Consider the following 115,343-nt stretch of genomic DNA (forward strand, 5'->3'; position numbering starts at 1 on the left):
TACCAAAACCTACGAGTATAAAGTATGTGGTGTAAAAATATCCAAGGTTAGCTAAGATACTAAAGGGACCCGTAAGGGTCCCTTTAGTCGGCGTGTTGAGGGGACGGTCCTTTTAACACACTATATAGTGTGTTAAAAGGACCGTCCCCTCAACACGTGACTTAGAACTTTGAATATGGTACATTGAAGATAGAATATGCGTTTTTTATGATTGGGAGTGAGGATTTTTGAAACAAGAAATAGTAATGTATACATTACCTCTTTGCCCATATTGTGCACGAGCTAAACGATTCCTCACTGGACGAGGAATTATGTTTGTAGAGAAGAATATCCTGATTCCGAAGAATTTAAAAGAATTGCGAAATGTCACGAATTTGATTGGAGTTCCGGTAACCATTGTAGGCAAACGAATTTTGACTCGTTTCTCGTTGGCTGAATATGAGGAGGTCTTCAAAAATTAATACTCCAAAATTCGAAATACAGACTCCCAAGTTGCAGGCAACCGGGGTTTTATTAGCGGGTGGAAAAAGCTCACGGATGAAAAAGGATAAGGCGTTTCTTGAGATAGAAGGGCAGTCATTGGCAGAACGAAGTCTTAAGGTCTTGAAGGCTTTATTTCCTGAGGTGTTAATCAGTAGTAATCGGCCTGAACTCTTTACCCAGTATGAGTTGCCGGTTATTCGGGATGAGGTTATAGGTAGAGGTCCCTTGGAGGGGCTTTATCAAGGTCTTAAAGCAGCTAAGCATGATGTAGTTTTTTTTGTAGCCTGTGATATGCCGTTTTTAGAAATAGAACTTATTCGTTTTTTAGCAAGGTGGAGTTTGGATTATGATGTAGTCGTCCCAAGACTTCAGTCTGGCCTTCATCCATTACATGCTTTTTATCATCGGCGCTGTCTGAGTGCAATAAAAAATAATCTTGAGGCAGGCCGCCTGAAGATTATTGATTTCTACCCAGTATGTTCAGCTAAGTATGTGGATGAAAAGGAAATGGGTCGTTTTTCAGATTTAACAAAGGCGTTTTGCAACGTAAATACACCGGAAGAATGGTCTCATATCAATAAGACCATAACCCCTATTTAGATTCATATAGAGTTACACACGATACGTTCAGGGCAAGTATAAATATTTACTCGTTGATCCCTGGCAAATCCCAGAACAGTAATATTCAGGGCAGCTGCTTGGGAAAGAGCCATATCCGTTGGAGCACCGCGGGCAATAAGAATAGGTGCTTTCATTTTGGCAACCTTAAGTAGTATTTCTGAGGCAACTCGACCACTGAAAAAAACCACATGGTTTTCAAGATTTAATCCTTTGCGAAAAGCTTCCCCACTTAGTTTGTCAAAAACATTATGTCTGCCGATATCGTAACTTGTCATTAGGACTTTTCCTTGGCAGCCTATTCCGCCGCTATGAACCCCTCCCGTCTTCGCAAAGAGCGGTAGATAAGACTGCAGGAATTTTGCATAATTATAAGCTTCTTGAAGAGAGATGCGATAGTTGGAGGTTATTGGTTTAACCATCAACGCATCATTGGCAAAGCAAAAGGACGCTCGGCTTTTACCACAACAAGCAGAAACGTATCGTTTACTCATTAGCTCTTTTTGTAAAACGCAGGGCCTGCCTTCGACCCAGATCATGAAGTTTGCAGGATCTTGTCGTATTTCGTAGACGTCTTCGGGAACTCGGATAAATCCCTCATTAAATAAAAAGCCAAGGGTAAGCTCTTCAATTTGAGAAGGAGAGCACAATAGTGTTGCTATTTCCTCCCTGTTATAGTGGACGGTTAGTGGAATTTCACGAACAACTGTATCCTCTAGCCATTCTAATAATTCACCGTTGGCTTTAAGAATCGTATGAGTAACGGTTTCATTTGTCATAAATCCTCCTTGGACATAGCCTTTCTTATAGTGTACAATATTATTAAAGAAACCTAAATATTTTTTTTATAAAAATAAATAGAAAATAATGAAATCATAAAAAATAATTAATTTAAGAAGATACAACAAAGGAAATTTGCTTTAAATGGCGAATTATACATCAAGGGAAAACAATTGAATTACTCCGAAGCTGGGTAACCTAAAGCATAGGCAATGGTGACCAGACAAGTGTCATTAGGCACTCGGGTATTATGGGAAACTGTAATATCTCCTGCTGGAAAGGAGTCTGTCGACAGGTGGAATTAATCCACGGTTGTTTGCAGACCGTGGGTTTTTTTGTTGTTCAAAAATAACAATCTGAGAAAGAGGAGTCTTAATGCAAGATCAATATCTTAGGCGAATTGAATATCTCAGAATTTCTGTCACAGATCGTTGTAATCTTCGCTGTCAATATTGTATGCCGGCTGAAGGAGTTCAATGGCTGCCTCATGACTCTATTCTCTCCTTCGAAGAAATTTTAAGATTAATGAGGATAAGTACGCAATTAGGTTTCCGCCGTTTTCGGGTTACAGGTGGTGAACCTTTGGTTCGCAAGGGTATTTTAGATTTTTTACAGGAAAGTGCACAACTACCGGGGGTAGAGGATCTTATGCTAACTACTAACGGATTGTTACTTCCGGAAATGGCTTTTGATATAAAGTCAGCAGGGGTTCAGCGCATTAATATTAGCTTAGATACCATGGATCGAGATCGTTTCTACGAAAACACGCGTGGTGGTGACGTCTCAAAAGTTATTCAAGGGGTTTTTCGTTCCCTTGAGGCGGGCCTTAACCCAGTTAAAATTAATGTCGTGGTTGTCCGGGGATTTAATACCGATGAGCTACCGAACTTTCTTACCCTAGCTAAAGAGTATCCCCTTCACGTTCGATTTATAGAGCTAATGCCGATTGGGGTTAGCTCCGAACAAAGGTCAGATTTTGTCCCTATTCAGGAAATGAAGGAACTCCTAGGACTTGAGGATGATATTCCCATTAAGGACATACCCGGTGGAGGACCCGCAGAGTATTTTCGCCCCAATGGTTTCAAGGGGAGTATCGGCTTTATTAGTGCCTTAAGTCGCCATTTTTGCAATACTTGCAATCGGGTGCGCTTAACTGCCGATGGAAAATTAAGGCCATGCCTGCACAGCAAGCATGAAGTTGATTTCCGAGAAGTTTTGCGTTCAGGTATCTCAGACCATGAGATTATGAAATTGTTTGCTCAGACAGTATGGCATAAACCTGCAGAGCATCATATGAATAACGAAGCGTGGCAAGATACACGCGTAATGTCTCAGATTGGAGGGTAATTTGAGTGGAGGATTTAACACATTTTGATGAGGAAGGCCGCGCTCGTATGGTGGATGTCAGTGAAAAAGCGGAGACAGCACGAGTTGCAGTAGCTCAGGGAAAGATACTTATGAAGCCAGAGACATTGGAGCGAATTCGCTCGGGTTTAATTGCTAAAGGAGATGTTTTGGGAGTGGCCCAAGTTGCTGGAATTATGGCGGCCAAGCAGACATCCCAGTTGATTCCTATGTGCCATCCATTAGCGATTACCGGTGCTAAACTTAGTTTTAAAATTGTGGAGCCTGGTGAAATAGACATCGAGGCAAGTGTGAAAGTTCATGGCAAAACCGGGGTTGAAATGGAGGCATTGACAGCTGTGAGTGTGGCTGCCTTGACCATCTATGATATGTGTAAAGCAATTGACAAGAGTATGATGATTAAAGATATTTATTTGGTGGAAAAAATAGGTGGGAAAAGCGGGCATTATATACATGGCTAACTGCCAATTGACTTGCATTATAGGGGAAGAAATTGCAAGTAAGACAAGCCTAAGTTCAACCAGACGCATATTGAAGTAGAGCTCCAGATGCGTAAGTTTCCTATATGTACAATTTAGTTGAGGGGGCTTTTATAGTGGGGAAAATTGTAGCTGTTTGTACAAGTGAACGAAAAGGAATGCGCAAAAAAAATGTAGGTGAAGGAATCTTAAAGGTCAATTTCGGGCTTGAAGGGGATGCTCATGGAGGAGATTGGCATCGTATGGTTAGTCTGCTTGCTATGGAGAGCATAAAGACGATGCAGGAGAAAGGCTTGAAGGTAGTGCCTGGGGATTTTGCAGAGAACTTAACGACAGAGGGAATAGAACTTTTTACCCTTCCAATTGGTACTAAGCTGAAGATTGGGGCTACAAGCGTAGGGGAAGTTACCCAGATTGGTAAAGAATGTCATACTAGATGTGCGATTTACCATCAAGCAGGAGATTGTGTTATGCCCAAAGAAGGAATTTTTATTCGTCTCCTGGAGGGTGGAGCTGTTCGAGTTGGAGACATTATTGAGGTGATTGAGTAATGCTTCGTGTTGGAATAATCACGGCTAGTGATAAAGGATCCCGTGGAGAACGGGAAGATCTCTCAGGCCCTACCCTCAGCAAGCTCGTTCAGGAAATTGATGGCGAGGTTGTGGAGTATGTAGTGCTTCCTGATGACCAAGCACAATTAGAAGCAACCATGTGTCAATGGTCAGATGAACTCAACTTGGATTTGATTCTCACCACTGGTGGAACAGGATTCTCGATTCGAGATGTAACCCCAGAGGCTACCCTAGCGGTAGCTGATCGTATGGTTCCTGGAATTGCCGAGGTGATGCGCATGGAAAGTCTTAAGGTAACGCCAAAGGCCATGTTAAGCAGGGCCATTGCAGTCCTTAGGAAGAGAACCTTGATTATTAATATGCCAGGTAGTCCTAAGGCAGTGCGTGAGTGTTTTGCAGCTATTGCGCCGGCGATACCTCATGGGATTCAAATTCTCAAAGGGGAAGCTAGTGAATGTGCCTCAACAGCGCAATTGACCAAAACTAGCTAAAAATAGAGGCTGCTGAACGCAAAACAATAGAAAGAGATTGACAAGATGTCAATCTCTTTCTATTGTTTTGCGTAAAATTTCAATAAAGAAGGAACTATTTGCTTGTAGTCTTAACACCAGATTTATCAAGATTTTGTTAACAAGTTGGTATTGATACCGAAGCTTGTCACGTCTGTCCAAAGATTTACGTAGAGTAGAGTAGAGGAGATAGTGGCTGGTGAGGTGATTAATTTGAAAGCCATAGCATTTGTGGATTATGAGAATATATGGACTAGTTTATTAGACCGAGGGTTTGACTTATCACCGGAACAGTTAGTTCAGTTCTTGCAACTTTATACTGATCGTAATGATATTTATTTAATGGCAATTTATCTATACGCTAACTTTGATCGTGAGGAATTTTGGAGAACTCAAACAAGCTTTGAGAAAACTAATGTTTTCACACGGCATGTTTATGGTAAAAATAATTATTCAAGTACTGAGCTTCGTCGCAATGCAGCAGATCTAGAGCTAATGCTCGAAGCCCAAGAAATCTTGCTGACCAGAGCATCCACCTTTGATATGTTTTTATTTCTAACGGGAGATGGAGACTTTCTCTCATTACTAAGGAAAATAAGAGCCTGGGGTAAAGATGTTAAAGTGATTGGGGTTTCGGGAAGTGTTCATCATGCTTTGCAGCCCTATTGTGAAGAAGATGACCTTTTACAGTGGATTTTGCAGGAGAAACATGAACCAGAGTACCAACCTGAACAAGATTTGGAACAAGGAATTCAGATCCTTGGAACACTTCAAATTCGTTTACCCTACGTAGCATCAACAAAAGCCAGATCGGCCTTGACAGAACTTCTTGGACGTTCAATCTCGCAAGTGAAGGAATTTATTCGCTATATGCTTAAAGAAGATATTCTCAGAGAAAAAGAGCATCCTGATCCAAACTTGAGGATAGGGAAAACCAAAATTTACCTGCTTAATCTGAAAAAACCTAAGGTTCAGGAGGCATTAGGGAATCTTTATGAGAATGTTTCAGAGAGACAATTAAAATTAAGTTTAGAATAAAATCCATGCATAGAAGGTTCTGAATCTGGTAATTATAGTGGGTAGACAATACGGAGATGCGCAAGGGGAGAGGGGTTGAGCCGTTTAAATTAACAAGTGCATGAAAACAAAAGCAATTGTAAGATTTGATGAGTAAATTGGGCATAAATCTATATTTTTTAGGCATTAGGGGGGTTGCTTTCCCGCACCCCCTTGCATATTATTATAGATATATTGTTAGCACTCAATAGAGTCGAGTGCTAACAAATATTTAATAAAAAAATACAAAAAATAGGAGGGACTTTTCTTCATGAACATTAAACCTCTAGCAGATCGGGTAATTATTAAGGCACTCCCGATGGAAGAAAAAACAAAGAGCGGTATCATTATGCCGGACACCGCTAAGGAAAAACCACAAGAAGGTGAAATTGTCGCTGTTGGACCTGGAAAAGTGGAAAAAGGAGAACGCATTGCTTTAGAGGTCAAAGTGGGCGACCGCGTAATTTATTCAAAATATGCTGGAACCGAAGTCAAATATGACGGTGAAGAATACTTAATCCTCAAAGAAAACGATATTTTAGCCATTCTTGGTTAATTGAATAAGAAAATTTTTAAGGAGTGAATATACGTTGGCAAAGCAAATTATTTTCAATCAAGACGCTCGTCATGCTTTAGAACGCGGTGTTAATGCTCTAGCTGAAGCTGTTCGCGTAACTTTAGGACCAAAAGGACGTAATGTCGTTCTCGATAAGAAGTTCGGATCTCCACTGATTACTAATGATGGGGTTACCATTGCTCGTGACATTGAGTTAGAAGATCCATTTGAAAATATGGGAGCTCAGCTTGTCAAAGAAGTTGCTACCAAAACCAATGATGTTGCGGGAGACGGTACAACAACCGCTACGGTTTTGGCACAAGCAATTATTCGCGAAGGTCTTAAGAATGTTGCAGCAGGCGCTAACCCAATGGGCATTAAACGTGGGATTGAACAAGCAGTTGAAGTTGTTGTGGCTGACATCAAGGCTAATGCTAAACTCGTAGAAACAAGTGAAGCTATTGCTCAAGTTGCCTCTATCTCCGCTAGTGATAAAACCATTGGTGATCTGATTGCTCAGGCTATGGAAAAAGTCGGAAAAGACGGCGTTATCACTGTTGAAGAAGCAAAAGGCATGACCACTGAGCTTGAAGTTGTTGAGGGAATGCAATTTGACCGCGGTTATATTTCCGCTTATATGATTACAGACACTGAAAAAATGGAAGCTGTACTCAATGATCCTTTCATTTTAATCACTGATAAGAAAATCAGTGCAATTCAAGACGTTTTACCTGTCCTTGAAAAGGTAGTACAAGCTGGTCGCCAACTAATGATTATCGCTGAAGATATCGACGGAGAAGCTCTGGCTACTCTCGTAGTTAACAAACTTCGCGGAACCTTTGTTTGCGTCGGAGTTAAAGCTCCTGGCTTTGGTGATCGTCGTAAAGCAATGCTCGAAGATATCGCGGTTCTAACTGGTGGAACTGTTATCACTGAAGACTTAGGCCTTAAATTAGAAAACACAACTCTTGAAATGCTCGGACGTTCACGCCAAGTCCGCGTAACCAAAGAGGAGACTACACTTGTCGAAGGATCTGGAAACACCGAAGACATCAAAAAGCGTGTTGAAGCTATTAAGCGTCAGATCGATGAAACCACTTCCGACTTCGATCGTGAAAAACTCCAAGAGCGTCTTGCAAAATTAGCTGGTGGGGTTGCAGTTATCCAAGTTGGGGCTGCTACTGAAACTGAAATGAAGGAGAAGAAACTCCGCATTGAAGATGCCTTAGCTGCTACTCGTGCTGCTGTTGAAGAAGGTATTGTATCCGGTGGAGGTACTACCCTGATTGATGCAATCCAAGCTTTGGATAAACTCAGCTTAACTGGGGACGAAGCAACTGGCGTAAGTATTGTTCGTCGTGCTCTCGAAGAGCCACTTCGTCAAATCGCCAATAACGCCGGACACGAAGGTTCCGTTGTTGTTGGAAAAGTTCGCGAATCCGGTACAAGAGGCATTGGCTTCAATGCTGTAACAGAAGTCTATGAAGATATGATTGCTGCCGGTATTGTTGACCCAGCGAAAGTTACCCGTTCAGCTCTGCAAAATGCTGGTTCGATTGCTGCTATGCTCTTGACCACTGAATGCTTAGTCTCTGACCTGCCTTCAAAAGATGGCGGAGCAGGTGCTATGCCTGGTGGTATGGGTGGCATGGGTGGCATGGGCGGCATGATGTAAGATTGTCCTGAAACCTTTGGTATCAGCCAGTCTACTGTATCTATACCCAAGAATGCTCATGTTTTGACAACCTTTGAATAGAAAATAAGAGGCTCCACATAATTTGCGAATTATTGTGGAGCCTCTTTCCGTCGTGTAACGACTATTTCTATTCATTAAGAATGTCCGAGTTCGCTCAAGGCCTCAATATTTGACTCCTGGTAAACTGTATTGTTAATTTTCATGTTTTGTGGCGTTAAAGTCTGGTTCCTTAACTCTGTATATGCTTTTTCCAATTGAGAGTATTTAGTTTTAAGTTCTCCTAATTCACTTGCTAAAGCTTCTCTTGTTGCCTGATCTTTGTGGCTCAACATGAACTCCTCCTTCAATCTCAGCTTTAAATACCAGTATTTCCTGAATTTAAGGAATGATGTCTGTCGTTTTATGGTAACTGGTTTTTTTCGATGCTGTCTAAATAATGAAAATCGAATAGTATTGAAACTTGTTGAGCTAAGGTTACATGTTATGTATCTGAATACAATCATTAATAAGCTTAGTTAATTGATAGGAGATGTCGATAATTTTGCTTACATGCTATGTTGTGTCGAAAGCAACAAAATATTAATATTTACTATAAATTCACAGCATTTATGTGCCGATAAGAACTAAAACGGCAGTTTGACTTTAATGATAATTGGCAGGAGGTGGGTTTATGAGAATCGCAAGCTCAGATGTAGCTATGAGCAGCCAGCATAGTTATTCTGAAGCAACTGTTAGCCTAGAGTCCCTTAAAACATGGGATAACAGAGGGAATACCTTTAACCAAGTTGACTTTACCAAGCTGGAGAGCGATACGGTAGAAATATCTGAACAGGCTAAATATCTTCAGATGTCTGAGGAAAATGAGGTGAGCAAATCCTATAGTGAAGTAGATTCCCTTTTTCAGCTTAGCGAGTCGGATAAACGAAGAATTGAGCTTATCCAAAGGTTATTTAAAGCCTTAACAGGCAAAAGGATTAAGTTTGCGATACCTCAAAAGGTTGAGCTTAAGGATCCCGAGCTATTCCTTAAAATCCAGGACCCAAAGGTTATTACAATCCAGCGCTTACAGATGCCGAAGAGCGTAGGGTGGGGACTTATTTATAACAAAAGTACGACCTATTATGAGATGGAAAGTACATCCTTTAGTGCTCATGCAGCGGTAAAAACTGAAGATGGCAAAGAAATCAAACTAGATCTGCAATTAAACCTTAGCCGAGAATTTATGTCTAAGAATGATATCAGTGTCCGTGGAGGTGATGCCTTAATTGACCCGCTAGTTATCAACTATGGTTCAGCTAGCGCATCAGTTACACAGAAAAAATATGCATTTGATATTGATGCTGATGGAGCATTGGATCAAATATCCTTCGTCGGACCTGGCAGCGGGTTTTTAGCATTAGACCTTAATCAGGATGGAATTATCAACGATGGCAAGGAGCTTTTTGGGCCCAACAGCGGGGATGGGTTTTCTGATCTAGCTAATTATGATTTAGACGAAAATGGCTGGATCGATGAGAATGATGCTATTTATGAAAAACTGCGTATCTGGACAAAGGATGCTGACGGTAATGATCAATTATTAGCTCTTGGCGAAAAGGGAATTGGAGCTATCTATCTGGGAAATGTCAAGACGAGCTTTGCCTTAAAAAATACCAGTAACCACCTCGAGGCCCAAATTCAAAAAACAGGAGTTTTTCTTAGGGAGAATGGGAGTGCAGGAACAATTCAACATGTAGACTTAAGTGTATAACAATCATAAGCTGTTCCCACATTTGATAATGCGGATTTAACAAAGTACTTAAGCCCTTTCTCTGTGGCTTAGGTACTTTTATTAATACAGTGCAGTATTGTAAATGTTAATGCCCGTCGTTCTTGTGTTGGAATAGGGCAAGCTAAGTACACATATAAGTAGGGTAAGAACTCCGCCAGGGGGGCATGTGATGAAGAAAAGAGGAATTTGGTTACTCATCGGAATCAGCATCGTGCTGATAGGGGTATTTCTAGGACGCTTTTTTTGGCAGCCAGAACCCATCGATATGGTCACGCACGGTTTAGAACGACTAAACGCAGCGCCCTCTTTTCGCTACAGTTTAACCCAGCACCAATGGGTCGAGGGGAAAGATCGCGTACTTACTCAGATTCAAGGGGAGAAGGACGGTGGGAACATTCGAATTATGGGTCAGCTAGTCGGGAGTGAGGTAGAGATGATAAAAATTGGTGATTCTACCTATAGTAAAGATCCCTTCAGCAAAAAGTGGGTTCGTTTTGCTAACGCTCCTGCAGCCCAGGAAGTCTTTCTGGCGGAGCTCAATCCCTTATCTTCGCTTCAGATGAAAGAGATTGGAGAGGTGATGCTTAGAGGTCAAGAGAAAGTAAATGGTGATAGAGTATGGGTATGCCAATTAAAACCTAGTGTACAGAATCAAATGATGGAGGTATTTTGGACAGATTTCCAGTATACGCTTTACATTCGCAAATCAGATAAAACAATAGTCAAAGCGGCTATTGAAGCGAAAAACAAAGCCAAGTCCGACCCCATGACGATGACACTCGAGTTTAAAGATATTGGTAAGAAGATAGATATTCAGGCACCTAACATTTAAAAAGGAGTTCTAAGTTTAATAGCAAGCAGAATGCAAATATATAAGCATACTGCTTGCTATTTCTTTTGAATGATTAAAAACTTAAAAACTTTAAATCCTATCTTTCTTTGAATAAAATATCATTAAAGTAATAAAAGCGTTTGCACAATGGGCAAGCCTCTGGTATAGTTTTGGCATGAGTTTTTCAGTTATTGAATTTATAGGATAGTGGAGGTGCCTTAAATGGAAGAATATATTGCGAAAGTGCTGATATCAAGGGAAGAATTGGGAAAACGTGTTGCAGAATTAGGGGCAGAAATTACTAGAGATTATGAAGGCAAGAAACTTTTAGTTCTTGGGATTTTGAAAGGGGCAGTGCCCTTTATGTCGGACCTTATTCGAGAGATTAAATTGCCGTTGGCCTATGATTTTATGGCATTATCAAGCTATGGCGCATCCACTCAATCGTCTGGAGTAGTAAGAATTCTTAAGGATTTAGAACGTAGCGTTGACGATGTCCATATTTTAATTACTGAAGATATTGTTGATACCGGACTAACCCTAAAATACTTAAAAGCAAATCTTAAAGCAAGAAATCCTTTAAGTGTTAAAGTAGTTACACTTCTTGACAAGGCTGCACGCAGACAGGCAGATGTCACCCCTGATTATAATGGCTTTTCAATTCCGGATGAATTTGTAGTAGGGTATGGCTTGGACTTTAATGAGGAATATCGCAATTTGCCTTATGTAGGTGTATTAAAACAGGAAGCTTATGAGATAATTTAATTAATTTAAATAAATAAGAATGGTGATGAATAATCGTGACAGAAGAAGTCATTTTGGTATTGGATTTTGGAGGTCAATATAATCAATTAATAGCTCGTCGAGTGCGAGAGGCACATGTATATTCTGAAATGATTTCATATAAAACCTCTATCGATGAAATAAAGGCCCGTCGGCCTAAGGGGATAATTTTTTCTGGCGGACCGGCAAGTGTCAATCAGCCGAATTCCCCTACAGTCGATTTAGAAATATATTCACTAGGGATTCCCATACTGGGGATTTGCTACGGAATGCAGTTGATGACCGTACAATTAGGGGGGAGTGTTGAACACCCCGAAGTAAAAGAATATGGGAAAACTATACTTACAGTCGATAAGGCAACCGACCTTTGGCAGGACTTAGGAGGGGAGCGTCCTTGTTGGATGAGCCACGGGGATTCTGTCCAGACCTTACCAGAGGGCTTTAGTGTTGCTGCTCATACTAGTCATACTCCCGTTGCAGCCATGATGAATGAACAGCGTCATTTCTATGGTGTTCAGTTTCATCCGGAAGTTAAGCATACCCCGGATGGACAAGCGATGTTGGAGAAGTTTCTCTTTGATATTTGTAAATGTACCGGAGACTGGACGATGGAATCTTTCATCGAGCTGCAGGTTGCCGAAATAAGAGCTAAGGTTGGAAAGGGAAGGGTTCTTTGTGCTTTGAGCGGTGGAGTAGATTCTTCCGTAGCTGCAGCCTTAGTACATCGTGCAGTTGGCGATCAGCTAACCTGTGTATTTGTTGATCATGGATTTATGCGTAAAAATGAAGCTGAACAGGTAAAAAAGATTTTTACAGAGCAGTTTAAGCTTAACTTAGTTTTTATAGATGTCCACGAGCGTTTCCTGAAAAAGCTTGAAGGGGTGTCTGACCCGGAAACTAAGCGTAAAGCTATTGGCAATGAGTTTATTCGTGTTTTTGAAGTAGAGGCAGCGAAATTGGGGCAAGTAGATTTCTTGGTTCAAGGTACGCTATATCCGGATATTGTAGAAAGTGGAACGGATACAGCTGAAACAATTAAGAGTCATCATAATGTTGGCGGCTTGCCGGAAGACATGAAATTTCAGCTTATTGAGCCATTACGTATGCTTTTTAAAGATGAAGTTCGTGAGTTGGGTATTGAATTAGGGATGAGTGAGGAGATTGTCTGGCGGCAACCATTCCCCGGGCCTGGCCTGGCAATTCGAATTCTTGGAGAAGTAACACGTGAAAAGTTAGATATTTTGCGTGAAGCAGATGCAGTCATCCTTGAAGAAATTCGCCGTTCGGGCATGTACCGTGATTTATGGCAAAGCTTCGCTGTACTCCCTTCCATCAAAAGTGTCGGTGTCATGGGAGACGGTCGAACTTATGAGTATCCTATCATTTTCCGAGCGGTTACCAGTGAGGATGCCATGACGGCAGATTGGGCCAGACTCCCTTATGAGCTTCTGCATAACATATCCTCAAGGATTGTCAACGAAGTAAAGGGTGTAAACCGTGTGGTTTATGATATCACCTCCAAGCCCCCTGGAACCATTGAGTGGGAGTAGGGTAGAGGTGGCATAAACACTAGATTTCCAAGGGTTTCAGGGGTGTATGAGTATTTGGCAAGTGGTTATGATTTCAGCCAGTTTTTTGGCGTCATCATAGCCACCTGTTTTGTTGTTACCAGCTTAGAAGACACTAGCAAAACCAATTGATTCCGAAATTCTACGCTATAGTTGTGAGATGGTCAAAAGGCAAAACGTGAGTATAACCATATGGTTACTAAGCACCCTGAGGGTGCTGTAAGTATTAAGCCGTGTCGAACATAACACTATTATCGACACGGAGGAACAATTAGCCCCGGAAACCGGGTCTGAGAGCACAGCATTCATCATTAAACTTCCCTTAAGCTGGGTTTCGACAGGCATAAAATATAGATTATAGCTTAGTATCTGATATTATGGAATTAATGTGGAAGGGATACCATATTACGACAAATGATTACCTATTAATGGATAATTTATTCTTGCTAATTCATCTTTAAAGCAATAAAATCTTCTTGAGAAGAGATTTTCAGGAGGAATCCGTGTGGAAAAGAAACTTTTGAAAAGAATTGAGGCATTACGTCAGAAACTCAATAAATACGAACTAACTCGTAACCTTGTTGATAGTGAAGTCGTTGAGGTTAGTCAACAATTAGACAAGCTGCTTAATCAATACCAAAGGGTTGTTTCTTATCAACAATTAAGCTTTTGGTAAACAAGAATATAGTTACAAAGGGATACCACAAGAGAATCCAATCTTGCAGGTGTCCTTTTTTTTGCTACCAATCAAAAGGTAGATCATATGTTCTTAAATCTAGTCTTTTACGTGGTTAATATACTATGTTTAGATAATCTAGGCCTGTTTATTTCCAATTCATAAGTATGGTAGCTATACTGTTATTGCAATAATACTGGATATATTATGGAAATAAGGACTAGTTAAGTGCTTTTATCTCTTAAAGGGATTATAATAGACTAGCAGAGGAGGGCAAAATGAACTATATTGTATTTGACCTTGAATTTAATATGTTTTTCAAGTTTAACGAAGGAGATTACGCAAATCCTTCTTTGAAAAGTGAAATTATCCAGATTGGAGCTGTAAAGCTAAACGAAAATCTGGAGACTATTGGGGAGTTCAATTCAATTATTCGACCTGTAGTTTATAAAAGAATTAATCCCTATGTTAAGAAAAAAACAAATATTAATTCACACATGGTTATTAAAGGGAAAGCATTTAATGAAGCAATAAAAAGCTTTAGTGATTGGGTTGATAAAGATCCGGTTTTATGTTCTTGGGGGCATGATGATATGCTGGGCTTAAGAGATAATTGCTTGTTTTTTGGCATAGATTCGCTGTCTTTTGATAAATACATAAATATCCAACAAATCTATATGAAGCATGAAGGTCTAACAATGCAACCGAGCTTGGAAAGTGCTGTTGAAAGCTTAAAGATTGAAAAAACATTCCCATTTCATGATGCTTTGAGTGATGCATTTTATACAGCAGAAATTTTCAAGGAAGTGTTTGATGATTCTAATTCAATAATTGATTGGGGAAAAGTACAAAAAGAAAATGAGGAAAAGATTCGAGAGCTCAAAGCCTTATTAGCAAAAGTGAGCATACATTGTCCTGAATGTGATAAGATCTTGCAGAAAACTAGAGAAATGACAAAAGCAAAGAAATACTTTGCTCATAGTTACTGTGATAATTGTAAGCTGCCGGTTCGGCATATTTCCAGGATCACTCAAAATGGTAATGGGGAGTATAGGATTACTTCGAAGGATTCGATCTATAAAACAGAAGAGTCTGCAGACTCACAAAATCCTTAGAAGAGAGTTGGTGAGACACTGATTTCGGACAACTTCCATTGCTTGAAATTGGTATTCGGAAATGTCTCGAAATGCCACAGCTTGTGATGATTTGAACATCATTACATAAAGCTGTGGCATTATGTGCTCGTAAACCAAGTTTATGGTCTAAATAAAGATGTTTGTTAATCTCATGTCCATTACCGTTGTCGAACGTTTTTTTAAAAATAATTAATAATGTTCGGAATTTCTATTGACCTATAGATAAGCTTCTTGTAAAATGAACTTAGAAAATTTCATATGGAGTTCATATATCCGCGGAGATATGGTCCGCAAGTTTCTACCAGGCCGCCGTAAATGACCTGACTATGAGCGAAAGTGTACCTAGGGCTATGATTTGCATTGTCCGAGTGGTACAGGTTTGATTGCGATCAAATTACACCGAAGGGATAAAAGCCCAGGCGGGTAGGTTTCACTCTGTTTAAAAGGGGGGATCTGCCTTAGGCCTGGGCTTTTTTACAATTTAGGAAAACATACTAGGAAAGAGGCGAAAGAAATGAGCCAAATTGGGGTTATTATGGGTAGTGATTCGGATTACAAAGTTATGGAAGATGCTTTAAAAGTTCTCCGTGAGTTTGAAGTTGATTTCGAAGTTAAGATTTCCTCTGCCCACAGGACATTGGAGAGAACCGTAGCCTGGGTAAAAGCTTTTGAAACTCAAGGTGGAAAAATAATTATCGCTGCAGCAGGATTAGCCGCCCATTTGCCTGGGGTTATTGCAGGAGCCACTACATTGCCTGTAATAGGTGTCCCACTAAGCAGCGGATCCCTGCAGGGTATTGATGCCCTTTACTCTATCGTTCAGATGCCCCCTGGGATTCCCGTTGCAACGGTTGGTATTGGTGCTGCCAAAAATGCTGCTTTGCTCGCTGTCCAGATTCTAGCCGCTCAGGATAAACCTCTTAATGACAAGGTAAAAAACTATCGAGCAAAAATGATGAAAGACATTGAGACCAAGGACGAAGCATTGCAGAAGATGGTAAGCGAAGGGATAAAGGGGACAGTAATATGATTGAACGCTATACTCTTCCGGAAATGGGAGGGATCTGGACAGATGAGCATCGCCTTGAATTGTGGCTGAAAATTGAAATTGCCGCTTGCGAAGGATGGGCTAAGTTAGGGAAGATTCCGAATGAGGCGGTTGAAATCATTCGAAAGAGGGCGGCATTCTCTTGGGAAAGGGTACAAGAGATCGAGGAGGTTACTCAGCACGATGTCTTGGCATTTTTGACCAATGTTGCAGAGCACGTGGGAGATGAAGCTAAACATATTCATCTTGGTCTAACCTCTTCGGATATCCTTGATACAGCACTCTCTCTACAATTAGTTGAAGCTTCCGAGATTTTACTGACAAAACTTGAAGGGCTGGAAGCGGTTCTGCGCCGTAGAGCCATTGAACATCGGGACACACTTATGATGGGCCGTACTCATGGAATTCATGCCGAACCCATCACTCTAGGGTTGAAATTTGCTTTGTGGTACGATGAAATCAGACGTCAGAAGGGGCGATTAGCCTTTGCCCGAGAGGAAATCAGAGTGGGTAAAATCTCCGGTGCAGTAGGGACATTCGCTAATGTTGATCCACAAGTAGAAGCCCATGTTTGTCAGGCACTTAACCTAAAGCCGGCCTTGATTTCGACACAAATCATCCAACGTGATCGACATGCCTTTTTTATGACAACCCTTGCTGGCATCGCAAGTACTCTAGATAAAATAGCAACTGAACTTCGTAATTTACAGAGAACGGATGTTCATGAGGTAGAGGAGGCCTTTGGAAAAGGACAGAAAGGCTCTTCTGCAATGCCGCATAAGAAAAACCCAATTACTCCTGAGCGTATTTGTGGCATGGCGAGAGTCATTCGTGCTAATGCTCAAGTTGCACTAGAAAATGTAGCCTTATGGCATGAACGAGATATTTCTCATTCCTCAGCGGAACGTATGATTTTACCAGACAGCACAATTGCCTTAGATTATATGCTTCATAAGATGACTCAGCTAATAGATCGACTGAATGTATTCCCAGAGCAAATGAAAGTCAATATTGATAAGGGCTGTGGACTGATTTTTTCCCAACGTGTTATGTTGGCCTTGGTTAGCAAAGGGGTTAGTCGCGAGGCTGCCTATGCTCTGGTACAAACCAATGCAATGGAAGCCTGGAATACTAAAGAGCAGTTTCAGAACTTAATCAGTAAAGACTCTAAGATACGGGAATATTTAGATGAAAAAGAAATTAGCGAACTCTTTGATTATGGGTATCATACCAAGCATGTAACCGATATTTTTCAGCGGCTAGAGCTTATTTAGACAACGGAGAAATAACGAAAATAGAGCTAAAGAGCGAGTAAACAACCATGAAGTAAGGTTAGAGTTTAAATGACTGCGATTAAGAGAGGGGTAACTAGTATGGAAAAGTTAGAATTGCGTTATGAAGGAAAAGCTAAGCGGGTTTATGATACCGATCAAAATGAGTATTTCTGGGTAGCCTATAAGGATGATGCTACTGCCTTCAACGGTGAAAAAAAGGGTCAAATCCTTGACAAGGGATTAGTTAACAACCAGCTGTCTGCCTTGTTTTTTGTTGAATTAGAAAAGGCAGGAATTCCAACCCATTTTGTTGATTTATTAAGTGATAGAGATATGCTTGTTTATCGTTTAGAAATGATTCCCCTAGAAGTTGTTGTTCGCAATATTGTTGCTGGAAGTTTGTCAAAGCGTTTAGGAGTAGAGGAAGGTTTCGTGCTTCCACATCCGGTAGTTGAGTTGTATTACAAAGATGATGCACTAGGGGATCCGTTGGTTAATGAATCCCATGTTGAGGCAATGGGCTGGGCAAGTAGGGAAGTTGCTACGGAAATTCAAGCATTAGGCTTAAAAGTAAACTCAATCCTACAGTCGATTTTAGTAAAAGCGGGCATTGAACTAATTGATTATAAGCTTGAATTTGGAATTCGTGATGGAAAAATATATCTGGGAGATGAAATCTCCCCGGATACCTGTCGGTATTGGGATATTGAAACCCGCGAAAAGTTGGATAAGGATCGCTTCCGTCGTGATTTAGGAAAGGTTGAAGAAGCGTATCAAGAAGTTTACCGCCGAGTAAAGGCTGTTCTTGCTTAGCCTAAAGGTCGGGATATAATAAAGAATTTATAGTTAAGTTGAATTAGGAAGTGGTTTCATCCCTAGGAATATTGCGGTGAAGTACTCGCTTAGGAAATGCTCTAAGGTACCTCGCCGCATGCTCGAACTAAGGAGGAGAGAGGGGCCGAAAATGTTCGAATTTGGAGAGGACAAACCGAAAGAGGAATGTGGAGTCTTTGGAATCTATGCTCCTGATCAGGAGGTTGCCCGTCTTACCTATTATGGGCTTTATGCTTTACAGCATCGCGGGCAGGAAAGCGCCGGAATCGCAGTTTCGAACGGACGGAGCATTAACGTCCATAAAGGAATGGGCCTGGTATCAGAAGTGTTTTCCGATAGAATAGTGGATGGTCTGAAGGGAAAAATGGCAATTGGACATGTACGCTATTCTACGACGGGATCTAGTTTGTTGGCTAATGCTCAACCTTTAGTGGTTCACTATCAAAAAGGGATGATGGCCTTAGCCCATAACGGGAATTTGACTAATGCCTCAGATTTAAGAGAAGAACTGGGTAAAAATGGTGCAGTCTTTCAAACAACTGTTGATAGTGAAGTGATTATTAATCTTATAACCCGCTACCGTCGGGATTCCTTAGAAGATGCCTTAGTTAAGACTATGATGGATCTACGCGGAGCCTATGCCTTGGTTATTTTAGCAGAGGATAAACTCTTTGGTATCCGTGATCCGCTGGGTGTTCGTCCTTTATGCATTGGAAGTTTAGGGGGGCGGTATTGCCTTGCTTCGGAAAGTTGTGCTCTGGATACCATAGGGGCAGAGTTTGTGAGAGATGTGGAACCCGGTGAAATTATAATAATCGATGAAGAAGGCTTGCACTCACGCCGAGGCCTAATGATAACTAAGCAGGCGTCCTGTGCCTTTGAATATATATATTTTGCTCGACCTGATAGTACCATGGATCAGTTGAATATTGCTGAAAGTCGGCGCCAGATGGGGATCGAACTGGCACGTGAATGTCCTATCGATGCAGATCTTGTAATTGCAGTTCCAGACTCTGGCACCGCTTCAGCTCTGGGATATGCCACAGCCCTGGGAATACCCTTTGGAGAGGGGCTTATTAAAAATCGTTATGTCGGCAGAACATTTATCCAGCCCACACAGGCCATGAGAGAAGTAGCAGTTCGTCTTAAGCTTAATGCCAATGCCAGCGTGCTTAAAGATAAACGAGTTGTAATGATCGATGATTCTATTGTCCGAGGAACCACTAGTTCTAAATTGGTTGAAATGGTTAAGAACGCAGGTGCTAAAGAGGTACACTTTTTAATCAGTTCTCCTCCGGTTGCTTACCCTTGCTTCTATGGTATTGACACCGCAGAACGGGAAAAGCTTATTGCCAACAAATTAGATGTCGAAGGTATTCGAAAGTATGTTGGAGCAGATTCATTGCACTATATTTCTGAGGAGGGCTTGCTTCGCGCTTTAGGGACAGAGTCTGTTTGTTTGGCATGTTTTAATGGATCCTATCCTATCCCCGTTTCCAACTTAAACAGAGGTAAAAAGAACTTTGAATCTCAGAACATATTCTGAAGGGAATGGCCAGTCTCGGGGATTAAGAGACTAACCCTAAGACTGAAAGTCATTTGGACTGATTTTTTAACTTACTATGGTAGAGTATAGGTAATGCTATAAGCTCTGACACATTAAGAGTAGGAGGAATTAATCTTGGGATATTCTTACCGAGATGCGGGTGTTGATATTGAAGCTGGGAATGAAGTAGTAGAACGTATAAAGCCAGCGGTTGCTCGGACTCTTCGGCCAGAGGTTCTCGGCGGATTAGGGGGTTTTGGCGGGCTTTTCAAACTGGATTTGGCTAAATACCCAAATCCAGTCCTCGTTTCAGGAACCGACGGAGTAGGTACGAAGCTGCGCCTAGCTTTTCAAATGAATCGACATGATACCATTGGGCAAGATGCAGTCGCTATGTGCGTCAATGATATCTTAGTACAAGGGGCGGAGCCTTTATACTTTCTTGATTATCTAGCCGTAGGTAAAGTCGAGCCACAAAGGCTGTCCCAGGTTGTTGAGGGAATTGCCAGAGGGTGTGAAATGGCTGGTTGTGCCTTAATTGGAGGAGAAACTGCGGAAATGCCTGGTTTCTATGCAGAAGATGAATATGACATAGCAGGATTTTCGGTGGGCGTGGTGAATGAAGATAAGTTAATAGACGGCTCAAAAATTCGTGTAGGAGATATCCTTATCGGTTTGCCTTCATCCGGTCTACATAGCAATGGTTACTCTCTAGCCCGAAAAGTCTTTGCTCCCTATTCCTTGGATGAAAAATTCCCTGAGTTAGGGGAATCTCTTGGAGATGCCTTACTGCGGCCAACCCGTATTTATGTTAAATCTATTTTATCCCTTCTTTCTGGAGTAGAGATACTTGGAATGGCTCATATTACTGGTGGTGGGTTAACAGATAACGTTCCACGGGTTTTGCCGGCAGGTCTGGGGGCTAAAATTGATATTACAAAATGGGAGCGTCCTTCAATCTTTTCGCTGATTCAACGTTTAGGAGATGTTGCCTGGACAGAAATGTATCGGACATTCAATATGGGAGTTGGTTTTGTCCTTGTGGTACGTGCGGAAGATGAGAGTCTGGTGCGACAGAAACTCGATGAATTAGGTGAAAACAACTTTGTTTTAGGGAGTGTCATAATGGGGGAAGGTGTGGCTTATGAGGACGGCAATACTGGCATCGGGCCGAGGGAGTAATCTCCAAGCACTGATCAAAGCCTATCAAAGTGGCAGTCTGCCTATCCGGATTGTGGCAGTTGGATCGGATTCTCCAGGAGCCGGCGCACTTATGCACGCTGAAGAGGCGGGAATCCCAAGTCGTGTTTTTCCCATTAATCAGTACCTCCATCGTCAAGCCCAAGAGGCAGATATCTTAAATTGGATAAGAGAAAATGAGGTAGAACTTTTACTTCTGGCTGGGTATATGAGGGTTTTGAGTCCCTCGTTTATGAGGGAAGTGCCTTTTCCCATTCTTAATATCCATCCTTCCTTATTGCCTGCTTTTCCTGGTCTGCATGCTCAACGCCAGGCGCTTGAATATGGGGTTAAAGTAAGTGGTTGTACTGTACACTTTGTAGATGAAGGCTTGGATAGTGGTCCGATTATTTTACAAGAAGCCGTACCTGTGCTCCAAGAGGATACGGAAGAGAGCTTGTCTCAGAGAATTTTAGCGGTGGAACACCGTCTCTATCCGGAAGCCGTTCGCTTGCTAGCCTTAGGGCAAGTAAAACGGTCTGGACGAAGAGTACAGATTTTGCAACAGGAGGAATTGAGATGAAGCGAAGAGCAATCATAAGTGTTTCAGACAAAACGGGTATTGTTTCCTTTGCCCGTGAACTTGTAGATATCGGCTTTGAGTTAATATCTACCGGAGGAACTTATAAAGCATTAGATGAGGCTAATATTCCGGTCAAATATGTGAGTGAGGTCACTGGATTTCCTGAAGTTCTAGATGGCAGAGTTAAGACCCTCCACCCGTTAATTCATGGGGGAATTTTAGCTCGCGATAGTGTCAAACACATGGAGCAAATGGAAAAAAACGGAATTAAATATATTGATTTAGTAGTTGTTAATCTTTATCCATTTCGGGAGACTATAGCTAAGCCTGGAGTTAGCTTTGAAGAAGCTATAGAAAACATTGATGTTGGTGGGCCAACGATGGTGCGCGCAGCAGCTAAGAATCACGGACGGGTTACCGTGATTGTCAATCCAGAATCTTACGAAGAAGTATTAAGTGTGCTTCGAGAAGCTGGAACAGTTCCCGCCGGTATGAGGAAGAGACTGGCTGCTGAAGCCTTTTCCCATACTGCTGAATATGATCGTCTAATTGCCGGGTACTTAGAGCGGCAACTTGAACCACCGGATACATTTCCGGAGACACTGCGTATAACTGCCCAAAAAGTTCAAGAACTTCGTTACGGCGAAAATCCACAGCAAAAGGCTGCCTTCTATATCAATGCTGAGGCTGGGGTAGGGACACTTGCCAACGGAAAACAACTTCAAGGGAAAGAACTTTCCTATAATAATTGGATCGATATGAACGCTGCTTGGAAGCTCGTGCGGGAATTTGAAACTTGTGCAGCTGCAATCATTAAACATACCAACCCTTGTGGAGTGGCAATGGGCAAGACGCCTCTTGAGGCTTATGAAAGTGCGTTTGCCGCAGACCCAATCTCTGCTTTTGGTGGGATTATCGCTTTTAATCGTGTAGTAGATACAGCGTGTGCCGAGGCGCTTAAAGAGCGATTCTATGAGGTTATAATCGCGCCTGACTTTAGTCCGGAAGCACGAGAGATTCTTAGCTCTAAAACAAATCTGCGACTCTTTGTGGTAGGAAGAGGAGAATTGGGCAAAGTCATGTCCGGTTGGGTTTATAGAAGTGTTGAAGGCGGTTACCTTGTGCAAGAGATTGATCGAGGGACTACTCCGGTATCTGAATGGGAGTTTGTGACAGAGCAAAAGCCTACGGAAGAAGATTTGGTCGCTCTTGATTTTGCCTGGCGCATTGTCAAGCATGTCAAGTCAAATGCTATCGTTGTAGCTGATCACAAGCGCACTCTGGGAGTTGGAGCCGGGCAGATGAATCGGGTGGGCTCCGTTAAGATTGCACTTGATCAAGCCGGAGATGCCGCTAACGGAGCTTATTTAGCTTCGGATGCATTCTTTCCATTCCCGGATTCTATTGAAGAGGCTGCCCGTGCCGGAATCCGCGCAATTGTTCAGCCTGGAGGATCTGTTAGGGATGAGGCTGTAATTGAAGCAGCGAATCGTTTAAATATGATCATGGTCTTTACCCATCGCAGACATTTTCAGCATTAGTTAACATTTTTAACTGATTTAGTTCAGTCTTATTTTGGGAACGGTAGTTTCTGCTAAATGACAAGTGGGGTGAAAAGGTGAAGAAGCATCGGGTTTTAATTATCGGCAGCGGTGGTCGTGAACATGCACTGGCTTGGAAGTTGGCCCAAAGCCCTGAACTTGAACGTTTATATGTGGCGCCGGGAAATGCCGGCACTGAGTACTGGAATGTTCCAATTTCCGCACAAGACATTGGGGCACTGGTGGAATTTGCAGTTAATGAAAAAATTGATCTAACGGTTGTTGGTCCGGAGGATCCTTTGAGTATAGGCGTCGTAGATGCTTTTCAGGAGGCAGGTTTGCGAATTTTTGGCCCCTCAAAGGCTGCAGCCCAGTTGGAAGGCAGTAAATCCTATGCCAAGATGATTATGCAAAGTGCTAATATCCCAACAGCACAGTGTCAAGTTTTTGAAGATCCAATCCAGGCCAAAAAGTATATCGAAACCATTGGGGCCCCTTGTGTCTTAAAAGCGGATGGATTAGCCGCCGGCAAGGGAGTTATAGTGGCAATGGATTTGATAACTGCTCTTCAAGCAGTGGATGAAATAATGGATGGCAGTTTTGGTTCTGCCGGCAAAAAACTGCTGGTTGAAGAGTTTCTAGAAGGGCAAGAAGTAAGTTTGCTATGTTTTTCAGATGGAGTTACAGCTTTGCCGATGGTTCCTGTTCAAGATCACAAACGGGCCTTGGATAATGACCTGGGACTGAACACAGGAGGTATGGGGACTTACAGCCCACCACCAATCTGGACGTCTGTACTTGAAGAAACAGTTATGCACGATCTTGTTTTACCAACCCTTAAGATTATGCAAGAGCAAGGAACTCCTTTTGTAGGTGTATTGTTTCTAGGGCTTATGTTAACGAAGCAGGGGCCTAAACTTCTGGAATACAACGTTCGTTTTGGGGATCCGGAAACTCAAGTTGTAATGAAACGACTTAAATCAGATCTTCTGCCTATTCTTTGGTCATGTACAGAAACAAATCTCTCTAAGGTTCAATTAGATTGGAAAGAAGAGGTTGCAGTTTGCGTTGTAATGGCTGCGGAGGGTTATCCAATAACTTACACAAAAGGAATACCGATCAGATTACCCGAAGAGAGTGATCCGGATGTAGTAGTCTTTCATGCCGGAACCGGAATTATTGAAGGCCAGCTTGTAAGTAATGGAGGCCGGGTTTTAGGCATAACATCGGAGGGTAACACCTTGCAAGAGGCGCGTGAAAAAGCTTATTCTCTGATTAACGAAATCGATTTTCCCAAAGCTCATTTTCGCCGAGATATTGGAGTTAAAGGGTTAAACTAAAATTTCCATTTTTATGTTTAACATATTCTTCACACAAAGTTCATGGTAATGTAACAGTGATCATCTATACTAAACTCAGTAGACAATGATTATCCGTTTTTTAGCGGTTAATATAAATTCTTTCTCATTTTTCTCCCCTTCTTTCTTTTCCCCTCTATGAAATGGAGGGGATTTTTTATTATTCAGATGTATGACCTTTCGTTACTTGATTTCCGAAGATCTTTTCTGTTTACTGCCTATATGGAAAAAATACAGAGAACAAGGACCTTGCCTGTTAACGAAGGTAAGATCCTTGTTCTCTGCCCAAATTTGAACTGTCTTGGGGGTAAGTCATAGCTGCCGGGATGCTTTAGATATGTTGTGATGGATTTAACTGCTGCCTAATGGTTGATCCGGGGTAAGATTCTACTCGGTGAGGTATTAAAACATTTTGGACATACATAAATTGGACTTTTTGCTGCCGGGATTATGTTGATATTTAGAGTTTGAGCCGTATACTGAATCCATTTACTTAAGTGATCCAGGCTCTGACAATTAGGACAACTTAACAACACTCGTCTTCACTTCCTCGAGATTAGTGTATGAACACCATAAGGAAAGTGTGACCTCGCCAAGTCTATCTCCATATAATAAAGGCAGGACTCTTAATAAGAAGGTGAGAAGGGAATGTTTAATTATAGTAAGCGTTTGTTTTATCCGATTCATGTTGAACGAGAAGATCCGGCATTTGCTAAATTGCTCATAGAACATTATTCTGGGATAGATGGTGAATTATCTTCTGCCCTACAATACTTTCACCAAAGATATTTTATATCTAACCGGCATATCCGCGAGTTGTTAGGCATTATCACTGCGGAAGAATTTGGGCATATGGAGTTAATTTCGGTAGCCGTAAGTAAATTAGGAGGACCACCATTAACCTTGCTGAATGCTCAAGATGCTCTAAGGGAAATTAAGCACAATGATCAGAGTTTTGATCTCAATAAACTTTTGCAAATGGATATACAGTCAGAAACAAGAGCGATTCGCTTATATAAGCAACTTCTGGAATTGACTAATGATGTAAATATGAAGAAAATGATTAAGTTTCTGATTGGCAGAGAAGATGTACATAAATACTTATTGAAAAAGGCCCAAAGGTTAGTTCGGGAAAACGGAACTCCAGAGGAGTTTAATGAGCTTATCTACGACTATAAAATGAGTTTGCAAGTTCTGAAATGAAACATTAAAGTTAGATAGATTGAGTAATAGGATGAAAAAAGTCGGCTGATAAAGCCGACTTTAGTATTTAATAATCCAATCAGAAATCATTAATCGTTCGGAAAAACCAAATCCTTCAGTATCGATAGTAAGTTGAGATTTGTGAATTAGGTCACGATCATAGAAAACAGTAATCCCATCTGTATTAAACTGGTAGTAGTTTTCAGGCTTTCTGGGACTTCCTTTACGTACAGTAGGGGGAGTGGAAAGAGGGATACAGCATTGTGTGACAACCAGACGTTTTATGTAAAGCTTATTTTTTTTGGCCTTCTGGAGGAATTTTAAGGCGTTTTGTGTAATGTTAATAATCATATTCTTACTTGTTATAAGGTTAGGATCCAACGTAGATTCACCTCCTTGATGTTGCCATACCTTATTCTATCATTTTTGTCTTTGCTTGCAAGAGATTGAGGGTCAAGTTTAGATAAGATCCCACACCGACGTGAAATTTGTAAAAAGTGTTTTGAAAAGAATAACGAAACTCTGGGTAATTATGCTTAAGGGCTAGTTAGTTTGTGATGGGAACAATATTTTGTTTGTCTTCCATAAAGCTTTTTAAAGAAACGTGAAGTTCGTTATCATTATTTACAGATGCAAAGAAAATATCTGCGGGAGTTTTAATATTTAGCGTGGCTAATTGCTGCTCTAGCCAGTCTTCGGAAAGACCAAGCTTCTTTAAGACATTTCCATAGATTTCACCGTCGATAATGATAGGGTAGGAAAGAGAAGAGCCTACTTTTGTTAGATTCATATCTTCAAGGGTAACTAAATCTTTATTTGCATGTTTTAAAACAGATAAATTACCGTTTGCCTCTATAATGCCTATCTGTACATCACTTATATTAAAGACATCTTTCTCACGAAGCATCTGCAGAATATTGTCGATGGAAAAGCGAATTTTTTTAAGGTTGTTCATAATCAATTGTCCGTCTTGAATTACAATTGTAGGCTCAAAGGTAATTAAGTGTCCAAATTTTCGATGCTTAATTACTGAGTTGGTTATAACCTTTTGAAAAAGACCGATTAAAATAATTGCTACTGCAGTATGTATGTGAGAAATGCTGGGGTCAGCTAGGTCAGCGCCTGTTATTGCTCCCAAAGTAATAATAACCAGAAAGTCGAAAACTGGAAGTTCCCCTATAGCACGCTTTCCCATATATAGAGTAACAATCAAAAGCAAAGGTATTATTGTAAAGATCCGTCCCACCACAAAGAGAAGCTCTTTTGTTAATTCCATTAATTCACTTCCTTCCACAACTTAAGTGCCTGTCTTATATTTTCAAGATCGACTAAAAATATGGAACGATAAAAGGACTAATTTGCTAACATAAAGACATAATCATTTAATTGTCTCTCTAGTTTGTTAAATTGTAATAAATGCTTGGTGAAGGGAAAGATTTTAAATTATGCTGAAAGACTGTAAGGCTGGGGAACGATTTGAAGGAGTATTGCTGATTAATGAGTGGAAAGAGGTTCCATTTCGGCAAAAACCGGGGGCATATCTCTCCTTGACATGCCAAGATAGCTCAGGGCAGATGCAAGGGAAAATGTGGAATTATGATCCCAAAGTTCTCCTGCTGCTAAAAGATCAGGATATAGTTCGGATTAAAGGGGTTGCTTCTGAGTACCGTGGTACTCTGGATCTAACGATTGAAACAATAACACTATTAGCTGAAGAGGACATCGACTTATCAGAACTTTTGCCAAGCTCCCCGGTTGCAGCTTCGGAGTTAGAGAACCGCTTAAGGGTTCTGATAGAAAACACTAGCCAAAGGGAACTTAGGGCTTTGCTGGAACAGTTTTTTGGACATCCGGAATGGGGGGGCGCGTTTAGAAAAGCACCTGCTGCCATGAAGGTCCATCAAGCATACTTGCGTGGTCTTTGGGAACACAGTGTTAGAGTCGCTGAGCTTGTTGAAGAAATTGTCAAGTATTACCCCAAAATGAATCGAGATTTAGCTGTAACAGGTGCCCTATTACATGACTTGGGGAAAATTGCTGAGTACAATTATGACCGGGGAATTAAATTTACAACAGAAGGAAGGCTACTGGGGCACATTATCTTAGGAATTGAGCTTCTGACTGAGGAGATTACCAAGATTTCTGACTTCCCTCGGGAATTGAGGTCTAAGTTGTTGCATATCATTACAAGTCATCATGGTAAATATGAATGGCAATCGCCAAAACGTCCGAAATTGATGGAAGCCTTAGTAATTCACTATGCTGATGCCATGGATGCTGAGCTTTATCAGTTTGAACAAGCAAAAGAAAACTATCCCGAGGATGAATGGTCTCCATATATCCCTAGTATGGAGCGGTACATTTATTTAAAATAAGATAGTACTCAGGCTTTAGCCAGCTTTTTCAATTTGGTATCCCAAAAGCGATTTGCTATAAGGCGAACACAAAAGGGATGGTTACCCCAGGTGTTGAGGTTATCCAGTGAAAGCATAAGTGCATAAGCTTGACGACAGATAGATAGTATAGGGTAATTCTTAGCAATATGTGCTAAAACAGAAAGGATAGCTTCACAGCGTTCAGAGTAAAACAGATTTTGTATGTAACGGCGGCTGTGAGGAGCAAGGCGAAAACGAGTTAAATCTGTGGAAAGAGGCTTAATTTCGCTTTCGGAAAACGATACCACATTAAATTCCGGTAGATCAGCTAGAATATCTGCTGATTTCAAGAATTGCCCAAGGTGTTCTTGGACTTCAAGAATTGGAAAAGAGATACAGCCCGGAGTAGTAGCTAAAATTCGGATGCGCAAAAGATTTGATTGAATCATTTTTTCGTTAGCAATGAGATTTTGATTTTTTTGGGTCATGTGCAGAATGAGGGCGGCAAGAACCTCATTCCCTTCGAAGGCTTGTTGTTCCCAAGCAGGTAAGAGACAGAGGATATCTTCCTTAAGAGGGGGGGTAATCTGATCAAAAAGTTCAGATTGAATAATTGTATTTAAAGATTCTTCAGTGGGGTTTGTGAGTAAAATTCGCCGAAATCCAGGGTGAACCAAGGTCTTATTATCTGAGTTATTCATCGAAGGTGCCTCCTCCGTAGATTATTATCTAATTAGTTTTGTCTTTTAGTGTATGTTTTTTATAGGGTTCTATCCAAGGAATTTAACTTGTCCTAATTAGATGCGGAAGAGTCAGATAATAATGATGAAAGAATCCGAAATTTTGTTTTAGTTGGTGCTGTCTGGCTATGGGATTGTAGGATGGAAAGTTCCGCGCTGATCTTGCATAAGTATAATAATAAACATACTGTTGAAAAGGAGCAAAGATGGGAACTCTTACCCCTAGCTTAGAAGACTATCTTGAAGAAATTTATCGTTTCTCTCTTTCCACCGATACAGTTCGAGTAACTGATCTTAGTATCAAACTAGGGGTTTCTTTGCCGTCTGTAACCAAAGCTTTACGTAAATTAAAAAGCGGTCAGTATATTTACTATCAACGCTACGGAGAAATAAATCTATCCGAAAAAGGGAAAAAGCTCGGCGACTTTTTAGTTAAGCGTAACCAGTTATTACAGGAATTTCTGGTACTTATTAAGACCGATTGTGATATTGCTGCTGAGGCTGAGGCCATGGAACATTATCTCTCAGAAGCAACTATTCGGTCTATTCAATCTATTGTCACCTTTCTAAACGAAAATCCTAAATGGTATAAGGTTTTACTGGAACACATCACGTCTTCCAGTAAAACCAAGGAATAAGTCATTATTTTTTAGGCTAAACCAAGCATACGAACCACTTGAGTCAGAATAAAACAAGCAGAAAATCCGATGAGTGTTGGAATTAGAAATGATAGAAAGGTCCATTTTTTACTGCCGGTTTCCTTGTAGGTTGTGAGGAGAGTAGTAGCACAAGGCCAATGCAATAGGGAAAACAACATGACGTTAACTGCTGTAAGCCAGGTCCAGCCGTTACTAACCAAAACGTTCCTAAGCTCCTCTAAGCTTGCAAAATCCTGTAAAGAGCCGGTGGAAAGATAGCTCATGATGAGAATCGGCATAACAATCTCATTTGCAGGCAAGCCAAGGATAAAGGCCATTAGGATGAATCCATCTAAGCCAATAAGTTTTCCTAAGGGGTTTAGGGTATGAGCCACAGTAGAGAGGATACTCAGTTCTCCAATATATATATTTGCCAGAATCCAAATTACGGCGCCTGCGGGGGCTGCTATGATGATTGCACGTCTTAGGACAAATAATGTGCGGTCAATCACTGAGCGATAGATCACTGCTCCTATCTTAGGACGACGGTATGAGGGTAATTCCAAGACAAGAGAAGAAGGTTCACCTTTTAATATTGTTATTGATAGTAACCATGAGACAGTTAATGTAACAGCTATACCCAGTAATATCATTCCCGAAATCACCAAGGCATTGATTATTCCTGAATAGGATGCAATTGCTCCACCTATAAAAATTGAAGTGATGGCAATCAATGTCGGAAATCTACCATTGCAGGGAACAAAATTATTGGTTAGAATTGCGATTAGCCGCTCACGAGGAGAGTCTATTATTCTGCATGAAGTGACTCCAGCCGCATTGCATCCGAATCCCATGCACATGGTCAGACTCTGTTTGCCACAGGCTTTAGCTTTTTTGAAAATATGATCCAAGTTGAAAGCTATGCGCGGAAGATAACCGGAATCTTCTAATAAGGTAAATAACGGAAAGAAGATGGCCATAGGAGGCAGCATAACTGAAACAACCCAGGCTAAAGTACGGTAAACTCCTAGAACAAGAACTCCATGAACCCAATCTGGGGCACCTAACCACTGAAACCCAAGAGTTAGTTGATCCTGAAAGGCAAAGAGCACGCTGGCAAGGAGCCCTGAGGGTATATTCGCACCTTCTATAGTTATCCAAAAGACACCTACCAATAGTAGGATCATGAGGGGATATCCGAACCACTTGGAAGTAACCAGATTATCGATGATTTGATCGAAGCCAATTCGGTGGCGCCCTTTGCTTGAAAGAACATGCTTTGTAATTTGCTCTGCATTTCCATAAATATCGGCCACAATCTGATCGCTAAAGGAATTTCGATAGGCTTTGCGAACATATTCAGCTTGACCATAAGCCTCACTAAGATTTCTAGAAGAACTCATTGCGCACATTTGGATTCCTCCCAATCCTGGAATGAAACTTGATCAATATCCAGAAAATTACTTAAGCTTTCCAGGAAGCTCTGATCTCCGTCTAAAAGCCTTAAGGCAATCCAACGCGGTGACAAGCTATTATTTGTAATGTTTTCTACTAACGGCAGCAACTCTTTTAGAGCGCTTTCTACATCTGAGGAATATTTTATCTGTCGAGGAGTCGGCTGTAGTAATCCGGTAGCAACTTGTAATATCTTCTCCCGGAGTTCTTCAAGTCCTTTTCCTTGCCGAGCAGCGGTTGCAACGACAGGCACCCCCAATTCACGTTCTAACGAGGGAACATCAATGACTAAATTTTTCTTTTTAGCCTCATCCATTAGATTCAGACACACAATAACATTAGGTGTTATCTCAAAAACTTGAAGAGCCAAATTTAGATTTCTTTCTAGAGAAGTGGCATCCAAGACTACTACTGTAACATCAGGGTTGGCAAAGCATAGGAAATCTCGGGCAATCTGTTCCTCAACTGTATGAGCTAATAGAGAATAAGTACCAGGCAAGTCGACGATTAAAAAGGGTTTTTTTTGATATTGGTAACTACCATGAGCATTATTCACTGTTTTTCCTGGCCAATTACCGGTATGTTGGTGGAGCCCAGTTAAGGCGTTGAAAATTGTGCTTTTTCCTACGTTTGGGTTACCGGCTAGGGCAATGCTCAATTGATCGTTTCTAATTGTAACTCCAAAATAATTTTGCCATAATAGGCTCTTTTTTTCTGCAGACAGAATCATACACATTCCTCTCCGTTCGATAATTTTCTTACCAAAATTTGAGAAGCGTCTTCACTTCGCAGTGCAATAAGTGTCCCCCTTACCAGATAAGCTGTTGGATCTCCTGATGGCCCCCTGCGTATACTGCGGATCAAGGTTCCAGGGACAATTCCTAAATCAAGTATACGGCGTCGTAAAAGTCCGCTTAACTCTAAGGAAACTATTTGACAGGCCGAACCTAGAGATAAATCTGATAATGAATTGATTCGTTCTGCATTTTTCACACCAATGTACCCCCTTTTTCTAATCTGGCTAATCTTCTTTCGCAGTTAGAGGTTAGCCGCGGCTAACTTTCAGTTAAAAGTTCATTTTGAATAGATTATGTTAAGAGGTCTCTTTTGTTCCCCCGAAAGCTTATACTAATTTGATCAAGGAGTTTGATCAAGGAGCTATTGCACGTTTACAAACGTAAGGGCAATGGCTCCTTGATTTTAAGTCGTTGAGTTTAGAATTGAAGGATGTGGTATGTTTAGAGGCTGAGGTGCCTTTACAATGAGAAAACTATGCTATAATTATAGAATACTGTCGGTGGTCATTACTTAGGAGTTGTTGATATATGAGACAAGGAATCGGCAAATTAAGATTTGCTGATGAAGAAGTACAGATGCCCAAAGTTACAAGGAAAATGCTGACCAGAATATTGAGTTACTTTTTGCCTTATTGGAAAAGCATGCTGCTTGTAATTAGTATAATCTTTACTAGTTCAATACTAGGTCTTGTGCCCCCAATGTTAATCAGAAATATTATTGACATTGCTTTGCCTCAGAAGGATCTGTTTCACTTAAGTTTGTTGATTCTGGTATCCGTTGGGGTTACTGTGATTTTAGGACTTTTACAAGTAGCTCAGTCATATCTCAGTATTTGGATTTCTAAACATATAATTTTAACTATGAAAAATCAAATGTATGGTCATTTGCAGAATATGTCTTTGAATTTCTACACTGCAGCAAGGCCCGGGGAAATTATCACCAGAATAACTAGTGATATAGAGGGAATCCAGGATATTTTTAACTCAACCGTTATCAATGCTATAACCAGTATAGTTGTACTTATCTCGACTGCCGCCGCACTGATATTGATGAATTGGAAGCTGGCAATTGTCGGAATGATTATTCTGCCTACTTTTATTGTCCCAACCAGGAAAGTAGGCAAACTTCGCTGGAAGTTAGCTACTAAGAGCCAAGAAAAAATTAGCGATCTGAATCAGATTATTCAAGAGGCTTTTAGTATTAGTGGGGCACTACTTACAAAGCTTTTTACCAAGGAAAAGGATGAATTAGAAAGATTTACAAAAATCAATAGTGAGGTAATTAGTTTACAAATCAAAGAGTCCGTTGTAGGACGCTGGTTTAGAATGACAATTACAACTTTTATTGCTGTCGGACCGATGCTGATTTATTTTTATGGCGGATACCTGTTTATTAAAGGTGAGATATCCATCGGAAGTATTATTGCTTTTGTCGCCTTGCTGGGGAGGCTTTACGCACCTGTTTCGCAACTATCCAATATACACATCGATATCACAAGATCTTTAGCCTTATTCCAGAGGATTTTTGAGTATTTAGATCTTGACCAAGAAATTAAAAATAAGCTCGGAGCCTATGAACTGAAGGTGATTAGCGGTAAAGTACAATTCAAGAATGTATATTTTTCCTATAACAGTAAGGTTAAGGTTCTCGAAGATATTAGTTTTTCTGTAAGACCAGGTACAATGGTAGCCTTGGTTGGTTCAAGTGGAGTTGGGAAAACCACCATTACAAATCTTATTCCAAGGTTGTACGATGTGAATAAAGGAAGTATAGAGATTGACGGACATGATATCAGAGATGTCACATTAGAGTCACTTAGGAAGCAGATTGGGATAGTGATCCAGGAACCTTACTTATTCAATGATACTATCGAGGAAAATTTAAGGTATGGTAAGAAAGATGCCACCGAAGGAGAAATAGTCGAGGCTTGTAAAGCAGCCTATATTCATGACTTCATTATGACCTTGCCTAATCGATATAAAACAATCGTCGGAAATAGAGGGGTTAAGTTATCCGGTGGAGAAAAGCAAAGGGTATCTATTGCAAGGGTTATATTAAGAGACCCGAGAATTATCATTCTTGATGAAGCTACATCCTCATTAGATTCAATATCGGAAATGTACATTAAAAAGGCTATGATTCCTTTGCTGAAAGATAGGACAAGCTTTGTGATTGCCCACAAATTATCAACTGTTTTAGCAGCGGATCAAATCTTTGTTATTGAAAATGGGGCTATTGCTGAAAGTGGGAACCATGAAGAATTGATTCGCAAAGAGGGTCTCTATCAAAAGATTTATAATACACAATTCAAAGGGGATAGTTATAACTAACTTCTGCCCAAGTTCGACTCCTTTAGAAGTTAGAAAAGGCTAAACGAGGTGGGTAAAGAAATGATAAATCAACGATTTAATATGGAATTTGAAGTTTATTATCATGAAGTAAATCCAAAGGAGCAGGCCACACCCTTAGCAATACTGCATTATTTAGAAGATGCTGCAATTTCCCATTCGGAATCAATTGGGCAGGGAATAAAACAGTTACAGGCTAAAAAGCAGGCCTGGATTTTAAATCAATGGATTCTTCAGATGAACCGTTATCCGGTTTTAGGTGAAAAGGTTATGATTGAAACATGGTCTTCAGGATTTGAAAGGTTTTATGCGAATAGGGATTTCTTAATAAAGGATAAAAATCAAGAAATAATTGGGAAGGCAACATCCTTGTGGATTTTCTATAATACTGAAAGTAAGCGTCCTTCCAGAATACCCCAAGGATTTCAAGAAGCCTATGGAGTCGATCCAATTCGAGTAATTGAAGACGCTACAAATCAGTTTCAGATTCATGAAGTAGGTGATCAAGCTCAAGCTGTAGATAATGAACAGATATTTACTGTCCGAAGGAGTGACATCGATACCAATGGTCATGTCAATAATGCAAATTATCTTCAGTGGATGCTAGAGGTTATTCCAGAAGATGTTTATCAAAATGCATATCTTGCTGCTATGAAGATAACTTATCGGAAAGCAGCAACCTACGGTTCGAGTATTCGCTCCAAATGTCATGAAGCGGAATCAAAAGCAAATAAACCTATGTATCAGCATGTTATTCTAGAGAATGGTGACCTCCAAGAACTTGCTACAGCCCTAACAGTCTGGAAAAGTGTATAACATTTGAAAAGAGGTAAAAGAAATGCGGAGAAGTGATAAAGAAATAACTGATCAAAATTTGATGGACGAAATCATAAAGAAGGCACAAGTTTGTAGATTAGCTATATCCTATAAGGACATGCCCTATATTATTCCGATGAACTTCGGTTATCACGACAAGGTATTGTATTTTCATTCTGCAAAAGATGGACTAAAGCTTTCAATTCTACGTGAAAATCCTCAGGCTTGTTTTGAAGTTGAGATTGACACCCAAATAGTTCCCAGTGAAATGGGGTGTGAATGGACTATGCGATATCAAAGTGTCATTGGTTTCGGAGAGGTAGAGTTCATTGATGATATAACCAGTAAGCGAGAAAGTATGAAAATCATTATGGAACATTATGCAAATGATAAGTCCTTTCCCTCAGATACAATGTTGGAAGGAATCACTCTTTATAAATTAAAGGTAAATACTATGACGGGTAAACAATCAGGATATTAGAAATTAATTAGAACTTATCTTGAAAAATTGTTTAGAATATATTAAAAAGAAGGAAAATAGGGGATATTTGTCGAACAAACACATAACTACGAGTGTGAATATGTTAAAACAGTTTCCATGGACTGACCATCAATCTAAATTTAGAAGAGTGGTATGAATAATGTCAAATGACCAAATCATGGAATTGAAACAAAGAGTAGCCCTTTTGGAAGCGACTTTAGCGGATGTTCAACAGGAAAATGAGATATGGAATCGTCTTTTTCTAGAAGTTAATTGGGGAATAGTTGTTGTCGATGCCAAAAGTGGGAAGGCTCTGAAAGTAAATCAAAGTTATGCAGAAATGCATGGGTATAACCCTTTGGAGTTAATTGGCAAATCTGTGTATGGTTTGGTTTGTGCACCGGGGCATAAGAACGATCTCTTAGAAGTTGACGCCAAGATACATAATGATGATCGATACGACTACAATTCAGTGCATGTTAAAAAAGATGGAAGTCATTTTCCGGTACGAATTAATAATCACGAAGTAACAGTGAAATCTCGGCGTTTTCGGATTATCTCTACCTGGGATATTACAGATAGTGAGCTAAAACAAAGAGAATTGAGTCAGTATCGTGAAAGCTTAGAGGAATTAATTAAATTTCGTGCCGATGAATTGGAAAGGATCAATGAGCAACTTCGAAGCGAGATTAGACAGAAGGAAAATGCTGAAAACGAATTAGCCAGAGCAAATCAAGAAATGAATAATATTCTAGAGGGTATCGGTGATTGTTTTAAAGCAGTAAATCGTGATTGGGTTATAACCTATGCTAATCAGGCTATGGTTAAAGCTCGGGAAGCCAATGGCTTTGATGGCAATCTTGTCGGTGCTGATTACTGGGAAGCTCATAAAGAATCCAATCGCAGAATTAACGAAGCGTGTTTAAAAGTTATGAATGATGGTGTTCCAACTAGGTTTGAGACCTATGCTTATACAATAGGAAAATGGACAGAAGTCAGTATTTATCCAACAGCAAGCGGAATCTCAATTTTTCTTCGAAATATTGAGGAAAGACGAAAGATGGAAAAGGCTATCGAGGATGAACATCGCCGACTTTATTCACTATTTAACAGTTTTCCGGGGCTAATCTATCTTCAAGAAGAAAATCATAAAATACGCTATGCTAACCATAGCTTTCAAGCAAAGTTTGGTTCATGTATCGACAAGCCTTGCTATGAAGTGATAGTAGGATTGCCGGGTCCCTGCCATGATTGCATGTCTGCGGTAATTTTAAAAAATCTTACCCCAATGTGGAGGGAAATGGTCTCTGATAGTCGTATATATGAGGTTTATTCTCAACCTTTTATTGATGCCGATGGATCGAGGTTAGTTTTTAAAGTGCTAATTGATGTTACAGACAGAAGGAATGCCGATCGAGAATTGGCGCGTTTGGAAAGGCTTAATATGGTCGGCGAAATGGCTGCCGGCATTGCTCATGAGGTTAGAAATCCTCTTACTACAGTGCGCGGGTTTTTACAGTTGCTCCAATCTAAAGAGGAAACCTCAGCTTATCACGATTACTTTCAGCTGATGACCGATGAACTAGATCGGGCGAATTTGATTCTAACTGATTTTTTGAGTTTGGCCAGAGATAAGTCGGTGGAATTCGAGCCTATTAATATATCAAATATCGTGAGAACCCTGGCTCCTCTTTTAAACTCAGATGCATTTAATCAAGATAAAACAATAGTCCTTGAATTAGAAGAGGTTCCTGATCTTCTTGGAAATGGGAACGAACTGAGGCAGTTGATTTTGAACTTGGCCAGAAATGGATTGGAAGCTACTCCGGCAGGCACGACTCTGACTATCAGTTCGTCGATTCAAGAAAAGTGCATTGTGCTTAAAGTCAGGGATCAGGGTCGTGGAGTTGATCCGGAAATCCTTGATAGATTAGGCACTCCATTCTTAACTACTAAAGAAAGTGGCACTGGACTAGGTCTGGCAATATGCCAAAGCATAGCTGTTCGTCATAAAGCCTCTATTAATTTTGATTCCCAGGGTACTGGTACAACTGTTATTGTGAAATTTCCCATAAACTAAGAAAAGCCACCCCAGACGGGGTGGCTTTCAATATAGTGCGACGGCGCTTGCATCTGTCCCTGCATAAACAGAGACAAATATTAAAATGCAGGAACAATAGAACCTTTATATTTGTCTTCAATGAACTTTTTAACCTCTGGGGAGGTTAGAGCTTTAGCAAGCTTTTGTAAAGAAGGATCGTCTTTGCTGCTGTCTTTGACAACAAGGATATTTGCATAGGGAGAATCTTTGTCTTCCATTATGATGGAATCATTGAGAGGGTTGAGCCCGCCTTCGAGAGCATAATTTGTATTAATTACTGCAGCAATAATCTTAGGATCTTGGAGTACTCTAGGAAGCTGTGGGGCATCAAGAGGAGTGACTTTCAGCTGTTTGGGGTTGTCTTGAATATCATTGACTGTTCCCTTAATTCCGACGCCATCTTTTAGTTTGATAATACCTGCTTTGGAAAGTAGAGCAAGAGCGCGGCCGCCGTTTGAGGGGTCATTAGGAATGGCAATGGTATCTCCGTTTTTCAGCTCATCAAGTTTGGTTATTTTTTTAGAGTAGACGCCCATCGGTTCGATGTGGACGTTGGCAATTGAGACATTCTTTAAGGAATGGTCTGCATTAAAAGAGTCTAGATAGGGAGTGTGTTGGAAGAAGTTTGCGTCGATATCTCCAGAATCTAAATCTAAGTTAGGGCGGACATAATCTGTGTAACTAACGATCTGCAGTTCGACACCTTCTTTGAGCAGTGCGGGCTTGATGAATTCGAGGATTTCAGCATGAGGAATTGGAGTTGCACCAACTTTAAGTATTTTGGCAGCAGTTGTGTCAGATCCGGTTTTGGGAGCTTCAGTTTTACTGCCGCAGCCTGAGAGTATAAGTGAAAAGGTGACTAAAACAGTGGCTAAAAGGGTCAAATAGCGGTAGTTCTTAATTCTTGACATTTTTTCTCCTCCAATTTGTTTAGTTTTTGCCATTGCTTTGGATGACAGAGATCTTGTTGCTGAGTCCTGAAAACTTGGGTAAGTCTTGAACCTAATGGGTAAGCTTGCGTGCCAGAGTTGTTCCTAGGGATTGTATAATCTGAACTATCACGACGAGAATGATGACTGTGACAATCATGACATCGGTTCGAAAACGGTTGTAGCCATATTGTATGGCCAAGTCCCCTAACCCGCCTCCGCCAACAGTACCGGCCATAGCGGTGTAACCGATGACACTAATCGTCGTGATGGCGACGCCTAGAATCAGTGAAGCCTTTGCTTCAGGAAGAAGAACCTTTTGAATAATTTGTTTAGGAGAGGCTCCCATTGACAGTGCTGCCTCGATTACACCGTAGGGAACTTCTTTGAGAGAGGTTTCCACTACTCGTGCGACAAATGGGGCGGCCGAGATCACAAGTGGAACGATAGCTGCAGTTGTGCCAACAGAAGTTCCAATTATTGAGCGGGTAAAGGGGATTAAAGCTACCAATAGGATGATGAACGGAGCGGAACGGAGAATGTTGATGACGGTTCCTAAAGTTCGCTCTACCCATGGGTTGGGTAAAATATGGTCAGGAGACGAGACGACCAAAATAATCCCTAAAGGTAGTCCAATCAGGTAAGCGAGTACCGTGGAGGCGAAAACCATATAAAGGGTTTCCCCTGTTGCCGGTATAATCAGCTGAAGAAGATCCCCTACTGAACCAGAACCATGGAGAAGACTTCCTATATCAAAGCTCACGTTTAATCACCTCCACTTTTAAATCTCTAGATGTTAAATATTGTTGAGCTTCCTTGAGCTGTTCAGGACTGCCTTGAAGTTCAAGGGTTAATGTGCCAAAAAGTGTGGATCTTAAATGATCAATGCTTCCATAGAGGATGTTAGCTCGAACTTCGCAGGTTCTAAGCAAATCAGTGATAATTGGATCAGAAGCCCGTGTGCCAAGGAATTGAATGCGAACAATTTCTGAGTCTCGGTGAGTTGCCAGTTCTTTCAATAGGTCGACTGGAAGGTCGTTTGGAAAAACTGTCGAGACAAATTGACGAGCGATGTCCGACTGTGGTTTTATAAAGACAGACTCGACAGGGCCATTTTCCACGATATGAGCTTCGTGAATAACTGCTACATGGGTACAGATTTCCTTGACAACTTTCATTTCGTGAGTAATCATGACGATCGTTAAACCGAGTTTCTGATTAATATCACGAAGGAGGTTTAAGATGGAAAGGGTGGTTTGCGGGTCTAAGGCAGAAGTTGCCTCGTCGCACAAAAGAACTTGTGGCTTTGTGGCGAGAGCTCGAGCAATACCGACTCGTTGTTTTTGACCACCGCTTAACTGTCCGGGGTAAGCCGTTGCTTTATCTTCCAGACCTACCAGATGAAGAAGCTCTTTAACGCGTATAGAGATCTCTGTTTTGGGAACTCCGGCAATTTCTAAAGGGAAGGCAATGTTTTCCGATACTGTTCTAGATTGAAGAAGATAGAAGTGTTGAAAAATCATACCGATATTTTGGCGCGCTTTCCGAAGTTCTTTGCTTGAAAGAGCGGTCAATTCTTGCCCGGCAACAATGATTTGGCCACTTGAAGGTTTCTCAAGTAGGTTTAAGCAACGGACAAGGGTGCTTTTTCCGGCACCGCTCAATCCGATTATGCCATAAATCGTTCCGGGTAATATGTTTAAAGATACATCATCAAGAGCCATGACTTGTCCCTGAGGGGAGGAGTATTTCTTAACTAGTTGTTTAATCTGAATCACGTGTGCACCTCCTCAATCTTTCTAGACGCTTATTCACTGGTATTTATACATAACAAAACTCCGCGAAGAAAACCCGCGGAGTACCATTCGGTTTTCCTCTTATCTCCCAGATTTCTCTGCAGGAGTTAGCACCGTGCATCTAAGCCGGTTGCCGGGTTTCATCGGGCCAGTCCCTCCACCTACTCTGAATAAGAGTCTTCTATGAGGTTTTAATACATTAGTGTACTATGGAATGTCTATATATTAGCATAGAGAAGATGAGGTTTGCAATAGGTATATTGGAGGAAATTCTTGAAAAGAACTTGACAATATGGCAGCGCTTTAATAGATTAAAGGAGAACAGTGATTACTGTTTTACTGAGGAGGGGTATGCCGTGTCAAGTGATGAGCGTTTACAGAATCCCTTAAATGATGCTTTAGTCGAAGCAGTTCTGCTATTAAAAAACAAAGAAGAGTGTTATCGGTTCTTTGAAGATATTGCAACAGTTGCAGAGATTAAAGCCCTGGCCCAACGCCTTGAAGTTGCTAAGATGCTGCAAAAGAACGAGACCTATACTGCAATTACGGAAGTGACGGGAGCAAGTACCGCGACAATAAGCCGGGTAAAACGCTGCTTGAATTTTGGAGCAGACGGATATCAACTTATATTACGACGTTTAAAGGAACAAAGTGAAAAAATAGGTGCAAGTGAAGGAGAATCATAATGCTTAGAACAAATTTAGGTTTACGTATTCCAAAAGGGATGCGGGATTTGCTTCCTGAAGAAATCTCAGTTCAAGAGGGTTTAGAGGAAAGAAGTCTAGAGCTATTTAAGCAATGGTCGTATCAAAAGGTATTAACCCCTACCCTAGAGTATTCTGCTTGTGTTCAACCAGATGTTGAACAAGAGGATTCATTATATAAATTCTTTGACCGCGAAGGGCATATACTGACTCTTCGACCAGAGCTAACGATACCTATTGCGCGACTTGTAAGCACACGCATGCGTGGCGGCGAATTTCCATTACGCTTATGTTATGGTGCAGATGTTTATCGGAACTCTAACGTCAGACACAGGGAATTTCGACAAGTAGGAGTTGAACTTGTGGGGTCTGACCAAGAGCTTGCGGATGCAGAAGTGATTGCTCTGGCAGTTGAGGCGATGGCTGGCTTAGGTCTGAAAAATTACCAGTTTAACCTGGGACATATGGGTATCTTTGCTGGACTTATGCTGGAAACGGGAATTGAGAAAGAGCTGCAGGCTAAGCTGGAAGAGGTGTTAGCTCGTAAAGATATGGTTGGTGTGGAAAGCTGTGTCAGACAAAGTGGTTTACCAGAACGTGTTCAGGAGCTATTACTTCGCCTGCCCCATTTTCGTGGAGGGGAGGAGATTCTCGATGAAGTCCTGGGTTGGAGTGAGCAACCAGCAATTCAGCACGCTGTAGAAAGCTTAAGAAAGATCTACCAATACTTAGAGGATTTTGGAGTTCAAGCAAATGTATCCTTAGATTTAGGTATATTACGAGGCTTCTCATATTACACCGGAGCCGTTTTTGAAGGGTATGTACCAGGAATAGGTTTTCCCGTGGTAGAAGGGGGACGTTACGATGCTTTATACGCTGACTTTGGCGTTCCACAACCGGCAACCGGTTTTGCTATACACCTTGGTAATTTGTTAGAACAATTTCCAACTCCAGTGGTAGAGGGAGCAGATATATTAGTTTATGGATCTGATGCTAAGGAAATTATTCGTCGGTGCCGGGAACTAAGAGCTCAGGGCAAACGAGTAGAAATGGCTCTGGGAGTCTTGGGGGAGGAAAAGGCAAAGTCGATGGCTCTCCAAAAGAGTATTAAGGAGATTTTATGCGTTTAATATGTGTGTGAACGAGCAATTTACCCCATGCTTTCTTAGACGAGAGAAGAATAGTCCCTGTCTAGAGAATACTATTAGGCAGGAATGATATAATAGTTTGTAATAGGAATACACTAGAAAATGGGGTGTAACAGTGCGAAAACTTGCAGTCCTTACAGGTGGAGGAGACTGCCCCGGTCTTAATGCGGTGATTCGGGCAATTGCTAAAAGCGCTCAGGGATATGGAGTAGAAGTATTAGGAATTAGGGATGGTTTTCGAGGTGCTGTAGAGGGGGATTTTATGCCTCTTGGGTTGAAGGATGTTTCAGGGATTTTACCTCGAGGAGGTACGATTCTGGGTACTACGAATAGAGACAACCCTTTTGCTTATCAAACCAAACTAAATGGAGTCAATCAAGCTGTAGATCGTTCAGATGATGTGATTCGTAATATTCAGAAACAAGAGATTGATGCCTTATTAGCCATCGGCGGAGATGGGAGTTTGAATATCGCTTTGAAATTTGTGCATAAGGGCCTTAGAGTGATCGGAATTCCTAAGACCATTGACAACGATTTAATGGCTACAGATCAAACCTTTGGCTTTCAAACAGCAGTGGATACAGCCCAAGAAGCTTTAGATCGGTTACATACCACTGCGGAATCTCATCATAGGGTCATGGTACTCGAAGTCATGGGACGTTACGCAGGTTGGATCGCCTTGTATGCCGGGGTCGCGGGAGGGGCAGATGTCATCCTCATTCCGGAAATTCCCTATAACCTTAACCGAGTTGCCTTAAGTATTCAACAAAGGGCTAAGCAAGGTAAAAAATTTAGTATTATCGTCGTAGCGGAAGGTGCTAAGCCATTGGGGGGCGAAATGGTAGTCGAACGCCTGATGGAGGGACGAGTTGACCCCATAAAATTGGGAGGGATTGGTGCCAAAATAGGCCATGATCTTGAAGAGCATTATGGAATGGAAACTCGGGTGACAGTTCTTGGACATCTCCAACGAGGAGGATCCCCTAATGCCTATGACAGAGTTCTTTCAACTCGCTATGGTGCGGCAGCCGTTGACGCCGCCCTGGAAGGGAAATTTGGAATTATGGTAGCGCTTCAAGGAAGAGAGATTGTGCAGGTTCCCCTTCAGGAGGCTGTCAACCAAATTAAACTTGTCCCACTTAATGATCCATTATTGCTGGCGGCACGCACTCTTGGAATGGAAATGGGAGATTAATCTTTTCGAAGAGGGGAGAATAAAGCATGAGTGATAAACTATCTTTAGATCAGCTTGAAGGGTTCATTGATGAAACCTGCGACTTTTTAAGAGGGGATAAGGATGCTGAGGAATTCGAAGAATATGTACTGGCAATTCTTTTTTTGAAGCGCTTAAATGATCGATTTAAATTGGACCGAGAAATAAGGCGTGAAAAACTTGTGCTAAAAGGATTATCAGAGAGTCAAATAAGTGAAGATTTAGAGCAACGAGAATCCTATCGTTTGTTTGTACCGACTATGGCGCGTTGGGATGTAGTAAAACAAGAAAAGCAGGACTTAGGTTCGTATTTAATGAAAGCTTTTGCAGAGATAGATGATAAGAATCGAGGCTGCCTGGGTCTCTTGAACACTATTAATTTTATGAAGACCACAGAAACAGGCGAAAGATATATTACTAATGAGATTCTAGCTGAACTAATGAGGCGTTTTGAGGAAATTAACTTGGCGGATGATCACTTGGCTTTCTGAATTATTCAGTAAAAATGTAAATTGTCCAGAGGACAGAGGGTGCTGTTTCGACGAACAGAGCCTCTGTCCTCTTATTTTCTTAATTGATTATAAAGAAATCTGAGGATTTAAACTTTTATTATTTATACTAAAGGGGTTGCCAGAGCAAAAAGAGATTGATATAATTAATATATTAACACTTTAACTAACTAAAGCGTTAAAATAATGCATTAATTCCTATGCTACTGGATTTTGAGAGGGGATACCTTGGTGGATAAAGATTTTTTAACGATCGCTTTACCAAAAGGAAAATTGTTAATTGATTCAACTCAATTGTTGAGTAAAGTTGGGATGGAGTGTAGTCACGTTAACGAGGATTCGAGAAAGCTCTTCTTTGATTTGCCAGACAATAAAGTTAAAATAATAATCTGCCGGCCAACAGATATTCCTACTTATGTTGAATATGGGGCTGCAGACCTAGGATTCGTGGGCAAGGATACTTTACTTGAGGAAAACAAGGACGTAGCGGAATTATTAGACCTAAAATTTGGTTACTGTCGTTTTGTAGTTGCAATGCTGGAGACAAGTGTCCCTCCAAAACTCCCCAGCGGAGAGTATGATTTAAGTCTTTTGAATCATCAAAGGGTAGCTACAAAGTTTCCCCGGGTAACAGAGTCATTTTTTAGTAGTATTGGTATGCAGGTAACTCCAATTAAACTGCATGGCAATATGGAACTAGCGCCCTGTGTTGATTTATCAGAAATGATTGTTGATATCGTTTCCACTGGAAAAACTCTGAGGGAAAACCACTTGGTTGAAGTGGCTCCGATTCTTGAAGCAACGACTCGCTTAATTGCTAATCGTGTGGCCTATCGAATGAAATACGAGCGAATTAGAGATTTAGTAGAAGCTTTAAGAGGATATCTTCAAGCTGAAGTTTCGGCAAAATAGGGCCATGGTTCATTGATTAAGGGAGGTATTATATTTAATGAAGATTGAGAATCTAAATGAACTTGATTTAAACCGACTTACCCGAAAATCCTATGGAGATGATGAAACACTTGAGCAACGTGTTGCAGAAATAATCAAGTTGGTTCAGAAGGATGGAGAAGAGGCAATCTATAAACTGACCGAGGAATTTGATCGCGTTAACTTGCGTCAACGTGGTTTGCGGGTCACACCTGAGGAGATCCAAGAGGCCTATAAAGGGGTGAGTGAGGATTTTTTACGGGCCCTTCGTACTGCCAAGACAAATATTCTAAGCTATCATGAAAAGCAAAAAAGAACCTCCTGGCTGGAGCCGAATTCAGATGGAAGCGTGCTTGGTCAACTTTTACTCCCGCTCAAGCGAGTGGGTATTTATGTTCCCGGAGGTACAGCTTCCTACCCATCGTCAGTTTTGATGAATGCTCTGCCCGCTGTTGTAGCCGGAGTTGAAGAAATCGTAATGGTAAGTCCACCTAGGACGGACGGAACTCTTTTGCCGGAGGTTTTAGTCGCTGCGGCGGAAGCAGGGGTGACTGAAGTATACAAAGTCGGTGGTGCTCAAGGGATTGCTGCTTTAGCCTACGGTACAGAAAATATCTTTCCGGTGGATAAGATAACAGGACCGGGAAATATTTACGTGACTTTAGCCAAAAAGCAAGTCTTCGGAACAGTAGATATCGACATGCTGGCGGGGCCAAGTGAAATCTTAATTCTAGTGGATGAGACCGGTCGCCCGGAAGAATTAGCGGCAGATTTACTCTCTCAGGCAGAGCACGATAGACTCGCCTCAGCAATCTTAGTTTCATCCAGTGAAGAGATACTGAAAAAAACTATCGCTGCTGTGGAGAGGCAGCTTGAAGAATTACCTCGTGCTGAGATTGCCCGAGCGTCCTGGGAGACATACGGAGCAGCGGTTCTGGTCTCTAATCTCCAAGAGGGGATGGATTTGGCCAATAAAATTGCTCCCGAGCATTTTGAACTTGTAGTAGAGGAGCCATTTTCTTGGTTAGGCCAAGTTCGTAATGTCGGTGCCGTCTTTCTGGGGAGGTATTCTCCGGAACCCGTTGGAGATTACTTTGCAGGCCCAAACCATGTCCTGCCGACGGGAGGTTCCGCACGCTTTTATTCTCCATTAAATGTGGATATGTTTATGAAGAAAGTAAGTGTCATTGGATATTCTGAAGCTGCCTTGAAGAGAGATGCTCAACAGATCGCCTTACTCGCTCGCAGCGAAGGGCTGGAAGCCCACGCTCGTGCCGTAGAAGCTAGGTTTAAAGACTAAGAACCGAAGGAGATGTTTTCAATGGAATCCCGGTTAAACAACCTTGATATATATGTTCGACCAGCAGTTCGAGAGCTCGTTCCCTATGAAACAAAATATCTACCGGATTGTATAAAGCTAGATGCGAATGAAAACCCATTCCCTTGGCCGGCTAAAATGAGGGAAGCACTGCTTTCTGAGAAATTTGACTTTAACCGTTATCCCGATGGAATGGGTCAGGAGCTTAAGACACGTATTGCTCAGTATACGTCAACTCCTCCGGAAAGTGTAATGATTGGCAATGGTTCGGATGAGTTAATTCAAATGATACTACTTACATTTGGTGGTGCAGGCAAATCTTTGATTATCCATCCTCCGACCTTTGGCATGTATCAAATATATGCTCGCTTAACAGAGACCGCAGTTGTGCCTGTGCCTTTGTTAAACGGCCTTGACTTAGACACTGAGCAAATGTTAAAAGCAGCAGAGGCTCCGGGTGCTCAGGTTATCATTGTTTGTAATCCAAATAACCCAACAGGCTCCCTCTTTCCCAGGGAAGAGATTCTCAAACTGGTCAAAGAAAGCGGTAAAATTGTCGTGGTCGATGAGGCTTACGCGGAGTTTTCAGAGCAAACTTTGATTTCTGAGATTGAGAACTATCCTAACTTAGTGATCATGCGGACATTTTCCAAGGCATTTGGAATGGCAGGTCTGCGTCTGGGATATTTACTTGGGCAACCCAAAACCATTGCTTTAATTGAGAAAGTGAGACCGCCGTTTAATGTTAATTTGTTCAGTCAGAGAGCGGGTATTTTAGCTCTGGATTATTTAAGGGAATATAAACTTCAAATTCAACAGATTAAAGAAGAAACTAAAAAATTGTATGAAGCCTTGGTTCAGCTTACTGGCCTAACTGTGTATCCAACTCAGGCTAATTTTATTCTTTTTAAACCTGCGGATCCGGATAGATGGGCAACAGATTTGCTGAAAAGGGGGTTTCTAATTCGAAACATGGGTTCCCTCCCTATTCTGGGTAAATGTCTGCGCATCAGTGCAGGGTTGCCGGAGGAGAATGAGAGGTTTATTCAAGCAGTTCGGGAGATTAACGAGGAATTGAAGTAGATTATTGTGTGCGAAGACCGTCGTAAGCCAGAAAGGAGAGAAAAATGCGAGAAGCTTGTGTTGAACGTAAAACTAAGGAAACAGAAATCCTTGTACGGTTGAATTTAGATGGGACTGGAGAGTCCTATATTAAGACAGGGATTGGGTTTTTCGATCATATGCTGACGGCGTTTGCCAAATTTGCCTATTTAGACTTGAGCATAGAAGCCAAGGGGGATTTAGAGGTAGATGCTCACCATACCATCGAAGATTGCGGGATCGTAACGGGGCAAGCACTCAGAGAGGCCTGCGGCGATAAAGTGGGAATTGAACGCCTTGGCGAAGCTCTGCTACCTATGGATGAAGCCCTCATTCAAGTGGCCTTAGATCTTTCCAATCGACCTTTCTTAGTTTGGGATGTGGATTGTTCCGATGGCATGGTAGGAGAGTTTCCCGTCGAGATGGCAGAAGAGTTTTTCAGAGCACTAGCGGTACATAGCGGCCTTACACTCCATGTCATTAAACGATCAGGGAAAAACAGGCATCATATTCTTGAGGCAGCTTTTAAAGGTGTGGGGAGAGCACTGGGACTAGCTCTGCGTCAGAACAATAGGTATAGCGGAATCCTTTCAACTAAAGGAGTTTTATAGATGATTGGAATAGTGGATTATGGTCGAGGCAACTTAAGGAGCGTTGAAAAGGCTTTGGAGAAAGTTGGCTTCGAAGCAGTTATTATGGCTTCGCCAAACGAGCTAAGCAAAGTAAAAGGACTTATCCTGCCGGGAGTAGGGGCCTTTGCCGATGCCATGGAGGCATTAAAAATCGGAGGGTGGATTGAGCCATTAATCCAGTTCGCTCACTCTGGGCGCCCGTTCTTAGGGATCTGTTTAGGGATGCAGATTCTGTTTGAGGTTGGGGAGGAGCATGGAGAGTACGCAGGACTTGGACTTTTAGCTGGCCGAGTGGTCAGATTTCCAGCGGGAAGGAAGGTTCCTCACATGGGCTGGAATAGTTTAGAGCTGGAACAATCCCCCCGTTTACTAGAAGGGATTCCTAATGAATCCTACTTTTATTTTGTACATTCCTACTATGCAGAGCCTGCCGATAAGGGGGATATTATTGCCACAAGTGATTATGGGGTTGTTTTTCCGGCAGTTGTGGGTAAGGCCAATGTCTGGGGAGCGCAATTCCACCCGGAAAAATCAAGTCCTTGGGGACTTCAGCTCCTTACGAATTTTGGAAAGTGGGTGAATGAAAATGATACTCTTTCCGGCTATTGATTTGAAAGAAGGAAAAGCGGTGCGCCTCTTACAAGGGAGGATGGAAGATTCAACGGTTTATGCAGATAACCCTGTGGATGTCGCTAAGGAATTTGAACGTCAAGGTGCCGAGTATTTACATATGGTGGATTTGAATGGTGCCTTTTCCGGAAAGCCAATGAATGACGAAACCATACGGAACATTGTCCGAAGTGTTTCTATGAAAATTCAGGTAGGCGGAGGAATCCGAACCATGGAGCGGATCACAGAACTGCTAGAGTTGGGGGTTGAGCGGGTTATACTAGGAACCATTGCTGTCAAAAATCCGGAGTTGGTAGCGGAAGCAGCAAACCGCTATGGCAAGAAAGTCATTGTAGGGATCGATGCTAAAGATGGTTTGGTCGCGGTTCAAGGCTGGGCAGAAACAACCACAATGCGTGCAGTAGAATTAGGAAAGGCTATGAAAGCGGTGGGAATTCAGAGTGTTGTTTTTACAGATATCTCACGAGATGGAATGCTCCAAGGTCCAAATATTGAGAGTACAGTACAAATGGCCATGGAGACTGGATTGTCAGTGATTGCCTCCGGTGGAATTTCTACGCTAGCCGATTTGAGCAACTTACAGGCCCAGGTGCTCAAGGGAGTTTCCATCGAGGGGGCCATTACTGGAAAAGCTCTCTACAGTGGGGCTTTTACCTTAAAAGAAGCTTTAGCGGTTGCCGCCGGAAAAGCTAATGATGAAAAGATTAAAGATATAGCACAAACAATGGCTGCTAAAGATAGCTAAGGAGGGGAATGGCATGTTAAGTAAGCGTATCATTCCCTGTTTAGATGTCCATGATGGGCGTGTAGTCAAGGGAACAAATTTTGTACAATTGCGTGACGCAGGAGATCCAGTAGAACTCGCAGCTTTGTATGATCGAGAAGGTGCGGATGAATTGATATTTTTAGATATAACCGCATCTTCGGATAATCGAGAAACTATGGTAGACGTAGTACGTCGTACCGCCGAGGAAGTTTTTATACCCTTTACTATCGGAGGAGGCTTGCGGACTATAGAGGATATTCGCCGCATGCTTAGGGCAGGTGCAGATAAAATAGCTTTAAACACATCTGCAGTAAAAACCCCCAGGCTCATTCAGGAAGGTGCTCATGCTTTCGGAAGTCAGTGTATTGTTGTAGCTATTGATGCACGAAAAACAGCACAGGGCCAATGGGAGGTGTACATACACGGAGGTAGAACAGCGACAGGTAAGGATGTTTTAGAGTGGGCTGCTGAGGTAGAAGCCCTAGGAGCTGGTGAAATCCTTTTAACCTCCATGGATCGTGATGGGACTAAGATTGGTTACGAACTAGAATTAACCCGTGCTGTTAGCAGAGCTGTATCCCTGCCCGTCATTGCCAGCGGCGGGGTTGGAACCTTAGAACATTTAGCGGAAGGTTTAACTTTAGGGGAAGCTGATGCAGTCTTAGCTGCTTCTATCTTCCATTATAAGGAGTACAGTATTCAGGAGGCTAAGCGGTTTTTGGCGGAACGGGGAATCCTTGTTCGTGGACTTGTATGAGGGACTTGAGACTTTAACAGCTTAATGAACGTAAATGATGATGGTACAGAGAAAGGTTGAGATACATATGGATGCAAAGGACATACAAGGGTTGGATTTATCGACGATCCGCTGGGATGCTCAAGGACTTGTGCCTGCCATTGTCCAGGATTTGGAGACTAAAGAAGTCTTAATGCTGGCGTATATGAATGAAGAATCCTTACGGAGAACCCTACTTGAGAGGAAGGCTTGCTATTATAGTAGAAGTCGCCAATCCCTGTGGCTGAAAGGGGAAACCTCAGGGCATTTTCAGGAGATCGTCGACATTAAATTTGACTGTGACCAGGACACATTACTCCTGACTGTGAAGCAGATAGGTATGGCTTGCCATGAAAATTACTTCTCGTGTTTCCACTATGATTTAACCAGCGAAGGGTTCAAGGGAAAAGGTGAACCTGAAGTACGGTCGGAGCCAACACTGGGCAGAGCCCTAGAACTTTTGACTGAGGTGATCCGCTCTAGAAACATGGAAAGACCTGAAGGGGCTTATACCACTTATCTCTTTGAAAAGGGGATTGACAAGATCCTCAAAAAGGTTGGAGAAGAAAGCGCGGAAGTGATTATTGCGGCTAAAAATGCTGATCCTGAAGAGATAAGGTGTGAAGTTTCGGATTTGCTCTACCATGTGTTAGTAATGCTAGAGGAGCGTGGGGTTGAGGTTTCGCAAGTTAGCAGGGAGTTGCTTAAAAGGCGAAAGTAAAGAATAGATATTTAGAATTCATCGTTCCTTAAGGCTTTAGCAACGTATCGTCCTGCGTTTTTCACGCATGGACGATATTCTTTGTTTGTAAGCTCTTACAATTCGTTCTGGCATCACATTAGCATAACCCTAAGAAGATAAGTTTTATTCCTGGCAGGAGCTTCAGCAGTAAGGGATGTTTGTTCTGTAATAAAACAAAATTATTTATTAATATAAACCCTCTTAACTTTTATAGTAGCTTTTGGAATGATAATTGCATTAGTAATTGCTGACAAAAATTAATCGAACAAGAAGGGAAGAGCAAATACTATGAAAATGTATAGTAGAGAACATCAATGGGTGGAGTTGAAAGGTGAGAAGGCTCATATGGGGATAACAGAATTTGCTGCTAGGCAATTAGGAGATATCGTCTTTGTAGAACTTCCAGCAGTTAGTGATAAATTTACTGCTGGAGAAGTAATAGCAAGAGTTGAATCCGTAAAGTCTTCATCTGAAATTTATATTCCTGTATGTGGGAAAGTTTTGACAATTAAGGAGGAACTATATGATGCTCCTGAAATGTTAAACGCTGATCCTGAAGGAGAAGCCTGGATTGCAGAACTCAGACTTGAAAACCCCGAGGAACTTAACGAATTAATGACCAAAGAAGAATATTTATCTAGCCTTCCCATCTAGCCGATTCAAGGAGCCCTGTGAATCATCATAAGATCACAGGGCCTTTCCTTGTCAACGTCTTTTGCCATTAGATAGGTCGGGTATTATAATAAAGAAAATTATCGAGTTTGCATTTGGGGGAGACGTCATGAAAGTTAAGCAAATTATGTTGGAGAACCCTCGGACTTTGCATTATAGTCAAACGATACGGGATGCCTGTCATCTTTACAGGCAAACTAAAGTTAACTGTGCTCCGATTGTGGATGACAAAAATACCGTTGTAGGGATTCTAACGGTCTTTCGTATGCTTGAGGCAATAGAAGAGGGGGCAACCTTTGCTACGACCGTCGACCAGATCATGGAGAGACATTTACAAATAATTGATGAAAACACTGCCTTCCATGATATTAGGGAACATACTATGGATCGGCTGCTAATTTATAATAACGAGCAAAAGCTTACAGGTGTATTAACCCGCATTGATCTAATTAATAAGGTACACGGGGCTCTGATGAGTTCTGAGCACAAATTGGCTGAAGCCAATAGGATTAACAAGGAACTAAGAAGCGTTATTGAGGCATCCTATGATGGGATCATAGTGGTTGATAGTCAAGGCCTAGTTCAAATGGTTAATAAGAGTTTCTTTAGAGTACAAGGTTCTGACCACAACCCCGTGGGGGCACCAATAGAGCGACTTGCCATCCTATGTCGAGAACTGCTTATTCGAGGATATCAACGTGTGATGGTAAATGGCAAAGTGACTTTTGATAGATATCAAGGAAAAAATTTAACCGAATTAGCAATTACAGCAAGCCCTATCTTTGATGAACTAGACTATCTTGTTCGAGTAGTTATCAGCATTCGTGATTTAACTGAGCTAAATCAGTTGAAACTTCAGTCTGAGCGATACTCTCATGAGTTGAAATCACTGAGGGCAAAAGAACAGAAAGATCTTATTTATCACAGCTCTGCCATGGAGCGTGTTGTAAACGAAGCATTGCGAGTATCGGGAGTTGATTCTACCGTGCTCATTACTGGTGAATCAGGGGTGGGGAAAGAAGTCATCGCTAAAACTATTCATCAAAACAGTCCTCGGGCAGAGGGACCGTTTATACAAATAAATAGTGGGGCGATACCGGAGAATCTCCTTGAATCTGAATTGTTCGGCTATGAGAGAGGATCCTTTACAGGAGCCAATAAGGAAGGCAAACCCGGAATGATGGAACTGGCTAACGGAGGCACTTTATTGCTGGATGAGGTAGGGGACATGCCCTTGAACCTTCAGGTTAAATTATTACGAGCAATCCAAGAGCAAGAGATATTCCGCATTGGTGGCCGTATGCCAACAAAGCTTAATATTCGAATTCTATCAGCTACCAATAAAAATTTAGAGAAATTAGTTAAAGAAAAGAAGTTTCGAGAAGATCTATTCTACCGACTTAATGTTGTGCCCATTAAAATACCACCGTTACGAGAACGGAAAAGTGATATTTTGCCACTGGCTAAGCATTTTTTGGATAAGGTTAACGAGCGGTATAAGATGCAAAAGTATTTTTCCTATGAGGTCTGTAAACTCTTCGAAGAGTATAACTGGCCTGGAAACATTAGAGAATTAGCTAATTTAGTGGAACGTTTGGTAATCATGTCCGAACAGGATACCATCTTCCCAGACCAGTTACCCGAGAAGTTCCTTATCAATTTCTCCTCTAGTCCTCTTCGGGTAGTTATTGATCAGATTGTTCCATTAAAAGAGGCAAGAGATATTGTGGAGACTGAATTAATTATCAAGGTCTTAAAGGAGTATAAAAGCTTGCGTCGTGCGGGAGAGGTCTTAGGAGTAGCCCATTCTACCTTATTGAGGAAAGCTAGAGCATTGGGCATTTCTTACACTGATTAAGAAGTGGTGCAAAAATGGAAGAACCGGTGCAAGAAAGGAACAGGCTATAAAAGGCTGGTTTAAGCTGTTTTTTTTCGAGACATATAGACGAGATTTTCTACGTGGTGCTTTAAGACACCACGTTTTTTTCTTAGCTCTTTGATTTTCGAGTTTTTTCACCCTTTGTAACCTGGCATGATCCTTGCAATAGTAATCACAAGGACAAAGCATTTATTTTTTATCAAGGTGGTGAAAGCTACAAAACGATTGAATTATTTATTCAAGAGTTATCTTTAGGGTTGAGCAGCGAAGTGATTTTCATAAAAAGGAGAGATTAATATGCCGCATGTAAACATTACCTGGGAAGGAAATATGAAATTTGTAGGGACGGATGAAAGTGGATTTAAGATACCTATGGATGCTTCGTCAATTTATGGTGGCAAAAATGAAGGCGTAAGGCCGATGGAATTATTGCTCATGTCTCTTGGCGGATGCACAGGTATCGAGTTAGGTCATATTCTTAACAAAATGAGAGTCGTGTACGATCGTTTAGACATTGAAGTTAGTGGAAATAGAGTAGAAGAGCATCCCAAAGTATTCAGCGATATTCAGATCGTATATCGGATAAGTGGAGAGAATATCCCGGTAGAAAAGGTGAATAAAGCTCTTCAAATGGCTGAACAGGTCTATTGTTCAGCGTCGAATATGATCAAAAAAGTTGCAGAAATTACTTATACTATAGAAATTAATGGTACGGTTCATAAGTATGAAGAGCGTTAGTTAAGGCAAATGTTTAAATGCTCAATAGAGTAGGCCCTATTCATTATGGAATAGGAACTATTGATCTTTATTCGTAAAGTGAAGGAGGAGTACTAATGAATTCATTTGGAGCATGGATTGTGGGATTGTGGCTGAGCTATACAGTTATGCTTATAATACTGAGCAGATATGCGAAAAAGAAAGCCGAATCGGGTTCGGGTGGTGACAGCTTTTGGGTCGGTGGCCGCAGCTTTAAACCTTGGATGGTCTTCGTGTGTATTACGGGCCTATTTTCGGGATCTTCATTTATTTCTGTTTTAGAATTATCTTACAAAGTAGGTGTCTCGGCGGCTTGGTACGGCGTAGCAGAAATGGTTCACGTCTTAATCATTGCGCTATTATTAATTGCCAACCTGCGTAGGCTGAAAATGGTCACCGTTTCCGGCTTAATCGGGGACAAATTTGGGCGTCTAGCCTTGGGTGTGAGCGGTGTGATTACTGCCTTTACCTTTCCTATGTGGTCCGTAGCAACTGCCCTTGCTTTTGCCTCAGCCCTTCACGTCTATACTTCCTTATCACTGCCCATTGCTATTGCCATTACAAGTATCACGCTGCTGATTTTTCTTCAATCAGGTGGAATGTGGTCAATTGTTGTTACCCAGACAGCAAATAGCTTAGCTTTTGCAGCAATGTTTATTGTTGGGGGTATTGCCTTCTTCATAGAACCCGGGCTTGACGGCCTAGCTCTCTTAGCCACAGCGAAACCGGCTATGTTTTCTGCGACAAATGCAGGATTGCAAGTGATCATTGCTTGGTTCGCTACATTTTTAATCAATGTGTTTGTAGCCCAGGCAGCATTCCAAATGGCCTTATCCTGTCGTACTCCTGAGGAGGGTAGAAAAGGCTTACTGATGGCATTTGGGGCAAATGTTTTTTTCATTATTTTTGGTGTTTTGTTTGGCTTGTCAGCTGCTATAGTAGTACCCGGCGGAGCTCGTGGGATGATAGCCATACCTCAATATCTGGCTCAAGTGTTGCCCGCTCCATTAGTAGGTGTCTTTTTCCTTGGAATCTGGGCAGCAGCGCTGGGTTGGGGCGCCCCATGCCAGTTCTCCGGTGCAACAAGTCTGGGGCGTGACGTGATGGGTGCAATTAACCCCTCCTTAAGTGATGAACGCAAAGTGACTTATACAAAATATGCCCTAGTTGCCCTAACCATAGAGATGATTTTATTAGGCCTAATGAGAAGCGAAAACGCTTCCTGGTGGAATGTTTTGGCATGGACCTTACGGAATGGATCGACCTTCGCTCCAGTGCTTGTGGCCTTGGCTTGGCCTTTGGCAACACGTCGTGGAGCGATAGCTGCCCTGCTCGGTGGATTCATTTCCGGGTTAGGCTGGTATGCCCTGGGTGGTTGGGATCCCGTCAAGTTTTTCTTTAATATACATCCAGTGTTTATCGGTATGACATTTAATATCTTACTAATGGTGCTGGTTTCCATGGTGGAGAATGCCGGACAGTGGAAATTTAAATTCGATCAGTCATCTGGCAGAAAGACTTTAGGGGTTGTATCCACGTTATCTATGGTGATATTTATTATCACAGCTCTAACCCAATTTAACTGGCTCTTCCAAAAGGGCTTAATTGGATTAAATCTTTTCTTAATTGTAACGGCGATTTTTGTAAATGTGATTGTTTTTGTTGTTCCCATAAAATCAGAGGCAGCCGCTCCTGAACAAATGGCTTAATTTACCATCTTCATATTATAGACACCTTCGCACTTAGAGATTTTTAATATAGCAGTAAATGACCAATTATTTTAGTTTATATAGAGGTAAGCTGGCAATGGTTTAATGCATTGTCAGCTTATATATGTATTCTTTAATAAGAATTAGTTTGATGGGATAAAGGAGGTTAGGTTGTAAAATGGAGAGCGAAGTATTTGATGTTATTGTCATTGGCGGTGGCCCCGGCGGCTATACAGCCGCTGTTAAAGCTAGTGCACTGGGTGGTAAGGTAGCACTTGTGGAAAGAAGCGCTTTGGGAGGTACCTGCTTGAATCTGGGGTGTATACCCACCAAAACATTGCTTAAGTCCACTGAAGTACTTGAAACCGTTAAAAAAGCTAAGGATTTTGGTGTGGATATAAGCCAAGTAGAGGTGTCTCTAGAAAAGATGCTGGACAGGAAACAGGCGATCATTAAACGTCTTAATACCAGTGTTGAATTTCTTATGAAGAGTAACAAAATCCGTGTAATTAGGGGAGAGGGAAAGGTTACTAGAGTCAATGAAGTAACCATAACTACTCCATCTGAACAAACCGTTCTGAAGACGCGAAACATCATTATTGCCACAGGATCTCGCCCCACTGCCATGCCAGGTCTAGAGCCTGACGGACATTGGATTATGAACAGTGATCATGCCTTAAGGTTATCCAACATTCCTACTGACCTCCTTATTATTGGAGGGGGAGCAATCGGTGTGGAATTCGCAAGTATCTACCAGAAACTTGGAGCGAAGGTCACCCTGGTTGAAGCAATGGACAGAATATTACCCTTTGCTGATGGGGAGGTTAGTAATGCTTTAAAACAGTTAATGACACGGGAAAAAATCGCTGTTTTAACTGAAACTAAGGTGCTCGGGGTTCATAAATTAGAAGAGAGCTTATTAGTTAACCTAGAAACCCCAAAAGGACTAAAAGAGATTCAGGTGGATAACGTGTTAGTAGCAGTTGGCCGTCGTCCCGATTATGATAATTTGGGCCTTTTAGAAATAGGTGTCAAAGTAGAAAAAGGGAAGATCGCAGTTAATTCTAAAATGGAAACAAGTATTCCCAACATTTATGCCATAGGGGACGTAACAGGGGGGATTTTACTAGCCCATGTCGCTTCCACCGAAGGCACGGTGGCGGCAGCAAATGCCATGGGAGGCCAAAAAAGCATTAACTACAGCGTTGTACCTAGCTGTATTTATACCTCCCCTGAACTGGCAAGCGTAGGTCTCACGGAAGAGCAGGCCATCCTTAAGGAAATAGAGGTCGTTATTGGAAGGTCTCAGTTCATCAGTAGTGGCAAAGCTCTGGCAATGGGAGAAAATAAAGGACTAGTTAAATTCGTTGCCGAGGCAAGCAGTGGAAAAATACTTGGTGTGCATATCCTTGGTCCTCAAGCCACAAGCATAATTTCTGAGGCGGCATTGGCTCTTAAATTAGGAGCTACGGTTGAAGATGTTGCAGAAACAATCCATGCCCATCCCTCTCTCCCAGAAACCTTGATGGAGGCAGCTGAGGAAGCGGTAAGATTAATCAATAGTGGAAAATAACGAGGCTTGCGCTACTTTGTACCTAAATATGTTTCTGAGGGAATAAAAACAAGACAGTTTAATCCTTGCAGTGTCTTGTTTTCCTATAGACATTATGGATGCTCTTGACAATATTAATATGGTTGGAATATGATAAACTAATATTAGGTTTAAGCACATGAATATTGGTAAAAATATTAATAACAACGATGAAAAGGACAGTAACAAAAAATCTGGGTTTTAGAGACATAATCCTAGGCTGAAAGATTGTGACGAAGGTTTTTTGTGAAGATCACCTTGGAGTTGGGCGGCTGAAGGAATCTAAGCTGCTCCGTTGGCATGCGTTACATGTTTTAAGCGATTAATGGGTAGTTAACTATATCTATTAATAAACAGGGTGGTACCGCGGATAATCCGTCCCTAAGTCATTGACTTAGGGACTTTTTGATGTTATTGATCCAACATGACTAGGTAAACACATTGCTCAAATAAGAAGGGAAGATGATGATGTCTAATTTTAAACCACTTTCGGATCTGCCGGTGGCTAAAAGGGAAAGCGAAATAGCAAGTTCTTGGGATGAACAGGAGATACTAAGTAAAAGTATTCAAATAAGGGAAGGAAAAACACCTTTCGTTTTTTACGAAGGTCCTCCTACGGCCAATGGCAAACCAGGGATACACCATGTTATCGCCAGAACGTTAAAGGATTCCGTTTGTAGGTACAAGACGATGCAGGGTTATCAAGTCAAGCGTAAAGCTGGCTGGGATACTCATGGTCTGCCTGTGGAAATAGAGGTAGAAAAGCAGCTCAAGCTTTCTAACAAGCAGGAAATTGAAGCTTATGGAATTGCTGATTTTAATCAAAAATGTCGAGAATCTGTGTTTAGCTATGAGAAGCAATGGCGAGAGATGACCAAACGGATGGGATATTCCATTGATTTAGATCATCCCTATGTAACCCTGGATAATAATTATATTGAAAGTGTGTGGTGGATCTTAGATCAATTTTTTAAAGCCGGTTTGATTTATGAAGGACATAAGATCTTGCCCTATTGTTCCCGCTGTGGAACGGGATTAGCTTCTCACGAAGTAGCCCAAGGCTATAAAGTAATCAAGAGTAACACAGTTGTGGTTAAATTTAAGCGCAAAGATGTTCAGGAATATTTTCTGGTCTGGACAACAACGCCCTGGACTCTTCCCTCCAATGTGGCACTAACCGTTAATCCTGAAGAGGTATACCTAAAGGTTAGACAGAATGAGGAGATCTATTATGTTTCTAAGACCCTGTCCCCTAAGGTCTTGGGTGAAGAGTTTGAGGTAATAGAAGAGATCAAAGGAAAAGACCTGGAGCATGTGGAATATGAGCAATTGATGCCTTTTGTCAAGGCAGATAAGAAAGCATTTTTTGTCACGATAGGGGATTATGTAACAACTGAAGACGGTACAGGAATTGTTCATACCGCTCCAGCCTTTGGGGAGGATGATTATAATACCGGACGCCGTTATAATTTGCCGGTACTTCAGCCTGTCGATGAAACTGGAAAGTTTGTAACCACACCTTGGGCAGGGAACTTTGTTATGGAGGCAGATTTAGACATTATCAAGTGGTTACATGCTGAAGGAAAGCTATTTAAAAAAGAAAAGATGGAGCATAATTATCCACACTGCTGGAGATGTCAGACCCCACTCCTTTATTATGCGAAACCTAGCTGGTACATTGAAGTGACTAAATTCAAAGACAAATTGGTAGAAAACAATAACAGTGTTCAGTGGTATCCGGATTATGTCGGGGAAAAAAGATTTGGCAACTGGTTAGAAAACGCTAATGACTGGGCCTTGTCCAGAAGTAGATATTGGGGAACACCCCTTAACATCTGGAGATGCGCTTGCGGTCACACCACATCAATAGGCTCAAGAAAAGAACTAGTTGATAATGCCGTGGAGGCACTGGATGAGACAACCATCGAATTACATCGGCCCTTTGTAGATGATATTCACCTTAAATGTACAAAATGTGGTGCAGCAATGACTAGAGTAACCGACGTTATTGACTGTTGGTTTGACAGTGGTTCAATGCCCTTTGCTCAGCACCATTATCCCTTCGAAAACAGTCAAAACTTTGATCAACTTTTTCCGGCAGATTTCATTTGTGAAGGAATTGATCAGACGAGAGGATGGTTCTATTCTCTGCTCGTTATCTCGACCTTTATTAAGGGAGTAGCTCCTTATAAGCGAGTATTGGTCAACGACTTGATTCTAGATAAAGACGGACACAAAATGTCCAAGTCCAAGGGAAATACAGTAAACCCCTTTGAGTTATTTGATCAATACGGAGCGGATGCTTTAAGGTGGTATCTACTCCATGTTTCACCCGCTTGGATTCCGACTAAATTTGATGTTGAAGGGCTTAAGGAAGTACAAAGTAAGTTTTTTGGCACGTTGAGAAATGTCTATGCCTTCTTTTCCTTATACGCTTCGACGGATAAGCTGGATCCCCGGGATTTCTTTATTGCCCACTCAGACAGACCGGAGCTTGATCGCTGGGTATTATCAAAGTATAACAGCCTTCTCCAAGGGGTTGAGTCAGATCTAAGTGTTTTTGATCTGACCAAAGCGGTGAGAAAGATTCAAGAGTTTGTTAATGAAGATCTTTCCAATTGGTACATTAGACGTTCGCGCAGACGTTTCTGGGAGTCAGAATTAACTGACGATAAGAAAGCTGTCAACAATACAACCTATGAAATACTTGTGGGACTATCTAAATTAGTAGCTCCCTTTGCACCATATATTGCTGAAGAACTCTATCTGAGTTTGACAGATGAGCTATCAGTTCATTTGGCAGATTATCCCGTTGCCGATTTAGGGCTAATCGACGAGGAATTGGAATATAGAATGGATTTGGTGAGGAACCTAGTTGGTTTAGGCCGGGCGGCGAGGGAACAGGTGAAAATCAAGGTGCGACAACCTGTCCAAAAGATATTGATTGACGGTAAATATGAACAACTAATAGCATACATGCTTCCCTTAATCCAAGAGGAATTAAATGTTAAGGAGGTTGTGTTTGCCAAGGATCTAAACCAGTATTTAAACTTCAGCTTAAAGCCTAATTTCAAAGTGGCAGGTTCCATCTTTGGGGCTAAAGTTAAATCCTTAGGTAAGGTGCTGGCGGCCCTAGACGCTTCGGCAGTAGTGCCCAAGCTAGAGGCTGGAGAAACAATCTCAGTAGAGGTAGAGGGTGAGCTTCTAGACTTAATAAAGGATTATGTAATCACCACTATCTCGGCTAAAGAAGGCTTTACAATGACAGTAGTGGACAATTTATTTGTAATACTAGACACTACTTTGACCAAGGAACTGATTAATGAAGGCTATGCTAGGGAGTATATCTCCAAGGTACAGCAAATGAGAAAGAACAATGGCTATGAGATGATGGACAGAATTAAGATATACTTTGATGGTGATGAGGAAATAGCTGAAGCTGTCAAATTATTCGAAGACTATATTAAGCAAGAGACTCTGGCCGACAGTATTGAGCGAATCGAGGATATGGGCTTAGAAAGGCAGAGTCTTAACGGTCATGAAACGGGTATGAAGCTGGTCAAATTATAAAATCAACATGAGGATAGGGAATTACAAAAGAGAAGGCTGGAAGCTAATGCTTCCAGCCTTTCCAGTGAAGTGCTTTCTTGATGGTATTATGTTTTAAGTTGAAATCTTCAACTATTGTCTTTTTCCCATGAGGGTCAACCAACCACTTTTCCATAACCACACAATAAAAACCTTCAATCCCCATCTCATCAGGAGTGAGTACTATCGCGCCGGGAATCGGTCTATTAGGGGAATAAACCACTTCCAAAGCTTGATGCCATGACCAGCCAAGTTTATCTCCGGATAAGTATTCCCACAGCTTGGCCCTTTGCCATGCTCCGGGAGCAGTGGGAGGCTCTCCTTGCATCATGGGGTTGAAACGTTTGTCCCATTTTCGCTCAATAAAAACCACATCCGTTGCTTTCCAATCCACAGGAGTGGGAGGTTCACCCATCATGAAAGCTTCCCAATTGTCTAAAGTTCCTTTAAAAGACCGTGCTTGAGGATTGTAACCGTATTCATCGGTTTTGGCGGAGGCAACACTAGGAAAAGAAAACAACATTATCAGAAGCAAGACCAGGAAAAGAGATCTTTGTCGGACTTTCATACGCACCCTCCTCTTATAAATTACTTGTAAACCTATTAATTGTAAGAATATTATATAATTATTCCTGGACAAAGTCCTAAGTAATAAAGAAAATCCTGTCGATTAGAGTAAAAACAAAACCTAAATAATCAATTAGTGACATAAATTTGTTTTAAAGTGAGATGGTTATGTGCTAAAAGCGGGCTAAAGGTCATCAGAAATACCCGTGGTTAGATACAAATATCTAACTACGGGTATTTCTGAATAATTAGCATAAAAAATTTTGTCACGGAAACTTGGAGTTTATCTCTAGTTGAACAAATTCACTGACTGTTAACCTAAGAGATCAACTATATCAGGGTATAACTACAAGGTTTTACCAACCAAATCCTTAAATCCCTGATAAATAAGGTCATAAAGATCTTTAAGTTCCTCTTCCTCAACACAAGAAAAAGCTACTCGAATATCAGTTTCTCCAAGGGAGATAATCCCAACACCATAGTTCTCAAGTAAATGGAGGCGTAGAGTTTCGGGATCGACTCCTTTAAGTTTTAGGCACATGAAATAACCTGAATTAAAAGGATAGTAATCCCAAGCGTCCCTATAATCCCCTTGATCCAGTATTTGTTTGACCTTAATGGCACGTTGTTTTAAGACTTCGTATTTTTCTCTTTTCTGAGTCTGAAACTCTGCCGACCGAATGGTCTTTAAAACAAAGGTTTGGGCTGGGTGTGAAGCACTGGAAATTGTTCCTCTTAGAATTCCTTGAGCCTTTTTTTCCAGGCCGTCTAATACTGCGGGATACTCTGAACCAAAGGTTATAAAACCTACTCGAAAGCCCCACATGTAATCCTCTTTTGTAGCTCCATCAACTTTGATTGGCAGTATTCTAGGATGAATATTGGCGACTCGCGCAAATATTGATTCCTTAATTGAATCCTCGTAGAATAATCCGAAATAGGCATCATCACTAATTACTACCAGATTCATTCCTTGTTCCGCAACTTCTTTTAATGCTGCAACGATCGCTGTTGCTTCTTGTTCTGTAGGTGTATAACCAGTCGGGTTATTCGGGAAGTTAAGTAACAAAATGGCTTTTCCGTGCTCTTTTTTGGAAAGCAGTGCTTCCTTCATGCCTTGGGTATTAAACGCCCCTTCCTTAGTAAAGAAAGGAAAAGTAATATTCTTCGCTCCTCTGCGGACTCCGAAAATAAAGTTGTAATTACCCCATAGTTTATCAGGTAATACCAGTGGATCATTTTCGTCAATAAATAAATCTGCGATAATACTTAAGCCATGGGTTAAGGCATTAGTAACGATGGGGTTACTAAATGTTTTATTAATCAAAGAAGGGTTTTCCTGTAACATTTTTTCGCGCCAAAGTTGTCTTAGCTCCGGTTTCCCAGCTGGAGGAGCATAAGGATAGAGGTCTTTGGGATCATAGTTCGAAAGTGTTTCCTGAATTAATGGTAAGAACATCGGGTGATTTTGCTCTGTTGCAATTCCAATAGTTGCATTAAAGCGATGAGCTTTTTGCTTTGCCTCAGCAGTTTGCGTCAGAATCCCCTTAGGATAGTAGAGCTCTTTCCCAAGTTTTGACAATAACTCGTAAACATGAGGATTTTCGCGTTGAATTTCAATATTTAAGTCTTGGGCAATTTCATTCATATTATTACTCCCTTGCTCAATCTAGGTGTCAATTTATAGTGAAATTTGTTATCAATCCTAAGCAACTAAATTGTACACTAAAATGGTTTTTTCCTCTACTATTTATCCTAAAATGAAGGTATTTTTTGAATTAGTGAAGAAAACTAATTACTACATTTTGTGGAAGCGTAAACACTGTTTCTTGAGGGGCAAGAAGCAGTAACTTTCGAAATAGCCTTTTCGTGAGAGGATAAGTGTATTAGATCATGAATAAATCAAAATTAGATGATTTAATCAAAAGGTGGCCGGCATTACCCGGAATAAATGGCAAAGAAGAGTTTTTTAATTCTGCAGTTATAGCGCTACTATTGCCTGTTAATGGAGAGTATCATTTTGTCTTCCAAAAAAGATCAGCATCGATTCGACAAGGTGGGGAGATTTGTTTCCCTGGCGGAAAATTTGATCCCACTAAGGACGCAGATTTTAAGGAGACAGCTTTAAGGGAGACTGTTGAAGAGTTAGGTGTTTCTCCAGAAAAAATCAGTGTTATAGGCCCCCTTGACACTATTATATCTATAATGGGTACTACTGTTGACGCATTTCTAGGGGTTCTTGATATAAGTAGCCTTGATGAGTTGAACATAAATTCTGATGAAGTAGAGAGAATTTTTTCAGTGCCCGTTTCGTATTTTGAAAACAATGAACCCGAGCTTTATCAGGTAAGTATAACTGCTCATCCATCCTATATTAACCAAGCGGGAGAAGAGATTGTTCTTTTTCCAACCAAAGAATTGGGATTGCCTGAGCGGTATACAAGGCCATGGGGAAATATAATGAACAATGTTTTTGTCTATAGAGTTGCGGGAGAGGTAATATGGGGGATAACTGCTAGACTAATTAGAGATGTCATAGGAAGAATTAACGCGTAAAGACTAACTGGTTTCTATCATCTTCCGCATATCAGGGGTTAATATTCGGTTATTATTCTACATCAGTTATCCGATTCTCCTCTGAGATTTTTATTATTATCAAAAATATCCTTAGAAGTAAATTATTATAGAACAGCTACATACCAAAAACAGACTCTTGAAATCCCCTTGATAGAGTGCTATGATTATATAAACCGTTGAAGGGGAAGTAAAACCGCATGGCCAACCTCAAAGAGAGCCGAGAAGGGTGGGAGCTCGGCAGGTAATGGAGCGGATAAATGGGCCCCAGAGGGTGGAGCGAAAAGGCTTAGGTCTTAGTAGCTGCCAACGCTAAGCCAGCGTTACTGGGCTAAGGGTGTGTTGGCACTCTGCAGGAGAGGATGCATTTTTGCATCAACTAAGGTGGTACCGCAGATTAACGTCTGTCCTTATTTAAGGATAGGCGTTTTGTTTTGTGTCCACACTTCGTATCATTTGGAATCGCGACTCGAATGATGCGTGCAGAGAAGGAACCCTCAAATAAATTATTTAATTAAAAATGGGGAGGTATCTTCTATGAAAAGACCATTAGCGGTAGTGATCTCAGCCTTTATGACTCTGGCTCTCGTGTTATCCTTAACAGCTTGTGCCCCCAGTAAAACTGAAAATACTGGCAGCACCGATACGAAAAAGAAAATTGGTATTATACAAATTGTTGAACATCCATCCCTGAACACTATCAGAGATTCATTAATTGAAGAGTTAAAGGCTCAAGGCTATAAAGATGGTGAATCGATTACTATTGACTATCAAAATGCCCAAGGTGACCAAACAAATTTAAAAACCATCTCTCAAAAATTTGTAAGCAACAAATATGACCTTATTGTTGCTATTGCAACACCCTCAGCGCAAGCAGTCGTTAGTGAGACGAAAGATATACCTATTCTTTTCTCAGCTTGTACGGATCCGCTGGGATCCGGGTTGGTTACCAATATGGAACAACCGGGCGGAAATGTTACTGGCACATCGGACGCCGTATCAGCAGAAAAAATTATGGAGTTAAGTAAGCGCATTACTCCTGATTTTAAAACAATTGGGGCATTATATAATTCAAGTGAAACAAACTCGGTTTCTGTGGTTAATGAGTTAAAAGAATATGCTAAGAAGAACAATATGACGGTGATTGATGCTACTGTGACTAACTCTTCGGAGGTACAGCAAGCAGTCACATCCTTAGCTGATAAGGTTGATGTTCTCTTTTCTCCTATTGATAACACAGTGGCCTCCGCTATGCCTTTAGTAACTCAAATTGCTAACAAAGCTAAGAAACCAGTTTATGTTGGCGCAGATTCTATGGTTAAAGATGGAGGGCTTGCGACCTACGGAATTAATTATCAAGTGTTGGGTAAAGAAACCGGAGCTATGGCTGTTGAGATTTTGAAAGGGAAAAAAGCTGGGGATATTCCAGTAAAAACCATGAAGGATATGGACATTTATCTCAATAATTCAACAGCAAAAGCAATCGGAATTAATCTGCCTGAAGATGTGCTGAAATCTGCTGCTCAGGTATTTGAAAACTAAGAAACAAGGGGATAAAAGAATGAGTGTCATGGTGTTAATGGGTTCTCTGGAATTAGGATTAATTTATGCAATAATGGCATTAGGCGTTTTTATATCCTTTAGAACCCTTAATATGCCTGACTTAAGTGTTGACGGAAGTTTTGTCCTTGGGGCGGCAGTGTCTGTGGTCATGAGTCTAAATGGGCATCCTTTTTTAGGCTTAGGGGCGGCATTTATTGCCGGGTGTGGAGCAGGAGCTATAACAGCCTTGCTTCATACCAAACTAAAGATTCAGCCGCTTTTGGCGGGTATTCTGACCATGTTGGCTTTGTACTCCGTGAACCTGAAGGTTATGGGCGGCAGGGCGAATATTCCTTTGATCAATAAGATAACCGTCTTTAGTCCCTTTGAAGAGATTCTTAGGGACTATAATAAATTGGGGTTTTCTTTAGCGGTTTTATTATTAATTCTCTTTCTACTGTTTCTCTTTTTAAAGACCAGGCTGGGGTTTGTTTTAAGAGCGACAGGGGATAATGACGCAATGGTAAGAGCCTTGGGAGTGAATACTGACTCCATAATTTTGGTAGGATTAGCTCTTTCCAATGGATTAGTTGGGGTAGCCGGTGCCCTGATTGCCCAGTCACAATCCTTTGTGGATGTGGGCATGGGGATAGGTATGGTTGTTATTGGCTTGGCTTCAGTAATCATTGGAGAAGTTGTTTTTGGCGTAAGTTCACTCTTAAGAAGGCTCATGGCGGTTATTCTAGGTTCAATTCTCTATCGCTTAATTATCGCCTTTGCTCTAGAACTTGGTATGCCTCCTACTGACCTTAAGCTTGTTTCTGCCGTGATTGTGGCAATAGCAATGGCTATGCCAGTTTTTAAAAAGCGCCTTTCAGTTGTGAAACGGAAGATGTCGAAAACACCCCATGAAAGGAGCAAATAACCTCATGCTTAGAGTTGAGTCGTTAAGCAAGATATTTAGCAAAGGAAGCACCAATGAGAAACTTGCTCTAAGGGATGTGAATCTATCCTTGGGGGAAGGAGAATTTGTAACCATTATCGGTGGAAATGGAGCGGGAAAATCAACCCTTATGAATTGTATTTCCGGCGTCTATGAGATTGATAATGGCAGGATTACTCTGGACTCCACAGATATTACATTTGAACCGGAGTATAAACGGTCAAGGCATATTGGCAGAGTATTTCAGGATCCTTTAAGGGGAACTGCTCATGATATGACCATTGAAGAGAACTTATCTATTGCCTTTGCTAAGGGGAAATCTGTAGGACTACAAGCGGGAGTGTCCAAAAAGGATATTAACCTTTTTAAGGAGCGACTACAACTATTGGATCTGGGTCTGGAAAATAGGCTTAAGCACAAAGTGGGGCTCCTATCAGGAGGACAGAGACAAGCCCTTACCCTACTAATGGCCACAATTATTAAACCCCGTCTGCTGCTTCTTGATGAACACACTGCAGCCCTGGACCCAACCATAGCCCGCAAGGTCTTGAGCTTAACCCGTAAAATTGTCTCGGAGGAAAACCTTTGTACTCTGATGATTACCCATAATATGAAAGCTTCTTTAGAATATGGAACAAGGACCATCATGATGCATGAAGGTCAGATTATGATGGATCTTCAAGGACAAGAAAGAAAAGATATGACTGTGGATCGCCTAATTGAGCAATTTGAAAAGCGCAGCGGAGCTGAGCTGGATAACGACAGAATGCTCTTAGGTTGAGCTTTAGAGTAGAATAAGAAGCATCAAACTATTTGATAAATAGAGGGACTGTCTTACAATGTGAACTCAGACATTTGCAAGACAGTCCCTATTTCGCAATCGGTAATGGTAAGGTTACCGATCACAAGTAGGTTAATCTTACGTCTCTGCTTGCCTCAGAAATATTTTGTGTCCAAATAGAGGATTATTATAAGTTTCGGCGAATTTTGATTTATCAGAATATGAATAGCGATTCATATTTCAATGTTTGGTCAATAAGAAATTAGCTTTAAGAGGGGTGGAAAGACGATATGGAGTGGAAAACGGTTAAGCTGGATATAATGGAGACCGGAGTAGCGATTCTTACATTAAATCGACCTGAAACAATGAATTCGGTTAATGACCAGCTTTGTTCAGATGTTCAGGCTGCCTGCAAAGAAGCAGCAGACAATGAGCTGATTAGAGTACTAATAATAACCGGAGCTGGCAAAGGGTGGTCAAGTGGAGGAGATATTACCAAGTTAGCCTCTATGAAAGATCCTATCAGCGCTAAGGAGACTTATGACGGGTCAGGTGCCCTGGTAACTGCTATTTATGAACTAAAAAAACCAGTCATAGCCGCACTCAATGGGGTTGTAGCCGGAGCTTCCGTAGCTGCCTGTATGGCCTGCGATTTAATTATTGCTTCTGATCAAGCCCGTATGGGTTTTACGTTTATGCAAATAGCATTTTGTCCGGATAGTGGAGCCTCACACTTTTTATTTCAGAAAGTGGGCTATCATAAAGCTTTAGAATTATTGTGGTATGGAAAAATCATTAATGCTGAGGAAGCAGAAAAGTTGGGCCTAATAAATAAGGTTGTTCCCCACGAGGAGTGTCTGCCCGAAGCAATCAGGTGGGCAGAAAGGCTAGCCTTGCAACCACTAATGGCAGTTGGCCTGGATAAAAAGCTCATGCGAGAAGCAGCCAAAAATGACTATTATCAGCAGGCAGAGTTAGAGGCTCTATATCAAGTCTTGGCCTGGTCGTCTGAAGACTTTAGAGAGGGCTGTACAGCCTTTGCAGAGAAAAGAAAACCTGTATTTAAGAATCGATAGTGAAATAGCAGCTAAAAAAGTTGGAATCGCTGAACGTGCTTCCAGCTTTTTTAGGCGCAATATACAGTCAAAAAATCCTCTTATAATTAATAAGGTTAGGGACTTTACTTTGGGGAAAGGTAAGGATATATTAGTTCATGAGTTTTAACCATAAGGACAAGGAGGAAATCATGAAAGTCACTGATTTATCTCATCTCATTCATTCAAGTATGCCTGTTTTCCCCGGGACAGAACAACCAACTTTTCAGAGGGCAAATACCTTAGAAAAGGATGGATTCTTAGAAGCAAAGATTACAATGTACTCACATACCGGTACCCATATAGATGCACCTGCTCACATGCATCAGAATGGTTCATATTTAGATGAATTTGCAATTGATAAGTTTATAGGAACTGCGATCATTCTTGACTTTTCGAGGTCGAACACCCAGGTGCTAGACATTGAAAGTATTATTTCTCATGAGGAAACCATTCGAAATATAGATTTTCTAATCTTAAAAACAGGTTGGAGTAAATATTGGGGTAATCCTAAATACTACAAAGGTTTCCCTTATTTAACGGAAGAATCGGCCAAATGGTTATCCCAATTTGCTTTAAAAGGCATAGGGATTGATGCTATATCCATTGATGATATAGAAAGCAGCTCATTTCCAGTTCACAAAATTCTCTTAGAAAAGAACATCGTAATCATAGAAAATCTTACTAACTTAGATTCAATTGATCCTAGAGCATCTTTTCTGTTAAGCGTTATGCCAATAAAGAATAAACAAGCAGATGGGTCCCCGGTTCGGGCAATTTCAATCGAACTTTAAGACATATTCTTACATAAATCCCCATTGGAGGAATGGGAGCACTATTTTACAAGTTGGTAATTGAGATAACAAGACTCCTTTCTGGAGATTTTATAGTTAGATTTAACTGTAAGTCAAAGGGGGGAGTTTCATGTTATACCGCTTTCTGCTTTACCTCATTATTTTAGTTTTGGTGTTTGGTTATTCAGGTCAGGTTCAAGCGACCAAGACCCTTGGATATTCACCTAGCCAAGAAAATAAGTCTAAGTTCGTTGAAGTCCAACAGATCGTTCCTAGTGTGGTATTAGACATTAAGTATGCAACAGCAGATAATTTTACCCACAGCAAACTTTACGAAAGTCCTGCGGCAAAGCTGCGTCTGGGTACCGCTGAAAAACTTAAAAAAGTTGCTGAAGAGATAGAGAAAAAGGGCTACCGTTTGAAGATATGGGATGCCTACAGGAGCCCTGAAGTACAATTTGCTTTGTGGAATTTGATTCCGGATTCTCGTTTTATTGCAAACCCATATAAGGGTTATTCTAGTCATTCTCGGGGTTCAGCAGTGGATTTAACCTTAATAGATAATCAGGGGAATGAGCTAGTTATGCCTACAGGATTTGACGATTTTACAGAGCAAGCAGCTAGGGTCAATGATAATGAAAATGCAAGGTATTTAAAAGAAGTTATGATTAAGAATGGGTTTAAGGCCTTATCAAGTGAATGGTGGCATTTTGATGATCTTGATATTTATGAACCTGTTACTGCTATTGAACAAAACTCTTCCCTAAAAACTATCGATAATAAGGTTAGAATTTCAGTTAGTGCCATCGGAGATGTAACATTAGGGCAAGATGAACGCTTTTTGTATGAAGGCAGTTTTAATCAACATTATACTCTGAAAGGTCCGGAATATTTTTTCTCGGGGGTAAAAAATATCCTTTCTGGAGATGATTTGACCATCGCTAATCTTGAGGGTTCTTTGACTGAAGCTACTGACAAACCAAATAAGAGTTCGCAAGGAACTCGGGCATTTTTCTTTAAGGGGAATCCGCATTACACAGCTATCTTGAAAGATGGGAGTGTCGAAGCAGTAAACCTAGCTAATAATCATAGCATGGATTTTTTAACCAAAGGTTATGAAGACACAGTAGCAACATTAGATCATGCAAAAATTTCAAGTTTTGGTGATCAAAAAGTGACAGTTTATGAAAAAGAAGGGGTAAAAATTGGGCTAATAGGCTTAAATACTTTAGGGCCAATCGAAGAGGGGATTAATATAGATAACCTCATTTTACAATTAAAGACTCAAATTGAAACTCTAAAAGCAGAAAAAACTTCAATGATAATTGTTAGTTTTCACTGGGGTCAAGAAAACAAGTATTTTCCAACCCAAGTTCAGCGTAAGCTTGGCCAACTGGCTATTGACCAAGGTGCAGATTTAGTCCTCGGGCATCACCCCCATGTGATTCAAAAATACGAGAATTATAAAGGAAGATGTATAGTCTACAGTCTTGGGAATTTTGTGTTTGGAGGAAACCCCAATCCCTGGTATAAGTACACGGAAATTTTTTGTCAACAATATGACTTTGTAGATGGCAAATTAGTTGAGTTAAGCTCGCCGCAGATCATCCCCTGTAAGTTATCTTCGAGTTATAGACCCGAGCCGTCATGATATGTCTTATAAATGAACAAAGGCTGGAGCCAATTACTTGGCCCAGCCTTTATTTAAACGAGTTTTAGTTATGCAGATATCCGTGTGTTTGGAAGATTCTTAAGTCTGCCATTGTTGGAGGCAATAATATAGATTGCAGCAGCCCAAATCAGAGCAACAATAATAGTTCCTGCATTGAAGAATCCTCTTTGAGCAGTATAAAGGATTGAGTAACCGAGAGCACCTGGGAGTAAGGCGTAATATGAGAATACAACCAAGGTCTTACGAATTACATAACCTTCTTTACCTAAGAGACCAACAACGGCTGCAGCGGCAACAACATTGTGTACGCAGATAACGTTACCTGCAGCACCACCAATGGCTTGTAGAGCTACAATCCAGGTTGGATCGACTCCGATGCGTTCACCTACTCCGAATTGGAACAAGGAGAACATCATGTTGGAAACAGTGTTACTTCCGGCTACGAAAGCTCCAAGTCCACCAATTAGGGGTGCAAAGATTGGCCATGCGGATCCGGCTAAGCCAGCAACAGCTTCAGCTAGTACAATCGGCATACTATCGAGACCAGCTGCGCCACCTTTTGAATTCATGAAAACTTGAACCATGGGGACAGTGAATATAAGGGCTGAACCAGCTCCAAGCATGGTTTTAGCTGAGCCTTTCCATGCTCTGGCATAGGCTTTGCCATCCATTTTATGCATGAAGAAGGTTATGAGGGAGACTGTAATAAAGACAGTACCTGGTAAATACAGTGGCTGGAAGGAGGCAGTGATTCCTGTTCCGAAAATTTTAGGCCAGACAACATTCCAGCTCTTAACCCAACCTAAGAAGGGTAAGAAGGAGAGTCTTGTAAGAACGAGGAATAAGCCAACGAGAACATAAGGCATCCAAGCCATTAAGCCGCTCATTCTAGTCTTAGCAGAGATATCCTTAATCTCGATGGAACCAGTCCAAGAAGGATCCCATTTTGATTTCTCTTCAAAATCCCAAGCTTCGCCTTTAGGCATGAGGAAGCCATTCTTAGCAGCGGTAACAACAATAGCTAAACCTGTTAGTCCACCTATCATAGAAGGGAATTCAGGACCGAGTAAGTTAGCAACAGCTAGGTAAGGAATCGTCATGGAGAAGGCGGCAAAAAGTGCAAATTTCCAAATCTTGAGTCCTTCACTGAAAGATTTGTTTTTACCAAAGTAACGAGTCATGAAAGCAACAACGAAGAGGGGGATAAAGGCACCGGCAGCAAAATGAAGGAAAGCAACTTTGGTAGCAATGCCAAATCCGATAAATGCATTCCAGTCAGTATATCCCAAAGATTGAGCATAAGCTTGTAATTCAGGAGTTTTGAGTCCTGTGCTTACTCCAACGAGCATAGGTGTTCCGACAGCTCCGAAGGATACAGGAGTACTTTGAATCATCATTCCAGCAACAACGGCAGCCATAGCTGGGAAGCCAAGTCCGACCATCAAAGGAACAGCAACTGCAGCAGGAGTACCGAATCCTGATGCACCTTCAATAAAGGAACCAAAGAGCCAGGCAACAATAATAACTTGAATTCTTCGATCCGCAGTAATTCCGGTAAAGCCTCGGCGAATGGCTTGAATTGCTCCACTTTCTTGTAACGTATTTAAAAGAAGAATGGAACCAAAAATAATGTATAACAATGTACCAGCAGTAATAATTCCGTTAACAGTTGCAGCTCCTACCTGGGCACCAGGGATTTTCCATATAAAAAGTGCTAGTGCTGCAGCTACAAAATAAGAGATCGGCATAGCCTTACTTGCAGGCCATCTTAACCCTACAAGAAAGATTGCCACAACTGCGATAGGGAGTAGGGAAAGAACCGCTAATAATCCAGTGTTCATTTCGAAACCTCCTCATATTTTTTTGGATAAATAAAGTATAATTCCTTTTTTCACGATATTTAGTTTAAGCACCAACCTCCTTCTGCAATAGGAACCAATCAGATAATCAGAACAGTAGAATGGTTTACCTATCATACCACCTGGCCAAAATGAAACTTAGGGAAGAACGTAGTCTTATATTATACTAAATCAAAAATATTTTCAATAAATTGAGTTTATTTTCACTAATGAATAACTAAAAAAAAATATAAGTGTTTTGAAAATATAATCATTGCCGTTGAACTTAAAACAATTGCTTAAGATTCTGATTTGTGATTCAAATTTCTAGGATTCTCATACAGTTAATATGGTTTAGTTGACGCAGATTGAAGGCGTCGGGGAATCTCGGGAGGGATCAAATTAAAGATGTTTTAGGTGTTTCAACATTTTTTGAAGTTAAGCATTCAAACGTTAACTTTGAGTAGAAAAAAATGTAAAATATAGCATATATTGAAGTTAAATCAGTTTAAATACTAATATATCAGGTAAAATGTATAAATATATTAAGTTAATTGCATTTTAAATCGAGTATAAATATTAATCTAAATAAAGAAAATATTCATCGAAAATAGGGTTGTAGAATTTTAAGGTACCAATTTTGTATTTAATGTTAACAAGAAAAATAGAAGGGAATAAGAGAATAATATGAATAGATTGATTTTATTGTTAATAGGAATTGCATTGGCTTCTTCAGGATTAACAATTCTTCTTTGGAAACTATCACTTAAAAAAACCATTAAATATTTGCCAGCGCTTTTATGTCTATTATTCGGAATATATTATTTTTATACCGCAAGTAACACTAAGAACATAAATGGATTTGAAGATTTGGCAAGTCTAATCCTATTGCTAATGTTTTTTTCAGGCTTCGTCGGAGGGGTTGTTACAGGATCAATCATTGATTTTCTCAAAAAGAAATTCTAATATTTGAAAACACACTAAAAAATTTGATTTCAGCTATTTACATTGTCGTTACGTAAAGGTGTATAGTGCATTCATCAGGAGGTGATCACGTGGAATACACAGTGCAAAAATTAAGTCATCTGGCAGGTGTCAGTTCTCGTACTCTAAGATATTATGACGAAATAGGAATTCTCAAGCCGGCAAGAATTAATTCCTCAGGGTATCGCATTTATGGATCAACTGAAGTGGATCGCTTACAACAAATCCTTTTTTATCGAGAGCTGGGTGTGGGTCTGGACAATATTAAAACCATTTTAACGGAACCTGATTTTGACGGACTAAAGGCACTGCAAGTACATCGTGAGAAACTGCTCGAAAAAAAAGAGCAATTAAATGTGCTGATTGCCAATGTTGAAAAAACAATCGCCTTAAACGAAGGGAGAATTATTATGTCGGATAGAGAAAAGTTTGAAGGCTTTAAGCAAAAGTTAGTAGATGATAATGAAGCGAAGTATGGACAGGAAATTCGTGAGAAGTATGGAGACGATACAGTTAATAAGTCTAACCAAAAATTCAAAGGGATGACTCAAGAACAATACGACGCAATGACAAAGCTTGCTAAAGAGATCAATGAACTGCTGTATGCGGCGTTTAGAACGGGTGATCCAGCGGGAGAACTAGCCCAAAAAACAGCAGATTTACACCGAAAGTGGCTATGCTATACATGGGATAGTTATTCAAAAGAAGCCCATGCAGGACTTGCCCAGATGTATGTGGATGATCCCAGATTTACAGCATACTATGATGAGAAGCAACCAGGCGCTGCGGAGTTCCTGAGAGATGCTATCTTTATTTACACCGGTCAGAAGGCATAGATTACAGTTCGTTTCAGGCAGCGACATTCTCAATATCAATTATGAAAAGAATGTTTTAGCGATGATCTTGACTAAGTTTCCCAAATGGTATAGCCTTAAATTGGGTTCCTTAAGAAAGGGTGAAGAAAAAGATAATGCGCTACTAATTCTTATTTCCAAAAATGAAATTCTTGTTAATATGACGAGTGTTTTTCTAGGATAGGATTAGTATGAGCATTTTTAGTTGACAAATGATCGCATCGCTAAAAGGATATATACCTGGGTGTATTTAGAGGGTGCGATATGTTTTTGTATTGAAATGACTATACCTCCTGTCCAAGAATAATGGGCAGGAGGTTTTTATGTTAGATTTAATTGGCAATCGACTAGTGCAAGCAATTTTAGGGTCTGCGCTTTTCTTGCAAATTGGAATATGGGTTAGAAATTTTGCAGTTTTACTTTTTGTGATGGAACAGACAAAGGGTAATGCACTTGCTATTTCGATGATTTCCGTAGCCGAATATACTCCGATTTTTATTTTCTCCTTTATCGGTGGAACCTTTGCAGATCGTTGGCGTCCAAAGCGAACAATGATTTGGTGTGATATTCTAAGTGCTATATCAGTATTTGCAGTCTTGGGCACACTGGTATTTGGTACCTGGAAAGCCGTCTTTTTTACGACTATTATATCCGCTATCTTATCCCAGTTCTCCCAACCCTCAGGTATGAAGCTAATCAAGGAACATTTACCTCCGGAGAGAATTCAAGCTGTAATGTCAATTTATCAAACCATCTTTACAATCTTTATGATTCTCGGGCCGATTCTGGGCACCTTTGTTTATCATAAGTTTGGGATTATGGTTTCGATTTCTATTATGGGACTGGCGTTTTTGCTCTCAGCAGGTTCCTTAACATTCCTTCCTGCAGACAGTGTAAGCGCTCTTCAAAAACCCGTCACAACTCTTCGTCAAGAAATGAAAGCCGGTATTCAGTATGTGCTGGCGAAGAAAACTCTGACCCTTTTAGGTCTATGCTTCTTGGCTGCGGGCTTAGGAGGAGGACTTGTTCAACCATTAGGAATCTTTTTGATCACAGAACGACTGGGTTTACCAAAAGAGAGCCTGCAATGGCTGATGACCTTTAATGGCTTAGGGATGCTGGTCGGTGGAATCATGGTCATGATTTTTGCAAAAGCAATTTCACCACAAAAACTATTGGCCTTTGGGATGTTTATCTCGGCAATCGGTTTAGCGATTTGTGGTTTTTCTACGTTTCCGTGGCTAACCTATTTGGTTCATCTATTAATGGGATTAGTCCTTCCTTGTATTATGATCGGCATCAATATGATGATGCTTCAAAACTCAGACAACGAGTTTATTGGAAGAGTCAACGGAATTTTGATGCCTTTGTATACTGGGGCTATGGTTTTAACTATGAGCATGGCTGGAGTGCTTAAAGAAATGTTTACATTGGTTGCTATGTATGAAGCGGCTGGAGTTTTGTATATTATAGGGTTGCTGTTTTTAGTGCCCTTGTTCAATACTCAGAGTTCCAACAGTTACATTGATAGTTAAACGAGGTATAATGGATAAAGACAGTTGGGAATTAAATGGGCAAGCAGTTTACTAGATCTGGAGGCTTTATAATGGTTACTGAAGTTTACCCTAACATATTTTTGAACGAAATACCTCTCCCTAAAAACCCTTTGAAATCAATTAATAGTTATATCGTAAAATCAGAAAGCAGAAATTTAGTCATTGACACAGGCTTCAATACGCCAGAGTGCCAGAATGAGTTGATGAGGGGTCTAGAGGAACTAAACCTTGACTTAAAGAAGACAGAGCTACTCATAACTCATATGCATACAGATCATTCAGGTTTGGCCCATGTTCTTAAAGCGCTGGGAGTGCCAACGGTGTATTTTAGCAAAATCGATGGAGAAATCTCCAATCAAACATCCCAGAGGGATAGTTTTTTTAAATCACTTAATCGACTTCTAGGATTTGAAGGGGAAAATCCCATAAAATTTGGCAAAGAATTCGGTACTAAAAGGACTGAGCCTCTTGAATACGACCCGTTAAACGAAGGAAATCAACTGATTATTGGTGACTATTGTTTGGAAGTCGTAGAGATACCGGGGCATACACCTGGACACATCGGCTTATATGAGAAAAAGCATAAGCTGTTTTTCGGTGGGGATCATATTCTTGATGAAATAACTCCGAATATAACCTTTTGGGGATTCGAACAAGATATTTTAGGGACTTATTTCAAGAGTCTAGAAAAAGTACTTGAGTATGAAATCGCTTATCTATTCACGGCTCATAGAAAAATCATTAGAGATCACAGAAGAAGAATAAGTGAGCTTTTGCTTCATCACGAAGAACGTCTCAAGGAGATTAGAGCTATATTAAGAGATGGACGGAAGACACCTGTTGAAATGGCAGCATCTATGCACTGGGATTTAAGTCATAAGAAATGGGCGGACTTTCCTTCTTCTCAAAAGTGGTTTGCTTCCGGAGAGGCCTTATCACATTTAGAGCATTTAGTACATACTGGGGATGTAGAAAGGTCAATAGAGGGAGAAGTCCTGCTTTATGGGCTTAAATAAAGGAGGCATTTTAGTTTGAGACCTGAGACTATTCAGAGACTAAGTGAAATTGTGGGGAAAGATAATATATACACTGCTCTAGAAGATCTATACTGTTATACTTATGATGCTTCATTTGTGAAGGCAGATCTTAATACAGACTTGGCTGGAGTAGCTGTTTATCCGGGAAGCACTGAAGAAATAGCCCGGATTATTAAGCTTGCCAATCAGGAAAAAATTCCCATTGTACCACGGGGTGCAGGAACAAATGTCAGTGGAGGATCCGTTTCTTTAGGAGATTGTATAATCTTGGTGCTTAAGAGAATGAACAAGATACTGGAAATTGATCGCAAAAATTTAATTGCGGTAGTTGAGCCGGGTGTAATTACCGCTCAATTACAGAGTGAAGTTGAGAAAATGGGACTTTTTTATCCACCTGACCCAGCCAGTCAAGCTTTCTCCACCATGGGGGGCAATGTAGCGGAATGTGCTGGAGGGCCGCGTGGTGTCAAATATGGAGTAACTAGAGACTACGTCATTGGTCTGGAGGTAGTGCTTCCGTCAGGAGAAGTTATTAACACTGGCGGAAGAACCATGAAAAATGTAACCGGTTATGATATGACGAAATTATTCACAGGTTCAGAAGGAACCTTATGTGTAATAACAAAAATTATTGTTAAACTTATTCCTTTACCGGAAGCCAAGAATACTATGATGGCAGTTTTTCCTGAAATTGCTCAAGCCTGTGAGACTGTCTCTGAAATCATTGCTGCCGGGTTGATTCCGTGTGCCCTGGAATTGTTGGACAACATCTACATCAGGAATATCGAGGAGTATGCCCAGGTCGGGCTGCCTACCGATGCCGGTGCAGTTCTCTTAATAGAAGTAGATGGAGATTCGGAAATATTAGGGAAGCAAATTAGAAAGATAGAGCAAATCTGCAAGGGACTGGGAGCAGTTCAAATACGGATAGCAAGCACACAAATGGAAGCCGAGGAATTATGGCGGGCCCGGCGCTCGGCCTTCGCTGCGGTATCTAGGCTTAGACCTACCATCATTGGAGAAGATGCTACAGTCCCCAGAAGCAGTATTCCTGCCGCTGTTAGCCGTATTCAAGCAATCGCTGCTAAATATGACCTTATAATTGCAATCCTGGGACATGCCGGAGATGGAAACTTGCATGCCACAATCTTAACGGATGAGACAAATGTTGAAGAGATGGCAAGGGTCGAAAAGGCGATTAAGGAGATCTTTATTGTCACCGTAGAATTGGGTGGATCCTTAAGTGGTGAGCATGGTATTGGCCGGGCAAAATCTAAATTTATAACCTTACAAACCGGTGAAGCAGGACTTGCGGTACAACGTCAAATTAAACAGGCCCTTGATCCACATAATCTTATGAACCCAGGCGTAATGTTTGGAGCGTGATAGAATGAACCGTTCATTAGAGTCTTGGCAGAATGAAGCTATCCGGTGCATTCGGTGCGGTGCTTGCCAAAATGTTTGCCCTGTTTTTAAGGAGTTACAAGTGGAATCTACGGTTGCCAGAGGACGAGTTAAGCTTATACGGGGAGTTATAAATAAAGACTTAGATCTTACAGAAGGTTTAATTGATAAAATGTCTTTATGCTTAATGTGCAAGGCCTGTGTGGCAAACTGTCCTAGCGGGGTGAAAGTGGACAAGCTTGTGGAAGCAGCTCGCAAAGAGATTACCGAAAAGAAAGGACTCTCTCCCCTTAAGAACCTAGTCTTTCGCTTGGTATTAAAAAATCGGTGGATATTCGATACGGGCATGCGAACGGGTAGATTTTTTCAAGGCCTTGTTTTTCGAAAAGGGCCTGAAGGGCAAGGAATGTTGCCCAGAATGTCCCTGGGAATAGATAAGAGGAGACTTCTTTCTCCTCTGGCTCAGAAAACCTTTAAAAGTTTGTATCCTGAAGTAGTGAACGTCCCGGAAGCAAAAATGAAGGTGGCCTTTTTTACGGGATGTATGATTAATTATATTTACCCAGATACTGGCCGTGCAGTTATCAATGTTCTTAAAAGAAATGGAGTAGAAGTTAGAATTCCGCCTCTGCAAAACTGCTGTGGTACTCCGGTTCGCATTAATGGGGACTATGAAACGGCAAAAACAATGGCTAAGGCCAATATCGATGTTCTTCTGAAAGAGAACTATGACTCGGTAGTGGTGGCCTGTGGCACATGTGGTCTGAGCTTAAAGGAAGAGTATGCTGAATTATTCCAGGATGATCCGATTTATTTAGAAAAGGCCAAGATACTTGGCTCTAGGGTCAAGGATTTTACAGAATTAGTAGTAGCTCTAGAGGGATTCCAAGATAAAATGGGACATTTACCGTTAAAGGTGACTTACCATGATCCCTGTCACCTTGCTCGAGGGCTAAGAGTAAAAGCTCAACCTAGGAAAATTATTAGAAGTATCCCAGGAGTGGTTTTTCAGGAAATGGACAAAGCGGATACCTGCTGCGGAAGTGGGGGTTCCTTTAGCTTATATCACTACGAACTTTCGACTAAAATCAATGACCATAAAGTCAACACAATCAAAGAGACAGGGGCAGAATTATTAGTAACGGGATGTTCGGCCTGTCGGATGCATATCGCTGACGGTCTTAACCGACAGGGGATTGCGGTACAAGTGATGCACACGGCACAACTAATCGAGATGGCTTATGAATCTAAGCAGCGAAGGATAACGAAAAATTTGGGGGTATAGGGGGGAAGGGCCTTGGGTAGTTTTAAACTTAGCTATGGAAAAGAAATACTGTCTTTTGAGCTGCCGGATTCAGTTCAGGTTCGGGAGATTGAAGCTAAAGCTAGTCAGCCAATAGTAGATATTGAAAAAGCTGTTCGGGAGGCATTAGCGCATCCTGTTGGCACTGCTCCGCTGATAGAGGTGGTAAATCCCGGTGACAGAGTAGTAATCATCGTTAGTGATATTACTCGGCTTTGGGTAAGGACAGATGTGCTTTTACCTATTTTGCTTGATGTGCTTAATGAGGCTGGTGTGCCAGATGAGGATATTTCCATTGTTACGGCAACGGGAGATCACCGTTTGCAAACTGTGGAAGAACACACAGCTATTTGTGGAAAAAAGGTTTTAGAGCGAGTTTCAATTTATGATCATGAGTGTAATGCACCTGACTTAGTTGATTTAGGATTTTCAACGGCGGGTACTCCGATAAAAGTAAATCGCCGGGTCTGGGAAGCGGATAAAGTAATTCTAACAGGAGGAATTGCCTATCATTTGTTAGCAGGATTTGGCGGGGGACGTAAGTCAATTGCCCCCGGTGTTTGCGGCTATGAAATGATTCAAAAAAACCATTCTCTCGCACTGAAAGATGCAGGACCTTCAGGACTTAATCCCAACATTCAGACCGGAAAAATGGAAGGAAATCCGGTTGCCGAAGATATGTTAGAGATCGCTCGCCTCGTTGGCGCAGATTTTATCCTGAATGTTGTGGTTAATGAAAAGAAAGAGTTTGTTCATATTGCGGCGGGTGAGTTAGAGCGGGCACATTTAGCGGGCTGTCGTGTAACCGAAGAAATCTTTGGCATAGAAATCAAAGAAAAAGCAGATTTAGTTATTGTTTCAAGTGGGGGATACCCTAAAGATACCCAGCTTTACCAATCTATCAAGGCCTTAGATAATGCAACCTATGCAGTTAGAGAGGGCGGAGTCATTATCCTGGTTAGTGAATGCTCAGATGGGATCGGTTCTCGGCCATTTGAGGAGTTTTTTAATCATGGTGATGTTGAGGAGATGAGTGCCAGACTTCATGCCGACTTTACAATGCCCGGTTTTGTAAGTTTGAGAACAGCAAGCATTTGCCGAAAGACCCCGGTCATCTTAGTGAGTTCTCTGACAGATGATGTGGTGAGACGGATGAAGATGCTTTCAGCTTCTTCAATAGAAGGAGCTTGGCAATTAGCCAGGCAAATCCTTGGGAATCAGCCGCAATTCGTTTACATAATGCCTCACGGCGGAAGTACATTCCCGATTATCTCTTAGAAAGAATGAATGCAGGTATGAGAAATATTTTTGGCGAGGTATTGAATTATTGGCATGTGGGTGTTATTATCATATAAACCGTAGATGGGGAAGTAAAACCGCATGACCAACCTCACAGAGAGTCGAGTAGGGTGGAAGCTTGACAGGTAACGGAGCGGGTAAATGGGCCTCAGAGGGTGGAACGAAAAAGCACCATGCTTTAGTAGTTACCAACGCAAAGCCAGCGTTATTGGGCTGAGGGTGTGTTGGCACTCTGCATGAGAGGATGCATGTATATTTATGCATCAGTTAAGGTGGTACCGCAGATTAACGTCTGTCCTTATTTTAGGATAGGCGTTTTATTTTTTCTGTTTCACCGGTCTATTCTTAAGAAGAATAGACAAATGCAGTTGCCAGAGAATTATCTATTTTGAAGGGGGAATTATTTATGAAAAGAAAATTGGCTAAAATGATGATCTCAGTGTTAATGACCATGACCTTAGTGTTATCCCTAACAGCCTGTTCACCCAGTAAAACAGAAACTCCTGACAAGACTGCAGCTAAGAAGAACATTGGTATCGTGCAAATTGTTGAACATCCGTCCCTGAACACTATCAAGGAATCAATCGTTACTCAGTTAAGTGAAAAAGGGTTTAAAGATGGGGAAAATATTGCCATTGATTATCAAAATGCCCAAGGGGATCAATCTACATTAAAGACAATTGTCAGTAAATTTGTTAACAATAAGTATGATCTGATTATTGCTATTGCCACGCCCTCAGTACAGGCAGCCGTAAGTCAAACGAAGGATATTCCCATCCTCTTTGCAGCTTGCGCGGACCCCTTAGGGTCTGGAGTGGTTACTAATCTGGAAAAGCCGGGAGGAAACGTGACTGGTACTTCTAATGCCGTTTCAGCGGAAAAGATATTGGAGCTGGCCAAGCGCATTACCCCGAATTTTAAAACAATCGGTGCTTTATATAATTCCAGTGAAACGAACTCCTTAATCGTGATCAAGGGCTTGAAAGAATATGCAAACAAAAATAACTTAACAATTGTTGAGTCCACCGTAACCAGTTCTGCAGATGTTCAACAGACTGTTACATCTCTAGTCGAAAAAGTTGATGTCATTTTCGTGCCCAATGACAATACAGTAGCCACGGCGATGCCACTGGTAGCCCAGATAGCTAATAATGCCAAGATACCGGTCTATGTTGGAGCTGATTCATTGGTCAAAGATGGAGGATTGGCAACATACGGCATAGATTACAGTGTTCTGGGTAAAGAGACCGCCGATATGGGTGTAGAGATATTAAATGGGAAGAATCCTGGGGAAATACCTGTTAGAACCATGTCAGACATGAAGATATATCTCAATAAAGACACTGCAACCACTATCGGAGTCAATTTTCCTGAAGATGTTGTAAAAGAAGCTGCTCAAGTATTTAGCAAATAATATGCTAATATAGTATCAGATCAACAAGGTCCTTTCTGTACCTTACAAGAGGCGCAGAAAGGATTTTTTACTTTCTCGGAATTTTTGATGTCAAGTATGTGTTGAGTACCTTTTGTTTTCTGTGCTTAGTTTAGATGATTATCAAATTTCAATAGAGATTTTCTCGACGCTGCTTTAAAATCGGAATTGCCTCTCTAACTTCTTCAATTTCACTAAAATCCAGATCTGCTAAGAGAATCCCCGGCCTTTCATCCAATTTAGCAATTACTTGTCCCCATGGATTAACAGCTATGGAATGACCATAGGCGATATAGGATGCTTGAGGATTTCGGGCTGGGGATGTGCCCAGCATGAAGATCTGGTTATCGAGGGCACGGCTGCGGAATAATAATTCCCAGTGTGCCGGACCAGTAGTCATGTTGAAGGCGGCAGGGACAATGACTAGACGTGCCCCCTCTTTAGCCATTCTCCTAGTCAATTCCGGAAAGCGAATATCATAGCAAATTTCCAGGCCGAACTTGCCCCAAGGAGTTTCAAACAGAGTTACAGAGTCTCCCGGAGAAAGAACCTCGGATTCAATAAATTTGATCCCATTTTTGACGCATACATCAAATAGATGTGTTTTGCGATGCTTGGCAATAATCTCTCCTTGGGGATTAAAGACGATGCTTGTATTATAGAGAAGTTCGTCAACAAGTTCAGGAATGGAACCCCCAATAAGAAAAAGACCATAGGAGCGCGCCAATTTTGAGAGAGCCTTTGTTGTTTCCCCCGAGGGAATGACTTCCGCATAGTCACGGAAACAATGTATGTCATATGGACAATTAAACATTTCAGGCAAAACTGCAAGCTGGGCCCCGGCAGCAGAAGCCTCTTCAAGCATTATAGCGGCTTGTTTTAGATTGTCTTGTTTATTGGGGTTAACGGGAAGTTGACATAAAGCGATCTTTAACAATTTTTTGTAAGCCTCCTTAGTCTTTGGTTCAAGACGAAGCATCTACCCATATGACGTTTGTATATGAGTATTATAAACTCTATGACTTAAAAAAATTATAGAGAATGAAAACTTAAATTAATGCAATACTAAACATTAAAAATAAGGAGGGTTATGACAATGAAAAATGTCACTATGTTTTCGAACAATACCTGACCCTATTGTTCAGTAGCGAAGAAGTTTCTGTCGCAAAACAATATTCCCTTTGAAGAGAAGAATATCAGTAATGATGAAGCAGCTTTGTTAGAGTTGCAGAAGCGGAACATCAATAGTGTCCCTACTTTCTTAGTAGGGGAAGAAGTTGTTGTGGGCTTCAATAAGGACAAGATTCTCGCTCTTGTACATTAAGTTGAATACAGAAAGAAGCCGCTGGGTTGCCCAGCGGCTTCTTATGATATAAGAGTTTACTAGCGGATTTTACCTAAAGAAGTTTCGATGCGCTCCAAAGCTTTTTCAATGTTAGCTACAGAATTTGCGTAGGAAAAACGCAGATACCCCTCACCATAGGAACCAAAGGCAGTACCGCCTAGACAAGCGACCCCCCCATCATTTAAGAGGTAATCAGCTATTTCCTTTGTATCTTTTCCGAAGGATTTGAGATTTGGGAATACATAGAAGGAACCTTCGGGTAGAAGACAGCTTACTCCAGAAATAGAGTTTAAACCATTTACCATGATATCACGGCGTTTCTTAAACTCCGCTACCATTTTTTCAACCTCACCTTGGGGCCCTGTGAGTGCCTCTTTACCGGCCATTTGAGTGAAAGCAGAAGTGCAAGAGTTAGAATTAACCATCAGTTGAGCAATTCGAGCGGCTATTTCGGGGTGCATAACCCCATAACCTAATCGCCACCCGGTCATGGCGTAGGTTTTAGAGAACCCGTCCAATATAATGGTCCAGTCCTTCATACCAGGTAAAGATGCTATTGAAAGCAGAGGAGTATCAGCATACACGATTCGATCGTAAATTTCATCGGCCAGAACGAGGATATCTTTTCCTCTTACTAAATCGGCGATTGCTTTAATATCATCACTGGTGAGAACTCCACCGGTAGGGTTTCCGGGAGAATTTATGATGAGCATTTTTGTCTTGGGGGTAATTAATTGGGCTAGCTCATTAACATCTAATCTAAATTGATTTTCTTCACGCAAAGGGATAGGGACCGGTGTTCCACCGACAAAGCGAATAACGGATTCATAGATGGGAAAGCCGGGATTGGGATAAATAACTTCATCTCCGGGGTTAACCGTTGCCATAATAGAGAAAAACATAATTGGTTTTCCACCGGGTACGATTACTACATCTTCAGCAGACGCATCAACTTTTTTTTGCTTCTTGATATATTGGGCAATTGTTTCTCTGACTTCAGGTATGCCGGGAGCAGGTGTATAGTGAGTATATCCACTGGTAAGGGCCTGGCAGGCGGCATCAATAATATTCTGTGGAGTATCAAAATCCGGTTCGCCAATTTCCAGATGAACCACGTCTTTGCCCTGGGCTTCTAATTTTTTGGCTTTTGCCAAAACCTCGAAAGCAGTTTCTGTACCCAGTAAAGACATTCTATCTGCAAATACATTTTTCATTTCAAACACCTCTTTCGCGTAAGTTTTATTTTAGTTCCTTTACTAATTCTTCTTAAATACTTCGGGATTTAAACAAGTCGGTGGAAGTTCTCCTCTCATCGCCGCTAAGATGTTAGTTACAGCAATAATACCCATCTTTGTTCGGGTTTCAAAAGTAGCACTGGCGATATGGGGGCATACTATAGCATTGTCCAGTTCCAAGAGACCTGGAGCAAATTCCGGCTCGAACTCATAGACATCAAGTCCCGCGCCCCATATTTCACCAGTTTGCAGAGCTTTGACCAGTGCTGCCTCATGCACTACGGGGCCGCGGGAGGTATTAATCAGAATTGCAGTATTCTTCATAAGTTTAAACTCTCGTTCGCCTAACAAATGATGGGTCTCGGGGAGAAGTGGAGTGTGAACTGAAACAAAATCGGATTCTTGGAGAAGAGTCTCCAGACTAACGTATTGACCGTCTGTTTCTTTTTCGAATTCAGGATTAGCCGCAACATCAGAATAGAGTACTTTCATATCAAAGGCCTTTGCTCTTTTGGCGAATGACAATCCGATTCTTCCGGCACCAATGACACCAACTGTTTTGTTCATTACTTGCTGCCCTAGAAAAAGCATCGGTCCCCAGCCTTCATATTTCCCCATTCTCGAGTATTTATCAGATTCAACGACTCTTCGTGCTGTAGAGAATAATAACGCCCAGGCCATCTCTGCTGTAGTATCAGTAAGCACTCCAGGAGTATTAGAGACCATAATCCCTCGTTCGGTAGCGGCGGGAATATCTATGTTATTGAAGCCTACCGCATAATTGGCAAAGATCTTAGCTCCCTTAGCTGCATCCATAACTTCAGCATCTATCGGATCAGTAAGTAAACTTAAAACAGCATCTCTGCCCTTAACCTTTTCTAACAGAACGGACTTTTCAAGAACCTTGCCAGTACGATTGACTTCCATGTCGCAAAATTCTTCTAGCATGTCAAGTGCCGGTTTGGGTATTTCATTCGTAACATAAACATTCCACCTACTCATGTGTAACCTCCAATAGTTTAATTTAGTAGATTCTATACGAGTAGTAATCCCAAATGCAAGCGGTATTATGAGTTTATCCCTAAATATATCCTCGTTATTTAAATGTCATATATCAACATTACTTAAGAGTAGTTGATTTGCATGCAGTTTTTAATTTAAATACAAAGAAAAATCTCATAGTAAATGGTAATCAAATAAATGATTAGAAGTTATCTTAAAATAATGTATAATTATTGTACTGTGCATTTTGAGTAGAGAGATACTTGGTTACAGCGGCTCAAAGAACTAAGATATCAATACTAGCAAAACCTTGAGAGTGAAAAAAAGTTAAGAGTCAGAAGAAAAAGTTATAGGGTTAAGAAACAAGGAGAGCGGCATGGAGAGAATCGCGATTATATCAGATATTCATGGCAATTTGCCTGCTTTAGAGGCTGTATTGAAAGATATTGAATCGAAGAGTATTCGGCGAATTTTTTGCTTGGGGGATATAGCGGGAAAAGGGCCTAGTCCTACTGAAACAGTCGATCTAATTAAAGCACGGACTGAAATAGTTATTAAAGGGAATTGGGACTGCTATCTATCAGAACAAAGCGGGTCGCCAGTACTTAAGTGGCATCAGGATAGATTAGGTATCGAGAGGCTGGATTATTTAAGGAGTCTTCCAATCTATAAAGAGTTTTATATTAGCGGTAAATTATTAAGACTATGCCATGCGTCTCCCAATGATTTATTCCATAGAGTTTACCTTACATCGGAAATAAATAAGCGACTAAAACTGTTTGAGGCTACTCCAACCCTTAACGTTGAAGCAGATATTGTTGGATATGGTGATATACATAGTGCCCACATTGATAATTTCTCTGGAAAGACAATTTTCAATGTGGGAAGTGTCGGCAATCCACTTGACATAACCCAAGCTTCTTATGGAATAATTGAAGGGAACCTAGGGAATAGAGATGAAGGATCATTAGCGATATCTCTTGTAAGGGTACCCTATAATGTTGAACTATCCGTTGCGCTGGCGGAATTAACCGACATGCCAGAGAAGCAAGAGTATATCGACGAATTAAGAACGGGAATCTACAGAGGGCTAAAATCCTAAGTTAAAGGTCAGAAGGTGAATTTGGATGGAGAGTCGTCCATTGACAGGCGTGTTGAAAAGCTTGTTCTTTTTCCGCAAGCAGCTTTGAATGCGTATCAGAGTCCAGTGGATCAATACATTCTTGATAGAGGTCTAAAGCAATAAATTTGTAATCAGTTGACATTTTTTCATCCCTTCCATTCAAAAAATTTGTTTAATTAGTGGGTTATTTTTAACGTGCGTAAGTTGCCTAAAAATTATACTTTGCCTTCTTATAACGATATCCTTTTAAACGAAACGGATTATAAAGGGCAAACCGGTCAATGTTCTGTATTTTTCTCAAATTCTCTATATAATGGAGTTGATTGTTGCAGGAGTCCCAATACATACGGATGATTAAAGGGGTCTGATATTTTATGATCGACATTATCATATCCAAGGAATTAAAAGAACTTTGTCCTGATCTCGTCCTTGGATGTATCCAAGCAAAAGTAAGTGTTGAAAGTAGTCCGAAGGAACTTTGGGAAGAAATAAACAGTTGCTGTGATGTTCTACAGAGAGAGATACATGTAGAAGAGTTGGAGGCTTTACCCAGAATAAAGGCGGGTAGGGAAGCCTATAAAAAATTGGGTAAGGCTCCAAGTAGATATAGGTTATCTTCAGAAGCTCTTATAAGAAGGGTCTTGCAGGGTAAGGGTGTTTATAAGATTAACAACGTTGTGGATATCAATAATCTGATCTCATTAAAATCTACTTTTCCAATTGGTTCATATAATCTTAATAACTTAAAGAGTCCTATTATCCTAAGAATTGGTCAGAAGGAAGAACAATACAAAGGTATAGGTAAAGAACTAATCAATATATCTAGTCTTCCTGTCTTAACTGATGCCCTAGGAAGTTTCGGAAGTCCTACCAGTGACTCTGAAAGAGCCATGATCACAAACGATGTCCGTGAAATCCTAATGTGTCTTTTCTCTTTTAATGGGGAAAAAGATGTGAGAGAATATCTAAAATATTCAGAAGAACTTATCGAAAAATATGCTAAGGGAATAGAAATCAAATCAAAAATTGTTCTATAGCGTGAAAAACAGGTTGAGGGGGTGGTTCTCTTGTCTAACGACAGAAGAACCGCCCCCGTGTCAAAGTTTTAGGTTGAAGCTAATTCCCCTAGGATGGCTTCGGTTTGCTTTATTTGCCCATCTCGGATGTAAGTTAAGGTTACTTTGTCGCCTACTTTGTTTTTATAGAGTTCCCGAATCAGATCTGAAGAATTTTGTATCTCGGTATCATTGATCTTAGTAATGACATCTCCTTGCTGTATACCGGCCTTAGCCGCCGGGCCGTTGAGAGTCACTGCTGAAATGTAGGCGCCTTGAGGTTTGTTGTTGGTTTTAGCGTAGGTGTTGTATTGATCATCGGTGCTTACAAGAAGAGCGGGATGTTTGGCAACACCTGAGGCAATTAATTGTTGTATCGTTGGTAAAGCATCGGAAATTGGAATAGCAAAGCCCATTCCTTCAAATCCGGTTTCGGCATATTTTACGGAGTTAATTCCAATGACTTGGCCTTGATAATTGACTAGTGGCCCACCGCTATTACCAGGGTTGATAGCTGCGTCTGTTTGAATCAGATTGTAACTGGCTACTCCTTGAAGGTTTAGAGTACGATTAGTGGCAGAAATAACCCCCGTGGTTACAGACCGAGCAAATTCGTCCCCGCCTGGATTACCAATAGCAACTACTGACTGACCGACCTCAACTTTTGAAGAATCTCCTAGCTCTACCGCTGTAAGGTTTGTTGTATCCGAAATCTGCAATACTGCAAGATCTGTTCGTGGGTCGGCCCCAATCAATTTTGCATCAAGAGTACGTCCGTCACTTAAGCTGACGGTAATTTTTTGGGCACCTTCAACTACGTGATTATTAGTTGCGATATACCCTTTTTTTGCGTCGATTATAAAACCGGAACCGCTTCCAACCTCTTGAAGATCTGATTTCCCTGAGAAAGACCGGCCGGTTTGAAAGTTGGCAACCCCCACAACAGCTGGGCCAACATTTTTAGCAATTTGAGCTACCGGATAAATAGTTTGATCCGTTGTATAATTAGCAACCTGGGTAAAGGAAGAATTAGCTGATTCCAATGGTGCGACAGTACTTGTAGGATAGATATAGGGAATTGCCGCAACAGTAGAAAGGCCTCCGATAACTGCGCTAATTAAACATAAGCTGGCATAAGCCAATACCTTGCCCTGAGCTCTTGGTCGAGAAATGGATTGTGTAGTGTTTGGGCTGCTAAAAGTGTTAATATTGTTAATATTGTCATCGAGTGTTGAACGAACATCCTCTTCCATTATATTTCCTCCTTTTTATGTTGAGTTGGTTCTTTACACCAACTAATTAACTACATTTAAAGGATATCCTAAAAGTGTTAAAGTAAATGGTGCAAAGTGTGAAATATTATAGTTCTTAAAGTTGAGATTTTGTGAAAATTAGATATTATATGAAGGAACCATTGCTTTTTAGTTCGGATTATACTTCGAAAATGTTCAAAAAAGAGGAAGTGGATTATGAATACTGAAATGAAGAGGTCAGTGTGCCCATTTGATTGTCCGGATGCCTGTGGGCTTTTAATTGAAGTTATTGACGGCAAAGCCGTAAAGGTAAAGGGTGATCCTGAGCACCCTTTCACCAAAGGTACTTTGTGCCCTAAGATGAATCATTATGAACGAACGGTACACTCCCCGCAAAGATTAACACAGCCTCTTCTACGCATTGGCGAAAAAGGAGCGGGAAATTTTAAACCTATTTCCTGGGATGAGGGGATTCAATATATTGTGGACCGGTGGAAGGAGATTATCTCTAACTATGGTGCAGAAGCTATATTGCCCTACTCATATGCCGGAACAATGGGAGTTGTTCAACGTAATTGCGGGGAGGCCTTTTTTCACAAACTCGGGGCCTCGAGATTAGCACGAACTATATGTTCCTCGGCCAAAGGTTATGGCTGGTCTTCCGTTATGGGAAATACCCTGGCGCCACATCCGGATGAAGTGAAGAAAAGCGACTTTATCCTTTTATGGGGTACAAATGCTCTGGCCACAAACATCCATCTTCTGCAAAACGTAAAAGAAGCCCAAAAGCGTGGTGCTGCTGTATGGCTCATAGATACTTATGAAAATCCTACTGCTAAGATTGTTGATAAAGTTGTTTTGGTCAAACCCGGAAGAGATGGCGCGTTGGCTCTCGGCATAATGCACATTCTGGTACGTGAAGGCTGGATAGATTTACCTTTCGTTACCAAGCATGTACAAGGCTTTGAACAATTGCAATCAGAAATCCTACCGGATTATACTCCTGATAAAGTGAGTCAGATTACTGGAATTGATGTAAAGTTGCTCGAAGAATTGGCATTTCACTATGCTAAAGCCAAGGGGCCTTTTATTGCTTTGGGCTCGGGACTTTGTCGTTATGGGAATGGCGCAATGACTGTACGAACTATTACCTGTCTTCCTGCCCTAGTCGGTGCTTGGGAAAAGCCCGGAGGAGGGCTGCTGGAAAGCATATCAACGGGTTCAGCCTTTGTTACAAGCAAAGTAACTCGTGAAGATTTTTTGTCTGAGCAACCCCGAATTGTAAATATGAATCAGCTGGGCCAAGCATTAACAGAACTATCTGAGCCGCCGATTATGAGCATGTACGTATTCCATTCCAATCCTGCAGTTGTTGCTCCAGATCAAACAAAGATAATCAAAGGGTTATCAAGAGAAGATTTATTTACAGTTGTCCACGAACGTTTTATGACAGATACAGCTCGTTATGCTGACATTATCTTACCCGCTACCAGCTCCTTAGAACATTCAGATATTTATAGGGCATACGGACATTACGGTATTCAACGAGCGACTGGAATAATTCCCCCCCTTGGAGAGGCTAAGTCGAACTGGGAAGTCTTTCAATTACTTGCTCAAGCAATGGGCTATGAAGAGTCTTTCTTTGCTCAAAGCGCAGATGACTTGATTGATCAATTGCTTGATCCTCCCACGCCATGGTTAGCAGGGGTCGATATGGCAAATCTCCAAGCAGGGCGCCCTGTGGAACTTTCCTTGCCCCAGGACTACAAAACCACCTATCTCACTCCATCGGGCAAGATTGAAATATACAGCCCCGTCGAAACCGAACCTTTACCGCGCTATTTTGCCCCTTACGAGGATGACGCCCCTTTCTACCTGATGAGTGCCCCAAGTCTATATTCTTTAAACTCTTCTTTTAACGAACGGCCTGATTTGCTGCAGAAAAAGGAAGAGGCTTATTTGCAAATGAATCCTAAAGATGCTGAAGACAAGAAGTTGCAAGATGGCCAGAAAGTAATAGCATTTAATGATCGTGGCGAGGTAGTGTTTATACTTAAGATAGCAGCGACTGTTCCCCAGGGAGTCTTGGTCACTGAGGGTCTTTTTTCTAAGGAAAAGATGCTGGGAACTTATTCGGTCAATGCCCTTACTTCACAACGTCTGACAGATAGAGCTGAGGGAAGTACCCTTTATGATGTTAAAGTGGATGTCCGATTATACTCATAAGCTAATTTTTAGGTGCATTTATGAATTTATAGGCGCGAGCATCATTCTCTAAACATAAATTAACAGGAAGGATCGCTATGTTTAGAGGAGGATTTATATGCAAATTCATGTGGTGAAACCCGGAGATACTCTTGGTAAGGTAGCCCGAGCTTACGGGGTCTCCGCCCAGGAAATTGTTGAAGCCAATGAAATTCCAGACCCCAGCAGATTGGCAGTAGGGCAAACATTTGTTATCCCAATCAGAGGGCGATATCATTTCCTTCAACCTGGTGAAAGCCTATGGTCAATTGGTCGTCGTTACAATGTCTCGGTTGAGGAATTAGTCCGCATCAATAATATTCAAAATCCTAATACTCTCCCCGTTGGCTTGCGCCTATATTTGCCCCAAAGGCCTAAGATGGCCGTAGAAACCAATGCCTATATTGATCCGAGAATGACCCGGGGCAGTTCCGCTGAGGATGTAGACAAAGTAGGAGAGCATCTGACTTATCTTGCAATTTTTACCTATGCTGTTAATCGCGAGGGGAATCTTACCCCTGTGGATGATCAGCCATCGATAAATGCAGCCTATAAGGATAGAGTCTTACCCCTTTTGGTACTGACCAATTTTGAGGAGGGACAATTCAGCACTGAAATTGCTACAGCTATCTTGACCAGTGAAGCCATGCAAGACCGTGTTCTTAACCAAGCTCTTCAGATAATGAATGAGAAGGGATATAGGGGGTTGGATTTTGATTTTGAGTATTTGGGGGCTCAAAATCGGGTAAGGTATGTCCGCTTCTTAGAGAAGGCGCGTCAATTATTAAAACCTCGGGGGTACTATATTTCTGCTGCTTTAGCCCCAAAGTATAGGGCTGAGCAAAAAGGGGTTTTGTATGAAGGGCATGACTATCAGTTAATCGGTCAAGTGGTTGATTTCATCTTCTTTATGACATACGAATGGGGATGGTCCGGTGGGAAACCGATGGCAGTCTCTCCCTTGCCTCAAATGAGAAATGTCATGGAATATGCTGTTTCTGTAGTGCCGAAAGAAAAGATTATGATGGGGATGCCGCTCTATGGATATGACTGGACATTACCCTATGTTGAAGGAGGCAAATTCGCGAGATCTATTAGTCCGCAACGGGCTTTGCAATTGGCTGTTCGTTATGGTGCAACTATTAACTATGACAGAGTTTCTCAAGCTCCTTGGTTTAGATATACTGACGAACAGGGTAAACAACATGAAGTTTGGTTTGAGGATGCCCGAAGTATGCAAGCGAAATTCGACTTAGTAAAGGAACTGGGGATTCGGGGTTTTTATTATTGGGTATTAGGCAATGATTTTCCGCAAAACTGGCTTCTTATTGAAGATAATTTCGTGGTTCGTAAACTAATCTAGTGAACTGCATATCTCTATATAATAGTAAGAGCAAGAAGTCTATTATAGGTTGTTCTTCTTAAAAGCTAACAGTTCTTTCATAAAAAGCTGTTGCTGTAAGAATACATACCGCAGTAGACTAACTTGCTCTTTTTTGAGAATTACTGCTTTGGTGCAGTACCTTGGCCTGCTGCCTCAACGGCAGTGCCTGAACCTGGCGTTTTTCCTGCATCAGGATTAGCAGCACCTGCGACGTTTGCGCCCACCCCGAGGTTTGCTTTTAGTTGTGCTTGACGGGCCAGATCAAGGCCTTCCCCAAGTATACGTAGAGCTTCTTTTGGGCTGTGCCAACCCATGCTGTTTTCTGCGGAGATATAATCCCATCTCCACTGAGCTTTACGATGTAAATTCCTAGCTTCATTCATCATATCTGCTTTGGCAGCAGGATTATTTGAAGCTGTTGTAATAGAATTAATAGCGTCAGTGAGTGCAGTTTCTAAGGCAACCTTTGCTTTATAGACTTGATCCTGGGTGCCGATAACTTGGTTTTTTAAATACTCTTCACTTTGTTTATGGCAGGTTTGACAGGATTGGGAGATATGATTAAGAGGACTCTGCAGATGATGGGAGGATATTTTACTTTGCCCTTGTTTTACATAGGGCATATGGCAATCCGCACAGGCCACGCCATTTGCAGCGTGTACACCTGTTGAGAAGAGTTCATAATCTGGGTGTTGAGCCTTCAGCATCGGAGCCTGGCTTTCTTTATGATCCCAATCTTTAAAATTTATTTCTGTATATTGCTTTTCTGCATCATCCATGCGCAGACCATAGTTCCAAGGGAAGGTAACTTTTTTGTTATCGGGTTTGAAGTAATACTCAACGTGGCATTGTGCACAGACCATGGTGCGCATTTCTTGCCGGCTCAATTTAGTAGGGTCTATTCCTCTGGTTTTCAAAGCATCAAGAAGAGGAATGCTTGTAATTGTCAGTTCCATTGTTTTTGAGTCGTGGCAGTTCGCACAGGCAATTGGATGTTTGATTTGATCCTTTAAATCAGCAAACGGGGTTGCCCAGAAAGAGTCCCCCATTTTGTCAACAAGGGGTTTAACATTAGGGCTTTTGCAGTTCCAGCAAGAGCTAATAGTTTTTGGACCGACACGAAGTGTCCTTGTGACATCCTCTAAGGCCCAGACGTGACCTCTTTCTTCATTGTAATCTTCAGAGAAAGGATATCCGGCGAATAGTTTTACTTGAGCAGGAGACTCTTTGAGATGGGATTCGGGTACGGAGCCTCCATACTTAGAGTTGCCTTTGATTTGTTCTTTTTGTTCCAGATAACTGGCATAATGATCAGGGTAGGCCTTTCCCCAGACGGCGGGATCTAATTCTCCTTCGGGGATAGTAGCCGTTGTAGGAGGAGTTGGCGATTGTTGCTTGCAACCAAGTACCAGGAATCCGAACAACATAAGCATTAGACTGAGCAATAGAAAACTACGCCAGGTTTTAAACATTTATAGTATACCTCCATTTTTCAGCGAATCGCTGTATGTATTGGTTGACTAGAGAAAGGCATTGTTGGGGGTTCATGGGGTTCTCCTCGATGACACTCAAAACATTGTTTTCCGTCACTGGTATTGATTCTAGAAACGACGGTAGAATGACAGCGCAGGCAGTTGCGTTGGAGAATGTTCCTGCTCCATTCTTTGGTGTGTAAGACATCCGGTGGAGCAAAGGTGTTTTTATAATAATCTCTGGCACCTGAATATCCTTTGTAGACAATTTGCTCGAGAATATTATCATGTGGTATGTGACAATCCTTGCAGCCTACCCCATTTGTTTCCCTGTGGACACTGTGAAAAGAAGTTTCATACGGCGGCTTCATAATATGACAGGTTGTTCCGCAATAATGAGTAGTAGATGTCCGTTCGTACTGAGCAACCACAAAGAATCCAAAGAGTACAAGTAATGGCACACCTATCAAGAGCCATTTTTTTGTTTTGCTAGATAGTTTCATAGGAACCTCCTTTCAGGTTTAATTTTGTTTTAGTATGAAGGTTTTTTGATGCTTTTATGTAAATTATTAATATGTTTTAGGCAGGGCTATATTCTACAATGGATGCAATGATGACATATATAAAGGCCCCTATGCGGGAAGATATAACTTCCAGCACAAGGGCCTTATTCGGGCTTAGTATGCAAAGTGTATCGATGCTTTAAAATTAACACGCAGTTGCTAGACAAACAAAAATGCTAAGGCCATAATAGAATAAGCTGCCAGCAGTTGTGCACCCTCTAACCAGTTTGAACGGCCATCCATACTTATCATGGCAGTGATTACTGTGCCCATAATAATGACGATAAGTTCATACCCTGTAAATAATAAGTCAAGAGGTTGGCCAATAAAATAACCCAGGAAAACTAATAAAGGAGCGACAAAGAGTGCAATCTGGGTACTTGAACCTATTGCAATTTCTAAGCTGATATCCATTTTATTCTTCATAGCCATCAGGACACTTGTGGAATGTTCAGCGGCATTGCCGATGATTGGAATGACTATAACTCCAATAAACAGCTCACTGATGCCTAAGGTGTTTACCACCGGATCAATTCCTTCTACCAGGAGTTCACTTTCTATCACTACAAAAAAAGTAGCGATAAGGAGAATTAAAAAAGATTTGGGTTTTGACCAACTGGGAGAATCTGAACACTCTTGGCTTGGTCGAAAAACATCTTTATGTGTATGTAAAGAAAAAACCAAGCTAAGGATATAGACAATCATAAGGATTCCTGCAACTCCCAGGCTTAAGGGCTCGGCAGCAGGATTAGAATGTGTGTTGAGGAAGACTGCCGGGATGATCAACCCCGTCACTGCCATTAGGAGCATAGCGGTATGCATACCAGCTGCAGCCCTATTGAATTTCTGGACTTTGTACTTAAAACCACCCAGAAGCATGCTCAGCCCTAACACTAAAAGAAGATTGCCTATAATAGAACCTGTAATGGAAGCTTTTACGACTTCAACCAATCCAGCCTTGAGGGCAAAAACTGTGATAATAAGTTCTGCTGCGTTGCCAAAAGTAGCATTCAACAACCCCCCTAATCTTGGCCCAACATAGATAGCGATTTCCTCTGTTGCCTTGCCCATGTATCCGGAAAGTGGAATTATACTCAAACAAGCGGCAACAAACTGTAAGACGGGTGAATGACCGGAAAGATGCAAAAAAATACTAATCGGAATAGCTAACAATAATAGGTTGAGATATTTCAAAACTTAACCCCTCCAAACATCCATATTAAATAGTCTATTTACCATTAAAATCTATTTGAGTAGGAGTGTCAACAACAAGTATTAATTATCCTAATTAGTTTTTCCAGCCTTAACTGGATTATTTCTACTCACGTAAGAAAACTAAGGAGAGAGTATGAAGGAGCTTATGAACACAAGACTAGCAAACTTTAAGCTGAGATTTGCTAAAGCAGAGGATATCCCGCTGATATTATCTTTTATTAAAGAATTAGCGGACTATGAGAAAATGCTCGACCAAGTAGTAGCTACAGAAGAAATTCTAAGAGAATCTTTATTCGAGCTGAAAAAGGCAGAGATTCTTATCGGCGAGTATGAGGATAGACCGGTAGCCTTCGCCTTGTTCTTCCACAATTTTTCGACATTTCTAGGAAGGCCAGGTATATATTTGGAAGATCTATACGTTAAACCAGAAATGCGAGGTAAAGGGATAGGGAAGATCATTTTATCTCAGCTCGCAAAAATCGCGATTGAGAGGAAGTGCGGTCGATTAGAATGGTGGTGTCTCGATTGGAACGAACCTTCTATTGAGTTCTATAAAAGCAAGGGGGCTGTTCCAATGGAGGATTGGACTGTTTATAGAGTAACTAATGAAGCTTTAGTTAAACTAGCAAAAGACTAGGAAAAGCTTAAAGATAAAAAACAGGGCTAGAACTTTAAAGTCTAGCCCTGTTTTTTATAGGAAGTTTTTTAGGATTACATAGTTATTTAACGATAAGTACCGGACAAGGGGATTGAGCCATAACCCGTTGAGTGACACTTCCGATAAGTGCTCCGGTAAGAGCACCGTGACCAACTGTACCCATAACCACCAGATCGAACTCTCTTCTTACTTCATCTAAGATGCCACTGGCAGCGTGCCCGGATATATGCTTCTTTGTCAAGTGAACATTTCCGATGTCGATGCCTTTGAGTGTGATTTCCAAGGCTAACTCTCCACTCTTATCGATTTGCTCCTGATCTATGATGCTAGTAAATCCCATATGATACCCATAATAAGCTTCAGGAGTTGGGGTCACATGAAAAAGCTCGATTTCTGAGTTGAACTTTTTAGCTATTTCTAAAGCTGACTTAAGGGCGCGACGTGATGATTCAGAGCCGTCTGTGGGTACTAGAATCCTTTTGAACATTAGCAGCATCCTCCTTTAGTTATACAAAGGGTGTGGTTTGTTTATAAACAATAAAAGGTGCTATTTAAGAAAACCGTTTAAGATAGTATCTTCTGCTTCCTGTTCTGAGAAACCTAGGGACATTAGCTTAATCAGCTGCTCTGATTCTATTCTCCCGATTGCGGCCTCATGAACAAGCTGAGCTTCACTATGATGTGCAGAAATTCTTGGGGTGGAGAGAACCTGTGCGTTATGCATGATTATAGCATCACATTGGATATGGCCACGACCTTTATTGCGTCCTATTAAATCAAAATAGAATGTTTGCTTGGAATCATCTTGTGCTACAGAACGAGATATTATTTGAGCAGAAGAATCTACCCCTGACAATTCGACGGTAATGTTTGATTCAGCTTCCTGATCTTGGTAGGTTAGAAGTCGCTCAGTAACCACAAGCTTAGCATTATCCATTAGCCGAATTTCTGTATCTCTTTTTGTTTGGTCAATCCCTTTTATTTGAATTAACTCAAGTTCGACAACTGCACCCTCTTCAACCTCGATAATTGTCTTAGGATTTAGAACACGTTCTCCGTTGCCGTCACCCTGTCCATAATGTTTCTCTACATATTTTAGTTTAGCCCCTTTTCGAACAAAAAAGGTATGAATCCCATCGTGTTGAGATTTATGGTGTCCTGAATTATGTATTCCACATCCGGCCACTATCAAGACGTCTGAGTATTCACCAACTTCAAAGGTATTGTAAACAACATCGTTTATGTTTTCTTCCGTTACGATAACTGGAATATGAACGCTTTCTCCCTTGGTGTAGGGTTTTATGATTACGTCAATTCCAGACTTGTCCTCTTTTGTGACAATATCAATATTGGCCGTTGTATTTCGCTGAACTCCAGCCCCATTTTTCCGGATGTTAAAAGCACCTTGAGGAATCTCATGGAGATCGGCCACTTTCTCTAGCATTAGCTTATCCAACGCATTCAGCATTCTGACCAACCCCTTTCACGCATTTAGCACTACATGTGCAAGAATCATTATTCATAATTCCGGCAAGGATTATATCTCGCTCAGATTGTGCACTGACCGTACCATTGGACATAATTATAATTTCATCGGCAAGTTCCATAATACGCTCTTGATGGGAAATAAGTATGATTGTTGTATCATACTTCGAGTGGATATTCTTGAAAGTCTCAGCGAGTTTTTGAAAACTCCATAAGTCGATTCCTGCTTCAGGTTCATCAAAAACGGCAACCTTGAGATTTCTGGCCAGTACAGTTGCGATCTCGATTCTTTTCATTTCTCCGCCTGAGAGGCTTGTATCAACATCACGGTTTAAATAGTCTTGAGCACACAAGCCGACATCGTAGAGTAGATCGCAAATATTTACTTTTTCTGGATTATGGGAGGCGGCCATTTTCAATAACTCTTTTACTTTGATTCCCTTAAAGCGAGGAGGGCTTTGAAAAGCATATCCAATGCCTAGGCGAGCTCTATCTGTAATATTCTTAGCTGTAATGTCTATTCCGTCTAGTAAGATTTGACCTGAGGTGGGATTGTAAACCCCCATAATAGTTTTAGCTAGAGAGGACTTTCCACCTCCGTTAGGGCCGGTAACAACATATATTTTTTTCTCATGAAATTCTAAATTAATATTCTTTAGAATTTCAAAATCGATATCTCCTTGTATTTCTAGAGATACTTTTTGAAGCTGAAGCATTTATACTCCTCCTTTGTCACAGTCACCTATGTTCAACAATAACATAATTCTACAATTTATTATAGCCGTATTATTCAAGTAGTAATAAAAAAAGGCTGGAAGCGGGCAGCGCTAACCAACTTCGTATTTGTGAAGGTATGTAGACAGCGGTCGATTGACCGCTGCAGATTCTAAGCAAAATCTACTGTACCACCGGCTGATTGAACTGCATTAACGATAGAGTCCAGACTCATAGCATTGCCAGATCCGCCAGCAAGGAAAGGCAAACGAATAATAAAGCAAATTCCACTGGGTGAGGCAACCTCAACAAGGTTTAAGAGATTAATAACGGCACCAGGGGGGATGAAAATTCGCAGAACGGTTCCCGGAAGGGGGCCGCATTGAGATGGATTAGGTGTTGGACGGCAAGATGCATTAGATCGTCGGTAAAACATAACATCACTCCTTACCTTCATATGACTGTTTACACAGTCCATAAGAATTCAAGATCTCGAGCAAGTCTTAGAAGTGAAAATCCTTGTTTTACCTGTTGTATAGTATGAATGATTGTCCGATATGGTTACAGATATCCTTGGTTAAGGAAAGTTTTTCTTGATCCAATCAATAAACAATTCGACGTTAGCAAAGGAGTATTCGGGATTAGTTGCTAATACTTTTTGAATCTGAGCAGTTTCAGCCCACAGAGCACTGATTGATAAAACACCAACTTCCTTAGCAGACTTAACATCGTAAGCAATATCACCCACATAAGCAGCTTCTTTAGGTGATAAATGCCATCGATTTAAAATTTGGTGAATATGTTCTGGTTTACTGGCTCGATGTTCGGAACCAGTGATAATGGTTTCAAAGAAGTGTTCAAGTCCGGAGTGCTGTAAAGATATTTTCATACTGCCAGCGCCCTTGCCGGATACGAGGGCTAATTTTATCCTGCGCTCTTGCAATAGAGTTAGAGCTTCTATAATACCCGGAAAGGGTTCCGCATAATCAACATGGAGGTTGTCGTATTCGTCTAGGTAATATTGAAGACTTTCCTCCCAAATATCAGGAAACAGTTTTTTGAAAATGCCTTCTTCAGAAGGGCCAAATAGAGAGGATAACTCTTTGTCAGAGTATTCGCGACCAGTAAACTTTAATAATGTTCGGCTTAAACTTGTTCGTACTACAGGAAGTGAATTGATTAATGTCCCATCCAGATCAAATATAATGCCTTTGAGATTCATACCTACTCCTTTATAATCACCTGATTATTTAACCCTAACAAGGTACTTCCCAGTTTAAATTTTATAACAACTTTAACACAAATACTATAGCTATTCTATACAGGATTTGATTAGGAACCTGATCAATCAGCATGGGTTTTACACCATATTTTGGTAAATTAGTCTATTTTAAGGTATTACTGAATAGTATGGATTGTACAACTGTATAGAAGGATGTGCTGGGTTGTGTCTAATTCTAGACTGAAAGCGAACTTATTTGATTTAGATAAGGGTTATTACCTATCCAAAAATGATCCTCTGTTTTGGAATAAGCTATTCCAGAGACAGGCTGACAATCCCGAAGCCATGTTTCATGTTGGAATGGCTGCAGAACGAGAAGCTAAGGACTATTTAGAAAAATTCTATACTACAAGAGGTGACAAGTATCTAAACTTATATCGCAAAACAATAGCGCGCTCTTGCAATTTGGTAAAAAGTTCATTTCGGAAGGGATTTATACCTGCTCGACTGGATTGTCTAAGAATTGAACGAGAAATGCACCTAACTGATTTGAGGATAGCTGAGCTTAATCGACCCACCTCTTATAGTAAGAAACAAATAATCCTAATCTTTATTTCTGCTGTTATTTTAAGTATTCTAGGCGCATACGTGTTTTTACCTCATACGGAATCATTGACTATGAAAGAACATAATCACGCCTATATGTTGCCTTATGAAGTCATAGAAGGCATCCCCCCTGAACTAACAGCAATAAGCGATAATCGATTAGTGATAAATATTCCTGAAAAAGATTCAACTAAAGAGAAGATAGTAAATGCACTCATTGAGAAACTAAAAATGGAATATGAAATCAATCCTTTAACTGCAAAACAAGTAGTCGCTGTAGATGATAAGGATCGTGAAATTGGCAGAGCAATCTGGGAAGGGAATAGAGAAAATATTCAAGTTTATATTCCTACAATCAAGACTGAAATAGCTCTGGATAACAAAAAAGTTCAACTCTGGGAGACCACAACCGTCGTTAGGAGTGCTTTGTACCAATTTGTTAAAAAGAATGGATATATGCCCAAAGAGTTGTCTGAGCTTAATCAAGGCTACCCTAATAATTACCTAACAGAATTCCCTCGAGAGCCATACAAAATGAAAAATACTGTCACTACCTCACCGACAAGAGATGGGGGGTGGCTCTTTTCGTATGTGGAGTTCTCAGCGGACAAGGATCTAGTTTCTCTGGTTAAAGAAGCCCTAAAACCAAATCTTTCCTATGATAAGGATATCCCGTTTACGCCTCTACGTATTCTAATAGATAAAGATAATAATAATTTGTTCGTTTTATCCGAGAATCGGATTATTCGCGACTATCCAGTTGCTCTGGGCAAAGATAACGCAACCCCGGAAGGGAAACTTTTCTTATCAAAAAAGGTTGTGAACCCTGATAAAAATGTTCCGCAGAATAGAAATGTATATGGAACAAGGGCAATGGAACTGGCCAATATGAACTACGCGATACATGGTACAAATACACCCTCAACTATTGGTCGAAATATCTCTCAGGGCTGTGTACGAATGAATAATTCTGAGATAGAAGAGTTATATGCAATGATCCCACTTAATACAGAGGTTGAAATATCTCATAATCTATCTGACATAATTCCAATAGAATCTGATGGTTATGTTCCTCCTAGAAACTTATATTCTAATAGTGGCAACTTGAGGGAAGAAGACCCATTTACAGATTATCACTGGGCAGATTAGGATATTAGCTTTTGTGTTGGATATGGGAAGATCCTAAAAGGTTAACTATATGGGTAAGTGCAAAAGTACAACTATTGAACTTCATTGGAGTATTGCCAAAAACTATTAAATGCCGGCAGGATTGTGCTGGCATTTAATAGTTTTTAGCATATTAGAGTAGTAAGAAATGATCGGGATTACTGATTTCTCTTTGATTGTTTATTAATCGTGTTAAGCAAATATATTGTTCGGCGATTTGCCCAACGCAATTCTGTGGCGACAACAGATACTTCCATTAAGGCTCTTAAATAGAAGACCCCGTTGACTTTTCGATTCCAGTTGTCAATGGCTTGGTCAAATAACTCCCAATAGGCAATATCCTCCACGTAGGTACCGGTGCTTTTCTTCTCTCGGATGCCTGAGCTAAGGGAAATAATTAATTCATCCAGCTTTTCGTATCCCATGGATAAAACACCAAGAATTTCTTGGAATTCTAAGGTTATTTCATGAAGCTCAGCAGGGGTATAGGTTTCCCTTCTGCGTGTAACTCTCTGATCGGTCATTTGATTAATGCTTTCTCCGCGTTCGATAAAGCCACGGCATAGTTCCAATAAACGTTCTATAAACTGGGGGTGCTCTTCGGGAGTTATCTCTTCCCTGGCATGTTCATAGAGGCTAGTCACTTCGTCCAGGAGATTTTTTTGTTCTGCGGGATCAGGCTTCTGATAATAGGTTAAATCTCCTGCATGGATAAATGCATAAAGACTCTCTAAAAAATATCTGGAAGTAATGTGGACTAGAGTGTTGAGATCATTCATTAATTTTGACTTGTACCTAGGAGGTGCCAAAATTCGGTTAATAAACAGTGCCACTCCGAGACCGACGAAGATACTGAGAGACCGATATAAGGCATGGGTGAGAAATGTTTCCTGAGGAGAATCTAAGATAAAAATAATAGAAACAATCCCCATAACCATTCCACCCGACCAGTCTAACCTGTTGCAAACTAAGATTAAAAATATGACTGTGGCTCCAATAATAAGGGGATTTGTCCCCAAAAGTAATCCCATCACTAAGGAAGAAACCACAGCGAGTAGATGGATGCTGATTTGTTCCCAAGCATTATTAAGAGATTTACTAAAAGAAGGCTGCATATTTACAACAGCGGAAATTGCCGCAAAGGAAGCAGGTTCAATGTTAAATGCTTTGCAAATAAAGAGTGTTGTCGCAACGGCAAGTCCTGTTTTTATAGTTCGAGCTCCGATAACCATTTCTTCTCTCACCTTCGATTTCTGGATAAAAATAGTCTACCACAAAATTAGAGCTTAAGAAAATTTGATCTTTCACCTAAAAGGATATTGATCTATTCAAGCTTGATAAAGAATTATTTTATAAAAGAAGGAGAAAATGTTGCTATAGAGTGCTAAAACAAGTAAGTATCGGAATAAATAAAGGAATTTAGAGATTCTTTGACGAATAGCAGTACGTTATTCCTATAATTTATTATGAGCAATGAGGAGGAGAACAAAAAAATCTATGCATATTGTCATAGTTGGAGCTGGAAAAGTAGGCTTTAGTTTAGCCCAGCGTTTATCTGAAGAGGGGCATGAAATTACGGTAATTGAGAATGATGAGGAACGGCGCCTTATTGTTCAGAACAATTTGGATGTAATGACAATCAGCGGCAATGGAGCAAGCCCACAGGTTCTAGCTGATTTTGGATTATTAAAGGCTGATCTAATGGTTGCAGTGACAGATCGAGATGAAGTTAATATGATTGCCTGTATGGCTGCTAAGCAAGCAGGCGTTTCCCTCACTATAGCGAGGGTAAGAAATCAAGAGTATGCCGGAAAGAATCAGCTTGAATTCAACAAAGCTTTAGGGATCGACTTAACGATAAATCCAGAAATGGTAACGGCCGTAGAAATTAGTCGCATCCTCCTCACGCCTGCTGCTTTGGATGTTGAAGACTTTGGAGACGGTAAGGTGCGTCTTTTGGAAGTCAGGATTAGAGCAGAGTCTCCCTATGTTAATATTCAGCTGAAAAAGCTGACCTTACCGGATCGAATCTTGGTTGTAGGAAAATTACGGCAAAATAGGATGATTATTCCCCATGGTACGGATTACTTACTGCCCCAAGACAGTGTTTTCTTCGTTGGGGAACAGTCGGCAATTGAGAAGTTCAGCGAACAATTCTCTGAGACAAAAACAAAGATAGAAAGAGTTATGATTATTGGTGCAGGCCGAATCGGGAGACATCTTGCGAAAATTCTCGATCACGTTGGGATATCAGTCAAAGTTATAGAAAAAAGTCGCGAACGCTGCAATGAATTGGCGAAAATCATAGATAAAGGACTTGTGCTCTGTGGCGATGGTACGGATATTGACCTGCTAATTGAAGAAGGCGTTGGAGAAACAGATGCTGTAGTTTGCCTGACCAGTGATGATAAACTCAATTTGTTGCTTGCTCTTTTAGCTAAAGACTTAGGAACGCAAAAGACAATTGTTCGTGTAGGGCGTGCTGAGTATATGTCTCTGATGGGTAAGGTTGGGGTCGATGTGATCTTATCTCCTAGACTTCTAACAGCAGGAGTTATTTTACGGCAGGTACGACAAGGGGAAATTGTCTCGGTGTCATTGCTGGAAGGGGCAAAAGCAGAGGCCATAGAAATTGTTGTCTCAGCAAAAGCATCGTTAATCGGTCGTAAGCTTAAAGATGCTAAGATACCAGATAACATTTTGATTGGTGCTCTTGTTCGGGGAAATGAGTTAATTATTCCTGATGGAAACACTATACTTCAGCCTGGAGATCGAGTAGTTGTTTTCACGCTTCCGAACTTGGTGAAGAAAGTCAGCAAATTATTTTAAGGCAGGGTAAAGGCAGTGAACTATTCGTTAGTAGAAAATATTCTTGGCCGCCTGATGATCTCATTTTCAGGATTTATGGTAATCCCTTTTTTAGTGGCCTTGCTTTGGCAGGAGGGGAGTGTGCTTGCCTTTGTTCTGTCCATAATAATAACTTTAGTTATGGGGCTAATTCTTTTAGCCTATGGAAAGAAAGATGGGCGCATGGGAGTTCGGGAAGGGTTTGTTATTGTAGCTGGTGCGTGGCTATTGACGAGCTTAACCGGAGCATTACCTTATGCCTTGAGTGGGGCTGTTCCTACTTATCTAGATGGACTTTTTGAATCTGTCTCAGGCTTAACCACAACAGGAGCCAGCGTAATTGATAATGTTGAAATCCTTCCTAAGAGCATACTGCTTTGGAGAAGCCTAACCCACTGGCTTGGGGGAATGGGAATAATCGTCTTATTTATTGTTTTTCTTCCAAATATGACTGGAGCTGTTCATTTATTTAATGCGGAAGTCACTGGGCCAACTTCGGAAAGAGTTTTACCGAGAATTCGAGATAATGCTCTGAAGCTTTGGCAGATATACTTGGGCTTAACGATTGCTCAAATCTTTCTGCTAATAATAGTAGGTATGAACTGGTTTGATGCAATTAATCATTCCTTTGCGACGATGGCTACCGGAGGGTTTTCTACAAAAAATACAAGTATAGCGTATTATGATAATCTTTGGATCGAACTTATTATTGTTATTTTTATGATTATCGCCGGCGTTAACTTTAGCCTATATTTTCAGGCTTGGCGTTCCGGGTTAAACAAGATTTTTAAAGATATAGAATTTCAGTTTTATCTATTGATCATCCTAGTTTCAACTCTTCTGATTGCCCTAAGCCTATGGTGGACAATGGGGATAGACGGTGGTAATTCCCTGCGGCAAGCTTTGTTTCAGGTAGTGTCGATCATGACTACTACCGGTTTTATGTCTGCAGACTTTGATCAGTGGCCCTCAGCAACCAAGATTATCCTGCTCTGCTTAATGTTTATAGGGGGGAGTGCGGGCTCTACTGCTGGGGGGATGAAGGTTTCGAGGATCGTCCTGCTTTTTAAACTCGGTTGGGTAGAGTTGAGAAGAGCTATTCATCCTAAGGCGGTTATTAATGTGCGCTTTGCCAAGAAGACTGTTGACCCTGTCATATTTAACACAGTCGCAGTTTTTTTCTTTCTTTTTTTATCAATTTTTGCCTTAGCTACTTTCCTCCTCGCTGCAATAGGAATGGAGCCCCTTGATGCCATGAGTGCAGCAGTTGCAACTTTGGGCAATGTCGGGCCGGGGTTTGGAGTAATTGGTCCTACTACTACTTTTTCTTCAATTAACCCTTTTGGAGAGAGTATCCTTATCCTATGTATGCTGCTGGGACGTTTAGAACTCTTTACCTTGTTGGTACTCATTCAGCCTGAATTTTGGCGTAGTCGTAAGGGATGGTAGATGCAAATTATTAAAGAATAATTATGGGCATTGGAAAGAAGGGTCTGCTGTGAAGTGTAAGCTTCCAGCAGATTTTTTCTTTTCACACTGTTGTAATGGAGATTTGGATATTAATGTAAATTTAAGTAACTGTAGATTTTCATACAAAAACTTCCATTGTGAGTTTAGTCGCATTATGTTAGATTATCGTAGAAAGAGTAATTAATTGTCATTTCGCACATGACTTTTTTTATGTCTTTTATGTCTAATGTGTAATCGATTGTGAAAGGAGCTGTAAAGGGATGTCGACTAATAAACAAGTTACTCTATCCCGCCGTAATGTAATAAAAGGTGGATTATTGCTCGGAACCGTCGCTGCAATTAGTATTATGCCAATTAAAGTTTTAAAAGCTGAAGAAACAGTTAAAGAAAACACGACTGTGAAAACAAAAAAGCAAATTGGTTTTAGTTACGACGAAGGAAAGTGTATTAAATGCGAGTCCTGCGTAAGGATCTGTCAAGAGACTTACCAATGGGAGTCTGATACTCCTTGGAGAAGGCTTCTTAAAAATGATAAAGGAAATGCTTTATCCATGAGTTGTAATCACTGTGCTGATCCCGCTTGTGCTAAAGTGTGTCCGGTAAAAGCCTATTCGAAAAGAGACAGTGACGGTATTGTCATTCATGATGCCAGTAAATGTGTTGGTTGTGGTTATTGTCTCTATGCCTGCCCCTATCATGCCCCTCATATCCAGAAAAAAACAGGTGCTGTTTCTAAATGTCATTTCTGTTATAACTTGCAGGATACAGGCTCAGGACCTCGTTGTGTAGGAGTTTGCCCTACTAAGGCCTTGACCATAGGTGATATGAAGGAACTATCTAAAAAGGGAAATCTTGATTATAAAGGGCTCCCTAGCTCTAAAATTACGAATCCATCAATGATAATAATTCCAAAGGCATAATAAAGAGAGGAGGATTTCAAAATGGGACATTGGGGTTGGCTTATTGCTATCTACCTTTTCTTAGGTGGACTAGGAGCAGGTGCATATCTGGCTTCTTTTGCAGCAGAAAAAGGTCTATTGGGTAAAAAAACAAATTTGGATCGTCTGGGTTATGTTGTTTCAGGACCAATTGTTGCTTTTGGAGCCTTTCTATTGATTTTTGATTTGGGACAAGGGCTAAAAAAACCCTGGTTGATTATAAATATGTTTCTCAACTTTAGTTCGGTTATGACTTGGGGTATTTATATTCTTTCTGCTTTCATCTGCGTAGCTTTTATCAAGGCATTTTTTCTCTGGAAGAAGAGACAAGCCCCAGCTGTCATTTCCTACCTTGGTGCTATTCTAGCCTTAGCCACTGCCGCCTATACAGGAATGCTTTTAGCAGTGGTTGAAGGAATACCTTTTTGGAACTCTTACTTGATGCCAGTAGTTTTTGTAGTATCTGCTCTTTCAACGGGCTTGTCCTTAACATCACTATTAGCACATTTCTTTGAGAAACAACAAGTTCATGAGATGCGTGTCTCTCAAGTCCATTTGGGATTGGTAGCTACCGAAATCGTTGCGCTTGCTGCTTTTTTTGCCCTAATTTATTCCGGAAGTCAAGGAACAATTGCCAAGATTTCAGCAAACATGTTGTTAACAGAATCTCTCTCAATCCCCTTCTGGCTGCTTCTGGTCATTATTGGTTTGGTTGGACCCTTAGCATTTTACCTGCTGCAGGCTCGTAGCAATAAAAAGGTTCTTCTGACATCGGGCGATCAGAATTCGGCCCTGAACTCAGAAAGAGGCGGAATTGGATTATTACTTTGTGATGGGGCTGTAATGGTTGGCGGACTAACTTTACGTTGCTTAATTATTTTTGCAGCGCTTCCGGTTTGGAACGGCATATTAAGTTAGTGTAAGGGTTTAACGACCTCATGAGGTACGTTAAGTTTAGGGGGGTATAACTACCCCTCTTTTTACTTGGAGTTTACATTTATTATGAACAGATATCTGGAAACCTTGTAATAATAATTTACTAGGCAAATTGTTAAGTTTGGGGAAAGAGGGATTGTTTAGATTGTTATTTCTAGTTAAACTAGGATAAGACTTTATACATAATATTTAAATGTGTCAGGTGGTTTGATTTTCTTTTAAGTTTCAAAGGAGGAATTTCTATGTCAAGAAAAGCTTATACTGCAAAAGGGGCAGTTGCCATTGGCCCTTACTCCCATGCCGTAGAATCTGGGGAACTTATTTACCTATCTGGGCAAACCCCAATAGATTCTGCCAGCGGAAAACTTGTTTCAGGTGATATCATTGCTCAAACTGAACAATGCTTTAAAAATTTATTCAATGTCTTGGAAGCCTCGGGACTGACTTCCGAGGATGTAATTAAGGTGAATGTTTTTCTGACAGATATGAGCAACTTTAACGCTATGAATTCAGTTTATCAAGGAATGTTCACTGCACCTTATCCTGCCAGAACAACAATTGGTGTTGCTTCACTCCCGCTAGAGGCTGAAGTTGAGATAGAGATGATTGCGAGAAGAAGTCATACCTAAATCTTTATTTTGCTTGAAGGGACATTAAATATGCTTGAACGTCATGTCATCAAATACTTTGCACCAGGGTGGTTTGCAGTAGTCATGGGTACAGGGGGACTTGCTAATGTTTTATATCAATGGCAATCTACCTTTCCTGTAGCAAAAGTTCTAGGCTTAGGCGCAGCAACCCTCACCGAAATTCTATATCTTTTGGTACTTGTTCTATGGGTGATTCGTTGGATTTCTTTTTTTGAGTATGCGCGCAGAGATCTTCATCACCCTGTGGCAAGTAATTTCTTTGTTACCATGCCGGTAGCAACTGTCATTGTTGGAACTAATATTTATAATTATTGGAGGCCCTTTATTGGCGAGTCAATATCCTTTGTCATTACGAGTAGTGCCTGGACGATAGGATTATTAGGAGTCACCTTTTTCTCTTTCTATACAACCTTTAGAATTATTCAGCTTGAAGTAGCACCTAAGCCAGAAATGACCAATTTTTCTTGGATTATGGCGCCAATCGCCAATATGGCTACTTTATTGTTGGGAAATACCATATTAATTCAAAGTCTTAATCATAAGCCAAGCTGGAGCGTGTCTATTTTAATTTTAAACTCAATTATGTTTGGGATAGGGTTTTTTCTTTTTATATTTATTAGTGCTGTGATCTTTGTTCGACTTATTCAACATTCCCTTCCACCGGCCGAGTTGACACCGTCTTTTGGAATTTTATTAAGCGCAGTTGGTTTGGCAACGATTGCAATTATAGATATGTCAAAGAGTGCCGCTACCCTGGGAGTAATTAATTCTGTTGGTTTAGCTAACTTAGGGGCAATAATCATTTGGGGATTTGGATTTTGGGTTATTGGAATTACTTGTCTTATTTGCATTTATCACCTTCGTCGAGGTGGTATTCCATTTGGATTAGGCTGGTGGGCATTTATCTTTCCATTAGCTGCTTATACGATAGCGACTCAGAAAATCTCAGGTTTGTTTGTCTCGCCCCTAACTTTCTGGGTTAGTGTAGTCCTAACCATAGTACTTTTGCTACTTTGGGGTTATGTGCTGTTAAGAACTATTGTCGGTATTTATAAAGGTAATCTTTTTATGGGTAGCCCGATATTCCAAGAGCCAGAAAAGACTATTATAGCTAAGTCGTAGAGTTACTATTAAAGATGTTAAGTTGGAGATTGTAAATAAATATTGTATCATGGTACATATTGAAGTGATAAAAGGTAGCTAGGTCGAAATCAAGCAAGTTATTGAAAGGTGTGAGCACAGGATGGTTGTTAAAGCACAGCGTATTTATGCTGAGAATTGGGATCCCTCGAATGATGACATTAATAGTCTTTTTTCGATTGAAGACCTAACGTCTGAAATTGGAAAAGACCCTGGAATAAAGGTTCTTCGCGATGATGAAATACGGCTTCAGTATCCTAGTCAATATAATATTTCTATCCAAGCTAGAGCATATAATCAAAGACTTGTTCAACTCTTACAGGAATATTACCCCACTTACTGTAACAGTCCCGAGCTGTCAGATTTACTTGGAGTAAAATTACCACAGATTATGTGGGTGGATACTTTGGGCTATGAAGAACCTTTAATTAGTATCCATATTACAAAGCTCAATAAACAAGAAATCTTTATTAATGACCTAGTCTTAGTTAAGAATGAGGACTTTGATTTACTAAATGAGGATGTTATTGAGAAAATATTAAATAAACTAAGAGTATTTGCTAGAGCCCAGGGGGCAAAATATTTGTCGGGATACGCTGCTAATAGGAGCACATTGAATCTCTTGAAAAGTAAAGGGTTCTCCGAGGATCAAAGAGAAGGTATGGGCAATGACTATTTGTGGAGATTAGCTGCAATAAGAGGCGAGCAATTGCCCTATTATGTGGAGTTGTAATTAAAATGACGAGCAAAATTACAGTCTTCTCGGATTTTTTATGACCCTTTTGTATGATTGGGAAGATCCCCCTTGACCAGTTGGCCAAGGATAAAAATTTAATTGTAGAATGGAAGGCCTTTGAACTTAGACCGGAAGGTGTTGAGCTGCCAGAGAAGTCACCGACAGATATAACTAATGCAAAGGCTAGACTAGAGGCATTAGGGCAAAAATATGGAATCTATATGACCTTTAATGAAAAAAGTAAGCATTCCAGATGGGCTTTAGAAGGCTCTAAGTATGCTGAAGAACAGGGGCTCGGCAATGAATACCATGATGCAACTTTTGCAGCTCAGTTTCAAGAAAGCAAAGATATTAATGATTTAAATGTATTGTGTGAGATTGCCGCTCAAATTGGACTAGATCAGGAAGAATTTCGAGATGCCCTTGTTACAAAAAGATACGAACAAGCTGTATTACAGGATCTAGCCGAAGCCAAGGGTTTAGGAATTCAAACTGTTCCCTGTTTTATAATTGATAATCGTGCTCTCCATGGCGCTCAAAGTTATAATTCCTTGGAAAAATTCCTTCAAGGAACAAGGAGCGGGTTTCCGCTAGATATAAACGTAATAAAGTAATTTTTAAGAGAGTGTAGGTACTAATAATGGAGTTAACCACTGAACAAAAAAAGGTATTAAAAGGGCGAGGCTATATTGCTTATAAAGATGGTATTCATTTCTCCTGCAGGGTGTTAATCGAGGCCGGAAGCATAAAGGCTGAAGAATCACAAAAGATCAGTGAAGTTTGTAAGAACTATGGCCGAGGGTATTTTACCTTAACCCAACGGTTAAATGTTGAAATTCCTTGGATTAAATATGAAGATCTGGAGAAGGTTGCAAAAGAATTGCAAGAAGTAGGTTTATCCGTTGGAAGTACCGGGATGAGGGCCAGACCTGCGCATACTTGTAAAGGGGATGTTTGTCAGGTAAGTTTATTTGACACGGCGGAAGCTTCAAGACTTATTAATGAAAGGTTCTATAAAGGGAAATACGATGTAACCCTCCCTAATAAATTCCGAGTGACAATTGGCGGGTGCAAAAATGGGTGTTCAAAGCCAGCACTTGGTTGTATAGGCTTACAAGGTCGAAAACCCGGCCAAGTAGCTATAACTATTGGCGGAATGTTTGGGAAAGAACACTATATTGGAAGAGAAATTCCGGGGTTGTATTCAATAAATGAGGCCCTTGATATTGTAGAGAAGGCCATGGTGTATTATCGGGAAAATGGTCAAAATGGGGAGCGATTTGCAAAAATGGTGGAAAGAATCGGTTTTGAGACAGTGGCACAAGCCCTTGCAATCTGATGGTTTTCGCCAATTTAATGGACTCTTTGTGAACTTCAGGTGTTAAGTATTGAAACTAGGGGTTAAAATTCTAAAGGATAGGATTTTCATCTCTAGTTTTAATGCTATGAATCCCGCATTTGAAAATTATTTAAATTAAAGGAGTTTTTTGAAATGCCAACTCCGGCTGAAATTTTAATAGTTACAGCTGTCGATGGTGAGAAAGAGGCAGTATTAAATGGCCTTGAAAAGGATTCGAGGTTTAACGTCATAGTAGGAGGAGTCGGTGCGGTTGCGGTTGCTGTTAATACAAGTAGAGCGTTAACTGCTGACAACTATCGTTTAGTTATTAGTGCAGGTATTGGAGGGGGGTTCTCGGGAAAAGCTGCAGTAGGATCACTCGTGGTAGCTACAGAATGTGTTGCTGCGGATCTAGGCGCTGAGACTCCGACAGGTTTCTGCAATTTGGATGACTTGGGCTTTGGTGTTACCAGTATTAAGACTGATTCTGGCATTGTAGAGCATATGATGAAAGCCTTACAAAAGACTGAGTTGACGGTTTACTCCGGGCCGGTACTCACAGTTTCTACCATTACAGGCACTAGCGGAACAGCCAAAGCATTGTCTGATCGGACAAAGGGGGCGTCTGCTGAGGCAATGGAAGGATTCGGGGTAGGATTTGCCGCGCTTAGTCATGGCGTGCCTTTTTTTGAGATTCGAGCAATCTCAAACGTGGTAGGCCCACGTGATCGGACATCTTGGAAAGTTAAAGAGGCACTGGATAATTTGGGGGTAGCTTGTAAGGTGTTAAGGGAGGTATTAGTATGAAAATTGCATTCTCTCCTTGTCCAAATGACACATTTGTTTTTCATGCTTGGGTACATGGATTAATACCCGGCGCACCACGGATCGATGTAAAGTATGCCGATATTGATATTACAAACAATCTGGCGGCCGCCTCTGGGGATTTAGATGTTGTTAAAATCTCTTATGCCGCACTGCCCTGGGTTTTATCTGATTATGCTCTTTTGCCTTGTGGAGGGGCATTAGGTAAAGGGTGCGGACCGTTGCTCTTGATGAGGAACACAAGCAAGCTTAATGGGCCAGAATATATACAGAACTGTCGAGTGGCTGTCCCTAGCGAGCGATCAACTGCCTATTTGCTATTCCGATTGTGGGCAGCTCAAAATGTACCAGGTGGAGTCGGTGAAATTATTGTTCTTCCCTTTCATGAAATTATGCCGGCAGTGCGGGATGGGTTAGTAGATGTAGGTCTAGTAATTCACGAGGCTAGATTCACCTACCCCTCATATGACCTTGCCCTTATGGTAGACTTAGGAGGGTGGTGGGAGCAGGAAACTAACCTGCCGATTCCACTGGGAGCTATAGTAGCCCGGCGGTCACTAGATCTGACGGCAATCGCGGCTTGGATCAGGGCATCGGTTAGATATGCATGGGCTCACCCTAAGGAATCTAAAGAATACATACTATACCATAGTCAAGAGCTATCTGATGAAGTGACTCAAGCTCATATTAAACTCTACGTTAACGAATTCACGGAAAATATCGGTGAATTGGGATATAAAGCGGTAGCCACCTTGTTAGGGAAAGCAGCTCAAGAAGGGTTAGTGCCAAAAATCGATTGGAAAGCTCTGAAATACTAGGGCGTCATTGGTGAATATTTATGTGCCTTTAAAAATACCCCCCCAGCAAATTACAGATTTTGCTGGGGCATTTTATTGGGTGCTTCAGAATCTAGTCTATCAAGAATGATGGTGAAAAAGTACAAGTAAATATTATGGAATTTAATGCCATTAATGATAATAGTTGCATATAGTGAGGTTAAGGAGGTGAGTTTTCAATGAATGGTAGTGGTTGTAAGCCGATTTGCTGTCCCCCGCAATACTGTGTCAGAGATTATTACGCTCAAAGAATGATACCTGTTATTCAACCGATTGTGACTATTAACCGTCAAAATATCGTCGATGTTCCACAATACTACTATCAACCAATTACTAGAAACGTCGTTGTTAACCAAGGTTTTCAAGGTCAAGGAGTTCAAGGCCAGGGTTTTCTAGGTCAAGGAGCTCAAGGTCAAGGTTTTCAAGGGCAAGGGTATACCAATCGCCTCTTCTTTTAAGTAATGGAATAGTAAACAACAAACCGCGCTCATCTAAAGCGTGGTTTGTTGTTTAGTTCTAGTAAAAATGAGGTGTAGAGTTTATAATGTCAAGGAGTGAGCTAAGTGCATAAACCGTAGAACCCGAATTTAGGTTAAGAAGGAAGTATGTGAAATGTCAAAAATCAACCGAATTTTGGCAGCCACCCGATTTGAAAAAGTGGATCGTATTCCTAAAGGGGAGTTTTATCTTGAGGATGGCTTGATTATTGAATTGCTGGGACTAAAGGATAGAGTAACATTTAATCACAGAATAGAGGCCTGTGAACGTTGCAAACTTGATGCCCTAGCATTTTCTCCTTCATTGTCCCTGAATGCAGAGAACCGGGTGTGGGAAGAGATTAAGCAATGGCGAAAAGAGACAGACTTTTTTATTTTTGCAATAATTGATGGTCCTTTTCAAGGGGCGGCTAAACTTTTCACTTCGTTTACCGATTATTTGCTTGCGATTGCTAAAGGTGACTCCATAATTCCTGAACTAGTCTCGAAAGCTATAGCTGCTAACGTTGAGCTAGGATTTCAGGCCTTAGCTTCAGGTGCGAATGGAATAATTATTGCGGATGACATTGCCTATCAAAATGGAACGTTTATATCCCCCTCGGCTCTCCGTAAATACTTTTTCCCTGGTCTAGCCGAGGAAGTAATGCTTTTAAGAAGGGAAAAAGTTCCGGTTTTCTTTCATGCTGATGGGAATTTATTATCCGTATTAGATGATATTCTTCATTGTGGTTTTGATGGCTTACATTCTCTCGATTTTTCTTCAATATCTGACATTAGAAAAGTTAGAATGGCTACTGATAATAAACTTTGCTTAATGGGTGGATATGATTTGGGTTGGTTTGAAGCGGAAAATAGGGCAGAGAAAGCTTTGCAATTATTGGAAGTAACTTCTCCAGGGGAATGGGGTACAGGGTATATCTTCGGTAGTAGTGCAGGGATTTTGGGAAGTAATCTAAAGGCTAAAAAGGTACTCGATGTATATCAGTACGTAGATAACCTGTTAGTTAAATAATGAGGTTCATGCTGAGCAGAAAAAACTCTAGACAATTAGATAGTAGTTCGTTAGAATATGTATTGTAGAAAACTTGTGAGAGGTTTCGCAGGTTGTAGTAAGGTAGACTAATTA

General features: G+C 41.0%; 110 protein-coding genes, 3 riboswitches and 2 other annotated features. Of the genes, 82 read left to right on the top strand and 28 right to left on the bottom strand.

The window, feature by feature from the left end; genetic code table 11:
* The first annotated feature begins 227 nt into the window (after nt 1-227).
* A complete protein-coding gene (locus DP73_RS14565; RefSeq protein WP_034600457.1) occupies nt 228-461 on the top strand; it encodes a glutaredoxin family protein in 234 nt (77 codons plus the stop codon).
* Nucleotides 439-1,083 (top strand): molybdenum cofactor guanylyltransferase, encoded by a 645-nt coding sequence (locus DP73_RS14570; RefSeq protein WP_348982436.1) that lies wholly within the window; start codon nt 439-441, stop codon nt 1,081-1,083. Before DP73_RS14565 ends, DP73_RS14570 begins: the two co-directional genes overlap by 23 nt.
* Before the next feature lie 2 nt (nt 1,084-1,085).
* Here DP73_RS14570 and fdhD read toward each other — a convergent pair whose 3' ends face one another.
* Nucleotides 1,086-1,880 (bottom strand): formate dehydrogenase accessory sulfurtransferase FdhD, encoded by a 795-nt coding sequence (gene fdhD / locus DP73_RS14575; RefSeq protein WP_034600458.1) that lies wholly within the window; start codon nt 1,878-1,880, stop codon nt 1,086-1,088.
* A gap of 170 nt (nt 1,881-2,050) precedes the next feature.
* Nucleotides 2,051-2,181, top strand: a riboswitch (molybdenum cofactor riboswitch).
* Between the two features lie 75 nt (nt 2,182-2,256).
* Here fdhD and moaA point away from each other — a divergent pair.
* The 7 genes from moaA to groL all read left to right on the top strand — a co-directional run bounded on the left by moaA (nt 2,257) and on the right by groL (nt 8,093).
* Nucleotides 2,257-3,228 carry a GTP 3',8-cyclase MoaA gene (moaA, locus tag DP73_RS14580; RefSeq protein WP_034600459.1) on the top strand — a complete coding sequence of 324 codons (972 nt, stop codon included), beginning with the start codon at nt 2,257-2,259 and terminating at the stop codon, nt 3,226-3,228.
* Nucleotides 3,229-3,233: 5 nt separating this feature from the next.
* Nucleotides 3,234-3,707, top strand: coding sequence for a cyclic pyranopterin monophosphate synthase MoaC (gene moaC, locus DP73_RS14585; protein WP_034600460.1), 474 nt, complete (start codon nt 3,234-3,236; stop codon nt 3,705-3,707).
* A 134-nt stretch (nt 3,708-3,841) separates the two neighbouring features.
* Nucleotides 3,842-4,276 (top strand): MOSC domain-containing protein, encoded by a 435-nt coding sequence (locus DP73_RS14590; protein ID WP_034600461.1) that lies wholly within the window; start codon nt 3,842-3,844, stop codon nt 4,274-4,276.
* A complete protein-coding gene (gene mog, locus DP73_RS14595; RefSeq protein WP_034600462.1) occupies nt 4,276-4,788 on the top strand; it encodes a molybdopterin adenylyltransferase in 513 nt (170 codons plus the stop codon). Before DP73_RS14590 ends, mog begins: the two co-directional genes overlap by 1 nt.
* A 231-nt stretch (nt 4,789-5,019) precedes the next feature.
* A complete protein-coding gene (locus tag DP73_RS14600; RefSeq protein ID WP_034600578.1) occupies nt 5,020-5,844 on the top strand; it encodes an NYN domain-containing protein in 825 nt (274 codons plus the stop codon).
* 289 nt (nt 5,845-6,133) lie between these two features.
* Complete coding sequence (gene groES / locus DP73_RS14605) at nt 6,134-6,418, top strand: co-chaperone GroES (protein ID WP_014901676.1); 285 nt, start codon at nt 6,134-6,136, stop codon at nt 6,416-6,418.
* Between the two features lie 34 nt (nt 6,419-6,452).
* On the top strand, nt 6,453-8,093 hold the full coding sequence (groL, locus tag DP73_RS14610; RefSeq protein WP_034600463.1) for a chaperonin GroEL: 1,641 nt from the start codon (nt 6,453-6,455) through the stop codon (nt 8,091-8,093).
* Between the two features lie 155 nt (nt 8,094-8,248).
* On the opposite strand, the gene DP73_RS14615 is transcribed toward groL, so the two are convergent.
* Nucleotides 8,249-8,446, bottom strand: a complete 198-nt coding sequence (locus tag DP73_RS14615; protein ID WP_242865773.1) for a hypothetical protein — start codon at nt 8,444-8,446, stop codon at nt 8,249-8,251.
* A 338-nt stretch (nt 8,447-8,784) separates the two neighbouring features.
* Between DP73_RS14615 and DP73_RS14620 the strand changes: the two genes are divergently transcribed.
* From DP73_RS14620 to DP73_RS14690, 15 genes are all read left to right on the top strand, one after another.
* Nucleotides 8,785-9,864 (top strand): hypothetical protein, encoded by a 1,080-nt coding sequence (locus tag DP73_RS14620; protein ID WP_034600464.1) that lies wholly within the window; start codon nt 8,785-8,787, stop codon nt 9,862-9,864.
* A 190-nt stretch (nt 9,865-10,054) separates the two neighbouring features.
* Entirely contained in the window at nt 10,055-10,717 is a 663-nt protein-coding gene (locus DP73_RS14625; RefSeq protein WP_034600465.1) for a cbb3-type cytochrome oxidase assembly protein, read from the top strand.
* 222 nt (nt 10,718-10,939) lie between these two features.
* Nucleotides 10,940-11,482 carry a hypoxanthine phosphoribosyltransferase gene (gene hpt / locus DP73_RS14630; protein ID WP_034600466.1) on the top strand — a complete coding sequence of 181 codons (543 nt, stop codon included), beginning with the start codon at nt 10,940-10,942 and terminating at the stop codon, nt 11,480-11,482.
* A 35-nt stretch (nt 11,483-11,517) separates the two neighbouring features.
* Nucleotides 11,518-13,050, top strand: a complete 1,533-nt coding sequence (gene guaA, locus DP73_RS14635; protein WP_034600467.1) for a glutamine-hydrolyzing GMP synthase — start codon at nt 11,518-11,520, stop codon at nt 13,048-13,050.
* Nucleotides 13,051-13,573: 523 nt separating this feature from the next.
* Nucleotides 13,574-13,744, top strand: a complete 171-nt coding sequence (locus DP73_RS14640; protein WP_034600468.1) for an aspartyl-phosphate phosphatase Spo0E family protein — start codon at nt 13,574-13,576, stop codon at nt 13,742-13,744.
* 278 nt (nt 13,745-14,022) lie between these two features.
* Complete coding sequence (locus DP73_RS14645) at nt 14,023-14,859, top strand: 3'-5' exonuclease (RefSeq protein ID WP_034600469.1); 837 nt, start codon at nt 14,023-14,025, stop codon at nt 14,857-14,859.
* 266 nt (nt 14,860-15,125) lie between these two features.
* A riboswitch (purine riboswitch) is annotated at nt 15,126-15,227 on the top strand.
* A gap of 167 nt (nt 15,228-15,394) precedes the next feature.
* Complete coding sequence (gene purE / locus DP73_RS14650) at nt 15,395-15,910, top strand: 5-(carboxyamino)imidazole ribonucleotide mutase (RefSeq protein ID WP_034600470.1); 516 nt, start codon at nt 15,395-15,397, stop codon at nt 15,908-15,910.
* Complete coding sequence (purB, locus tag DP73_RS14655; RefSeq protein ID WP_034600471.1) at nt 15,907-17,202, top strand: adenylosuccinate lyase; 1,296 nt, start codon at nt 15,907-15,909, stop codon at nt 17,200-17,202. The genes purE and purB overlap by 4 nt, the downstream gene beginning before the upstream one ends.
* 99 nt (nt 17,203-17,301) lie before the next feature.
* On the top strand, nt 17,302-18,015 hold the full coding sequence (gene purC, locus DP73_RS14660; RefSeq protein WP_034600472.1) for a phosphoribosylaminoimidazolesuccinocarboxamide synthase: 714 nt from the start codon (nt 17,302-17,304) through the stop codon (nt 18,013-18,015).
* A 151-nt stretch (nt 18,016-18,166) separates the two neighbouring features.
* Nucleotides 18,167-19,582, top strand: coding sequence for an amidophosphoribosyltransferase (gene purF, locus DP73_RS14665; RefSeq protein ID WP_034600473.1), 1,416 nt, complete (start codon nt 18,167-18,169; stop codon nt 19,580-19,582).
* A 135-nt stretch (nt 19,583-19,717) separates the two neighbouring features.
* Nucleotides 19,718-20,764: a phosphoribosylformylglycinamidine cyclo-ligase gene (gene purM, locus DP73_RS14670; RefSeq protein ID WP_034600474.1), complete on the top strand. Its 1,047-nt coding sequence runs from the start codon at nt 19,718-19,720 to the stop codon at nt 20,762-20,764.
* Entirely contained in the window at nt 20,727-21,344 is a 618-nt protein-coding gene (gene purN, locus DP73_RS14675; RefSeq protein ID WP_034600475.1) for a phosphoribosylglycinamide formyltransferase, read from the top strand. Before purM ends, purN begins: the two co-directional genes overlap by 38 nt.
* Entirely contained in the window at nt 21,341-22,885 is a 1,545-nt protein-coding gene (purH, locus tag DP73_RS14680; protein WP_014901692.1) for a bifunctional phosphoribosylaminoimidazolecarboxamide formyltransferase/IMP cyclohydrolase, read from the top strand. Before purN ends, purH begins: the two co-directional genes overlap by 4 nt.
* Nucleotides 22,886-22,962: 77 nt before the next feature.
* The gene (purD, locus tag DP73_RS14685) at nt 22,963-24,225 is read left to right on the top strand and encodes a phosphoribosylamine--glycine ligase (protein WP_034600476.1); all 1,263 of its coding nucleotides are present in this window, start codon (nt 22,963-22,965) and stop codon (nt 24,223-24,225) included.
* A gap of 666 nt (nt 24,226-24,891) precedes the next feature.
* Nucleotides 24,892-25,446: a manganese catalase family protein gene (locus DP73_RS14690; RefSeq protein WP_034600477.1), complete on the top strand. Its 555-nt coding sequence runs from the start codon at nt 24,892-24,894 to the stop codon at nt 25,444-25,446.
* A gap of 60 nt (nt 25,447-25,506) precedes the next feature.
* On the opposite strand, the gene DP73_RS14695 is transcribed toward DP73_RS14690, so the two are convergent.
* Together DP73_RS14695 and DP73_RS14700 are read right to left on the bottom strand one after the other, a co-directional pair.
* On the bottom strand, nt 25,507-25,827 hold the full coding sequence (locus DP73_RS14695; RefSeq protein ID WP_034600478.1) for a CC/Se motif family (seleno)protein: 321 nt from the start codon (nt 25,825-25,827) through the stop codon (nt 25,507-25,509).
* A gap of 166 nt (nt 25,828-25,993) precedes the next feature.
* Entirely contained in the window at nt 25,994-26,722 is a 729-nt protein-coding gene (locus DP73_RS14700; RefSeq protein ID WP_034600479.1) for a DUF421 domain-containing protein, read from the bottom strand.
* 169 nt (nt 26,723-26,891) lie between these two features.
* Here DP73_RS14700 and DP73_RS14705 point away from each other — a divergent pair, with 169 nt between their 5' ends.
* The gene (locus DP73_RS14705; RefSeq protein ID WP_034600480.1) at nt 26,892-27,821 is read left to right on the top strand and encodes an HD domain-containing protein; all 930 of its coding nucleotides are present in this window, start codon (nt 26,892-26,894) and stop codon (nt 27,819-27,821) included.
* An 8-nt stretch (nt 27,822-27,829) separates the two neighbouring features.
* On the opposite strand, the gene DP73_RS14710 is transcribed toward DP73_RS14705, so the two are convergent.
* Entirely contained in the window at nt 27,830-28,522 is a 693-nt protein-coding gene (locus tag DP73_RS14710) for a hypothetical protein (RefSeq protein ID WP_034600481.1), read from the bottom strand.
* 245 nt (nt 28,523-28,767) lie between these two features.
* On the opposite strand from DP73_RS14710, the gene DP73_RS14715 reads away from it, so the two are divergent.
* A complete protein-coding gene (locus DP73_RS14715; protein WP_034600482.1) occupies nt 28,768-29,199 on the top strand; it encodes an iron dependent repressor, metal binding and dimerization domain protein in 432 nt (143 codons plus the stop codon).
* Nucleotides 29,200-29,210: 11 nt separating this feature from the next.
* Here DP73_RS14715 and DP73_RS14720 read toward each other — a convergent pair whose 3' ends face one another.
* From DP73_RS14720 to DP73_RS14730, 3 genes are read right to left on the bottom strand one after another with little or no spacing between them, the layout of a single operon-like run.
* On the bottom strand, nt 29,211-30,611 hold the full coding sequence (locus tag DP73_RS14720; RefSeq protein WP_128751426.1) for a nucleoside recognition domain-containing protein: 1,401 nt from the start codon (nt 30,609-30,611) through the stop codon (nt 29,211-29,213).
* The gene (locus DP73_RS14725) at nt 30,599-31,384 is read right to left on the bottom strand and encodes a FeoB small GTPase domain-containing protein (protein WP_034600483.1); all 786 of its coding nucleotides are present in this window, start codon (nt 31,382-31,384) and stop codon (nt 30,599-30,601) included. The genes DP73_RS14720 and DP73_RS14725 overlap by 13 nt, the downstream gene beginning before the upstream one ends.
* Complete coding sequence (locus DP73_RS14730; RefSeq protein WP_034600484.1) at nt 31,381-31,647, bottom strand: FeoA family protein; 267 nt, start codon at nt 31,645-31,647, stop codon at nt 31,381-31,383. Before DP73_RS14730 ends, DP73_RS14725 begins: the two co-directional genes overlap by 4 nt.
* A gap of 332 nt (nt 31,648-31,979) precedes the next feature.
* On the opposite strand from DP73_RS14730, the gene DP73_RS14735 reads away from it, so the two are divergent.
* The 4 genes from DP73_RS14735 to DP73_RS14750 all read left to right on the top strand — a co-directional run bounded on the left by DP73_RS14735 (nt 31,980) and on the right by DP73_RS14750 (nt 37,177).
* A complete protein-coding gene (locus DP73_RS14735) occupies nt 31,980-33,782 on the top strand; it encodes an ABC transporter ATP-binding protein (RefSeq protein WP_034600485.1) in 1,803 nt (600 codons plus the stop codon).
* 60 nt (nt 33,783-33,842) lie between these two features.
* Nucleotides 33,843-34,616: an acyl-ACP thioesterase domain-containing protein gene (locus DP73_RS14740; protein ID WP_034600486.1), complete on the top strand. Its 774-nt coding sequence runs from the start codon at nt 33,843-33,845 to the stop codon at nt 34,614-34,616.
* Nucleotides 34,617-34,638: 22 nt separating this feature from the next.
* Nucleotides 34,639-35,097, top strand: a complete 459-nt coding sequence (locus tag DP73_RS14745) for a pyridoxamine 5'-phosphate oxidase family protein (protein WP_034600487.1) — start codon at nt 34,639-34,641, stop codon at nt 35,095-35,097.
* A 160-nt stretch (nt 35,098-35,257) separates the two neighbouring features.
* Complete coding sequence (locus tag DP73_RS14750) at nt 35,258-37,177, top strand: ATP-binding protein (protein ID WP_034600488.1); 1,920 nt, start codon at nt 35,258-35,260, stop codon at nt 37,175-37,177.
* Nucleotides 37,178-37,257: 80 nt separating this feature from the next.
* Here DP73_RS14750 and DP73_RS14755 read toward each other — a convergent pair whose 3' ends face one another.
* The 3 genes from DP73_RS14755 to DP73_RS14765 all read right to left on the bottom strand — a co-directional run bounded on the left by DP73_RS14755 (nt 37,258) and on the right by DP73_RS14765 (nt 39,905).
* The gene (locus tag DP73_RS14755) at nt 37,258-38,109 is read right to left on the bottom strand and encodes a MetQ/NlpA family ABC transporter substrate-binding protein (protein WP_034600489.1); all 852 of its coding nucleotides are present in this window, start codon (nt 38,107-38,109) and stop codon (nt 37,258-37,260) included.
* A 91-nt stretch (nt 38,110-38,200) separates the two neighbouring features.
* Nucleotides 38,201-38,890, bottom strand: a complete 690-nt coding sequence (locus DP73_RS14760; RefSeq protein WP_034600490.1) for a methionine ABC transporter permease — start codon at nt 38,888-38,890, stop codon at nt 38,201-38,203.
* Nucleotides 38,880-39,905: a methionine ABC transporter ATP-binding protein gene (locus DP73_RS14765; RefSeq protein WP_034600491.1), complete on the bottom strand. Its 1,026-nt coding sequence runs from the start codon at nt 39,903-39,905 to the stop codon at nt 38,880-38,882. Before DP73_RS14765 ends, DP73_RS14760 begins: the two co-directional genes overlap by 11 nt.
* 96 nt (nt 39,906-40,001) lie before the next feature.
* Nucleotides 40,002-40,100, bottom strand: a riboswitch (SAM riboswitch).
* 179 nt (nt 40,101-40,279) lie between these two features.
* Between DP73_RS14765 and DP73_RS14770 the strand changes: the two genes are divergently transcribed.
* The 18 genes from DP73_RS14770 (at nt 40,280) to ileS (ending at nt 60,568) form a co-directional block, all read left to right on the top strand.
* Nucleotides 40,280-40,609, top strand: coding sequence for a YerC/YecD family TrpR-related protein (locus tag DP73_RS14770; protein WP_034600492.1), 330 nt, complete (start codon nt 40,280-40,282; stop codon nt 40,607-40,609).
* Nucleotides 40,609-41,757: an ATP phosphoribosyltransferase regulatory subunit gene (hisZ, locus tag DP73_RS14775; RefSeq protein ID WP_034600493.1), complete on the top strand. Its 1,149-nt coding sequence runs from the start codon at nt 40,609-40,611 to the stop codon at nt 41,755-41,757. Before DP73_RS14770 ends, hisZ begins: the two co-directional genes overlap by 1 nt.
* A gap of 133 nt (nt 41,758-41,890) precedes the next feature.
* Nucleotides 41,891-42,970, top strand: a complete 1,080-nt coding sequence (locus DP73_RS14780; RefSeq protein ID WP_034600494.1) for a 6-phosphofructokinase — start codon at nt 41,891-41,893, stop codon at nt 42,968-42,970.
* Nucleotides 42,971-42,996: 26 nt separating this feature from the next.
* Entirely contained in the window at nt 42,997-43,479 is a 483-nt protein-coding gene (locus DP73_RS14785; RefSeq protein ID WP_034600495.1) for a type I restriction-modification system subunit M N-terminal domain-containing protein, read from the top strand.
* A gap of 249 nt (nt 43,480-43,728) precedes the next feature.
* A complete protein-coding gene (hisG, locus tag DP73_RS14790) occupies nt 43,729-44,409 on the top strand; it encodes an ATP phosphoribosyltransferase (RefSeq protein WP_034600496.1) in 681 nt (226 codons plus the stop codon).
* Nucleotides 44,410-44,446: 37 nt separating this feature from the next.
* Complete coding sequence (gene hisD, locus DP73_RS14795) at nt 44,447-45,727, top strand: histidinol dehydrogenase (RefSeq protein ID WP_034600497.1); 1,281 nt, start codon at nt 44,447-44,449, stop codon at nt 45,725-45,727.
* Nucleotides 45,728-45,748: 21 nt separating this feature from the next.
* Nucleotides 45,749-46,828, top strand: coding sequence for a histidinol-phosphate transaminase (gene hisC / locus DP73_RS14800; protein WP_034600498.1), 1,080 nt, complete (start codon nt 45,749-45,751; stop codon nt 46,826-46,828).
* Between the two features lie 44 nt (nt 46,829-46,872).
* The gene (gene hisB, locus DP73_RS14805) at nt 46,873-47,457 is read left to right on the top strand and encodes an imidazoleglycerol-phosphate dehydratase HisB (RefSeq protein WP_034600499.1); all 585 of its coding nucleotides are present in this window, start codon (nt 46,873-46,875) and stop codon (nt 47,455-47,457) included.
* Nucleotides 47,458-48,087, top strand: coding sequence for an imidazole glycerol phosphate synthase subunit HisH (gene hisH / locus DP73_RS14810; protein ID WP_034600500.1), 630 nt, complete (start codon nt 47,458-47,460; stop codon nt 48,085-48,087).
* On the top strand, nt 48,065-48,853 hold the full coding sequence (gene hisA / locus DP73_RS14815; protein ID WP_052090698.1) for a 1-(5-phosphoribosyl)-5-[(5-phosphoribosylamino)methylideneamino]imidazole-4-carboxamide isomerase: 789 nt from the start codon (nt 48,065-48,067) through the stop codon (nt 48,851-48,853). The genes hisH and hisA overlap by 23 nt, the downstream gene beginning before the upstream one ends.
* A 13-nt stretch (nt 48,854-48,866) precedes the next feature.
* A complete protein-coding gene (gene hisF, locus DP73_RS14820; RefSeq protein WP_034600501.1) occupies nt 48,867-49,631 on the top strand; it encodes an imidazole glycerol phosphate synthase subunit HisF in 765 nt (254 codons plus the stop codon).
* Between the two features lie 67 nt (nt 49,632-49,698).
* Nucleotides 49,699-50,370, top strand: a complete 672-nt coding sequence (gene hisIE, locus DP73_RS14825; protein WP_034600582.1) for a bifunctional phosphoribosyl-AMP cyclohydrolase/phosphoribosyl-ATP diphosphatase HisIE — start codon at nt 49,699-49,701, stop codon at nt 50,368-50,370.
* A gap of 309 nt (nt 50,371-50,679) precedes the next feature.
* A complete protein-coding gene (gcvH, locus tag DP73_RS14830; protein ID WP_034600502.1) occupies nt 50,680-51,045 on the top strand; it encodes a glycine cleavage system protein GcvH in 366 nt (121 codons plus the stop codon).
* Between the two features lie 127 nt (nt 51,046-51,172).
* Nucleotides 51,173-52,921 (top strand): sigma-54-dependent Fis family transcriptional regulator, encoded by a 1,749-nt coding sequence (locus DP73_RS14835; RefSeq protein ID WP_034600503.1) that lies wholly within the window; start codon nt 51,173-51,175, stop codon nt 52,919-52,921.
* Between the two features lie 318 nt (nt 52,922-53,239).
* On the top strand, nt 53,240-53,680 hold the full coding sequence (locus DP73_RS14840) for an OsmC family protein (RefSeq protein ID WP_034600504.1): 441 nt from the start codon (nt 53,240-53,242) through the stop codon (nt 53,678-53,680).
* Between the two features lie 95 nt (nt 53,681-53,775).
* On the top strand, nt 53,776-55,407 hold the full coding sequence (locus DP73_RS14845) for a sodium:solute symporter family protein (RefSeq protein ID WP_034600505.1): 1,632 nt from the start codon (nt 53,776-53,778) through the stop codon (nt 55,405-55,407).
* A 178-nt stretch (nt 55,408-55,585) separates the two neighbouring features.
* On the top strand, nt 55,586-56,980 hold the full coding sequence (lpdA, locus tag DP73_RS14850) for a dihydrolipoyl dehydrogenase (RefSeq protein ID WP_034600506.1): 1,395 nt from the start codon (nt 55,586-55,588) through the stop codon (nt 56,978-56,980).
* 179 nt (nt 56,981-57,159) lie between these two features.
* Nucleotides 57,160-57,384 (top strand) — a binding site (T-box leader).
* A gap of 82 nt (nt 57,385-57,466) precedes the next feature.
* Nucleotides 57,467-60,568, top strand: coding sequence for an isoleucine--tRNA ligase (ileS, locus tag DP73_RS14855; RefSeq protein WP_034600583.1), 3,102 nt, complete (start codon nt 57,467-57,469; stop codon nt 60,566-60,568).
* Between the two features lie 43 nt (nt 60,569-60,611).
* Here the strand turns inward: ileS and DP73_RS14860 are convergent, their stop codons facing one another.
* Together DP73_RS14860 and DP73_RS14865 are read right to left on the bottom strand one after the other, a co-directional pair.
* Nucleotides 60,612-61,154: a hypothetical protein gene (locus tag DP73_RS14860; RefSeq protein ID WP_034600507.1), complete on the bottom strand. Its 543-nt coding sequence runs from the start codon at nt 61,152-61,154 to the stop codon at nt 60,612-60,614.
* A gap of 345 nt (nt 61,155-61,499) precedes the next feature.
* Nucleotides 61,500-62,801 carry an aminotransferase class I/II-fold pyridoxal phosphate-dependent enzyme gene (locus DP73_RS14865; RefSeq protein WP_034600508.1) on the bottom strand — a complete coding sequence of 434 codons (1,302 nt, stop codon included), beginning with the start codon at nt 62,799-62,801 and terminating at the stop codon, nt 61,500-61,502.
* Nucleotides 62,802-63,046: 245 nt separating this feature from the next.
* Here DP73_RS14865 and DP73_RS14870 point away from each other — a divergent pair, with 245 nt between their 5' ends.
* From DP73_RS14870 to DP73_RS14905, 7 genes are all read left to right on the top strand, one after another.
* The gene (locus DP73_RS14870) at nt 63,047-63,709 is read left to right on the top strand and encodes a CoA pyrophosphatase (RefSeq protein WP_034600509.1); all 663 of its coding nucleotides are present in this window, start codon (nt 63,047-63,049) and stop codon (nt 63,707-63,709) included.
* Nucleotides 63,710-63,897: 188 nt separating this feature from the next.
* Nucleotides 63,898-64,142 (top strand) — a binding site (T-box leader).
* A gap of 122 nt (nt 64,143-64,264) precedes the next feature.
* The gene (locus DP73_RS14875; RefSeq protein ID WP_034600510.1) at nt 64,265-65,269 is read left to right on the top strand and encodes an ABC transporter substrate-binding protein; all 1,005 of its coding nucleotides are present in this window, start codon (nt 64,265-64,267) and stop codon (nt 65,267-65,269) included.
* 19 nt (nt 65,270-65,288) lie between these two features.
* Entirely contained in the window at nt 65,289-66,194 is a 906-nt protein-coding gene (locus DP73_RS14880) for an ABC transporter permease (RefSeq protein ID WP_034600511.1), read from the top strand.
* A gap of 4 nt (nt 66,195-66,198) precedes the next feature.
* Nucleotides 66,199-66,993, top strand: a complete 795-nt coding sequence (locus tag DP73_RS14885) for an ATP-binding cassette domain-containing protein (RefSeq protein WP_034600512.1) — start codon at nt 66,199-66,201, stop codon at nt 66,991-66,993.
* Nucleotides 66,994-67,283: 290 nt separating this feature from the next.
* Complete coding sequence (locus DP73_RS14890) at nt 67,284-68,069, top strand: enoyl-CoA hydratase/isomerase family protein (protein ID WP_014901730.1); 786 nt, start codon at nt 67,284-67,286, stop codon at nt 68,067-68,069.
* A gap of 170 nt (nt 68,070-68,239) precedes the next feature.
* Nucleotides 68,240-68,881 (top strand): cyclase family protein, encoded by a 642-nt coding sequence (locus DP73_RS14900; RefSeq protein WP_034600514.1) that lies wholly within the window; start codon nt 68,240-68,242, stop codon nt 68,879-68,881.
* Between the two features lie 130 nt (nt 68,882-69,011).
* The gene (locus DP73_RS14905; protein WP_034600515.1) at nt 69,012-70,532 is read left to right on the top strand and encodes a CapA family protein; all 1,521 of its coding nucleotides are present in this window, start codon (nt 69,012-69,014) and stop codon (nt 70,530-70,532) included.
* A gap of 68 nt (nt 70,533-70,600) precedes the next feature.
* Here DP73_RS14905 and DP73_RS14910 read toward each other — a convergent pair whose 3' ends face one another.
* Entirely contained in the window at nt 70,601-72,394 is a 1,794-nt protein-coding gene (locus tag DP73_RS14910; RefSeq protein WP_034600516.1) for an L-lactate permease, read from the bottom strand.
* Nucleotides 72,395-73,446: 1,052 nt separating this feature from the next.
* On the opposite strand from DP73_RS14910, the gene DP73_RS14920 reads away from it, so the two are divergent.
* The 7 genes from DP73_RS14920 (at nt 73,447) to DP73_RS14950 (ending at nt 82,242) form a co-directional block, all read left to right on the top strand.
* Entirely contained in the window at nt 73,447-74,211 is a 765-nt protein-coding gene (locus DP73_RS14920) for a MerR family transcriptional regulator (protein ID WP_034600518.1), read from the top strand.
* A gap of 341 nt (nt 74,212-74,552) precedes the next feature.
* Complete coding sequence (locus DP73_RS14925) at nt 74,553-75,764, top strand: MFS transporter (RefSeq protein ID WP_052090701.1); 1,212 nt, start codon at nt 74,553-74,555, stop codon at nt 75,762-75,764.
* 71 nt (nt 75,765-75,835) lie between these two features.
* Complete coding sequence (locus tag DP73_RS14930; RefSeq protein WP_034600520.1) at nt 75,836-76,801, top strand: MBL fold metallo-hydrolase; 966 nt, start codon at nt 75,836-75,838, stop codon at nt 76,799-76,801.
* Nucleotides 76,802-76,816: 15 nt separating this feature from the next.
* Entirely contained in the window at nt 76,817-78,208 is a 1,392-nt protein-coding gene (locus tag DP73_RS14935) for an FAD-linked oxidase C-terminal domain-containing protein (RefSeq protein ID WP_034600521.1), read from the top strand.
* Between the two features lie 4 nt (nt 78,209-78,212).
* Nucleotides 78,213-79,511: a (Fe-S)-binding protein gene (locus DP73_RS14940; protein WP_034600522.1), complete on the top strand. Its 1,299-nt coding sequence runs from the start codon at nt 78,213-78,215 to the stop codon at nt 79,509-79,511.
* A 12-nt stretch (nt 79,512-79,523) separates the two neighbouring features.
* Nucleotides 79,524-80,807: a nickel-dependent lactate racemase gene (larA, locus tag DP73_RS14945; protein ID WP_034600523.1), complete on the top strand. Its 1,284-nt coding sequence runs from the start codon at nt 79,524-79,526 to the stop codon at nt 80,805-80,807.
* A gap of 427 nt (nt 80,808-81,234) precedes the next feature.
* The gene (locus DP73_RS14950) at nt 81,235-82,242 is read left to right on the top strand and encodes an ABC transporter substrate-binding protein (RefSeq protein WP_034600524.1); all 1,008 of its coding nucleotides are present in this window, start codon (nt 81,235-81,237) and stop codon (nt 82,240-82,242) included.
* Nucleotides 82,243-82,390: 148 nt separating this feature from the next.
* Here DP73_RS14950 and DP73_RS14955 read toward each other — a convergent pair whose 3' ends face one another.
* Entirely contained in the window at nt 82,391-83,197 is an 807-nt protein-coding gene (locus tag DP73_RS14955) for a carbon-nitrogen hydrolase family protein (RefSeq protein ID WP_034600525.1), read from the bottom strand.
* 159 nt (nt 83,198-83,356) lie between these two features.
* Between DP73_RS14955 and DP73_RS22685 the strand changes: the two genes are divergently transcribed.
* Nucleotides 83,357-83,584: a glutaredoxin family protein gene (locus DP73_RS22685; protein ID WP_014901744.1), complete on the top strand. Its 228-nt coding sequence runs from the start codon at nt 83,357-83,359 to the stop codon at nt 83,582-83,584.
* 59 nt (nt 83,585-83,643) lie between these two features.
* On the opposite strand, the gene DP73_RS14960 is transcribed toward DP73_RS22685, so the two are convergent.
* Both DP73_RS14960 and DP73_RS14965 read right to left on the bottom strand, forming a co-directional pair.
* Nucleotides 83,644-84,819 (bottom strand): pyridoxal phosphate-dependent aminotransferase, encoded by a 1,176-nt coding sequence (locus tag DP73_RS14960; protein WP_034600526.1) that lies wholly within the window; start codon nt 84,817-84,819, stop codon nt 83,644-83,646.
* A 42-nt stretch (nt 84,820-84,861) separates the two neighbouring features.
* A complete protein-coding gene (locus tag DP73_RS14965; RefSeq protein WP_034600527.1) occupies nt 84,862-85,842 on the bottom strand; it encodes a D-glycerate dehydrogenase in 981 nt (326 codons plus the stop codon).
* Between the two features lie 376 nt (nt 85,843-86,218).
* Between DP73_RS14965 and DP73_RS14970 the strand changes: the two genes are divergently transcribed.
* Nucleotides 86,219-86,944, top strand: coding sequence for a metallophosphoesterase family protein (locus tag DP73_RS14970; RefSeq protein WP_034600528.1), 726 nt, complete (start codon nt 86,219-86,221; stop codon nt 86,942-86,944).
* A gap of 1 nt (nt 86,945) precedes the next feature.
* On the opposite strand, the gene DP73_RS23500 is transcribed toward DP73_RS14970, so the two are convergent.
* Nucleotides 86,946-87,107 (bottom strand): hypothetical protein, encoded by a 162-nt coding sequence (locus DP73_RS23500; RefSeq protein ID WP_165574416.1) that lies wholly within the window; start codon nt 87,105-87,107, stop codon nt 86,946-86,948.
* A gap of 232 nt (nt 87,108-87,339) precedes the next feature.
* Between DP73_RS23500 and DP73_RS14975 the strand changes: the two genes are divergently transcribed.
* Complete coding sequence (locus DP73_RS14975) at nt 87,340-88,002, top strand: phenylalanine--tRNA ligase beta subunit-related protein (RefSeq protein ID WP_034600529.1); 663 nt, start codon at nt 87,340-87,342, stop codon at nt 88,000-88,002.
* Between the two features lie 68 nt (nt 88,003-88,070).
* Here DP73_RS14975 and DP73_RS14980 read toward each other — a convergent pair whose 3' ends face one another.
* Nucleotides 88,071-89,273, bottom strand: a complete 1,203-nt coding sequence (locus DP73_RS14980) for a trypsin-like peptidase domain-containing protein (protein ID WP_205623398.1) — start codon at nt 89,271-89,273, stop codon at nt 88,071-88,073.
* Nucleotides 89,274-89,489: 216 nt separating this feature from the next.
* Here DP73_RS14980 and DP73_RS14985 point away from each other — a divergent pair, with 216 nt between their 5' ends.
* Together DP73_RS14985 and DP73_RS14990 are read left to right on the top strand one after the other, a co-directional pair.
* Entirely contained in the window at nt 89,490-91,499 is a 2,010-nt protein-coding gene (locus DP73_RS14985; RefSeq protein WP_034600530.1) for a molybdopterin-dependent oxidoreductase, read from the top strand.
* Nucleotides 91,500-91,596: 97 nt separating this feature from the next.
* Nucleotides 91,597-92,880: a glycoside hydrolase family 18 protein gene (locus DP73_RS14990; protein WP_034600531.1), complete on the top strand. Its 1,284-nt coding sequence runs from the start codon at nt 91,597-91,599 to the stop codon at nt 92,878-92,880.
* A gap of 140 nt (nt 92,881-93,020) precedes the next feature.
* Here the strand turns inward: DP73_RS14990 and DP73_RS14995 are convergent, their stop codons facing one another.
* The 3 genes from DP73_RS14995 to cax form a co-directional block, all read right to left on the bottom strand.
* Nucleotides 93,021-94,373, bottom strand: a complete 1,353-nt coding sequence (locus tag DP73_RS14995) for an ammonia-forming cytochrome c nitrite reductase subunit c552 (RefSeq protein ID WP_034600532.1) — start codon at nt 94,371-94,373, stop codon at nt 93,021-93,023.
* Nucleotides 94,374-94,393: 20 nt separating this feature from the next.
* Entirely contained in the window at nt 94,394-94,876 is a 483-nt protein-coding gene (locus DP73_RS15000) for a NapC/NirT family cytochrome c (RefSeq protein ID WP_034600533.1), read from the bottom strand.
* Between the two features lie 219 nt (nt 94,877-95,095).
* Entirely contained in the window at nt 95,096-96,130 is a 1,035-nt protein-coding gene (gene cax / locus DP73_RS15005; protein WP_034600534.1) for a calcium/proton exchanger, read from the bottom strand.
* Between the two features lie 154 nt (nt 96,131-96,284).
* On the opposite strand from cax, the gene DP73_RS15010 reads away from it, so the two are divergent.
* Nucleotides 96,285-96,788 carry a GNAT family N-acetyltransferase gene (locus tag DP73_RS15010; RefSeq protein WP_205623399.1) on the top strand — a complete coding sequence of 168 codons (504 nt, stop codon included), beginning with the start codon at nt 96,285-96,287 and terminating at the stop codon, nt 96,786-96,788.
* Nucleotides 96,789-96,870: 82 nt separating this feature from the next.
* On the opposite strand, the gene DP73_RS15015 is transcribed toward DP73_RS15010, so the two are convergent.
* The 5 genes from DP73_RS15015 to DP73_RS15035 form a co-directional block, all read right to left on the bottom strand.
* Nucleotides 96,871-97,296, bottom strand: coding sequence for a universal stress protein (locus DP73_RS15015; protein WP_014901757.1), 426 nt, complete (start codon nt 97,294-97,296; stop codon nt 96,871-96,873).
* A gap of 60 nt (nt 97,297-97,356) precedes the next feature.
* Entirely contained in the window at nt 97,357-98,277 is a 921-nt protein-coding gene (locus DP73_RS15020; RefSeq protein WP_034600535.1) for a SufD family Fe-S cluster assembly protein, read from the bottom strand.
* Nucleotides 98,258-99,010 carry an ATP-binding cassette domain-containing protein gene (locus DP73_RS15025; protein ID WP_034600536.1) on the bottom strand — a complete coding sequence of 251 codons (753 nt, stop codon included), beginning with the start codon at nt 99,008-99,010 and terminating at the stop codon, nt 98,258-98,260. The genes DP73_RS15020 and DP73_RS15025 overlap by 20 nt, the downstream gene beginning before the upstream one ends.
* Before the next feature lie 170 nt (nt 99,011-99,180).
* Nucleotides 99,181-99,444 carry a hypothetical protein gene (locus DP73_RS15030; protein WP_034600537.1) on the bottom strand — a complete coding sequence of 88 codons (264 nt, stop codon included), beginning with the start codon at nt 99,442-99,444 and terminating at the stop codon, nt 99,181-99,183.
* A 141-nt stretch (nt 99,445-99,585) separates the two neighbouring features.
* Nucleotides 99,586-100,230, bottom strand: coding sequence for an HAD hydrolase-like protein (locus DP73_RS15035; RefSeq protein WP_034600538.1), 645 nt, complete (start codon nt 100,228-100,230; stop codon nt 99,586-99,588).
* Between the two features lie 225 nt (nt 100,231-100,455).
* Here DP73_RS15035 and DP73_RS15040 point away from each other — a divergent pair, with 225 nt between their 5' ends.
* The gene (locus DP73_RS15040; protein WP_034600539.1) at nt 100,456-101,985 is read left to right on the top strand and encodes a L,D-transpeptidase; all 1,530 of its coding nucleotides are present in this window, start codon (nt 100,456-100,458) and stop codon (nt 101,983-101,985) included.
* Between the two features lie 176 nt (nt 101,986-102,161).
* Here DP73_RS15040 and DP73_RS15045 read toward each other — a convergent pair whose 3' ends face one another.
* Nucleotides 102,162-103,235, bottom strand: a complete 1,074-nt coding sequence (locus DP73_RS15045; RefSeq protein WP_052090705.1) for an aromatic acid exporter family protein — start codon at nt 103,233-103,235, stop codon at nt 102,162-102,164.
* Nucleotides 103,236-103,500: 265 nt separating this feature from the next.
* Between DP73_RS15045 and trkA the strand changes: the two genes are divergently transcribed.
* From trkA to DP73_RS15110, 13 genes are all read left to right on the top strand, one after another.
* Nucleotides 103,501-104,832, top strand: coding sequence for a Trk system potassium transporter TrkA (gene trkA / locus DP73_RS15050; RefSeq protein ID WP_034600540.1), 1,332 nt, complete (start codon nt 103,501-103,503; stop codon nt 104,830-104,832).
* A gap of 15 nt (nt 104,833-104,847) precedes the next feature.
* Complete coding sequence (locus DP73_RS15055) at nt 104,848-106,299, top strand: TrkH family potassium uptake protein (protein WP_034600541.1); 1,452 nt, start codon at nt 104,848-104,850, stop codon at nt 106,297-106,299.
* A gap of 281 nt (nt 106,300-106,580) precedes the next feature.
* Entirely contained in the window at nt 106,581-107,240 is a 660-nt protein-coding gene (locus DP73_RS15060; RefSeq protein ID WP_034600542.1) for a 4Fe-4S dicluster domain-containing protein, read from the top strand.
* Nucleotides 107,241-107,261: 21 nt separating this feature from the next.
* A complete protein-coding gene (nrfD, locus tag DP73_RS15065; protein ID WP_034600543.1) occupies nt 107,262-108,176 on the top strand; it encodes an NrfD/PsrC family molybdoenzyme membrane anchor subunit in 915 nt (304 codons plus the stop codon).
* A 260-nt stretch (nt 108,177-108,436) separates the two neighbouring features.
* Complete coding sequence (locus DP73_RS15070; RefSeq protein WP_034600544.1) at nt 108,437-108,823, top strand: Rid family detoxifying hydrolase; 387 nt, start codon at nt 108,437-108,439, stop codon at nt 108,821-108,823.
* 30 nt (nt 108,824-108,853) lie between these two features.
* The gene (locus DP73_RS15075) at nt 108,854-109,966 is read left to right on the top strand and encodes a C4-dicarboxylate ABC transporter (RefSeq protein ID WP_034600545.1); all 1,113 of its coding nucleotides are present in this window, start codon (nt 108,854-108,856) and stop codon (nt 109,964-109,966) included.
* Nucleotides 109,967-110,087: 121 nt separating this feature from the next.
* Complete coding sequence (locus DP73_RS15080) at nt 110,088-110,717, top strand: hypothetical protein (protein ID WP_034600546.1); 630 nt, start codon at nt 110,088-110,090, stop codon at nt 110,715-110,717.
* A gap of 5 nt (nt 110,718-110,722) precedes the next feature.
* The gene (locus DP73_RS15085) at nt 110,723-111,334 is read left to right on the top strand and encodes a DsbA family oxidoreductase (protein WP_081963058.1); all 612 of its coding nucleotides are present in this window, start codon (nt 110,723-110,725) and stop codon (nt 111,332-111,334) included.
* A 26-nt stretch (nt 111,335-111,360) separates the two neighbouring features.
* A complete protein-coding gene (locus tag DP73_RS15090) occupies nt 111,361-112,059 on the top strand; it encodes a sulfite reductase subunit beta (protein ID WP_034600548.1) in 699 nt (232 codons plus the stop codon).
* A 153-nt stretch (nt 112,060-112,212) separates the two neighbouring features.
* Complete coding sequence (locus DP73_RS15095) at nt 112,213-112,866, top strand: futalosine hydrolase (protein ID WP_034600549.1); 654 nt, start codon at nt 112,213-112,215, stop codon at nt 112,864-112,866.
* On the top strand, nt 112,863-113,702 hold the full coding sequence (locus DP73_RS15100; RefSeq protein ID WP_034600550.1) for a 1,4-dihydroxy-6-naphthoate synthase: 840 nt from the start codon (nt 112,863-112,865) through the stop codon (nt 113,700-113,702). The genes DP73_RS15095 and DP73_RS15100 overlap by 4 nt, the downstream gene beginning before the upstream one ends.
* Nucleotides 113,703-113,899: 197 nt before the next feature.
* Nucleotides 113,900-114,178, top strand: coding sequence for a hypothetical protein (locus tag DP73_RS15105; RefSeq protein ID WP_034600551.1), 279 nt, complete (start codon nt 113,900-113,902; stop codon nt 114,176-114,178).
* A 154-nt stretch (nt 114,179-114,332) separates the two neighbouring features.
* Nucleotides 114,333-115,229 carry a uroporphyrinogen decarboxylase family protein gene (locus DP73_RS15110; RefSeq protein WP_034600552.1) on the top strand — a complete coding sequence of 299 codons (897 nt, stop codon included), beginning with the start codon at nt 114,333-114,335 and terminating at the stop codon, nt 115,227-115,229.
* Nucleotides 115,230-115,343 lie beyond the last annotated feature (114 nt).

The sequence above is a fragment of the Desulfosporosinus sp. HMP52 genome (assembly GCF_000765145.1).
Taxonomy (GTDB): domain Bacteria; phylum Bacillota; class Desulfitobacteriia; order Desulfitobacteriales; family Desulfitobacteriaceae; genus Desulfosporosinus.

What these genes read in the sequence shown, in the direction of transcription:
- DP73_RS14900 (WP_034600514.1), top strand. Translation starts at nt 68,240, where the DNA reads ATGAAAGTCACTGATTTATCTCATCTCATTCATTCAAGTATGCCTGTT.
- DP73_RS15010 (WP_205623399.1), top strand. Translation starts at nt 96,285, where the DNA reads ATGAAGGAGCTTATGAACACAAGACTAGCAAACTTTAAGCTGAGATTT.
- DP73_RS14745 (WP_034600487.1), top strand. Translation starts at nt 34,639, where the DNA reads ATGCGGAGAAGTGATAAAGAAATAACTGATCAAAATTTGATGGACGAA.
- DP73_RS15035 (WP_034600538.1), bottom strand. Translation starts at nt 100,230, where the DNA reads ATGAATCTCAAAGGCATTATATTTGATCTGGATGGGACATTAATCAAT.
- DP73_RS14975 (WP_034600529.1), top strand. Translation starts at nt 87,340, where the DNA reads ATGATCGACATTATCATATCCAAGGAATTAAAAGAACTTTGTCCTGAT.
- DP73_RS14860 (WP_034600507.1), bottom strand. Translation starts at nt 61,154, where the DNA reads ATGAAAGTCCGACAAAGATCTCTTTTCCTGGTCTTGCTTCTGATAATG.
- DP73_RS15000 (WP_034600533.1), bottom strand. Translation starts at nt 94,876, where the DNA reads ATGAAACTATCTAGCAAAACAAAAAAATGGCTCTTGATAGGTGTGCCA.
- DP73_RS15025 (WP_034600536.1), bottom strand. Translation starts at nt 99,010, where the DNA reads ATGCTTCAGCTTCAAAAAGTATCTCTAGAAATACAAGGAGATATCGAT.
- DP73_RS14755 (WP_034600489.1), bottom strand. Translation starts at nt 38,109, where the DNA reads ATGTCAAGAATTAAGAACTACCGCTATTTGACCCTTTTAGCCACTGTT.
- trkA (WP_034600540.1), top strand. Translation starts at nt 103,501, where the DNA reads ATGCATATTGTCATAGTTGGAGCTGGAAAAGTAGGCTTTAGTTTAGCC.
- DP73_RS14835 (WP_034600503.1), top strand. Translation starts at nt 51,173, where the DNA reads ATGAAAGTTAAGCAAATTATGTTGGAGAACCCTCGGACTTTGCATTAT.
- DP73_RS14925 (WP_052090701.1), top strand. Translation starts at nt 74,553, where the DNA reads ATGTTAGATTTAATTGGCAATCGACTAGTGCAAGCAATTTTAGGGTCT.
- DP73_RS14705 (WP_034600480.1), top strand. Translation starts at nt 26,892, where the DNA reads ATGCTGAAAGACTGTAAGGCTGGGGAACGATTTGAAGGAGTATTGCTG.
- ileS (WP_034600583.1), top strand. Translation starts at nt 57,467, where the DNA reads ATGTCTAATTTTAAACCACTTTCGGATCTGCCGGTGGCTAAAAGGGAA.
- moaA (WP_034600459.1), top strand. Translation starts at nt 2,257, where the DNA reads ATGCAAGATCAATATCTTAGGCGAATTGAATATCTCAGAATTTCTGTC.
- DP73_RS14625 (WP_034600465.1), top strand. Translation starts at nt 10,055, where the DNA reads ATGAAGAAAAGAGGAATTTGGTTACTCATCGGAATCAGCATCGTGCTG.
- hisH (WP_034600500.1), top strand. Translation starts at nt 47,458, where the DNA reads ATGATTGGAATAGTGGATTATGGTCGAGGCAACTTAAGGAGCGTTGAA.
- groES (WP_014901676.1), top strand. Translation starts at nt 6,134, where the DNA reads ATGAACATTAAACCTCTAGCAGATCGGGTAATTATTAAGGCACTCCCG.
- DP73_RS14890 (WP_014901730.1), top strand. Translation starts at nt 67,284, where the DNA reads ATGGAGTGGAAAACGGTTAAGCTGGATATAATGGAGACCGGAGTAGCG.
- DP73_RS14840 (WP_034600504.1), top strand. Translation starts at nt 53,240, where the DNA reads ATGCCGCATGTAAACATTACCTGGGAAGGAAATATGAAATTTGTAGGG.
- hisC (WP_034600498.1), top strand. Translation starts at nt 45,749, where the DNA reads ATGGAATCCCGGTTAAACAACCTTGATATATATGTTCGACCAGCAGTT.
- mog (WP_034600462.1), top strand. Translation starts at nt 4,276, where the DNA reads ATGCTTCGTGTTGGAATAATCACGGCTAGTGATAAAGGATCCCGTGGA.
- lpdA (WP_034600506.1), top strand. Translation starts at nt 55,586, where the DNA reads ATGGAGAGCGAAGTATTTGATGTTATTGTCATTGGCGGTGGCCCCGGC.
- DP73_RS14950 (WP_034600524.1), top strand. Translation starts at nt 81,235, where the DNA reads ATGAAAAGAAAATTGGCTAAAATGATGATCTCAGTGTTAATGACCATG.
- DP73_RS14845 (WP_034600505.1), top strand. Translation starts at nt 53,776, where the DNA reads ATGAATTCATTTGGAGCATGGATTGTGGGATTGTGGCTGAGCTATACA.
- hisA (WP_052090698.1), top strand. Translation starts at nt 48,065, where the DNA reads ATGATACTCTTTCCGGCTATTGATTTGAAAGAAGGAAAAGCGGTGCGC.
- DP73_RS14785 (WP_034600495.1), top strand. Translation starts at nt 42,997, where the DNA reads ATGAGTGATAAACTATCTTTAGATCAGCTTGAAGGGTTCATTGATGAA.
- purH (WP_014901692.1), top strand. Translation starts at nt 21,341, where the DNA reads ATGAAGCGAAGAGCAATCATAAGTGTTTCAGACAAAACGGGTATTGTT.
- DP73_RS14940 (WP_034600522.1), top strand. Translation starts at nt 78,213, where the DNA reads ATGAACCGTTCATTAGAGTCTTGGCAGAATGAAGCTATCCGGTGCATT.
- DP73_RS14875 (WP_034600510.1), top strand. Translation starts at nt 64,265, where the DNA reads ATGAAAAGACCATTAGCGGTAGTGATCTCAGCCTTTATGACTCTGGCT.
- purN (WP_034600475.1), top strand. Translation starts at nt 20,727, where the DNA reads ATGAGGACGGCAATACTGGCATCGGGCCGAGGGAGTAATCTCCAAGCA.
- DP73_RS14970 (WP_034600528.1), top strand. Translation starts at nt 86,219, where the DNA reads ATGGAGAGAATCGCGATTATATCAGATATTCATGGCAATTTGCCTGCT.
- DP73_RS14740 (WP_034600486.1), top strand. Translation starts at nt 33,843, where the DNA reads ATGATAAATCAACGATTTAATATGGAATTTGAAGTTTATTATCATGAA.
- DP73_RS15060 (WP_034600542.1), top strand. Translation starts at nt 106,581, where the DNA reads ATGTCGACTAATAAACAAGTTACTCTATCCCGCCGTAATGTAATAAAA.
- DP73_RS15090 (WP_034600548.1), top strand. Translation starts at nt 111,361, where the DNA reads ATGGAGTTAACCACTGAACAAAAAAAGGTATTAAAAGGGCGAGGCTAT.
- DP73_RS14570 (WP_348982436.1), top strand. Translation starts at nt 439, where the DNA reads ATGAGGAGGTCTTCAAAAATTAATACTCCAAAATTCGAAATACAGACT.
- DP73_RS14930 (WP_034600520.1), top strand. Translation starts at nt 75,836, where the DNA reads ATGGTTACTGAAGTTTACCCTAACATATTTTTGAACGAAATACCTCTC.
- DP73_RS15070 (WP_034600544.1), top strand. Translation starts at nt 108,437, where the DNA reads ATGTCAAGAAAAGCTTATACTGCAAAAGGGGCAGTTGCCATTGGCCCT.
- DP73_RS14725 (WP_034600483.1), bottom strand. Translation starts at nt 31,384, where the DNA reads ATGATTCTGTCTGCAGAAAAAAAGAGCCTATTATGGCAAAATTATTTT.
- hpt (WP_034600466.1), top strand. Translation starts at nt 10,940, where the DNA reads ATGGAAGAATATATTGCGAAAGTGCTGATATCAAGGGAAGAATTGGGA.
- nrfD (WP_034600543.1), top strand. Translation starts at nt 107,262, where the DNA reads ATGGGACATTGGGGTTGGCTTATTGCTATCTACCTTTTCTTAGGTGGA.
- DP73_RS14720 (WP_128751426.1), bottom strand. Translation starts at nt 30,611, where the DNA reads ATGTGCGCAATGAGTTCTTCTAGAAATCTTAGTGAGGCTTATGGTCAA.
- DP73_RS14690 (WP_034600477.1), top strand. Translation starts at nt 24,892, where the DNA reads ATGTTTAATTATAGTAAGCGTTTGTTTTATCCGATTCATGTTGAACGA.
- DP73_RS14735 (WP_034600485.1), top strand. Translation starts at nt 31,980, where the DNA reads ATGAGACAAGGAATCGGCAAATTAAGATTTGCTGATGAAGAAGTACAG.
- DP73_RS14700 (WP_034600479.1), bottom strand. Translation starts at nt 26,722, where the DNA reads ATGGAATTAACAAAAGAGCTTCTCTTTGTGGTGGGACGGATCTTTACA.
- DP73_RS15080 (WP_034600546.1), top strand. Translation starts at nt 110,088, where the DNA reads ATGGTTGTTAAAGCACAGCGTATTTATGCTGAGAATTGGGATCCCTCG.
- DP73_RS14910 (WP_034600516.1), bottom strand. Translation starts at nt 72,394, where the DNA reads ATGAACACTGGATTATTAGCGGTTCTTTCCCTACTCCCTATCGCAGTT.
- hisZ (WP_034600493.1), top strand. Translation starts at nt 40,609, where the DNA reads ATGCTTAGAACAAATTTAGGTTTACGTATTCCAAAAGGGATGCGGGAT.
- DP73_RS15020 (WP_034600535.1), bottom strand. Translation starts at nt 98,277, where the DNA reads ATGCTGAATGCGTTGGATAAGCTAATGCTAGAGAAAGTGGCCGATCTC.
- DP73_RS15045 (WP_052090705.1), bottom strand. Translation starts at nt 103,235, where the DNA reads ATGGTTATCGGAGCTCGAACTATAAAAACAGGACTTGCCGTTGCGACA.
- DP73_RS14710 (WP_034600481.1), bottom strand. Translation starts at nt 28,522, where the DNA reads ATGAATAACTCAGATAATAAGACCTTGGTTCACCCTGGATTTCGGCGA.
- DP73_RS14990 (WP_034600531.1), top strand. Translation starts at nt 91,597, where the DNA reads ATGCAAATTCATGTGGTGAAACCCGGAGATACTCTTGGTAAGGTAGCC.
- DP73_RS14965 (WP_034600527.1), bottom strand. Translation starts at nt 85,842, where the DNA reads ATGAGTAGGTGGAATGTTTATGTTACGAATGAAATACCCAAACCGGCA.
- DP73_RS15095 (WP_034600549.1), top strand. Translation starts at nt 112,213, where the DNA reads ATGCCAACTCCGGCTGAAATTTTAATAGTTACAGCTGTCGATGGTGAG.
- hisD (WP_034600497.1), top strand. Translation starts at nt 44,447, where the DNA reads ATGAAGATTGAGAATCTAAATGAACTTGATTTAAACCGACTTACCCGA.
- DP73_RS15110 (WP_034600552.1), top strand. Translation starts at nt 114,333, where the DNA reads ATGTCAAAAATCAACCGAATTTTGGCAGCCACCCGATTTGAAAAAGTG.
- DP73_RS14960 (WP_034600526.1), bottom strand. Translation starts at nt 84,819, where the DNA reads ATGAAAAATGTATTTGCAGATAGAATGTCTTTACTGGGTACAGAAACT.
- DP73_RS15030 (WP_034600537.1), bottom strand. Translation starts at nt 99,444, where the DNA reads ATGTTTTACCGACGATCTAATGCATCTTGCCGTCCAACACCTAATCCA.
- DP73_RS14905 (WP_034600515.1), top strand. Translation starts at nt 69,012, where the DNA reads ATGTTATACCGCTTTCTGCTTTACCTCATTATTTTAGTTTTGGTGTTT.
- DP73_RS14715 (WP_034600482.1), top strand. Translation starts at nt 28,768, where the DNA reads ATGGGAACTCTTACCCCTAGCTTAGAAGACTATCTTGAAGAAATTTAT.
- purC (WP_034600472.1), top strand. Translation starts at nt 17,302, where the DNA reads ATGGAAAAGTTAGAATTGCGTTATGAAGGAAAAGCTAAGCGGGTTTAT.
- DP73_RS14980 (WP_205623398.1), bottom strand. Translation starts at nt 89,273, where the DNA reads ATGGAAGAGGATGTTCGTTCAACACTCGATGACAATATTAACAATATT.
- DP73_RS14645 (WP_034600469.1), top strand. Translation starts at nt 14,023, where the DNA reads ATGAACTATATTGTATTTGACCTTGAATTTAATATGTTTTTCAAGTTT.
- DP73_RS14985 (WP_034600530.1), top strand. Translation starts at nt 89,490, where the DNA reads ATGAATACTGAAATGAAGAGGTCAGTGTGCCCATTTGATTGTCCGGAT.
- gcvH (WP_034600502.1), top strand. Translation starts at nt 50,680, where the DNA reads ATGAAAATGTATAGTAGAGAACATCAATGGGTGGAGTTGAAAGGTGAG.
- hisIE (WP_034600582.1), top strand. Translation starts at nt 49,699, where the DNA reads ATGGATGCAAAGGACATACAAGGGTTGGATTTATCGACGATCCGCTGG.
- DP73_RS14865 (WP_034600508.1), bottom strand. Translation starts at nt 62,801, where the DNA reads ATGAATGAAATTGCCCAAGACTTAAATATTGAAATTCAACGCGAAAAT.
- DP73_RS23500 (WP_165574416.1), bottom strand. Translation starts at nt 87,107, where the DNA reads ATGTCAACTGATTACAAATTTATTGCTTTAGACCTCTATCAAGAATGT.
- DP73_RS14870 (WP_034600509.1), top strand. Translation starts at nt 63,047, where the DNA reads ATGAATAAATCAAAATTAGATGATTTAATCAAAAGGTGGCCGGCATTA.
- DP73_RS14615 (WP_242865773.1), bottom strand. Translation starts at nt 8,446, where the DNA reads ATGTTGAGCCACAAAGATCAGGCAACAAGAGAAGCTTTAGCAAGTGAA.
- DP73_RS14880 (WP_034600511.1), top strand. Translation starts at nt 65,289, where the DNA reads ATGAGTGTCATGGTGTTAATGGGTTCTCTGGAATTAGGATTAATTTAT.
- DP73_RS14885 (WP_034600512.1), top strand. Translation starts at nt 66,199, where the DNA reads ATGCTTAGAGTTGAGTCGTTAAGCAAGATATTTAGCAAAGGAAGCACC.
- DP73_RS14995 (WP_034600532.1), bottom strand. Translation starts at nt 94,373, where the DNA reads ATGTTTAAAACCTGGCGTAGTTTTCTATTGCTCAGTCTAATGCTTATG.
- purB (WP_034600471.1), top strand. Translation starts at nt 15,907, where the DNA reads ATGATTGAACGCTATACTCTTCCGGAAATGGGAGGGATCTGGACAGAT.
- DP73_RS14620 (WP_034600464.1), top strand. Translation starts at nt 8,785, where the DNA reads ATGAGAATCGCAAGCTCAGATGTAGCTATGAGCAGCCAGCATAGTTAT.
- DP73_RS15075 (WP_034600545.1), top strand. Translation starts at nt 108,854, where the DNA reads ATGCTTGAACGTCATGTCATCAAATACTTTGCACCAGGGTGGTTTGCA.
- DP73_RS15105 (WP_034600551.1), top strand. Translation starts at nt 113,900, where the DNA reads ATGAATGGTAGTGGTTGTAAGCCGATTTGCTGTCCCCCGCAATACTGT.
- DP73_RS14750 (WP_034600488.1), top strand. Translation starts at nt 35,258, where the DNA reads ATGTCAAATGACCAAATCATGGAATTGAAACAAAGAGTAGCCCTTTTG.
- fdhD (WP_034600458.1), bottom strand. Translation starts at nt 1,880, where the DNA reads ATGACAAATGAAACCGTTACTCATACGATTCTTAAAGCCAACGGTGAA.
- hisB (WP_034600499.1), top strand. Translation starts at nt 46,873, where the DNA reads ATGCGAGAAGCTTGTGTTGAACGTAAAACTAAGGAAACAGAAATCCTT.
- DP73_RS15100 (WP_034600550.1), top strand. Translation starts at nt 112,863, where the DNA reads ATGAAAATTGCATTCTCTCCTTGTCCAAATGACACATTTGTTTTTCAT.
- purF (WP_034600473.1), top strand. Translation starts at nt 18,167, where the DNA reads ATGTTCGAATTTGGAGAGGACAAACCGAAAGAGGAATGTGGAGTCTTT.
- DP73_RS15015 (WP_014901757.1), bottom strand. Translation starts at nt 97,296, where the DNA reads ATGTTCAAAAGGATTCTAGTACCCACAGACGGCTCTGAATCATCACGT.
- hisF (WP_034600501.1), top strand. Translation starts at nt 48,867, where the DNA reads ATGTTAAGTAAGCGTATCATTCCCTGTTTAGATGTCCATGATGGGCGT.
- purE (WP_034600470.1), top strand. Translation starts at nt 15,395, where the DNA reads ATGAGCCAAATTGGGGTTATTATGGGTAGTGATTCGGATTACAAAGTT.